A 113,246-nucleotide genomic window follows, 5' to 3' on the forward strand; every position below is an offset into this window, starting at 1 on the left:
CGACCGGCCCCCACGTGCCGTGCCCCCTGCGGCGAGTTGCGCGGACCGGCGGTGACGGCGCCCGGCCGTTCTGCGGCACCGTGGCCGGCCCGGGGGCGCGGGGAACTGCGCGACCGGCCCCCACGTGCCGTGCCCCCTGCGGCGAGTTGCGCGGACCGGCGGTGACGGCGCCCGGCCGTTCTGCGGCACCGTGGCCGGCCCGGGGCGCGGGGAGCTGCGCGACCGGCCCCCACGCGCCCGCGGTTCGCCCACGCACCGTAATTCCCACGACCGATGGGCCCGCGAACTCCCTCAGTTGAGACGGGCCCGTGCCGCGCGGGCCTCCCCCCGTACCTTCTCCGCCGCGCCCTCGTCGACCACGTCGATCAACCCGGCGTACTTCTCCAACTCCTCGGCCCCGTCGACGAAGTCGCCCCGCTCCACCAGCAACCGCGCCCGCTCGTACCGCAGTCGCGCCGGATGCGACGGCAGCAGCAGGGAGAGGTCGACCGACCACAGGCCCACGTCCGACCGCTCGGGCCGGGCCGCCGCCCACGCCCGTACGTTGTTCAGGATCCGCCGCACGACGTCCAGGGGATCGGCCGGCTCCAGCATCGCCGGCTCCAGTGGCACCCCCGCCGCCCCCACCACCAGCAGCTCCGCGTCCGCCCCGGTCAGCACCCGCCCCCCGTCGAACGGATCGGCCAGCACCTGCTCCTCCGCCGCCCCGAACCCGACCACGAAGTGCCCCGGCAGCGCCACCCCGTACACCGGCGCCCCGGCCCGCCGCGTGACCTCCAGCCACACCACGGACAGCAGGATCGGCAGCCCGCGCCGCCGCCGCAGCACCTCGTGCAGCAGCGAGGACTCCAGCCGCTGGTAGTCCCCGGCGGTGCCCCGGAAACCGAACCGTTCGCCCAGCACCCGCCGCGCCGCCGTGGCCCACGCGTGCGGCCCGCCCGGCCGGTACGGCAGTTGCCCGGCCAGCCGGTCCAGCTCCATCTGCGCCGCGTCGATCCCGCCCTCGTCCAGCGCACCGTCGGCCGCCGCGCCCATCAGCAGGCACAGCGCCGCCAGATCGGGCCGTTCGGACCGCGCCTCCTCGGCGAACCGCCGCCGTACCTCGGCGGCCCGCGCCGGCGACGGCGGACGTGGATGCGGCTGACCGGAAGCCATAGCTGTTTCGTGCCCCTTCGGAATGATCGGTACCGCCTCGTCCCCCGGATTCAGGAGCCGTCCGCCTCCGGCGCCCGGTAGTGGTGGTACGCGTGGTGCGCCGCGAAGCCCAGCCGCCCGTACAGCGCCCGCGCCCCCGCGTTGTCCGTCTCCACCTGCAGCCAGGCCGCCGACGCGCCCTCGGCCAGCGCCCGGCGGGCCAGCGCCGCCATGACCTCGGTGGCCAGCCCCTGCCGCCGCAGCCCGGGATCCACCTCGACGGCGGCGAAGCCGGCCCACCGGCCGTCCACCACCAGCCGCCCGATCGCCGCCGGAGCACCTCCCGCGGCCCCCGGCACGGTCGCGAACCACACCGACGGCCCACCCCCCAGCACCTTCAGCGCGACCTCGCTCACGCCCTTGCGCTGGTACCGCGCCAGCCAGTCCTCGCCCGCCGTCCGGGAGAGCAGCACCCCGGTCCCCTCGGCCCGGTCCGCCACCGGCGCCAGCCCCCCGGTCCACAGCTCGGCGCTGACCTCACGCAGCCACCCGCGCCGCTCCAGCTCCGCGCAGAGCGACTCCTGGGTGCCCTCGGCGCCCGTCGCGGTCTGCACGTACGCGGGCAGCCCACGTTCCCCGTACCACCGCCGTACGGCCGCCAGCGCCGCGTCCAGCGGCAGCCCGGGATCACCGAGCGGCAGCACGCTGTTCGCCCGCCGCGTGAATCCCGCGGCCGCCCGCAGCTCCCACTCGCCGAGCCGCTCGCTCTCCACCGGCCGCCACCCGCGCGAGGCGACACGCGCGAGCTCCCCGTAGCTCGCGGCGGGCCCCCGGCGGCGCGCCGGAGCAGTTGTCACGTGGCGCGAAGCGCCTCCTTGAGGGGCGGCGGTCGGGTGGCGGGCGGGAACCACCTTCCCCGCCACCAGGACGGACTCCGGTATCCGGACGATTTCGCCGTCCCGCCGTGTGATCGTCAGCATGCCGTCGTCGTCCCATGATGTGAGAACACCCACCGTGTCAGTGAACTTCTCCCCGGTGACGCCATTTCCGACCAAACGGCGCACTGACACCCGTTTGCCCACGTCAGCAGCTGTGATACGGACCTCGAAGCGTCCTGCGGCAGAGATTTCCACTGGTCAGTTCACCCCTCCTGTTCGGATCATGCCCAGGAACGGAGATACTAGGGGCGGGCATCGACGACGCCGCGCTCCCGCGCGCCAGGCGGCGGAGCCTACGGAGGCCCGCCGGCGCCCAATCGAGGAGGAACGACAGCGTGACCTACGTCATCGCGCAGCCTTGTGTCGACGTGAAGGACAAGGCGTGCATCGAGGAGTGCCCGGTCGACTGCATCTACGAGGGCCAGCGGTCCTTGTACATCCACCCGGACGAATGCGTCGACTGCGGAGCCTGTGAGCCGGTCTGCCCGGTCGAGGCGATCTTCTACGAGGACGACACCCCGGAGGAGTGGAAGGACTACTACAAGGCCAACGTCGAGTTCTTCGACGACCTCGGCTCCCCGGGCGGCGCCAGCAAGCTGGGCCTGATCGAGCGCGATCACCCGTTCATCGCCGCGCTGCCCCCGCAGGCCGAGTAGTCCGCACCGGCGGCCCGCCGCAACACCGTGCCGCCTCGGTCCCGTACGGCCTGATCACGTCCGATCGGCGCCGTACGGGGCCGAGGCGTTTGCCGTACCGAAGAAAGTGAGCCAGTCACCGTGTCCGCAGTCTCCGACCGTCTGCCCACCTTCCCCTGGGACAAGCTGGAACCGTACAAGAAGACGGCAGCGGCGCACCCGGACGGCATCGTCGACCTGTCGGTCGGCACGCCGGTGGACCCGGTCCCCGACCTGATCCAGAAGGCTCTGATCGACGCGGCCGACTCGCCCGGCTACCCCACGGTCTGGGGCACCCCGGCGCTGCGCGACGCGATCACCGGCTGGGTCGAGCGCCGCCTCGGCGCCCGCGACGTCACCCACCGGCACGTCCTGCCGATCGTCGGCTCCAAGGAACTCGTCGCCTGGCTCCCCACCCAGCTGGGCCTCGGCCCCGGTGACAAGGTCGCCCACCCGCGCCTCGCGTACCCCACCTACGAGGTCGGCGCCCGCCTGGCCCGCGCGCAGTACGAGGTCTACGACGACCCGCGCGACCTGGACCCGGCGAACCTGAAGCTCCTCTGGCTGAACTCCCCGTCCAACCCGACCGGCAAGGTCCTCTCCCGGCAGGAACTCACGGAGATCGTCGCCTGGGCCCGCGCCCACGGCGTCCTGCTCTTCTCCGACGAGTGCTACCTCGAACTGGGCTGGGAGGCCGACCCGGTCTCGGTCCTGCACCCGGACGTCAACGGCGGCTCGTACGACGGCATCGTGGCCGTCCACTCCCTCTCCAAGCGCTCCAACCTGGCCGGCTACCGCGCGGCCTTCCTGGCCGGCGACCCGGCGGTCCTCGGCCCGCTCCTGGAGATCCGCAAGCACGGCGGCATGATGACGTCGGCTCCCACGCAGGCGGCGGTGGTGGCGGCCCTGTCCGACGACACCCACGTCCAGGAGCAGCGGGAGCGCTACGCGTCCCGCCGCACGGCCCTCCGCGAGGCCCTCCTGTCCCACGGCTTCCGTATCGAGCACAGCGAGGCCAGCCTCTACCTGTGGGCGACGCGCGACGAGTCCTGCTGGGAGACGGTGTCCCACCTGGCCGCGCGCGGCATCCTGGTGGCACCGGGCGACTTCTACGGCGAGGCCGGCGAGAAGTTCGTACGCGTGGCCCTGACGGCGACCGACGAGCGCGTGCGAGCGGCTGTGGAGCGGCTTTCCTGAGACGCGCGCCGGCTGTGGCGCCCCGTCAGGGGCGCTGGGGGTACCCCCGGCCTTCGGCCTGGGGAGGAACTGCGCGAACAACCCCCACCGGCCCGCACACAACGCACAACGAAAGGGGCCCGGGAAACCCCGGGCCCCTTCTCACATCACCGGCCGGCATTCACCGGCGCAACGGCGTCAGCCCCCGATCGGCAGGCCCTGCACCGGCAGCCCGCCCTTCGTGAGCCCGCTCGTCGGCAGCCCACCCTTCGTCGCGGTGGACGCCGTCTCACCCAGCAGCCCCCCGGCGGAGCCTGCCGCGTCGCCCGCGGTGTGCTGCACCACCGGCGCCGCCTTCTTGACGGCCTTGCCGCCGGTCTGGCCGGCGGCGGGCACCGCCGACTCGATCGCCGCGCCGCCGGTGCGGCCGACGGTCCCGGTGACGGTCTGCGCCGCCGCGTCGGCGGTGTTGCCGACGCTCGCGCCGTCCAGGGCGGTCAGACCGCCGAGGTTCGGGGTGCCGGCCGGCAGGCTCGGGGCCGCGCCGGCGGAGCCGGCCGCACCGACCCCGGCAGCCGCTCCCGCTGCGACGAGCAGCGCGGCACGGGCGATCCGGCGGGTCAGAGGGAGGGACATGATGCTCCATTCGACGGGAGGGAACGCGATCGCCGTGACTACCGCTCGAAGCCCGCGAAGGTTGCGGATGCCCAAGGTAAAGAATTGATAACGCATCGCATTATCGGGTGTGGGGAAAAACGGGCAAACGACACCCTGTCGGTGCTCCGCAGAATCCTTACGGCCCAACGCGCCCAGGGGATTTCACGCATGCGCGAGTGACCGTGCGAAAACGTGAGCACACCACGCGTGCGGCGTGTCCCGGCTGACCCGCGGGAGGGACCCCCCGAACTACTGCCCGGTCACGATCCGCACCGAGCCCGCGGACTTCTCCGCACCGCCCGTGCTCTGCGAACCGGACACCGGCTGCCACCGGCTGTCCGTGCTCCCGGCGGCCCACTCCCGGCCCGCGTACGACACCCGATCGATGTGCAGCGCCGACGCGTTGGCCACCGCCCAGTGCGCCAGCTGCCAGCCCCGCTCGCTCTCGGTGCGCCCCGACTTGTCGGTCTTCGTCCCCTCCGGTACCGGCACGGTCACGGTCCGCCCGTGCGCCGTGGCCGTCACGGTGGGGCTGGGGGTGGGCGTCGCCGCATCGCTCACCTCGGCGCCGGCCTCCTCGACCGCGTCCCGCCCGAAGTCCCGCACGAGCGCGGTGCGCACCGCGTCAGGGCCCGTCGCCGCCGCGGCCGCCGCGGTGCCGGCCGCCGGGCGCCCGTCGCAGGTCAGGGTGGCCGCCGCCTGTCCGGTCAGGGCCGCGGCGAGCAGCGTGGCGTCGGTCTCGTGCTTGGCGTACGCCTCCGGGTAGCCGCTGCGCTGCACGCGCTGCGCGGCCACCGTCAGCGGCAGCGTCTCGTAGTCGCGGACCTTGGCCAGATGGGCGTAGAACATGCCTGCCGCGTAGGCCGGGTCCAGGATCTGCTTCGGGGTGCCCCAGCCCTGCGAGGACCGCTGCTGGAAGAGGCCCAGCGAATCCCGGTCGCCGTGCTCGATGTTGCGCAGCCCCGACTCCTGGATCGCGGTCGCCAGGGCGATGGCCACGGCCCGCTCGGGCATGCCGCGGCCGGTGCCGACGGCGGCGATCGTCGCCGCGTTCACCGCCTGCTCGGGCGTGAACTGGTACGACCGGTCGTCGCTTAGGCCCGAGACGACCTTGCAGCCCTCGGCGCCACCGCCGCCGGTGACGTACTGGACGACCAGATAGGCGCCGACGGCGCACAGGATGAGCAGGCCCGACACGAAACGCAGGACACGGCCGCGACGCTTGGGGCGGATGGGGGACGGCTCTGGCACGCGTACAACATACTGGAGAGTACGAGGTGCCGACCCCCGGGTTCACAAGCCTGTGAACCCGTCCGTGGGATCGCCCGCGCTAGGGTCGGGGCCATGGCCGACACCTCGCTTGACCTCACGCTGGACGCCGCCGCGCTCACCGCGCAGCTCGTCGACCTCCCCTCCGAGAGCGGCACCGAGAAGCCGCTGGCGGACGCGATCGAGAGCGCGCTGCGCGCCCTGCCGCACCTGACGGTCGACCGGTACGGCAACAACGTGATCGCCCGGACGAACCTCGGCCGCCCCGAGCGCGTGATCCTGGCCGGCCACATCGACACCGTCCCGATCGCGGACAACCTGCCGTCCCGGCTGGACGAGGACGGTGTGCTGTGGGGCTGCGGCACCTGCGACATGAAGGCGGGCGTCGCGGTCCAGTTGCGCATCGCGGCCACGGTCCCGGCCCCCAACCGCGACCTGACCTTCGTCTTCTACGACAACGAGGAGGTCGCCGCCGACCTCAACGGGCTCAAGCACGTCGCCGAGGCCCACCCCGAGTGGCTGGCGGGCGACTTCGCGGTTCTCCTGGAGCCCTCGGACGGCGAGGTCGAGGGCGGCTGCCAGGGGACCCTGCGCGTCCTGCTGAAGACCTCGGGTGAGCGGGCCCACTCGGCGCGCTCCTGGATGGGCTCCAACGCGATCCACGCGGCCGCCCCGATCCTGGCCCGCCTGGCCGCCTACGAGCCGCGCCGTCCGGTCATCGACGGCCTGGAGTACCGCGAGGGTCTGAACGCGGTCGGCATCTCGGGCGGGGTCGCGGGCAACGTCATCCCCGACGCGTGCGTGGTCACCGTGAACTTCCGGTACGCCCCGGACCGTTCCGAGGCCGAGGCCGTCGCCCACGTCCGCGAGGTCTTCGAGGGCTGCGGGGTCGAGGAGTTCGTGGTCGACGACCACAGCCCCGGCGCGCTGCCCGGCCTCTCCCACCCGGCCGCGGCCGCCTTCATCGAGGCGGTCGGCGGCACGCCGATGCCCAAGTACGGCTGGACCGACGTCTCCCGCTTCTCGTCCCTCGGCGTCCCGGCCGTCAACTACGGCCCCGGCAATCCGCACTTGGCGCACAAGCGGGACGAAAGGGTGGAAACCGGCAAGATCCTGGCCGGCGAGGAGCGCCTGCGCGCCTGGCTGACCGGCTGAGCCGCACGACGGCGCTGCGCACCGGACATGCCGACGTCCCGCGCCTGTAACCCGCGCGGATCTACGCTGGGGCGGATACACCTGCAAGCGGAGGGAGCGCGCTTATGCCTACCGGGAACCCCGAGGGGAAGAAGGTGCCGCCGGACGAGCAGCGCCTGGGACCGGTCCTCCGACGGCGCGGTCAGGTGACCGCGAGCACGACGGACCAGCGGCTGCTGGACGCGGGCGGCCCCTCCGACTGGGTCCACACGGACCCCTGGCGGGTGCTGCGCATCCAGTCGGAGTTCATCGAGGGCTTCGGCACGCTCGCCGAACTGCCGCCCGCGATCAGCGTGTTCGGATCGGCACGGACCCCGGTCGACTCGGCGGAGTACGACGCGGGCGTGAAGCTCGGCCGTGGCCTGGTCGAGGCGGGCTGGGCGGTCATCACCGGCGGCGGACCCGGCGCCATGGAGGCGGCGAACAAGGGCGCCCTCGAAGCGGGCGGCGTCTCGGTCGGCCTCGGCATCGAGCTCCCCTTCGAGCAGGGCCTCAACGCGTACGTCGACATCGGCCTCAACTTCCGCTACTTCTTCGTGCGGAAGATGATGTTCGTCAAGTACGCGCAGGGCTTCGTGGTCCTGCCCGGCGGCCTCGGCACCCTCGACGAGTTCTTCGAGGCCCTCACCCTCGTCCAGACCCAGAAGGTCACCCGCTTCCCGATCGTGCTGTTCGGCAGCGGCTACTGGGGCGGCCTGGTCGACTGGCTCAAGAACACGCTGGTCGCCCAGGGCAAGGCGGCGGAGAAGGACCTCCTGCTCTTCCACGTCACGGACGACGTGGAGGAGGCGGTCGGGCTGGTCTCGAAGGAAGCGGGCCGCTGAGCCCACCGACCGTCTGTCCACCCACCCATCCGACTCGCTCTGCCGAGAAGCCGAAGTCGAGCGCCCTCGTCACCACGCCGACCGACAGAGCGCTTCCTCCACGTCTCGGACCACCGACTCCGGTCGGTGCCTCTCGGCCCACTGGGCGAGGGGTGGCGCACTCTCGCCCCACCGAGTCGGCTCGTGCGTCTTCCGGCCACCGAGTCGGTTCGTGGGCTTCTCGGCCTACCGAGTCGGTTCGTGTGCGCTGGCCTGCCGAGTCGGTCCGTGCATCTTCCGGCCCACGGGCCGGTTGGCGCGCTTCTCGGCCGACCGGGTCGGTCCGTGGGCTTCTTGGCCTACCGAGTCGGGTGGTGGGTGGGCGAGGTTCTCGGGGGTCTGGGGGCGGAGCCCCCAGGGTGTTACGCCAGCCCCCGCCGGGCCACCGCCGGTGGGCGGTGGCCGGCGATCGACGCCACCATGTCCAGCACCTGGCGCGTCTCGGCCACCTCGTGCACCCGGTACACCTGCGCCCCCAGCCACGCCGACACCGCCGTCGTCGCCAGCGTCCCGATCAGCCGCTCCTTCAGCGGCCGGTCCAGGGTCTCGCCCACGAAGTCCTTGTTCGACAGGGAGACCAGCACCGGCCACCCCGTCTCCACCATCTCGCCCAGCCGCCGCGTCGCCTCCAGGCTGTGCCGGGTGTTCTTGCCGAAGTCGTGCCCGGGATCGATCAGCACCGACTCCCGCGGCACCCCCAGCGCGACGGCCCGCTCGGCCAGCCCGAGGGTCACCCGCAGGATGTCGGCCACGACGTCGTCGTACGTCGCCCGGTGCGGCCGCGTCCGCGGCTCCGCCCCGCCCGCATGCGTGCACACCAGCCCCACCCGGTACCGGGCCGCGACCTCCGCCAGCCCCGGGTCGACCCCGCCCCACGCGTCGTTCAGCAGATCCGCCCCGGCCTCGCAGGCGGCCTCCCCGACCGACGCCCGCCAGGTGTCCACGCTGATCACGACGTCCGGGAAGCGCCTGCGCACCTCGGCGACGAACCCGACGATGCGGCGCGCCTCCTCCTCGGCGGTGACCTCCTCGCCCGGCCCGGCCTTCACCCCGCCGACGTCGATGATCGCGGCCCCCTCGGCCACCGCCCGCTCCACGCGCGCGAGTGCCGGCTCGTCGCGGAAGGTCGCCCCCTGGTCGTAGAAGGAATCCGGCGTCCGGTTCACGATGGCCATGATCACCGGTTCGTTCGGCCCGAATTCCCGCCTGCCCAGCCTGAGCATCGCCTGTGACCTCCCGTAGTAATTCCCTCGGTGCGACCGCCTGCGACCCTAACTGTCAGACTCGCATGGCACGATCGGACACAGGCACATTCGACAACGAGTGCTGCTGCACCGAGCTTCACCGAGCCTGGGGGCCCACCGCGATGGTTATGTTCCTGTTCCTCGTCGTCGCGCTCGCGGTCGTGGTCGCCGCGGTCACCCTCTCCGTGGTGAGCGGCGGCGAGAGCGGACCGCTGCCCGAGGTGGCGCCCGAGCGGTTCGAGGACGCGCTGCCCCCGGACCGCCCGGTGAACCGCGCGGACGTGGAGAGCATCCGCTTCCCGCTCGTCCCGCGCGGCTACCGGATGGCGGACGTCGACGACGCGCTCAGCCGCCTCGGCGCCGAGCTCGCCGAGCGCGACGCACGGATCGCCGACCTGGAGTCCGCGTTGGCCGGCGCCCAGGCCGGCCCGCACGGCCCGCACACGTCGCTGGACAAGCCCGAGCCCGAGGACCGGCCATGAGCGAGACGACCGACATGATCGAAGGCGCGGCGCTGCCCGGGCCGGACGGCAGGCCGCGCTGCCCCTGGGCCCTGTCCACCGCGGACTACGTGTCGTACCACGACGACGAGTGGGGCCGGCCGGTCCACGGAGACGACGCCCTCTACGAACGCCTCAGCCTGGAGGCCTTCCAGTCCGGCCTCTCCTGGATCACGATCCTGCGCCGCCGCCCCGGCTTCCGGGCCGCCTTCGCCGGCTTCCACATCGAGAAGGTGGCCGCGTTCACCGACGAGGACCGCGAACGCCTGCTGGCCGATCCCGGCATCATCCGCAACAGAGCGAAGATCGACGCCACGATGGCCAACGCGAAGGTCCTGGCGGGGTGGCCCCCCGGCGAACTGGACGACCTCATCTGGTCGCACGCCCCGAAGCCGGGCACGTATCCCGCCCCGAAGACCCTCGCCGACGTCCAGGCAGTGACCCCGGAGTCGACGGCCCTGTCCAAGACCCTGAAGAAGCGAGGCCTGCGCTTCATCGGCCCGACGACGGCATACGCCCTGATGCAGGCGTGCGGCCTGGTCGACGACCACCTCGAAACCTGCGTGGCCCGGAAAACCCCGTAAGGGACAGCGCCTCGAAAGGGGCGCGGGGAACTGCGCGACCAGCCCCCACGCACCCGTGGTCCGCGACGCCGCTTCCCGCCGCCTCCCTCACCGCCCCAAATACTTCGGCTTCTCCTTGTTCACGAACGCCGCGACGGCGATCGCGTGGTCCTCGGCGGCACCGGCCCGCGCCTGCAGCTCGTCCTCCTTGTCGAGCGTCTCGTCGAGGGAGTGCGTGAGCCCGTAGGCGACGGCCTCCTTCAGCGCCGCGTACGCCACGGTCGGCCCTTCGGCCAGTTTCCGGGCCACCTTCTCCGCCTCGGCCCGAAGTCCGGCCGAGGGCACCACCTTGTTCGCGATGCCCAGCTCGTACGCGTCCTGCGCGCTGATGCTCCGCGGAAACAGCAGCAGGTCGGCGGCGCGGCCCGGACCCACGACCCGCGGCAGCGTCCACGAGACGCCGGAGTCCGCGGTCAACGCCACCCCCGCGAACGACGTGTTGAACGCGGCCGTGTCGGCGACCACCCGGTAGTCCGCCGCGAGGGCGAACCCGAGACCGGCGCCGGCCGCCACCCCGTTCACGGCGGCGACGACCGGCTTCGGAGCCGACACCAGCGCCCGCACGATCGGGTTGTAGTGCTCCCGTACCGTCGTCATCGTCTGCCCCGCCCCGGTCTCCCGGTCGGACGCGAGCAGCGTGATGTGCTCCTTGAGGTCCTGGCCCACGCAGAACGCCCGGTCCCCGGCGGCGGTCAGCAGGATCGCCCGGACGGCCGTGTCGGCCGCCGCTTCCCGCGCCGCCTCCCGGAGGGCCACCTTGGTCGCGACGTTCAGCGCGTTCATCGCCTCGGGGCGGTTCAGCGTGATCGTCGCGAGCCCGTCGGCCACCTCGTAGAGCACGGTGTCGGTCATGGTGCGTCCCCTCCGTCGTCTTCGTCGGTCTTCATTTCGTCCGCGTCGCCGCGGCTGACGTACCGCTCAGTACGTCCGTGTCCGAAGGACAGCATGGCGGAGTTCGTTGCCGGGGGACCGGAGCGGGCGTGTGACCTGCGTCAAAGAATTCCGGAGCCGACTCGGTCGGCGTAAGGACACGAGGCGGCGAAGTATCGCAGTCACATCGCCGAATTGGGTGGTTTTGCTCGCGTGCGTTGCCCAAGCGATGCCGACTGATGTTGGTCATCGGGTCCTGAGATGCGGGATAATGGCTTGGAAGCAATGTGTTCGATGCCGGAGTCGCGTGTCCCGCCAGAGACCGCGCGTGCCCTCGGGGGCCGTCGGCAGACGATGAGCTGTTTTCAGGAAGGGGAACCAGCATGGCGGCCATGAAGCCGCGGACGGGTGACGGCCCGCTCGAGGTGACCAAGGAGGGGCGGGGCATCGTCATGCGCGTTCCGCTCGAAGGCGGCGGTCGGCTCGTCGTCGAGCTGACCCCTGACGAGGCCGCGGCGCTTGCCGACGCCCTCAAGAACGTCGTCGTCTGAGGCGTCAGCGACCATACCCTTTCGGCAGCGCCCCGGCACCTGAGCGGTGCCGGGGCGCTGCCGTTCATGCGGACCCGGCGCGTCGGCCCGGCCCCGCTCCCGGCCCGCGAGGCCTACCGCTTGACCGCGCACAGCAGCCCGTCGCCGACCGGCAGCAGTGACGGCACCAGTTCCGGGCTCTCCCGGACCGTGCGCAGCAGTTCGCGCAGCCGCAGCACCTCGGTCGGCTGCGGCCCGGAGTCGACGGTGCGGCCGTTGGCGAAGACGCCCTCGAAGACCACCAGGCCACCCGGACGCAGCAGGCGCAACGATTCAGCGAGGTAGTCGGAGTACTCCTGGCGATCCCCGTCGCAGAAGACGAGGTCGTAGCCGGCGTCCGCGAGGCGGGGCAGCACGTCGAGGGCGCGGCCGGGGATGAAGCGGGCCCGGTTGCTGGCGAAACCGCAGGCGCGGAAGGCCTGCCGGGCGAACTGCTGGTGCTCCGGCTCCGGATCCACGGTGGTCAGCACGCCGTCCGGACGCATGCCGTGCAGCAGGTACATCCCGGAGACCCCGCACCCGGTACCGATCTCGGCGACCGCCTTGGCGTCCACGGACGCGGCGAGCATGCGCAGCGCGGCGCCCGTGCCGGGCGACACCGAGCGCAGCCCTGCCTCGCGGGCCCGGTCACGGGCCCACCGCAGCGCTTCGTCCTCGGCGACAAAGGCGTCGGCGAACGCCCAGCTCGTCTGCCGGTTGCCGGTAATGACCCTCTCCTGTCCCCGTGGTTGCCTGGGCGTGACTGTATCCGTTGGCGTCGGGAACCCGCAGATGGGACCGGGCGTTTAGAGGGGTGGAAGAAAAGGCGGGGGGACACGAATGGATCACGGTGACGAGACGGCGGCCGACCACCCGCTGCCGTGGCTGGACGAGCCGTACCAGCACAGATCAAATTCTTGTAAAACCGCTTATCCGGTGCTAACGGGCGAGGTGGCTATGGTAGGGGCTCCACTGGACACCACCAGAGCCGACAGGGGAGGTGCGGCTGCGCCTGGGGATCGGGGAGGAGTGCTGCGGCGCTTTCTCGGATCGGCAGGCAGGCCGAAATCCGTGAACGACACCGCTGCTGACCCCAGCCACGCCGCCGCGCTCGCCATGGGCGAGGACCGGACCGCGACCTTCTCCACCGACGCGGACGGGCAGGCATGGACTCCGCCCACGTGGGAGGAGATCGTCAGCACGCACAGCGGCCGCGTCTACCGCCTGGCCTACCGCCTGACCGGTAACCAGCACGACGCCGAGGACCTCACCCAGGAGGTCTTCGTCCGCGTCTTCCGCTCCCTGTCGACCTACTCCCCGGGCACCTTCGAGGGCTGGCTGCACCGCATCACCACCAACCTGTTCCTCGACATGGTCCGTCGCAAGCAGCGCATCCGCTTCGACGCCCTCGGCGAGGACGCGGCCGAGCGCCTGCCCAGCCGCGAGCCCACCCCCTCCCAGGCCTTCAACGACGCGCACTTCGACGCCGACGTCCAGCAGGCCCTGGACACCCTCGCGCCCGAGTTCCGTGCCGCCGTCGTGCTCTGCGACATCGAGGGCCTGTCGTACGAGGAGATCGCCGCGACCCTCGGCGTCAAGCTCGGCACGGTCCGCTCCCGTATCCACCGCGGCCGCTCCCAGCTGCGCAAGGCCCTCGCGCACCGCTCCCCGGAGGCCCGCAGGGCCGAGCGCCGCTCCTTCGTGCCCCGTGTTCCCGCACTGGGAGGAGGGGGCGCGACCGCGTGAGTGGATCACGACCGAAGCCGGCCGAGCGGCAGCTCGCCGAGCAGCACCTGGGAGACCGACTTTCCGCCCTGGTGGACGGAGAGCTCGGTCACGAGACGCGTGAGCGCGTCCTGGCCCACCTGGCGACCTGTGCCCGGTGCAAGGCCGAGGCGGACGCCCAGCGCGCCCTGAAGAACGTCTTCGCGGCGGCCGCCCCGCCCCCGCCCTCCGAGAGTTTCCTCGCCCGCCTCCAGGGGCTGCCCGCGGGCGGCGACCCGGACGGCGGCGGTTCGCCGTTCGCCGGCGGAGACCCCTCGGGACGCGGATCCGACGGCGGGGTCTTCGGCCTGAGCCGGGACGACCGCTTCGAGTTCGGCTACGTCCCCGCCCGCCCGCACGACCCGGCCGCGGTCGCCGGCCGGGGCTTCCGCATCCATCCCGTCGGCCGCCCGGACGGCGACCGCTCCGCCTCGCGCGGCATGCGGTTCGCGTTCGTCGCCGCCGGCGCGGTCTCGCTCGCGGCGGTCGCCCTCGGCGGCGTCACCGCGGGCCTCCCCGGCACCCCGGCCGCCGACGCCCGCAGCGGCACCGGCGGCGGCAGCGTCGCCCCAGCAGGCACGGCGGGTTCGGGCACGACCGGGGCCGCCGACTCGCAGCGCCGCCGCCTGCTCACCCCGCTGCTGTCGTCCGGCACCCTGCTCGGCTCCACCGCCGCCGTCCCCACCTCGGTGTCCGCGCCGCTGCTGCCCGGAGTGCCCTCCCCGGCCGCCGCGCAGCAGAAGCTGCGGGAACTGACCGCACCGGTGATGGCCGGCGCGGCCGCGGTCTCCCCGCTGATACGACCGCTGAGCACCAACCCGCCGTTCACCCTCACCTCGTGGACCACCGCCCCCGAGGCGGCCGTCACCAGCCTGCTCGCCGCACCCGTCCCCGACACCACCTCCGCACCCGCACCCTCCCCGTCCTCGTCCCGCTCCTCCCGCACCGCCCGCTGACCGGCCGCCGCCCACCTGCTGAACGGCCCCGCGCGGCACCCCGCGAACCTGGTTGAATCCTGTGCACCAGCCGTGCCCGCGGCACCGCCGCGGGCACGGAGCCGACCTTCCGCGAGCCCGCGAGGAGAACATGGACGAGGGGATACCCACGGCACGGCGGCGGTCACGGAGCCGGCGCACGTTCGCCGTGGGGGCACTGGTGCTCTCCGTGCTCTCCGCCGCGGCCGGTGGGCTGACCGGCAGCAGCCTGGCGCGCACCGGCGGCCTGGAGGCCGTACAGCTGTCCCCGCCGGATCCGTTCCGGCCCGGCCCGCCGCCGCCCCGACGGCCGCCGGGCGACGCCGCCGGGATCGCCGCACGGGCCCTGCCCAGCGTCGTCACCCTGCAGGTCACCGGCACGGGCACGGCCACGGGCGAGCAGGCCACCGGTACCGGCTTCGTCCTCGACACCCGCGGCCACATCCTCACCCACGACCACGTGGTCGCCGGTGCGGCCTCGGCGGGCGCGCGGATCACCGTGACGTTCAGCAGCGGGGCCACCGCCCGGGCGACCGTCGTCGGCCGGGACACCGGCTACGACCTCGCCGTCGTCCAGGTGCACGGCGTGCGGGACCTCACGCCGCTGCCGCTCGACGGCCACCACGACCGGCCCGTCCTCTCGGACAGGAACTGACAGAAACGTCACAGGCGGGGCCCCACTCGTGCCCCGACTAGGCAAACAACCCGGAAAACCGGTCGTACACACGCAGTCGGACACCGCTGGCAGTACCGGTCGGACATGTCCGCCGGGTACCGTGGACCCGGCCCGGACCACGGAACAGCCGCAACAGCGACCGGAGGGCCGAGACCGAGGACATCGCAAGGAGCTTCAGGTGTTCAATGACATAGGACCACTAGAGCTGGCGACGATCGTCGTGCTCGCCGTGCTCGTCTTCGGTCCGGACAAGCTCCCGAAGGTCATCCAGGACGTCATGCGGACCATTCGCAAGATCCGGGAGTTCTCGGAGAGCGCCAAGGAAGACATCCGGCAGGAACTCGGCCCGGAGTTCAAGGACTTCGAGCTCGAGGACCTCAACCCCAAGACCTTCATCCGCAAGCACCTGGACAACGACGAGCTGGGGCTGAAGGAGATCCGCAACGGCTTCGACCTGAAGAAGGAGATGGCCGAGGTCACGGACGCGGTGCACGGCCGCGAGACGGACGCCTCGCCGTCGTCCTCCGGGAGCGGCTCCTCGGGGAGCGGCCGGATCGACATGACCAAGAAGCCGGAGGACCCGGGCAAGGACGACCGCCCGCCCTACGACGCGGACGCCACCTGAGTCCGGACCGTCCGACCCGCGCATGAGCGGCGCACGTGACGCGTTTCATACCGCGTGTGCGCCGCTCATACGTCTCTTACAGCCCGAACCAGCCGCCCGCGCGACCCACGCACCGGGCGGTTTCGCGGCTGGTCCCGGCGGTGTCGATATGCTGCCGAGTTGTTGTGCGGACCGGACGAGTGCGCCCGAAGGGGGGCGGGCCGCCCCGGACCGACTAGAACTAGGAGGCGTCCGGGCAGATGGAGACGACAAGTCGGGTGGACGGACAGGCGCCGGTCGCGGAGGGCGCACAGCAGGCCCCCTCCGCCCGCCGCGCGGTCGACGGCTACCTGGAGGCGCCCTTCCCCTGGTACGGCCTCGACGAGGCGTTCACGGGGCCGCGCTGGCTGATGCAGGTGGGTACGGCGGCCGACGGTGCGGTGGAGCACGGGTCGATCGGGCACGGCGACGAGCCCTCGGTGCGCAACGAGCATCTCGCCGCGTCCGTCGGTGAGCCGCGGGAGAAGTTCGCGGTCGTCGTGACCGTCGCGGCGAGCCCCTCCCGGCGCAGCGCCGACGGCACGGGGCTGCTGGAGGCCACGTCGGTGTCGTCCGCCGCGTGGCTGGCCGGGGTCGGGCTGCTCTCCTTCACCTGGCCCGGGCAGATGGACCACAGCCTGCGGGACGACTGGCTGGAGCAGCAGACCGAGACGGCGTGGGAGCTGGCCGACGAGCTGGCCGGGCCGGAGTGGTCGTCGCTGTCGCTGCCGGTGGACGGGGTGGCGACGCCGTTCCACTACCGGGAGTCGGAGTTCGGGTGGGTACTCGCGGGGTCCACGGAGGAGGGGGTCCACCTCGGGGCGTACGGGCGCGGGATGTCGGCGTACGGGCTGGGGTTCGCGGTGGTCAAGGACGTTGCCGCGTACGCATGACGGCAAAAAGGGGCGCCCGTGGTTCTGGCGCCCCTTCGCCGTAGGGGTTGCGGCCGTGGCGCGGCCGCGGGTGCTTCGCGGCCTGTCGCGCAGTTCCTCCCCCAGCCTTCGGCCGGGGCACCCCCAGCGCCCCTGAAGGGGCGCGCTGCGGTGACCCTCTCAGAACTTGTTGCGCGGGGTGATGCCCAGGGACATGCCGGAGAGGCCTCGCTGCCTGCCGCCGAGCTTGCCGGCGATGCCGCGCAGGGCCGCGCCCGCGGGGCTGTCCGGGTCGGTCAGGACGACCGGCTTGCCCTCGTCGCCGCCTTCCCGGAGGCGGACGTCGATGGGGATGGACCCGAGGACCGGCACCGTCGCACCCGTCGTACGGGTCAGGCCGTCGGCGACGGTCTGACCGCCGCCCGTGCCGAAGACGTCGACCATCTCGCCGCAGTGCGGGCACGGCAGGCCGGACATGTTCTCCACGACGCCGACGATCTTCTGGTGGGTCTGGACCGCGATGGAGCCCGCCCGCTCCGCGACCTCCGCGGCGGCCTGCTGCGGCGTCGTCACGACCAGGATCTCGGCGTTCGGGACCAGCTGGGCGACCGAGATGGCGATGTCGCCGGTGCCGGGCGGCAGGTCGAGGAGGAGGACGTCCAGGTCGCCCCAGTAGACGTCCGCGAGGAACTGCTGGAGGGCGCGGTGCAGCATCGGGCCGCGCCAGACGACCGGGGCGTTGCCCGGGGTGAACATGCCGATGGAGATGACCTTCACGCCGTTGGCCGACGGCGGCATGATCATGTTCTCGACCTGGGTCGGGCGGCCGTCCGCGCCGAGCATGCGCGGGACGGAGTGGCCGTAGATGTCCGCGTCGACCACGCCCACCTTGAGGCCGTCGGCGGCCATCGCGGCGGCCAGGTTGACCGTGACCGACGACTTGCCGACGCCGCCCTTGCCGGAGGCGACCGCGTAGACGCGGGTGAGGCTGCCGGGCTTGGCGAAGGGGACCTCGCGCTCGGCCTGGCCGCCGCGCAGGGCGGAGGCCAGCTCCTTGCGCTGCTCGTCGCTCATCACGTCCAGGGTGACGTCGACGCGGGTGACACCCTCGACCCGGGAGACCGCCTCGGTGACGCGCTGGGTGATGGTGTCCCGCATGGGGCAGCCGGAGACGGTCAGGTACACGGTGACCGCGACCGCGCCGTCCTCCCCGATGGCCACCGATTTGACCATCCCCAGTTCGGTGATGGGTCGGTTGATCTCGGGATCGTTCACCGTCGCCAGTGCCTCGCGCACCGCGTCTTCGCTAGCCATACCCCCGATGGTACGGCGCGGCGCAGGGCCCCTATAACGCCCCTCAGCGGTCGTCTACGTCACGCCCGGCAGACCGTTCTGCCGGGAATACGGCGTGTTCGTGATGGCCGTCCCGCCGCTCGTCCATGTCCTTCAGCAGGTCCTGGAGCTCGGAGCGGATCCAGTCCCGGGTCGCCACCTCGCCCAGGCCCATGCGCAGGGCGGCGATCTCCCGGGTGAGGTACTCGGTGTCGGCGATGGACCGCTCGTTCTGCTTGCGGTCCTGTTCGAGGTTGACCCGGTCGCGGTCGTCCTGCCTGTTCTGCGCGAGCAGGATCAGCGGGGCCGCGTAGGAGGCCTGCAGGGACAGGGCCAGGGTCAGGAAGATGAACGGGTACTCGTCGAAGCGGAACTGTCCGGGCGCCGCGACGTTCCACAGCACCCAGAGGATGATCACGAACGTCATCCAGACGATGAACCGCCCGGTGCCCAGGAAGCGGGCGATGCGCTCGGAGAGCCGTCCGAAGGCCTCCGGGTCCCACTCCGGCAGCAGCCTGCGCCGCGGCGCGCGCGGCTGGTCCAGGCGGTGGCCGCGCGACCGGCCGGCCGCGGTGGCGCCGGACGGCGTCCGCTCACGGGTGCTCTCGCGCTCAGGCCCCATGGATCCCCGCCCCCTTCCCCGCCGACTGCTCCGGCTGCTCCTTCCGGTCCCCCGCGTCCCCCGCGTCCAGGTGGAACTCGGTCTCCCGCCAGTCCTCCGGCAGCATGTGGTCGAGGACGTCGTCCACGGTCACCGCGCCGAGGAGCGACCCCGCCTCGTCCACCACCGGCGCCGCGACCATGTCGTAGGTGGCGAAGAACCCGGCGATGACCGGGAGCGTGGCGTCGGGGGCGAGGGGTTGCAGGTCGTCGTCGGAGACCAGCGAACTGACCAGGGTGTACGGCGGGTCCCGCAGCAGCCGCTGGAAGTGCACGGTGCCCAGGTACTTCCCGGTCGGGGTCTCGTCGGGCGGCCGGCAGACGTAGACCTGGGCGGCGAGGGCCGGGGAGAGGTCGGGGTTGCGGACCCGTGCGAGGGCGTCGGCGACGGTCGCGTCGGGCCGCAGGACGATCGGCTCGGTGGTCATCAGACCGCCCGCCGTGTGCTCCTCGTACGACATCAGGCGCCGCATCTCGGCGGCGTCGGCCGGCTCCATCAGGCTGAGCAGACGTTCCTTGTCCTGTTCGGGGAGTTCGGCGAGCAGGTCGGCGGCGTCGTCCGGGTCCATGGCCTCCAGGATGTCCGCGGCCCGCTCCTCCTTCAGCTTGCCGAGGATCTCGATCTGGTCGTCCTCGGGGAGCTCTTCGAGGACGTCGGCCAGCCGGTCGTCGTCGAGGGCCGCGGCCACCTCGGCGCGGCGCTTGGCGGAGAGGTGGTGCAGCACGTTGGCGAGGTCGGCGGGGCGCAGCTGTTCGAAGGTGGCGAGCAGGCTCTCGGCGCCCTGGCCGTGCTCCTCCAGGGAGAACCCGGTGACCTGCGACCACTCGACGGTGAGCGTCTCCCCTCTGGCCCTTCGGAAGGCGCCCTTCTTCCCCTTGCGGACGAAGACCCGGTCGATCTCCCAGTCCCGGCGGGCCGGCAGCTGCTGCACGGCCAGGTCGAGGACGGTGACCTCCTCGCCGGTCTCCACCAGCTGGACGCGCCGGTCGAGGAGTTCGCCGAAGACCAGGCGTTCGGTGGGGCGCTGCTCGAAGCGGCGGACGTTGACCACGCCGGTGGTGATGACCTGGCCGGACTCGACGCCGGTCACCCGGGTCATGGGCAGGAAGATGCGGCGCCGGGTGGACAGTTCGACCACCAGGCCGAGCAGCCGGGGCGGGCGGCGGCGGACGCGCAGCATGACGACGAGGTCCCGGACGCGGCCCACCTGGTCGCCGCTGGGATCGAAGGCGGGGACACCGGCGAGGTGCGAGACGAAGATGCGGGGAGCGCCGGCTGCCATGGGGTTGCTTCCTTTACCTACCGGAGTACTGCTTGCATGGATTTCGGTTCCTTCGGCCCGCTCGGTGGGCTTCAGGCTAGCCCGTACCGATCGGATACGCCCTGGTGGGCGGTCCGGACGGACCGGCTCCGCCGGGCGGGTGGGGCACCGGTACGCTGCGGTACGCCCTGCCGGACCACTCAGAAAGGTGGCCCTGTCTGTGACCGTCATCGCTCCGGGCCGTACCCGCCACGCCGCACTGGTCACCGCGGTGTGCGCACTGGCCGTCCTCACCGGATGCGGCGGGGATCCGGACGCCGGCACGAACGGGGTGGGCAAGCTGGCACCGGACGTCATCCAGTCGAAGACGCGGACGGCGGCGTCGTCGGTGGCGACGGTGCGGATGGCGGGGACGGTGGTCACGAGCGGGCGTACGTACGAGCTGGACATGCGCCTGAACGAGCAGGGCGGGACCGGGTCGGTCACCTCGAAGGGCTCGACGTTCCAGCTCCTCCGGGTGGGCGACACGCTGTATCTGCAGGCCGACGCGGGATTCTGGAACCACGCCGACGGCAGCGACACGACGGCGGCCGGCAAGCTCGACGGCAAGTACGTCAAGGTGCCGCGGACCGATCCCGCGTACAAGAAGTTCAGCGGCTTCACGGACAAGGACGTCCTCCTCTCGGGCCTGCTGACCCTGCACGGCTCGCTCGCGACGGCCGGTCACCACGAGCAGTCGGGTACCCGCACGATCCGCATCACCGGCGACGGCGGCTCCGGCGGCACCCTCGACGTCTCCCTCCAGGGCAAGCCGTACCCGCTCCGCCTGGAACGCGGCGGCGGCGCCGGCACCCTCACCTTCTCCGACTGGGGCAAGGACTTCAGCGTGGTCGCTCCGGAGAAGGGCGAGACGGTCGATTACGGAAAGCAGCTGCCGGCGTCCTAGGGCCACGCGAACGGCGGCACGGCGCCTTGCGGTGTGCTCGGCACCGCCGACCGGTGGTGCCGTAATCGGCTCGGGGCGCGGCTACTTGGACTTGCGGCGTTTCGCCAGCAGCCGGGGCAGGGCTGCCGGGACCGGGCGCCGGGTGGTCGCCGGGGACGGGAGCGGGGGCGCTGCCAGGTTTCCGTCCGGCAGGGGCGAGGTGGTCCCCGCCGGGGTCAGGCGCAGCACCCTGCACTCCCTCGCCCAGCGGTCGGTCATCGCCTCGCCGTCGGGGGCGTTGAGGCGCTTGCCCTTCAGTTCCGCCACCGCCGCGTCCCACCGGGGGGTGCCGGCGGACAGTTCCGTGACCGTCGCCGTCCAGGTGACCAGCCGGCCGCCCTTGTCCTTGCTGCGGACGGTCACCTCGGCCGACCCGCCGTCGGCCAGCTCGCCGAGCGGCTGCTCGGCGCCGCCGCCGACCAGGCACATACCGCCGTCGGCCCACGCGTGCCACACCGCACGCGCCGTCGCCGCCCCGGCGCCCCGCACCCAGACGAGGCCGGACTTCTTCGTGGCCTCCTCGACGAGGGCCTGGTCGAGCAGCTCGGTTGTCATGGCGACCAGCCTAGAGCCAGCCGTTGCGCTTCAGCGTGCGGTGGATGCCGAGGCAGATCACCCCGGTGACGGCCATGATCACCGGGTAGCCGTAGCGCCAGTGCAGCTCCGGCATGTACTTGAAGTTCATGCCGTACACACCGCACACCATCGTCGGCACGGCGATGATCGCGGCCCAGGACGTGATCTTGCGCATGTCCTCGTTCTGCGCGACGGAGGCCTGCGCGAGGTTGGCCTGGAGGATCGAGTTGAGGAGTTCGTCGAAGCCGACGACCTGCTCCTGGACGCGGGCGAGGTGGTCGGCGACGTCCCGGAAGTACTTCTGGATGTCGGGGTCGACGAGCCGCATCGGCCGCTCGCTCAGCAGCTGCATGGGGCGCAGCAGGGGCGAGACGGCACGCTTGAACTCCAGCACCTCGCGCTTGAGTTGGTAGATCCGCGCCGAGTCGACACCGCGGGAGACGCCGCCCTTGCGGCCCGGCGTGAAGACCTCCGTCTCCACCTCGTCGATGTCGTCCTGCACCGCGTCGGCGACCGCGACGTAACCGTCCACGACGTGGTCGGCGATCGCGTGCAGCACGGCCGAGGGGCCCTTGACGAGCAGTTCGGGGTCGTCCTGGAGCCGGTGCCGCAGCGCCCGCAACGAGCCCTGCCCGCCGTGCCGGACGGTGATGAAGAAGTCCCGGCCGGTGAAGCACATGACCTCACCGGTCTCCACGACCTCGCTGTTGGCGGTGAGCTGGTCGTGCTCGACGTAGTGGATGGTCTTGAAGACGGTGAAGAGGGAGTCGTCGTACCGCTCCAGCTTCGGGCGCTGGTGGGCCTGGACGGCGTCCTCCACCGCCAGCGGGTGGAGTCCGAACTCGCCGGCGATACCGGCGAATTCGGCCTCGGTCGGCTCGTGCAGGCCGATCCAGACGAACCCGCCGTCGCGGCGTACCAGCCGCATCGCCTCGTGTGGGGTCAGCGGCTTGCCGGTCTCCACGCGGGCGCCGTCGCGGTAGACGGCGCAGTCGACGACGGCCGAGGGCGTGCCGGGGTCGCGGGTGGTGTCGTACGCGCCGTTGTCCGGCCGCAGACTCTTGCGCAGCGAGGGGCGGGACGGACGGACCACGGCTCGGAGGTCGCGGATCATCGACATGGGCAGGCTCCTTCGCGACAGGCAGCGGAAGACCGCCGAGGAACGGGTGGAGCTACCCGGAATGAGGACGTCCTGGCTTCGGATGTTTGGCACGTCCACAAAGCGGGGAGCACCGCACCGTTGCGGTGGCGACTTCGCTACTGATTCAGATCAGACGAACGGATCCAGACAGATCCGGAACGGACCGGTCAAAGGGATCAGGCAAGCGAAACGAGGTGCTCTTCCGAACGACAACGCGCACGAAAAGGCGGGCAGCCAGCCAGAGAAAGAGATTCAGAGGCCGGAAGAGCGAGTGGTACTGCACGGGTGACTTCGATCCATGACAGCCCCACCTCCTCCAGCCGGTCCCTCGTAAGGGAGTCCTGTCGGCGTCGGGGACTGACCGCGACGCACTGCGTGCTGCCCCGAACCACCGCGGTCAGAGTAGCAGTAGCCCTCAGTGTCAAGGCGCCGCTTTGCCCGGTACTGACGAGTTCTATGCTCGCGACATGGTTGAAGTTCTTCCTCTGGTCGAGGCCCGGTTGACCACCGCACTGGGCGAACCGGACGCGCGCGCGGCGGTCACCTTCCTCGGTACGGACCGCATCGAGGTGCTCCGTTTCCACGAGGACCTCCAGGGCGAGAACGTCGTCCGCTACGCCACGCTCGGCATGTCCGCACACCCCATGACCGACCCCACCGCGGTGGTCGCGGACCCCGTCAAGGGGCCGCGCGCCGAGCTGGTGCTGTCGGTCCGCGCGGGGCTTGCCGAGACCGACAAGGTGCTCCGCGCGCTCGCCGTACTCGCCGCGTCCCCGCAGGTGGAGGGGCTGGTCGTGGCGCCGGGCGCGTCGCTGGACGTCGGCGGCCCGCTGTGGCCGGGCGCGCCCTTCACCTCCGTCCTGGTCGGCGAGCCGGGCGGTCTCGTCGAGGACCTGGAGCTGGACGGGCCCCTCGACCCCGTACGGTTCCTGCCGCTGCTGCCGATGACGCCGAACGAGGCCGCCTGGAAGCGGGTGCACGGCGCCGGCGCCCTCCAGGAGCGCTGGCTCGCGAACGGGGCCGACCTGCGGGACCCGCACCGGAAATCCGTCCCGCTGGACTGACACCGGGTGAGCAAGCTCACCAAGCCGCTTTCGCCGTCGGCCAGTTGACGAAACGGGTGACGCCGTCGTCGGCGGCCCGCCGCACGGTGGGAGCCGTCCGTCCACGCGGCCGCGTGCGCTGGACGGGTGATCGTCCTTGACGTGGGGGGTCCTGGGTAGGACCGTGGGGCTCTATGAGGGGCGAACCCAGTTGCCCGAAGTGTGGTGGCCGGGTCAGGGCTCCCGGACTCTTCGCCGACACCTGGCAGTGCGATGTCCACGGGACCGTGCATCCGGTACAGCCCGTGATCCCGCCCAGCGTCGAGGCCCTCGGCGTGGTGGTGCAGCGCACCCAGGTTCCGGTGTGGATGCCCTGGCCGCTGCCGGTCGGCTGGCTGTTCACGGGCGTGGCCTGCGCCGGTGACGACCGCAGCGGGGGCCGCGCGACCGCCGTCGCCTGCTCCGGACCCGCGCCGCTCGGCGGCATAGGGGAGATGATCCTGGTCGCCGAGGAGCTCGGGGTCGGCCTCGGGGCCCGGTACGCGGGGATCGACGGGCCGGACCCCGGACCGTCCATGAACGTGGAGAAGCCGCCCCAGGCCAAGGTGCTGGCGGCCGGGCGGCCGACACCGCTGTGGCACGTCTCCGGCGCGCCGGACGACCGGGCCGTGTTCGCGGGCGAGGCCCGCGGGCTGTGGCTGTGGGCGGTGGTGTGGCCCGAGCAGACCGGTCTGCTCATGTACGACGAACTCGTGCTGACCGATCTGCGGGACGCGGGGGCCGAGGTGGACCTGGTGCCGTGCGGGGCGTTGTCGCCGCGGTTGCTGGAGCCGTAGCGCGGTAGCGCGGTAGAGCCGTAGGCGCCGTAGCGGGGTAGCCCCGTAGCCCCGTAGCGCCGTGGCGCCGGTGTGATCGGTCGTCCGCGGCCCGGCGGGGCTGGCCGCGCGGTTCCGCGCGGCCCTCGGGCGGGGCAGGTAAAGGGCGCTCACAGGTTGCGGGTGTGACAGGGGCACCCTCCGCCGGCCGCTATCCTTGACGCGTTCCTTCCGTCCCGTCCCGCTGGAGTCTGCGTCGTGCGCATCGATCTGCACTGCCACTCCACCGCCTCCGACGGCACGGACACCCCGGCCGAGCTGGTGCGCAACGCCGCCGCTGCCGGACTCGACGTCGTGGCGCTGACCGACCACGACACCACCCGCGGCCACGCCGAGGCCGTCGCCGCGCTGCCCGCGGGGCTCACCCTGGTCACCGGGGCCGAGCTGTCCTGCCGTCTCGACGGCGTCTCCATGCACATGCTGGCCTACCTCTTCGACCCCGAGGAGCCCGCGCTGCTCGCCGAGCGCGAGCTGGTCCGGGACGACCGGGTGCCGCGCGCCCGGGGCATGGTCGCCAAGCTGAACGCGCTGGGGGTGCCGGTCACCTGGGAGCAGGTGCGGCGGATCGCCGGGGACGGCTCGGTCGGGCGGCCGCACGTCGCCTCCGCGCTCGTCGAGCTCGGTGTCGTACCGACCGTGAGCGACGCCTTCACCGAGGAGTGGCTGGCCGACGGCGGCCGGGCCTACGTGGAGAAGCACGAGACCGACCCCTTCGAGGCGATCCGGCTGGTCAAGGGCGCCGGCGGCGTCTGCGTGTTCGCGCACCCGGCCGCCGCGAAGCGCGGGCGGACGGTCCCCGAGTCGGCGATCGCCGAGATGGCCGCGGCCGGTCTCGACGGCATCGAGGTCGATCACATGGACCACGACGAGGACACCCGCGCCCGGCTGCGTGGGCTCGCAGGGGAGCTGGGGCTGCTGGCCACGGGCTCCTCCGACTACCACGGCAGCCGCAAGACGGTGACGCTGGGCGAGTACACCACCGACCCCGAGGTGTACGGCGAGATCACCCGCCGCGCGACGGGCGCGTTCCCGGTGCCGGGGACCGGCGGAGCCTGAAGCCCGGCCCCGCACGTCCAACTCCCTCACTCCCGCAAGGCCTGTAGCACCACCATGTTCGATCTCGCCGTCTTCGGCTCCCTCTTCCTGACCCTCTTCGTCATCATGGATCCCCCGGGGATCACCCCGATCTTCCTCGCCCTCACCGCCGGCCGGCCCGGCAAGGTGCAGAAGCGGATGGCCTTCCAGGCCGTGTGCGTGGCGGGCGGTGTGATCACGGTCTTCGGGCTGCTGGGGCACCAGATCCTGGACTACCTGCACGTCTCCGTGCCCGCGCTGATGATCGCGGGCGGGCTGCTGCTCCTGCTCATCGCCCTCGACCTGCTCACCGGCAAGACCGACGAGCCGAAGCAGACCAAGGACGTCAACGTGGCGCTGGTGCCGCTGGGCATGCCGCTGCTGGCCGGCCCCGGTGCGATCGTGTCCGTCATCCTCGCCGTGCAGAAGGCGGACAGCGTGGCGACGCAGGTGTCCGTGTGGTGCGCGATCCTCGCGATCCACGTCGTGCTCTGGCTGGTGATGCGCTACTCGCTGCTGATCATCCGGGTCATCAAGGACGGTGGTGTCGTCCTGGTGACACGGCTCGCGGGCATGATGCTCTCCGCGATCGCCGTGCAGCAGATCATCAACGGCGTCACCCAGGTGGTCAGGGGCGCATGACGCGCGGCCAGGAGGCCGGCAGACGCAGAACCCCCGCACGGCACGGTTGCCGTACGGGGGCTCTGAAGACTGTGCGGTGCTCCGCGCTGCGTCGGTCTGACTGCTGTCGTCTTCTGTCGTTGTCGCGTCGTCCTGTTACGAAGCCTGGGTCTCGGCCGGTCGGATCCACAGACGCTGCCCCACGGCGGCGGCCTGCTGAACGATCCCGCTGACGGAGGCGGCGTCCACGACAGTGCTGTCCACGGCGGTGCCGTCGACCTCGTCGAGTCGCATGATTTCGAAGCGCATGGCCTCTCCCTTCGTCGTCCTGTTCCGTATGAGTCAACGGCTTGCGTGTTACAAACATTCCCTACGCTAAAGAAATTTTTCGAACGTCTAATTACCGACCGGTAAGAGTGTGCGGGAGACTGACCGGGACCGGTTGTGTTCGCAGCGTGACCGCCGGGACAATGGAGCTGATGAACGACGACCGCGACACCCTCCAGGCCCGTATCGACCGCACAAACGAGCTGCTCACCCGCATGCTCGCCGAAGTGGCCAAGACGCCCTCGACGCACGCCATCTTCGTGGACGCGGGCTACCTCTACGCGGCCACGGGCCGGCTCGTCGCCGGGACGGAGGACCGCCGCGCCTTCGATCTCGACGCCGAAGGGCTGATCGAGGCGCTCATCGACAAGGCGCGCCAGATCTTCGCCGACAGCCGGCTGCTGCGCGTCTACTGGTACGACGGCGCCCGCCGCCGCATCCACACCGCCGAGCAGCAGGCCATCGCCGAACTCCCCGACGTCAAGGTCCGCCTCGGCAACCTCAACGCCAACAACCAGCAGAAGGGCGTCGACTCCCTGATCCGCACGGACCTGGAGTCACTGGCCCGGCACCGCGCCATCAGCGACGCGGCCCTGCTCGGCGGCGACGAGGACCTGGTCTCGGCGGTCGAGGCCGCCCAGGGCTACGGCGCCCGCGTCCACCTGTGGGGCATCGAGGCTCCCGAGGGCCGCAACCAGGCCGAGCCGCTGCTCTGGGAGGTCGACAGCCAGCGCACCCTCGACCTGGAGTTCTTCAAGCCGTACGTCTCCAGACGCGCCGCCCTCGCCTACGAGGCCGGCGCCACCAGACCCACCCGTGAGGACGTCCGTTTCGTCGGCGCGCAGATCGCGGCGAAGTGGCTCTCCTCGCGTGGCCGCGAGGCGCTGGTCGAACTGCTGCCCGGCCACCCCTACCTGCCGGGCTCCGTCGATCAGGACCTCCTCGTCGAGGCCGAGGGGATGCTCCAGTACTCCCTGCGCGGCCAGGCCGACCTGCGCCGGGCCCTGCGGGACGGCTTCTGGGAGCACCTCCAGACGCAGTACTAGCCCCGGTCCCGGTCCGCGGGGCCGGTGCTGTCCCAGAAGTCCGCGATCGCCTCGGCGGTGGCGGCGGGGCGGTCGGTGTTGGGCGAGTGCTCCGCCCCCGCGATCACCGTGCGGCGGGCCCGCAGCCGCAGCGCCATGTCGTCCAGCAGCGGTACCGGCCAGGTGTCGTCCCGCGCGCCCGACAGGACGTGGAAAGGCAGCGGCAGGGCGGCCAGTTCCGCGACACGGTCCGGCTCGGTGCACAACTGGCGCCCGGTGGCCAGGAGCTGGGCGGGCTTGTTGCCCAGCCAGCGGCGCCGCAGGTCCTCGCCGTCCTCCGGGCACTCCTCCGGCCCGTCCGGTTCCTCCAGCTCCTCCGGTGCCTCCAGGGTCTGCATAGCCTCCCACACCTCGGCCATCGACATCACGGCGAGCGCGTCCCGCAACAGCTTCACGCGCTGCTGCTGGGAGGAGGAGATCTGCGCCGGGCCCGAGGCCATCAGGGTCAGCGAGCGGAATGGTGCGCGGTCGAGGAGCACGGCGGCGCGGGCGATCTGGCCGCCGAGGGAGTGCCCCAGCAGATGCACCGGCAGGCCCGCGCCGACCGCCGCCGCCTGCGCGAGCACGTCCCGCGCCAGCTCCTCCTGGGCGTACGCCGCTTCGTCGTCCGCGGGGCCGTCCGACTCGAACTGCCCACGCCCGTCCACGGCGACCGTCCGGTACCCGCGCCGGCCCAGTGCCTCGTGCAGCCGGTTGAAGTCCTCCTTGCTCCCGGTGAACCCCGGCAGCAACAGGGCCGCCCCCCTGGGCTCGACCCCGGCGGCCACGGGCGCGTCGACGACGGCGAACTCACCCCGGTCGGTGGCGAGCGCGTACGCACGGGCAGCGGCGGGCGGGACGAAGGTGCGAGGCCTGCTCATGGGGGAGAGGGTATCGGGAGCGGGGTGACCGACCGGGGGCCGGTGGGTGAACCCCGGTACCGGGGAGCGCGGGGCACTGCGCAGACGCCGACGGCCCGGACCACACGGGGTGGTCCGGGCCGTCGTCACTGGTGCACTCAGGCCTCCGGGGCCGCGGCGGCCGCCTTCCGGGTCCGGCGGGCCTTCGGCTTCGCCTCCGCGTCGGCCGCCTCGACGGATCCGGCGGACTCGGCCGCCTTGCGGGTGGTGCGTCGCCTCGGCTTCGCCTCCGGCTCCTCGGTGGCCTGCGCCGGGATCTCCGCGGGGGCGGCGGCTGCCGTCTTGCGGGTGCGGCGGGGCTTGGCCTCGGTGGCCTCGGCGGTGTCCACCGCGGCCTCGGCGGCGGCTGCCGTCTTGCGGGTGCGGCGCGGCTTGGGCGCCGCCTCCGCCTCGACGGGCTCCGGAGCGGCTGCCGCCGTCTTACGGGTCCGACGGGGCTTCGTCTCGGCGACCGCCTCGGCCGTCTCCGCGTCGGCGGTGCTCGCCGCCGTCTTGCGGGTCCGGCGGGGCTTGGCTTCCGTGCCCTCGGCGGTGTCCACCGCGGCCTCGGCGGCGGCTGCCGTCTTGCGGGTGCGGCGCGGCTTGGGCGCCGCCTCCGCCTCCTCGGCGGCCTCCGGGGCGGCGGCTGCCGCCTTACGGGTGCGACGGGGCTTGGCCTCGGTGGCCTCGGCGGTGTCGACGGCGGCCTCGGCCGCCTTCCGCGTCCGGCGCGCCTTGGGCGCGGCCTCGGTCTCGGCGGTCTCCGGCTGCGGCTCGGCCGCCACCGGCTCGGCCGGCTCCGCGGTCTTGCGGGTGCGGCGAGGGGCCGGGGCCACCGGGGCCTCGACGGCCTCCGCGGGAGCCTGGGCGACCTCCGCCACGGGCTCGGCGGCCTTGCGGACGCGACGGCGCGGCTTGGCCTCGACGGCCTCGGCGGTGTCCATCGCGGTCTCGGCGGCCTCCGGGGTGGCCGCCGCCGTCTTCCGGGTGCGGCGCGGCTTGGGCTCCGCCACGGCCTCGACCGCCTCGACGACCGCCTCGACGACCGCCGCGACGGCTGCCGCCTCGGGAGCCTCGGCGGCCTTGCGGGTGCGACGGCGCGCGGGGGCGGCCGGTGCCTCTTCGGCCAGGGGCGCCTCGGTCACCGGCGTCTCGGTCACCGCCGGCGTCGTCGCCTCGGCCACCGGAGCGGCCTCGGCGGACCGGCGGGTGCGACGGCGGCGCGGCTTCTCCGCGGCGGCCGGCTCCACGACGGACTCGACCGACTCGACGACGGTCTCCGGCGTCACGGTCACCGGGGCGGCGGCCGCCACCGGCTCCGGGGACGCCCCGTTGCGGGTACGGCGACGGCGGCGCGGGGTCCGGGCGGCAGCCGGCTCCGACGCCGCGAGGGCGTCGCCGGAGGCGGGCGACGCGGCCTCGGCGGCCGGCGCCGTGGGCGTCGTACCGGACGCCTGGTCCAGGGCCGAACCGCCGCGGGTGCGACGGCGGCGCCGCGGGGTGCGGGCCGGGCGCTCGCGCTCCTCGGTACGGGCCTCGACCCGCGCCTCGCCCCGGCCGCCCCGGCCACCGCGACCGCGGCCACCGCGGCCGCCGGTCTCGCCGAGGTCCTCCACCTCCTCCGCGTCGAGCCCGGCGCGGGTGCGCTCCGAGCGCGGCAGGACACCCTTGGTGCCCGCGGGGATCTTCAGTTCCTCGAAGAAGTGCGGGGAGGTGGAGTACGTCTCCACCGGCTCGTGGAAGTTCAGCTCCAGCGCCTTGTTGATGAGCTGCCAGCGCGGGATGTCGTCCCAGTCGACGAACGTGATCGCCGTACCCGACGCGCCGGCGCGGCCGGTACGGCCGACCCGGTGCAGGTAGGTCTTCTCGTCCTCGGGGGACTGGTAGTTGATGACGTGCGTGACGCCCTCGACGTCGATGCCGCGGGCGGCGACGTCGGTGCAGACCAGGACGTCCACCTTGCCGTTGCGGAACGCGCGCAGCGCCTGCTCGCGGGCGCCCTGGCCGAGGTCGCCGTGGACGGCGCCGGAGGCGAAGCCGCGGCGCTGGAGCTGCTCGGCGATGTCGGCGGCGGTGCGCTTGGTACGGCAGAAGATCATCGCGAGCCCGCGGCCGTCGGCCTGCAGTATGCGCGCGATCATCTCCGGCTTGTCCATGGAGTGCGCGCGGTAGACGAACTGCGCGATGTTCGCGACGGTCGCGCCCTCGTCGTCCGGCGCGGTGGCGCGGATGTGGGTGGGCTGGCTCATGTACCGGCGCGCGAGGCCGATGACCGCGCCCGGCATGGTCGCCGAGAACAGCATGGTCTGGCGCTTCGCCGGAAGCATGTCGATGATCTTCTCGACGTCCGGCAGGAAGCCCAGGTCGAGCATCTCGTCGGCCTCGTCGAGGACGAGCGACTTGATGTGCTTGAGGTCGAGCTTCTTCTGGCCGGCGAGGTCGAGCAGGCGGCCCGGGGTGCCGACGACCACGTCGACGCCCTTCTTCAGGGCTTCGACCTGGGGCTCGTAGGCGCGGCCGCCGTAGATGGCGAGCACGCGTACGTTACGGACCTTGCCGGCCGTCAGCAGGTCGTTGGTGACCTGGGTGCAGAGCTCGCGCGTGGGGACGACGACGAGCGCCTGGGGGGCCTCGGTGAGGGCCTCGGGGGCGGCGCGGCCGGCCTCCACGTCGGCGGGGACGGTGACGCGCTCCAGGAGCGGCAGACCGAAGCCGAGGGTCTTGCCGGTGCCGGTCTTGGCCTGGCCGATGACGTCGGTGCCGGAGAGGGCGACCGGGAGCGTCATCTCCTGGATGGGGAAGGGGTTGACGATGCCGACGGCTTCCAGGGCCTCGGCGGTCTCGGGAAGGATTCCGAGTTCACGAAACGTCGTAGTCAGGGTGCTGCCTCTTCTGTGTGTCGCGGCGCGAGGCGAGCGCGGGGGTCTTTGACGGACCGTGCCGGGGACGTCGGCTGCCTTACGGACGGGCCGTGGGGGGCACGCCGTAGTGCACGGGACCTCTGCCGACGCTCTAGCGCTCGTACCGCTGAGGGTGTGTCCCTCCGGTCGTCGTACGCACAGTGCCGTACGAGCCGGGAGGGCTGTCGGGTCGGAGCCGATCGGGCCACCGACCGGGCATCCTCATACGTGCGGCCTGTCGAGGTACGTCCAGAATCTACGGCGTACCAGCAGGCGCATTACCACCATACCCCGGAATCCTGCACATGCGATGGCCGATTCGGTCACGTCGTGGTAGTCACAGTGGTTGACCAGGGGCTTCGGCCTGACTTCTCCGGGTCCCCCTGAGACGCTCCGGGGTCGGCCCGGAGCTTCCCGAGGGCTTCCGCGGGGCCGCGGGCGGGCTATTGTGCGCTTCATGACGAGCTCTGACAAGCCTGAGACCGCCTCCGCCGAACCGACCGGTGTCGCCGCCCAGGACTGGGCGCGGGCCGCCGCCGACCCGCACTACCGGGCCGCGGTCGTGGACCTGCTCGGTGCCCTCGCGTACGGCGAGCTCGCGGCGTTCGAGCGGCTCGCGGAGGACGCCAAGCTGGCGCCCTCGCTCGGGGACAAGGCCGAGCTGGCCAAGATGGCGTCGGCCGAGTTCCACCACTTCGAGCGGCTGCGCAACCGGCTGACGGAGATCGGCGAGGACGCCACGCAGGCGATGGAGCCGTTCGTCGCGGCCCTCGACGGCTTCCACCGGCAGACGGCGCCGTCCGACTGGCTGGAGGGCCTGGTCAAGGCGTACGTCGGCGACTCGATCGCCAGTGACTTCTACCGGGAGGTCGCGGCCCGCCTCGACGCGGACACCCGCGAGCTGGTGCTGGCCGTCCTCGACGACACCGGGCACGCCGGGTTCGCGGTGGAGAAGGTGCGCGCGGCGATCGACGCCGACCCGCGTGTGGGCGGCCGACTGGCCCTGTGGGCACGGCGGTTGATGGGCGAGGCGCTGTCGCAGTCCCAGCGGGTGGTCGCCGACCGGGACGCGCTGTCGACCATGCTGGTCGGGGGAGTGGCCGACGGGTTCGACCTCGCCGAGGTGGGACGGATGTTCTCGCGCATCACCGAGGCGCACACGAAGCGGATGGCTGCGCTGGGGCTGGCGGCGTAGCACTGCCCCCGGGGGCGCTTCGGGGGGAGCCGTGCGACCGCTGGTGCGGTGTCGCTGGTCGCGCCGTTCCTCCCTCAGCCTTCGGCCGGGGGTACCCCCAGCGCCTCCCTCGGGGCGTCGGGGCTAGGCCGTGATCGATCGTCGGCGCAGGTGACGGCCCGCCGGGCGGAGCAGCAGCGACAGGGACGCCGCCGAGACGATCGCCGCGCCGAGGAGAGTGACCAGGACCGCGCCGGGGCCGAGCGCGCTGTGCGTGACGAAGTCGCCGAAGAGGGCTCCCGCGACCCCCGTGGAGAACACCAGGGCACGGGCCGGGAGCCGGTGGGACAGCCGACTGGTCGCGGCCCAAGACAGGGCCAGGCCGAGCAGGGCGGATCCAAGGACTTCCAGGAGCATCACGAGTGGTCCCTCCCACGGCCTGCCGGTCTTCCACGGTCGTAGCCCGTCATACCCGTGACCTGCGGAATGCAATCCTCCTCTGTGGACGACTTGTGCGCCACATGTGGAAGGCGGACACGACGGAGGGGCCGGGCGGACACACGTCCGCCCGGCCCCTCCGCGCTGCTGTGGTCAGACCGCGCTGAAGCCGACCTTGCGCACCGTCGGCTCGCCGAGCTCGATGTACGCCAGGCGGTCCGTCGGGACCAGGACCTTGCGGCCGCGCTCGTCCTCCAGGGACAGCACCTGTGACTTGCCGGCCAGCGCGTCGGCGACGAGGCGCTCGACCTCCTCGGCGTTCAGACCGCTCTCCAGAACGATCTCGCGGGGCGCGTGCTGCACGCCGATCTTGACCTCCACGGCTATGTCCCTCCGACGGTCAGTGAAGTGCGCGACCTTCCGCGCCGTACGCAGCACACATTAGCCCGGTGAGGGGACGTACACGCTGCGCACGAGCACGCCAGGAGCGAACAGCGAACGGGAATTCGCACCGGCACCCCCGTCGGCGGAGGTGCCGGTGGCTGTGTCAGAGGGGTGCCGGTGCGTGCGTCAGGCGGGCGTCGGACGTCCGTCAGGCGTGCGTCAGGCGTGCGTCAGTGGTGCCCGTCGATGCCGTGCAGCGGGAAGCCCGCGATGCCCCGCCAGGCCAGGGAGGTCAGCAGCTGGACCGCCTGGTCGCGCGGGACGGACCGGTCGCTGTGCAGCCAGGAGCGGGCCACCACCTGGGCGAGACCCCCGAGGCCGGAGGCCAGCAGGATGGACTCCGCACGCGGCAGACCGGTGTCCTCCGTGATGACCTCGCAGATCGCCTCGGCGCACTCGTTGGTGACCTTGTCGACGCGCTCGCGCACCGCGGGCTCGTTCGTCAGGTCGGACTCGAAGACCAGGCGGAAGGCGCCGCCGTCGTCCTCGACGTACGCGAAATAGGCGTCCATGGTCGCCCGGACCCGCTGCTTGTTGTCGGTCGTCGACGCGAGCGCGCCGCGCACCGCCTGGATCAGCGCCTCGCAGTGCTGGTCCAGCAGGGCCAGGTAGAGGTCGAGCTTGCCCGGGAAGTGCTGGTAGAGCACCGGCTTGCTGACGCCGGCGCGTTCGGCGATGTCGTCCATCGCGGCCGCGTGGTACCCCTGCGCGACGAACACCTCCTGGGCGGCGCCCAGCAGCTGGTTCCGTCGGGCACGGCGCGGCAGGCGGGTGCCCCGCGGGCGTGCCGCCTCTGTCTGCTCGATGGCTGTCACGCCGCCTCCCAAAGTCGTCCACATGAGTCGTCCACATGCGGATCGCTCCGCGCGGCCATCGTACTTTTCGGTAACCGTGCTGTGCGCGGTGCGAGCGCAGAATTTCACGTACCGGACGACGGCGACAGCCGCACCGGGAAATCCCCGGACGTGAGAACCGGCCGGGCAGGTCCGCCGGAGACCGGCCGGGGTCAGCGGTAGTCGTCCTCGTCGAGGGAGACCACCCGTGCCTGCTCGATGAGATCGGCCTCGTTCCCGCGGTCCGGGTCGACACCGGTGAGGGGGTCGTCCTGGGACGGTGTGACGTCCGTGTGCTGCTCGGCTGTGTCGCCCTCGGGGGCCTCGACATCGATCTCCGGGGCCTCTTCCGCCTCCAGATCGCCGAGCACGTCCGGGTCGGTGGGGTCATGGGCCATGGTGGGGCTCCCTTCCTTCGAAGATCCCTGGCTGCAGCAGGGGGTCACAAACGGGTGCCCTCCTTACGAGCGTAGGAGACACCGGATGCGGACGCTATGCCACCCGCGACCGTTCGCTCCGGCGGCGGCCCGCCCCTCACCCCCGGTGCGTACCCGGGCCCCGCGCGGCCCGGGCGCGGCCCGCCGGGGCGATTCTGTTCTGTGACGGCGAACACATGAACCACGGTGTGATCGTCTCGTAACATTGGCCCATGTCTTCGACCGAGCTGCCCTCCGTGCCGCCCACCAGCGTGCTCCCCGAGGCGGCGGCAGTCAGGGTCGCGGAGGGCGAGCGGCTGCGGTCGGTGGGACTGCCCGGTGTCACCCTCTCGGTCCGCTCGCGGCCGCCCGCGCGCGAGGGCCTGCCGCCCGCGCTCTACATCCACGGGCTCGGCGGCTCCTCGCAGAACTGGTCACTGCTCATGGAGCAGCTCGAGGACGTCGTGGACGGCGAGGCGGTCGACCTGCCGGGCTTCGGCGACTCGCCGCCTCCGGACGACGGCGACTACTCCGTCACCGGGCACGCGCGCGCGGTCATCCGCTACCTCGACGCGTCCGGCCGCGGTCCGGTCCATCTCTTCGGCAACTCCCTCGGCGGCGCCGTCGCCACCCGCGTCGCCGCCGTCCGCCCGGACCTGGTCCGCACTCTCACGCTCGTCTCGCCGGCCCTGCCCGAGCTGCGCGTGCAGCGCACCGCCGTACCGACGGTGATCCTCGGCCTGCCGGGCATCGCCGGGCTGCTCACCCGCACGACCGGCAAGTGGACCGCCGAACAGCGGGTACGGGGCGTGCTCGCCCTCTGCTACGGCGATCCCGGCCGGGTCACGCCCGAGGCGTTCGAGCACGCGGTGGAGGAACTGGAACGGCGGCTGCGGCTGCCGTACTTCTGGGACGCGATGGCGCGCTCCGCGCGCGGGATCGTCAACGCGTACACGCTGGGCGGCCAGCACGGGCTCTGGCGCCAGGCCGAGCGCGTCCTCGCCCCGACCCTGCTGATCTACGGCGGCCGCGACCAGCTCGTCGGCTACCGCATGGCCCGGAAGGCCGCCCGCAGCTTCCGCCACTCCCGGCTGCTGTCCATGCCGGACGCCGGGCACGTGGCGATGATGGAGTACCCGGGCGCGGTGGCCGGCGCGTTCCGTGAACTCCTCGCCTCCGCCGACAGGCCGGCCGCCGGACCGGCTTCCGGGACCGTCGGCGGCGGTCCGGTCGCGCCGGGCGCGGGGAGCTGAGGCGCGAGTGGGACGCCACAGCCGCCGCGGGCCGGCACCCAAGGACGACCCGTCGGACATAGCGAATACGCGCGCGGCCCGGAAGCAGGGCTCGGGGGACGCCGAGCGCGGCCAGGCGGGGCCCACGGTGCCGCGTCCGGCCGGCCGGGTGCCCGGCTCTGCCGACGCGACTCCGGCGCACGGTGTCCCGCGCCATCCCGACGGGACTCCGGCGCACGGTGTCCCGCGGGTCCGTGGCGGTCACCCGGAGCAGCGTGAGTCGGGCGGTGGCTGGGGCCGGCTGGGCGGGTCGGGCGGGTCGGGCGGTGTGCCCGCCGGGCCCGGCGGTGCTGCCTCCGGGCCCGCCGGTGACGGTTCCGGGCCTGCCGGGGCCGCCTTCGGATCGACCGGTGTGTCGATACCGCGGCAGCGGCGGGGCGGGCCCGGCGGGCCGCGGCAGGACTACGTCGATGCCTTCGACGTGGACGTCGACGTCTTCGCGCCCCGCCCCGGCATCGGCGCCCAGCGCGCGGAGCCGTATCCGCCCGGCTCCGGTGCGCACACCTCGCCGTTCCCGTCCGGCATCGACGGCGGTGCGGGCGACGCCGTCGGCGCGCCGCCCGCCGGCGGGGCCGCGCAGCCCAAGGGCGGCAGGAGCCGGGCCTTCGCGGGGGTCGCGGCCGCCGCCGTCACCACCGTGCTCGCGGTGATCGTCGCCGGGCAGGTGATCGACGGCCGCGACGGCGACGGCGCCCGCTCGCAGTCGGCCGCGGACGGTACGCGGGCCACCGACGGCGCCGCCTCGCGCGGGGACAGCCGTACGACGCCGTCCGCCGCCTCGCCGCGCGTGGTGACGCTGTCGTACGAACAGGCGATGGGCGAGAAGTACCCGCTCGGCGCAAAGCTGACCGGATCCGGGAAGTTCAGCACCGTGCCCGGGAGCGCGAAGGCCCCGGGCACGGGGCGGAAGTACACCTACCGCGTCGACGTGGAGCAGGGGCTGGGGCTGGACGGGAAGCTGTTCGCCGAGGCGGTGCAGAAGACACTCAACGACGAGCGCAGCTGGGCCCACGACGGCGCCCGCACCTTCGCGCGCGTGTCCACCGGCAAGCCCGACTTCGTGATCACGCTCGCCAGCCCCGGCACCACCGCCAAGTGGTGCGCCAAGTCCGGCCTCGACACGACCGAGGACAACGTGTCGTGCGACTCGGCGTCCACCGAACGCGTCATGATCAACGCGTACAGATGGGCCCAGGGCAGCAAGACCTACGGCGACGAGATCCACGCCTACCGGCAGATGCTGATCAACCACGAGGTCGGCCACCGGCTCGGCTACGGCCATGTGACCTGCGACAAGGACGGCGAGCTGGCGCCGGTCATGCAGCAGCAGACCAAGTTCCTCGACCACGACGGAATCCACTGTCTGGCCAACCCCTGGCCCTATCCCAAGAGTTGACAGGTGGCTCATACATCACATTGACATGAGCAGAAAGTTCGTACATATTTCTGCGCATGTCGTCCCTCCACGCCTCCGCGCGCGCCGCCATCGAGCTGGCGCTCATCGGCGTGACCGCGCTCTGCGTGGCCGACATCCACTGTCGCTGACGCCCGCCTTCAGGCGTTCGCGTCGCGACTTCTCCTTCCTGCCGTGACCTGGGTCACGGCTCTTTCGACGACCTGACGCCGGGCAGACGTCTGTCCACTTTCGTCTCACTCCTCGTCAATTTGTCTCGCCATTCGAGACTTGCCTTCCGAGAGGTCGTCATTCCGATGCGTCACCCGTCCGTGACCAGCGCCCGCGCGGCGTACGTTTCGCTTGCCCTTGTCGTGGCAGCGGGCGCCGCCGCCTGCGGGCCGAAGGACAACGATGCCAACGGCTCCGGTGGCGACTCCGCGCCGCACCAGGGCGGCACGCTCACCGTCCTGAACTCCGACCCGCAGACGGACTTCGACCCGGCCCGCCTGTACACCTCGGGCGGCGGCAACGTGCCCTCCCTGGTCTTCCGCACGCTCACCACCCGCAACCGCGCGAACGGCGCCGCCGGCACCAAGGTCGTCCCCGACCTGGCCACCGACACCGGGCGTCCCAGCAAGGACGCGACCGTGTGGACGTACACCCTGAAGGCGGGCCTCAAGTACGAGGACGGCACCCCGATCACGTCCGCCGACATCAAGTACGGCATCGAGCGCTCCTTCGCCCCCGAGCTCTCCGGCGGCGCGCCCTACCTGCGGGACTGGCTGGTCGGCGCCGCCGACTACCAGGGGCCGTACAAGGACAAGAAGGGGCTCTCGGCGATCGAGACGCCGGACGACCGCACGATCGTCTTCCACCTGAACAAGCCCGAGGGCGAGTTCCCGTTCCTGGCCACGCAGACGCAGTTCACGCCCGTCCCGAAGGCCAAGGACACCGGTACCAAGTACGAGGAGCACCCGATCTCGTCCGGCCCGTACAAGGTCGTCAAGAACGAGAACGACGGTGAGCACCTGGTCCTGGAGCGCAACAAGTACTGGTCCGCCTCCGCCGACGACCAGCGCAAGGCGTACCCCGACAAGATCGACGTGCAGTCCGGGCTCGACTCCTCCGTGATCAACCAGCGGCTGTCGGCGTCCCAGGGGACGGACGCGGCCGCCGTGACGACGGACACCAACCTCGGTCCGGCCGAACTCGCCAAGGTCACCGGCGACAAGGAGCTCGCCGCGCGCGTCGGCACCGGACACTTCGGCTACACGAACTACATAGCGTTCAACCCGAAGGTCAAGCCGTTCGACAACCCCAAGGTGCGGCAGGCGATCTCGTACGCCGTCGACCGGTCGTCCGTGATCAACGCGGCCGGCGGCAGCGCCCTCGCCGAGCCCGCGACCACCTTCCTGCCCGACCAGAAGTCCTTCGGCTACACGCCGTACGACCTCTTCCCGGCGGGTGACACCGGCAACGCGGCCAAGGCCAAGGAGCTGCTGAAGGAGGCCGGTCACCCGAACGGGCTCACCGTCACGCTGACCCACGACAACGCCGAGAACTTCAAGACGAGCCCCGAGATCGCGACCGCGATCCAGGACGCCCTCAAGAAGGCCGGCATCACGGTCAAGCTCCAGGGCCTGGAGGACAACAACTACTCCGACACGGTCCACAGCGTGAAGACCGAACCGGGCTTCTTCCTCGCCGCATGGGGTGCCGACTGGCCCTCCGGCGGTCCCTTCCTCGCCCCGATCTTCGACGGGCGGCAGATCGTCAAGGACGGCGCGAACTTCAACGCCTCCCAGCTCAACGACGCTTCGGTCAACGCCGAGATTGACTCGATCAACAAGTTGACCGATCTTGACGCGGCCGCCGAGCGGTGGGGTGCACTGGACAAGAAGATCGGCGCGCAGGCGCTGACCGTGCCGCTGTTCCACCCGGTCTACAAGCGACTGGTGGGCAAGGACGTCAAGAACGTCGTCATCAGCGACTGGACCGGTGTCCTGGACATCTCCCAGGTCGCGGTGAAGTAGCACCGTGAGCGAGGTACTTGTCGCCACCCAGGCCCCCGAGGCGTCCGCCTCGGGGGCCTCGGGGGCTCGTCGGTTCTGGCGGCGGCTGCGCGCGCAGCGGGCCGCCACGGTCGCGGCGGGCGTCGTCGCGCTGCTCGTCCTGGTCGCGCTCGCCGCGCCGCTGCTCACCGCGCTGGAGGGCCAGGACCCGTTCACCTACCACCCCGCCCTCATCGACTCCGCGCGCGGCGGTGTACCGGTCGGCTCCCTCGGCGGCCTCTCCGCCGACCACTGGCTGGGCGTGGAGCCGCAGACCGGGCGGGACCTGTTCGCCCGGCTGGTGTACGGGGCGCGGGTGTCCCTGGGCGTCGCGTTCGCGGCGACCGTGATCCAGGTCCTCCTCGGGCTGGTCGTCGGCGTGGCGGCCGCGCTCGGCGGTGGCTGGATCGATCAGGTGTTGAGCCGGATCACGGACATCATCGTCGCGCTGCCCCTGATGATCATGTCGCTGGCACTGCTCGCGATCGTGCCGCAGAGCTTCCCCCGGCCCGTCCTGGTCACCCTCGTCATCGGGTTCATCGCCTGGGGCACCATCGCGAAGATCGTGCGCGCCCAGACACTCACCCTGAAGGGGCTCGACTACGTAGCCGCCGCACGGCTCAGCGGCTGGAGCGCCTGGCGCATCGCCCGCCGCGAGCTGCTGCCCGGCCTGGCCGCGCCGGTCATTACCTACGCCTCGATCCTCATCCCGGTCAACATCAGCACCGAGGCGGCCCTGTCCTTCCTCGGCGTCGGGGTGAAGCCGCCGACGCCCTCCTGGGGCCAGATGCTCACCGCCGCCGACGTCTGGTACCAGGCGGCCCCGCAGTACCTGCTCCTGCCGGCCGGCGCGCTGTTCGTGACCGTGCTGGCGCTGACCGTCCTCGGTGACGGCGTCCGTACCGCCCTGGACCCGCGCGCCGCCTCCCGGCTCGGCGTCGGCACCGGCCGCGGGCGTGAGGCCGCGACGACGGCGACGTCGACGAAGGAGGCATCCGCGTGAACGGCTTCGGCGGCTTCCTGCTGCGCCGCACCGTCGGCACCCTGGCGACCCTGCTCGCCATCTCGGTGATCGTCTACGTCGTCTTCTACGTCACCCCGGGCAACGTCGCCCAGATCACCTGCGGCCCGCGCTGCTCCCCGGAGCAGGTGCACCAGGTCGCCCAGCAACTGCACCTCGACGACCCCCTGTACGTGCGCTACTGGCACTTCCTGGAGGGCCTGGTCGCCGGTCAGGACTACTCCACCGGCACCTCCGTGGCGCACTGCTCGGCACCCTGCCTCGGCCTGTCGTACCAGACCGACCAGCAGGTCCTGAGCATCATCCTGACCAGACTTCCGGTCAGCCTCTCCCTGGTGACCGGGGCGATGGTGCTGTGGCTGGCCCTGGGCGTCGGCACGGGCGTGCTCTCCGTCTGGCGGCGCGGCCGGCTCACCGAGCGGGTGCTCACCGGCCTCACGCTGGCGGGCTGGGCCACACCGGTCTTCGTCATCGGCCTGGTCCTGATGATCGTCGTCTGCGGCGAACTGCAACTGCTGCCCTTCCCGCAGTACGTGAAGTTCACCGACGACCCCGAACAGTGGGCGTGGAACCTCCTGCTGCCGTGGTTCTCCCTCGCCCTCATCGAGTCCGCGTCGTTCGCCCGGATGACCCGGGCGTCGATGCTGGAGACCCTGGCCGAGGACCACATCCGCACCTTCCGCGCGTACGGCGTCGGCGAGCGGTCGATCGTCGGCCGGCACGCCCTGCGCGGGGCGCTCGCGCCGGTCATCGCGCTCAACGCCAACAACTTCGGCTCGGCCGTCGGCGGAGCCGTGCTCACGGAGACGCTGTTCGGCCTGCCCGGCCTCGGCCAGGAACTCGTGCACGCCGTCAGCGTGGTCGACCTGCCCGTCGTCGTCGGCGTGGTCCTCGTCGTCGGCTTCTTCGTGGTGCTCGCCAACGCCGTCGCGGACGTGCTGTACGCGGTGGCCGACCGACGGGTGGTACTGACGTGAGTCTCGTCCAAGTCACCGATCTGACCGTCGACTTCGGCGACCTGCGGGCCGTGGACGGGCTGTCGTTCACCCTGGAGGGCGGCGCCGCCCTCGCCCTGGTCGGCGAGTCCGGTTCCGGCAAGTCCACGGTCGCCGCGGCCCTGCTCGGCCTGCACCACGGCACGGGAGCGCGGCTCGGCGGCTCGATCGAGGTCGCCGGCACGGACGTACAGGCCGCCTCCGACGGCGAACTGCGCGGGCTGCGTGGCGCGAAGGCGGCGATGGTCTTCCAGGACCCGCTGTCCTCCCTCGACCCGTACTACGCGATCGGCGACCAGATCGTCGAGGTGTACCGCGTGCACACACGCGCGTCACGGCGCGCCGCACGCGCGCGTGCCGTGGAGGTGCTCGACCGGGTCGGCATCCCGGACGCCGGGCGCCGGTCCCGGTCCCGCCCGCACGAGTTCAGCGGCGGCATGCGGCAGCGCGCGCTGATCGCCATGGCGCTCGCCTGCGAGCCCGAGCTGCTCATCGCGGACGAGCCCACCACCGCCCTCGACGTGACCGTCCAGGCCCAGATCCTCGACCTGCTGCACACCCTGCGCGAGGAGACCGGCATGGGCCTGCTGCTGGTCACCCACGACGTGGGCGTGGCCGCCGAGAGCGTCGACCGGGTGCTCGTCATGCGGCACGGGCGCATGGTCGAGGAGGGGCCGGTCGCCGCCGTGCTCGGCGCGCCCGCCGAGCCGTACACCCGGGAACTGCTCTCCGCGGTCCCGCGCGTGGACGCGGTGCGCGCGCCCTCCCGGGCGTCCGAGGAGGTCGTCCTGGAGGCGACCGGCCTGCGCCGTGAGTTCGGGCGCGGGAAGCGGGCGTTCGCGGCCGTGGACGACGTGTCGCTGACCGTGCACCGGGGTGAGACCCTCGGCGTCGTCGGCGAGAGCGGCAGCGGCAAGACGACCCTCGGCCGGATGCTGGTCGGGCTGCTGGAGCCGACGGCGGGGGAGGTCCGTGACGGCGGCCACGCGCGCGTGGGCGTGAACCCGGCCGTCCAGATGGTGTTCCAGGACCCGGTGTCCTCCCTCAACCCGCGGCGCAGCGTCGGCGAGTCCATCGCCGACCCGCTGCGGGCACGGGGCATGGGGGTCCCCCCGCTCGAGCGAAGTCGAGAGTGGGGGAAGGACGAGGGGCGCATCCGGGGGCGCGTGATCGAACTGCTGGAGCGCGTGGGGCTCGAAGCGGCGCACTACCAGCGCTATCCGCACGAGTTCAGCGGCGGCCAGCGCCAGCGCGTCGGCATCGCGCGGGCGCTCGCGGCGGACCCGCGGGTCATCGTCTGCGACGAACCGGTCTCCGCGCTGGACGTCACCACCCAGGCCCAGGTCGTCGCCCTGCTCGGCGAACTCCAGCGCGAACTCGGGCTCGCGCTCGTCTTCGTCGCCCACGACCTGGCCGTCGTGCGTCAGGTCAGCGACCGGGTCGCGGTCATGCGGCGCGGCCGGATCGTCGAGACCGGCCCGGCCGACGAGATCTACGAAAACCCCCGGGACCCGTACACCCGGCAGCTGCTGGCCGCCGTGCCCGCCCTCGACCCCGAGGCCGCGGCCCGGCGGCGGGCGGCGCGCCGGGAACTGGCGTCGGCGTGACGTTTCCGCAGATCCGCACGCGGATCCACCGCGAGACCCGCGTGCGGATCCGGGCGTGACGTTCCGCCGTCGCACGGTCGCCTAGCGCGACAGAACGCGACCCGCACGGGAAAGTTACGACCGTTCACCCCTTTTGGTGGCGCGATGGACAACCGTCCGTCGCGCCACCGTCTTGTCCGCATACCTTCGTCCCGCTGCGAGCCACCGGGCCACGGTGGCTCCCCATACGGGAGATCGATCGGGGGTGCACACGTGCGCATCGGACTGCTTACGGAGGGTGGTTATCCGTATGTGAGCGGTGACGCCAGACTCTGGTGCGACCGGCTCGTGCGCGGGCTCGGGCAGCACGAGTTCGACCTCTACGCGCTCAGCCGCACCCGGCGCCAGGAGGACGAGGGCTGGCTGCCCCTGCCGCCGCACGTCAGCAGGGTCCGGACGGCTCCGCTGTGGACCGCCGACGAGGACGGCGTCACGTACGGACGGCGCGCGCGCCGACGCTTCGCCGAGAGCTACGGCGAGTTCGTGGGGGTGCTGTGCGCCGGTCCGGCCGCGGACGGCGCCCACGGCTCCGACGGCACGCCCGGCTCGAACGGGCCGGACGGTACGGGTGGTTCGGGCGGCGCGGACGATACGGGTGCTGCGGGCGGCGCGGACGGTACGGGCGGCTTCGGCGCCGTGCCCGGTCCTCTGGCGGACCGTTTCGGCAACGCGCTCCACGGACTCGCCGAACTCGCCCGTGACGAGGGCGGCCTGGCCGCCGCACTGCGCTCCGACACCGCCCTGGGCACGCTGGAGCGCGCCTGTCGCGCACCCGGCGCGCTCGGTACGGCGCGCGAGGCCCGCGTGCCCGATCTGCTCGCCGTCGCCGCGCACCTCGAACGCGCCCTGCGCCCCCTCTCCCTGGACTGGTACGGCGACGACGGCCTCGGTGCGGCCGACCTCTGCCATGCCACCGCCGGCGGTCCTGCCGCGCTGGCCGGGCTGCTCGCGCAGCACTTCTGCGGTGTGCCACTGCTGGTCACCGAGTACGGTGTCCAGCTGCGCTCGCACTACCTGGCCACCGACCCCGGCACGGCCACCCCCGCCGTACGCACGCTGCTCGCCGCCTTCCACGGCCGGCTCGCCGCCGAGGTCTACCGCCGCGCCGCGATCATCACGCCGGGCAACGCGCACACCCGTCGCTGGCAGGAGCGCTGCGGTGCCGACCGCTCCCGCATCCGCACCGTGCATCCCGGCATGGAGGCCGCCCGCTTCACCGAGGTGGGCGAGGCCCCGGACCGTGCGGAACCCGAGACGCTCGTGTGGGTCGGCCGGATCGAGCCGGCCAAGGACCTGGTGTCGCTGCTGCACGCCTTCGCCGAGATCCGCAAGGAGGAGCCCAAGGCGCGCCTGCGGATCGTGGGCCCCCCGGCGGGGCCGGAGGGCGAGGCCTATCTGGGGCACTGCAGGGCGCTCGCCGCACAGCTCTTCCCCGACGAGGCCGACGGCGTGCACGCCGTCGGCGACAACCCGGTCTCCTTCGACGAGATAGGCGGACCCGAGGCGCCGACCCTCGCCGACGCCTACGCGTCCGGCGCGATCGTCGTCCTGTCCAGCGTCGTCGAGGGCTTCCCGGCGGGACTCGTCGAGGCCATGTTCTGTGGCCGGGCGACCGTCTCCACGGACGTCGGCGCCGTGGTGGAGGTCATCGGCGGCACCGGGCTCGTCGTGCCCCCGCGCAATCCGCGGGCGCTCGCGGAGGCGTGCGTCGCGCTGCTCCGCGACCCCGAGCGCCGCGAGCGTCTCGGAGCCGCCGCGCGCGCCCGGGCGCTCGAACTGTTCACCGTCGAGCAGAACATCGCGGCATTTCACAGCATTTACCTGGAGATCGTCTCGCACTGCCCGGTGCGCCGGGTCGTGCTCGACCGGTCGGGCGAACCCCTGCCGTTCGCCTCCCCCGCCGAGGCCCGCGTACCGGGCCGCTGGACCGGCCCCACGGCCCGCGTCGCGCAGCGCGCCGTACCGGGCTGGGCCCTGGGCACCGCCCTGCGGCCCACCCCCGTACGGGCCACCCCGCGCACGGCCACCGAGGGGGCGCTGTGAACGGCGACGAACGAGTCCCGGTCGACGGCGTCCCGGTCGACGGCGGCCCGGGAGAGCTGGACCGGCCCGGACGGCCCGGCGCGGCCGACGCCTGGGACGCGCGGTCGCAGGGGTGGCTCCTGGGCGCCGAGGAGGCAGGCCCGGGGCACGTCCTCGCCGCGAGCGTGGCACCGGCGTCCGACGGGTTCCCGGCGGGCGGCCCGGCTGCCGCGCGGGGCACCGTCGGCAGCCGCAGACCCACGTCCCGCCGAGGCGCCGCCGCCGATCCGGTGAAGGCGCTGATGCACCGGCACCGCGCCCTCTGCGAGCGGGCCGTGGACCCGCTGGAGATCGCGGCCGGCCTCGAGGCGCACGGCGTCACCGACCGCACCGCCGCCCGCTTCCGGCACCGTGACGTCTTCTCCCTCGCGGAGGAGCTCTACGCGCGCGTGCCCCGCGACGAGACCCCGCGCCCGCACCCCGGCCCGGCGCCCGCGCCCCGCGTGCGCGCCGACCGGGCACTGCTCACCCTCCTCCCGGGCGCGGTGTGCGCGGCGGCCGTCACCGCCGTACGGCTCACCGAGGGCCGCCCCCGCCTCCTGGCGGCCGCCGTCGGCGTGCTCGCCGTCGCCCTGGCCGTGCGCCCGGTCCTGCGCCGCGGCCCCCTGGCCGCGGCGTCCCCGACCCCGGCCTGGCGCACCACCACCGGCACCCGTGCGTGGACCTGCTGGCTCCTCGCCTACGCCCTGCTCGGCGACGGCCTGCTGCGGGCGGTCGTGGCCGGCGGCCCGGCCGGCCTCCCGACCGGCACGGCCGACGGCCCCTGGCCGGTGACCACGGCTCCCGTCCTCGCCCTCACCCTGGCCTGCGCACCGGCTGCCTGGAGCACGCACCTCTTCACGGCGGCCGCCCGCCGCCGACTCGCGGCCAGCCGGGGCCTGGAGGATTTCACCGGGGCCGTACAGCCGCTGCTGCTCGGCACGTTCGCCCTCTTCCTCGGCGCCCTCGCCGCCCTGCTCGCCCTGTGCGGCGCGGCCCTCGGCGAACCCGCGGGCTTCCCGGCGGGCCTCGCGCTCGGCGCCCTCCTGCTGCTCGCCCGCCTGCTCGCCGTCCACAACGTCCCGCAGAGGCCCGCCCTCGCCGCCGCGGCCGCCGCCGAAGCAGCGGCCGTGGCCCTCGTCCTGGCCGGGCGGCTGCCCGGCTGCGCCTTCCTGGCCGCCCCCGTCGAGCACCTGGCCGCCGCCTGGGGCGCGGCCGGCGTCCCGGCCCTGGCCTGCGGCGCAGCCGCCCTCGCGCTGCTGTTCCGGGCGACCGGCACCCTGACCCGGGCCGCGGCCCACGCGCCGACGGGAGACCCGCAGTGAGCAGAGCCGCCGATCAACTCGCACGCCTCGCCGAGCCGTCCCGGCGGCCGGTGCCCGGCACCCCGCCGCAGGCAACCGCACCACCTCTTGAAGGAGACCACCAGATGACCACCTCCCGACCCGGACCCGGAGCGTCCGGAACCACCGGAGTCGCCGGAGCGCACACCCCGGGAGCCGCGCGATGAGGGTTCTGCTGATCGGAGCCAACGGATACCTCGGCCGCTTCGTCGCCGACCGGCTGCTCGCCGACCCGGCCGTCCAGCTCACCGCGCTCGGCCGCGGCGACGACGCCGACGTCCGCTTCGACCTCGCCACCGGCAGCCCCGGCGCGCTCACCCGCTTCCTCGACGCGGTCCACCCGGGCGTCATCGTGAACTGCGCCGGTGCCACCCGCGGGGGCGCCCGGGAACTCACCCGGCACAACACCGTCGCCGTCGCCACCGTCTGTGAGGCCCTGCGCCGCAGCGGCTGCGGCGCCCGCCTGGTGCAGGTCGGCTGCAGCGCCGAGTACGGCCCGAGCCAGCCCGGCTCCTCCACCGCCGAGGACGCCGTGCCCCGCCCCGGCGGGCCGTACGGCGTCAGCAAGCTCGCCGCCACCGAACTCGTCCTCGGCTCCGGCCTCGACGCCGTCGTCCTGCGCGTCTTCTCGCCCGCCGGACCGGGCACCCCGGCCGGCTCGCCGCTCGGCCGCCTGGCGGAGGCGATGCGCCGGGCGATGCAGTCCGGGGACGGCGAGCTCAAACTCGGCGGCCTCGGCGCGCAGCGCGACTTCGTCGACGTGCGCGACGTCGCCCGCGCCGTCCACGCGGCCTCGCTCTCGGCCGCCCAGGGGGTCATCAACATCGGCTCCGGCCGCGCCGTCCGGCTCCGCGACGCCGCCGCTGTCCTCGCCCGGGTCGCCGGATACGGCGGCGCCCTGCACGAACTGGACGGCCCGCCAGGACCGCTGCGCGGCGCCATCGGCCACCCCCGGACGGACGGCGAGCACGCGGGCCCGGTCGCGTACCCGTACCCGGACGGCTGCGGCAGCTGGCAGCAGGCCGATGTGCGCTGCGCCCGCGACCGGCTCGGCTGGCGCCCCCGCATCAACCTCGAGGAGTCCCTGGCGGACATCTGGATGGAGGCGGCGTGCCGCATCTGAGCAGCACCAGGGCGGGCGCCGCGACCACCGGCGTCCGCACCGCCGTCGGCGTCCCCGGCTACGCCCACCCCCTCCTCGCCCCCGCCCAGTGGGCCGAACTCACCCGCCCGGGCACCCCCCTGCACTGGGTCGTCCTCGACGTGGCGAACGGCCCCGGCAGCCTCCCCGACCCGCACTGCCTGGCGGCGGCCGGCCGGCTCCGCAACGCGGGCGTCCGCGTCCTCGGTCACCTGGACACCGCCTACGGCGCCCGCCCGCACGGCGACCTGCTCACCGACGCCCGCCACTTCCACGACTGGTACCGCGTCGACGGCTTCCTGCTCGGCCGCTGCCCCACCGAGCGCTCGGCGCTCCCCGAGATCCGCCGCGCGGTCGCGGCGCTCCGCGCCACCGGTGACGGCACCCACATAGTCCTCGGCCACGGCACCCACCCGCACCCGGGCTACGCCGAGAACGCCGACCAGCTGGTGACCTTCGCCGGACCCTGGAGCGACTACCGCTGGTCCCAGGCCGCCGAGTGGACCGCCGACTACCCGCCCGACCGCTTCTGCCACTTCGTGCACGGCGTGCCCCTCGGACACCTCGACGAGGCGCTGCGCATCGCCCGTTGGCAGGGTGCCGCCACGATCTACTTCACCGACCGGACCGATCGATGGGGCCGGGCCGATCCGTGGGAGGCCATGCCCGGCTACTGGGACGAATTCGTCTCGCGGATCGGAACAGGTGTCTCGGAATGAAGAAGGCCGTGGCAGTGTTACAGGGAGAACAACCGTAGTGATCGACCGACCAACGGAGTCCCCGTGTCGTTGCCACCCCTGGTCGAGCCAGCCTCTGAGCTCACCGTAGACGAGGTCCGCAGGTACTCCCGTCACCTGATCATCCCCGACGTCGGGATGGACGGGCAGAAGCGGCTGAAGAACGCGAAGGTGCTCTGTGTGGGCGCCGGCGGCCTGGGCTCGCCGGCGCTGATGTACCTGGCCGCCGCGGGCGTCGGCACCCTGGGCATCGTGGAGTTCGACGAGGTCGACGAGTCGAACCTGCAGCGCCAGATCATCCACAGCCAGGCCGACATCGGCCGCTCCAAGGCCGAGTCCGCCCGTGACACCGTCAAGGGCATCAACCCGTACGTGGACGTGATCCTTCACGAAGAGCGGCTCGAGGCCGAGAACGTGATGGACATCTTCAGCCAGTACGACCTGATCGTCGACGGCACCGACAACTTCGCCACCCGCTACCTGGTGAACGACGCCTGCGTGCTGCTGAACAAGCCGTACGTGTGGGGCTCCATCTACCGCTTCGACGGCCAGGCCTCGGTGTTCTGGTCCGAGTACGGCCCCTGCTACCGCTGCCTGTACCCGGAGCCCCCGCCGCCGGGCATGGTCCCCTCCTGCGCCGAGGGCGGCGTCCTGGGCGTGCTGTGCGCGTCCATCGGCTCCATCCAGGTCACCGAGGCCATCAAGGTCCTCACCGGCACCGGTGAGCCCCTCGTCGGCCGGCTGATGATCTACGACGCCCTGGAGATGCAGTACCGCCAGGTCAAGGTCCGCAAGGACCCGAACTGCGCGGTCTGCGGCGAGAACCCGACCGTCACCGAGCTCATCGACTACGAGGCCTTCTGCGGCGTCGTCTCCGAGGAGGCCCAGCAGGCGGCCGCCGGCTCGACGATCACTCCCAAGCAGCTCAAGGAGTGGATCGACGACGGCGAGAACATCGAGATCATCGACGTCCGCGAGCCGAACGAGTACGAGATCGTCTCCATCCCGGGCGCCAAGCTGATCCCGAAGAACGAGTTCCTCCTCGGCACCGCCCTGGAGGGCCTGCCCCAGGACAAGAAGATCGTCCTGCACTGCAAGACGGGTGTCCGCAGTGCGGAGGTCCTCGCCGTCCTGAAGTCGGCGGGCTTCGCGGACGCGGTGCACGTCGGCGGCGGCGTGATCGGCTGGGTCAACCAGATCGAGCCGTCGAAGCCGGTCTACTGAGCAAAGGCTCCCCGGCGGGCGGGGGTTCTGGGCACCTGCGGTGCCCAGAACCCCCGCCTTCGTCATGAGCAGACCGTGCCGTCCTTCGGGACCGTGCCGTCGACGAGGTAGGCGTTCACCGTCGAGTCCACGCAGTCGCTGCCGTTGCCGTAGGCCCCGTGGCCCTCGCCCTTCCAGGTCAGTTCGACACCGACCCCCTTGCCCAGTTCGTCGGCCATCCTCCGGGCGCCCTTGTAGGGGGTGGCCGGGTCGCCGGTGTTGCCGACCAGCAGGATCGGTGCCGCACCCGGTGCGCTCACCTCCGGTGTGTCCCACTGCCCGGCCACCGGCCAGTCGTGGCACCAGCCGGCCGAGTCCCAGCCCAGGAAGTCCCCGAAGACGGGCGAGACCTTCTCGAACTCCGCCAGCCGCTTCTTCGTCTCGGCGAGCGTCGGCCGCTCCTTGTCGTCCAGGCACGATATGACCCGTTGGGAGTGCGTGGTCGTGCCATAGTGCCCCGAGGAGTCGCGTTCGTTGTACTGGTCCGCGAGCGACAGCAGCTCCGAGCCGTCGCCCTCCTCGGCCGCCCTGAGCGCGCTGGTCAGCGTCGGCCAGCTGTCCTTGCTGTACAGCGGCAGCACGATGCCGGTGACCGCGAGGCTCTGGGTGAGCTTCCGCCCGGCGGACGCGGGCAGTGGCGTGGCGTCCAGCCGCTTCAGCAGATCGGCGATCTTCCGGGAGCCCTGTTCCGGGTCCTGGCCGGTGGACTTGAGGTAGTCGTCGAGCGCGTGCTGGAAGCCGGCGGCCTGGTTCTTCTCCTGGCCGACCGAGTCGGCGGTCGGGTCCACCACCGCGTCCAGGATCAGCCGGCCCACGTTCTTCGGGAACAGGTGGGCGTACACACCGCCCAGTTCGGTGCCGTAGGAGATGCCGAAGTAGTGCATCTTCGTGTCGCCGAGGACCTGCCGCATGAGGTCCATGTCGCGGGCCGTGTCGGTCGTCGAGACATGCGCGATGAGCTTGCCGGCGGCCTTCTCGCAGCCCTTGCCGAAGTCGGCGGCGTCCTGGAAGTACGCCGTCTCCTCGGCGGGGGTGTCCGGAGTCGAGTCGATCGACTCGGCGCGCTGGATGTCCTTGTCGCTGCGGCACCGGATCCCCTCGCTGGCCCCCACCCCGCGCGGGTCCCAGCTCACCAGGTCGTACCGCTCACGCAGCGCGGAGACGGTGGTGGCGAAGTACGGCATCGTCGAGACGCCGGAGCCGCCCGGGCCGCCGAAGTTGAACAGCAGCGAGCCGATCCGCTTCCCCGAACCCCCGCTCGACTGCTCCCGGATCAACGCCAGGCCGATCGTCTCCCCGTCCGGCTTCGCCCAGTCCAACGGGACCTTGAGCGTCGCACACCGCCATGCGTCGCCTGGCGCGGCGGAGTCCGAAGTGGCCTTGCAGCGGCCCCAGTCGAGCCTTTGGGACGTGAGGGAAGCGGGCAGGGCGGCCGAGCCCGTCGCGGTGGCGGTGGCGGCCGACGGCTGCCCGGAGGAGGCCTTTCCCTCGTCCGCACCTCCGCCCGACGACCCACTGCTGCACCCGGCCACGAGCAGCCCCGCGGCAACAGCGGCCGCCCACCGTACATATCGCAACATGCGCGCACACCCCCCACACAGGCCCTCCGCGCATTCGTTGCGGGAGAGCGGTCAGGCCATGGTATGCGGATCACGCGGAGCCCGTTTCGGCCTGTGGACAACCTTTTGACCTGCGTGTTCGCGACACCCTGTCGGGGTGCGGGGAGCTGCGCGACCACCCCGGCCGGCCTGCTGACGGCTATGCGCAGACCGTCCCCGCCTTCGGCACCGTCCCGTCCAGCAGATAGCCGTTCACGGCCCCCTGCACGCACTGGTCCTTGCTGTCGTACGCCCCGTGCCCCTGCCCCTTGTACGTCAGCTCGACGCCGACGCCCTTGCCGAGCGCGTCCACCATCTTCTTCGCGCCCTCGTACGGCGTGGCCGGGTCACCCGTGTTGCCCACGACCAGGATCGGCGCCGACCCGGGCGCGCTGACGTCGGGGTGGTCGGCGGCCCCCGGCACGGCCCAGTTCGTGCAGCTGACCATCCCCCAGGCGAGGTAGTCGCCGAACAGCGGGGAGGCGGCGCGGAACTCGGGCAGTTTCTGCTGGACGTAGTCGGCGGTGTACCGCGGCTTCTCGTCGGCGCAGTTGATGGCGATGTTCGCCGCCGTGATGTTGCTGTACTCGCCGTTCTCGCTGCGGCCGTTCATCGAGTCGGACAGCAGCATCAGGATCTTCCCGTCGCCGTCGTACGCCTCTTCGAGCCCCTCCGTGAGGTACTCCCAGAAGTCCTTGGAGTACAGCGACTGCGCGATGCCGTTGGTGGCGGCGGACTGGGTGAGCTCGCGGGGCAGGATGCCCGGGATCGGCTTCCTGTCGAGGCCCGCGAGAAGCGTGGCGATACGGTCCTTCACGTCCTGCGGGGTGTCGCCGATCGGGCACTCCGTCGTCTTCGAGGTGCAGTCCTCGGCGAAGTTGTCGAGCGCGAGCTGGAAGCCCTTCGCCTGCCCGAGCGAGCTCTGCTCCGGGTTCTGGGTGGGGTCGACGACGCCGTCGAAGACGGCCCGGCCCACGTTCTTCGGGAACAGGTGGGCATAGACGCCGCCGAGTTCGGTGCCGTAGGAGATGCCGAAGTAGTGCATCTTCGTGTCGCCGAGGACCTGGCGCATCAGGTCCATGTCGCGGGCCGCGTCGGTGGTGCGGACGTGCGGCAGGATCGCCTTGGAGTTCTTCTCGCAGGCGGCGTTGAACTGCTTGGTGCGGTTGATCAGCTGGGTGCGCTCGGCGCTGGTGTCGGGGGTCGCGTCCTGCTGGAAGTAGTTGTCGAGCTGAGCGTCGTTCTCGCACTCGACGGGGTCGCTGCGGCCCACGCCGCGCGGGTCGAAGCTGACGAGGTCGTAGCGGGTGCGCAGGACCGCGTAGTCCGTGCCGAACGCGGGGAGCGTGGTGACGCCGCTGCCGCCGGGCCCGCCGAAGTTGAAGATCAGGGAGCCGATCCGCTTGCTCGGGTCGCCGCTGGCCCTGGCGCGGATCAGGGCGAGGCCGATGGTGGCGCCCTTCGGCTTCGACCAGTCAAGGGGCGCCTTCATGGTGGCGCATTCCCAGGTGCCGCCGCTGGGCAGCGGTGACGGCGCGTCGCCGCCGCCCTCGGCCTCGTCGGGCGCCGGGCAGTTCTTCCAGTCCAGTTTCTGCGCCGCCAGATCCCCGTCCTCGGAGCCGTCGCTGCACCCGGTCAGCGAGGAGGCCAGCACCAGGGCGGCGGTCAGGGCGGCGACACGGATCCGGAAGGGGTTCGGCATGCTCCCATCCTGGGGTCGCGCACGGCCACGCGCGCGGGGCACGAGCCGTCCGAGGTACGCCCCCGGTACGGCCCTAGAGCGCGCCCTTGCGGGAGAGGTGGTTGAAGGCCAGCCAGCCCGGCAGGACCGGCAGCCACAGGGTCAGCAGCCGGTACAGCAGGACGGCGGGCGCGGCGACCTCCTTGGGCAGGCCGACGGCGATCAGGCCGACGGTCAGGGTCGCCTCGACCGCGCCGACACCGCCCGGGGTCGGCGCCGCGGAGCCGAGCGCGTTGCCGGCGAGGAAGACGACCGCGACGCTGGCGATGCTCAGCGAGGTCGACTGGTCGCCGAACGCGCGGATGGAGGCATCCAGGCACATCACGAAGCAGGCGGTCAGCAGCAGCATGCCGCCGATGCCGGTGACGAGCTTCTGCGGGCGCTGCAGCACGTCCAGCATGCGCGGCACGACACCCGCGAAGAGGGACCGCACGCGCGTGCTGACGAACTTCCGCAGGAACGGCACCGAGGTCACCACGAGGACCAGCACCGCGACGGTCAGCAGGCCCGCGATGACCGTGCGGGACGGGGACAGCGAAGGGGTCTTCTCGGTGCCGGTCAGATAGCCGAAGGACAGCAGCATCAGGATGTGACAGCCGAGCCCGAACAGCTGCGAGGCGCCGACGCTCGCCACCGCGCCCCCGGGGCGCACACCCGCGCGCTGCAGGAAGCGCGTGTTGAGGGCGACGCCGCCGACCGCGGCGGGCGCGACGATCTTCACGAACGACCCGGCGACCTGTGCCGCCACGGTCCGCACGAACGGCACCCGCTCCGGCACGAACCCGAGCAGCGACATCGCGGCGGCGACGTAGCTGATCGCCGAGAACAGCACCGCGGCGATCACCCAGCCCCACTGGGCGTTCGCGACCAGGGGGCCGAACTCGATGTGGGTGAGCTGGGTCAGCAGGTAGTACCCGCCGATCGCACCGGCGATGACGCTGATCAGCGTGCGCGGCCGTACCCGCTCCAGGCGGGCCGGCTCCACGGGCGCCTGCGGTCTGATCTTCAGCACCTGGTGCCGGATCTGGGTGAGCAGATCCTCCTCGCGGGCCTCTTCCAGCGCGTCGTCCAGGGCCCGCTTCTCGGCCCGCTGCTCGGCGCGCACCGTCTTCTTGTCGGGCTTCTCGGCCTCTTCCGCGCGGGCCAGCTTGGCCTGCCTCGACGCCTCCAGGACCGCGTCCCGCTCGCGCTGCGCGCGCTCCCTGGCCAGTCTGCGCAGCGTCGCGCGCGTGGAGCGGGTGAGCGCGATCGGCTGGAGCATCGGCAGGCAGTCGGCGACGGCGTCGGGGCCGAGCACGCCGACCGCCGAGGCCACCGCCCGCTCCGCGCCCACCCTGAGGCCGAGCGTGGTGACCAGCTGGGCGACGTCCATGCGCAGCAGCAGCTCGCCGGCCGCGATCTCGCCGCCGCGCAGGTCGGTGAGGATCACGGTGCCGGAACGATCCACCAGGATGGCGTCGCCCGCGAGCCTGCGGTGCGCGATCCGGCGCGACTGCAACGCCTGCACCTGGTGCCAGGTGTGGCGCAGCAGTTCGTCGGTGATCTCCTCGTCGGCCAGCGAGTCGAGGGTGCGGCCGCCGGTGTGCTCGTAGACGAGCATCACGGCGTCGGGGCCCAGCTCGGAGGTGGCGATCAGCTTGGGCGCGTTGGCACCGGCCGCGATCGCCGCGTACGCCAGCAGGGCCTCCTGCTCCAGGGCCTGGCGCAGGGACTGCAGGCTGGAGCGGGTGGCGAAGCCGCGCAGGGTCAGGTTGCGCCACGCTCGGTAGAAGAAGCCCTGGGCCTGCTGTTCCCGGTCGACGACCGTGACGTCCAGCGGCGGGCCGTCCTCCAGGGTGACGAAGTAGCGTCGGCCCCGGTCGCCGTTCTCGGTGTCCAGGGCCTCCTCGCGGGCCGCGCCGACCGGGTGGAAGCCGACGTGCCGGAGGCCCGCCAGCAGGGTCCGTCCGGTGGGGCGGACGTTGGGGGAGCCGACGGCGTACAGCGTGCCGTAGGCGACGGTCCAGCCGATCAGCACCGTGAGGATGATCGAGAACGGTGTGGTGTATCCGGTGACGAGCATCGAGAACGCGTCGAGCAGCAGCACGATCCACAGCACCGCGCGCCATCTCGGCCGCCGGGACATGCCGACCGCCGTCATGTAGGCGATGACGGGCGCGAGGTAGCCGTGCACCGGGTCGGTGAGGGCGTGGATGTCGCCGGGGGAGGGCTGGGTCAGCGCCTCCTGGATCGAGCCCGGGGCGGCTCTGGCCACCCAGAGGTCGGTGGCGAGGGTCACGCCGTGCGCGAGGACGGCCGCGAGCACGCCGTCGGCGATGCGCAGCCCGTCCCGCTTGATCAGCCGCTCGATCGCGAACGCGACCGGCACCAGCAGGATCGCGATGCTGGAGGCCAGCCCGGCGAACCTGATCAGCAGGTCCGGCGCCTGCCCGGTGCCCTTGTTGATGTCCTGTTCGAGTCCGGAGGTGGTGCCGTGCGCGAACGCGGCGATGCCGAGCAGCACGGCGACGGCCAGGACGCCGACCAGGAGCCGCATGAGGTCGGAGGGGCGGTGCACGCGCGCGGGGAGTAGCGGTTCGTCGCCCTCCACCTCGTCGGCGTGCGCCTCGTCGCACCCGTGTTCCGCCTCGGCTTCCGGTGCGGCGGCGTCGGCGTCCACGGCGTCCGGCCGTGCGGTGTCCGGGTGCGCGGTGTCCGGGTGCGCGGTGCCGGATCCGGGCGTGTCCGGGCGCGCGGAAGCCTCAGAGGTGCTCGCCCCGCCCTCGGGGTGCGCGCCCTGCTGCTCGGTCGTCTCTTCTTGATCTCGTATCACCAGTCACCGCCCGCACGATGGTGGCATGCTCCACCGACACCCGGGGGCATCAGGGTGCAGATGCGGGGGCGCACAGTCTGCCCCAAGCGCCGCGAGAGGGCGAGGCGGCGGACCGCCGCGGACCGGGCGGGTTGTCGGTGGGGTGCGGCAGGATGGGGCGAATGAGCGAGCAGAGCCTTCCCGACGACACCCGAGAGGGGTACGCGGACGAGCTGCCCGAGTACGCCGAGCGGGTCCTGGAGGTCGCCGAGCGGATCCCGCCCGGGCACGTGATGACGTACGGCGACGTCGCGGAGTGGCTGGAGGAGGGAGGCCCGCGCCAGGTCGGGCGCGTGATGGCCCTCTACGGCAGTGCCGTCCCCTGGTGGCGCGTGGTGCGCGCCGACGGGGTCCTGCTCCCGGGCCACGAGCTGGGCGCGCTGGACCACTACCGTGCCGAGGGGACCCCGCTCAAGGAGGCCGGCAGGGCGGCGGAGGGCCACCTGCCACGGCTCGACATGAAGCTGGCGCGGTGGGACGGCGGCGCGGACGCGGGGGCTCACACCTGACAGCTTCCGCCATCGGAGGCCCTCGGTGGGAACCGGTGGCCCGTACGAGGGACACCGGGGACGTCCGTGGCATGACGTACGTTCGTGAGATGTGCGGCGCGCGTGCCGCGAGTGGCTGCGGAGGCCGGCGGGAAGAAGCGGAAGCACTGCTTCCGACCGGTTCGGCGGCGTAGCGTCGGCTGCACGTGTCCCGTTCACCCCGCGGCCACCCCCGCGCCCGCGCGACCCCGCACCGACCAGCACACCCACCAGGACCGGCGAACCACGTGAGCTCCTCTTCCTCCACCAGGCATCTGCCGCACCTCCAGGTGCGGCAGGGGAACCGTGGCGCTTACCGACTGGTCCGTACCCCGCCGGCCGACGTGGATCCCCCTCCTCTGGACGCCGCGCAGCGCGCCGTGGTTGACCACGCGTCCGGCCCGCTGCTCGTCCTCGCGGGTCCCGGCACCGGCAAGACCACCACCCTGGTGGAGTCCGTGGCCGCCCGGATCGCCCGGGGCGCGGACCCCGAGCGGATCCTGGTGCTGACCTTCAGCCGCAAGGCCGCCGTCGAGCTGCGCGACCGCATGGCCCTGCGGGTGGGCGCGGCCCGTGCGCCCCGGGCGACCACCTTCCACTCGTACTGCTACGCGCTGGTCCGCGCCCACCAGGCCAGCGGCCTGTTCGTGAACCCGCTGCGGCTGCTGTCGGGTCCCGAGCAGGACGTCGCCGTCCGCGAGCTGCTGGCCGGCCAGCCCGACCTGGAGCGGCTCGGGCTGGCCCACGTGCGCTGGCCCGACGAACTGCGCGCCTGCCTCACCACCCGGGGCTTCGCCGACGAGGTCCGCGCGGTCCTCGCCCGCAGCCGCGAGCTGGGCCTGGACCCGGCCGCCCTGGACGCCTTCGCCCGCCGCATCGGACGCCCCGACTGGGGGGCCGCGGCCGCCTTCCTCGCCGAGTACCTCGACGTCCTCGACCTCCAGGGCGTCCTCGACTACGCGGAACTCGTCCACCGCGCGGTGCTGCTCGCGCACCGCGCCGAGGTAGCCCTGGACCTCGCGGGCCGCTACGACGCCGTGTACGTCGACGAGTACCAGGACACCGACCCCGCCCAGGTACGCCTGCTGCACGCCCTGGCCGGCGGCGGCCGCACCCTGGTCGCGTTCGGCGACCCGGACCAGTCGATCTACACGTTCCGCGGCGCCGACGTGAACGGCATCCTGGACTTCCCGTCCGCCTTCGCGCGCGTGGACGGGCGCCCCGCCCCGGTGCAGGTGCTGCGCACGTCCGGCCGGTCCGGGGCCGGCCTGCTGGCCGCGACCCGGCTGCTGACCCAGCGGATGCCGCTGACCCGGCTCCCCGCCGACAAGGTGCGCGCGCACCGCGAGCTGACCGCCGCGCGGGACGGCGGCCGGGTCGAGGTCTACACGTACCCGACGTCCGGCACCGAGCTGGACAACATCGCCGACATCCTGCGCCGGGCGCACCTGGAGGACGGCGTCCGCTGGAGCGACATGGCCGTCCTGGTGCGCGCCGGGGCCCACACCATCCCCACGGTCCGCCGCGCCCTCACCGCGGCCGGCGTGCCCCTGGACATCGACGGCGACGACGTGGCGCTGCGCCACGAACCGGCGGTGGCGCCCCTGCTGACGGCGCTGCGGGCGGTGGCGGAGGCCGAGGCGGCGCCCGATGCCGCACCCGGTGTCGCACCCGATACGGCACTGAACACCGCACCCGATGCCGTGCCCGATGCGGAAGAGGGCGGCTTCCGACTCGACACCGAGACCGCGCTCACCCTGCTCACCTCACCCCTCGCCGGGATGGACGCGGCCGACCTGCGGCGCCTCGGCCGTGCCCTGCGGGACGAGGAGCGTGCCGCCGGCAACGCCTTTCCGCCCCCCTCGGACGAACTGCTCGCGCGGGCGCTCGCCGAGCCCGAGCGCCTCGCCGTGCACGACCCCGGGTACGCCCGCGGGGCGCAGCGGCTCGGCGCGCTGCTCGGCAAGGCCCGGGAGCGCCTCGCGGGCGGCGGCACCGCCGAGGAGGCGCTGTGGGTCCTGTGGAACGGCACGCCCTGGCCCTCCCGTCTGGAGCGCTCCGCCCGGCGTGGCGGCGCGGCCGGCCGCAACGCCGACCGTGACCTGGACGCCGTGTGCGCCCTGTTCGCCACGGCCGCCCGCGCGGAGGAGCGCAGCGGTGGCCGGGGCGCGCTCAACTTCCTGGCGGAGATCGAGGCCGAGGACATCGCCGCCGACACCTTCGCCGGCCGCGCGGTACGCCCCGACGCCGTACGCCTGATGACCGCGCACCGCGCCAAGGGCCTGGAGTGGCGCCTGGTCGTCGTGGCCGGCGTCCAGGAGGGCCTGTGGCCCGACCTGCGCCGCCGTGGTTCGCTGCTGGAGGCCGACCGCATCGGCCGCGACGGGCTCGCCGAACCGCTCACCCCGGGCGCGCTGCTCGCCGAGGAGCGCCGCCTGTTCTACGTCGCCGCCACGCGCGCGCGTGAGCGGCTCGTCGTCACCGCCGTGAAGGCCCCGGCGGACGACGGCGACCAGCCCTCCCGGTTCCTCACCGAACTGGGCGCCGAACCCCAGGACGTCTCCGGGCGCCCCCGCCGACCGCTCGCCGTGGCCGCCCTGGTCGCCGAGTTGCGCGCGACCACCGTCGACCCGCGCGTCTCCGACGCCCTGCGGGAGGCCGCCGCCCGCCGCCTGGCCCGGCTGGCCGCCCTGGCCGACGAGGACGGGCGTCCCCTGGTGCCGTCCGCCCACCCCTACCGCTGGTGGGGCATGTTCGAGCCGACCGAGAGCAAGGTGCCGCTGCGCGACCGCGACCAGCCCGTGGTGCTCTCCGGCAGCGCCCTGGACCAGCTCGCGAACACCTGCAGCCTGCAGTGGTTCCTGGGTCGCGAGGTGAAGGCCGACGCGCCGGCCACCACCGCGCAGGGCTTCGGGAACGTCGTGCACGTCCTCGCCGACGAGGTCGCCTCCGGACGCACCCCCGCCGATCTCGCCGTCCTCATGGAGCGGCTGGACTCGGTGTGGAACGCGCTCGCCTTCGACGCGCCCTGGAAGTCGGCGCAGGAGAAGGACAACGCGCGCGTGGCTCTCGAACGCTTCCTGAAGTGGCACGTCCTGGACCGCACCGCGCGCACGCCCGTCGTCAGCGAGCAGGACTTCGACGTCACCCTCGAAGCGGGCGACTACGAGGTACGCATCCGCGGCCAGATGGACCGGGTGGAGGCGGACGGCGAGGGACGCGCGTACGTCGTCGACTTCAAGACGGGCAAGCAGGCACCCAGTGCGGCCGAGGTCGCCCGGCACCCCCAGCTCGCCGTCTACCAGCTCGCGGTCCGCGAGGGCGCCGTCGACGAGGCCTTCGACGGGACCCGGCCCGAGCCCGGCGGTGCCGAACTGGTCCACCTCAGGCAGGGCGCCGCCCAGCGCGACGGCGGCGAGACCCTGCCCAGGGTGCAGGCGCAGGAGCCGCTGGAGGGGGAGTGGGTCGGAGAACTGCTGGCCTCCGCCGCCGGCAAGGTCCTCGACGAACGGTTCGCGCCGACCACCGGCCAGCACTGCACCCACTGCGCCTTCCGCGCCTCGTGCAGCGCGCGGCCGGAGGGGCGGCACGTGGTGGAGTGAGCGCGCTGTCGTGGGGTGCGCCGTGTGGTGGGGTGCGCGCCGCGTTGCCGGGTGCGCCGTGTGGTGGGGTGCGCGCCGCGTTGCCGGGTGCGCCGTGTGGTGGGGTGCGCGCTGTGGCGCCGGGTGCGCTGTTTTATCGATTGTCAGCGCTCGCCGTTAGCCTCTTTCCTCATGCCCGCCCGTATCACCGACCCCGAGCAGCTCAAGGAGCTCCTCGGCATCCCGTTCACCCCGGAGCAGACGGCCTGCATCATCGCGCCGCCCGCCCCGCAGGTGATCGTGGCCGGGGCCGGGTCGGGCAAGACGACGGTGATGGCGGCCCGCGTGGTCTGGCTGGTCGGCACCGGGCAGGTGGCCCCGGAACAGGTCCTCGGCCTGACCTTCACCAACAAGGCGGCCGGTGAACTCGCCGAACGCGTCCGCAAGGCGCTCGTCAGGGCCGGCGTCACCGACCCCGACGTCATCGACCCGGACAACCCGCACGGCGAGCCCGTCATCTCCACCTACCACGCCTTCGCGAGCCGGCTGCTGACCGACCACGGCCTGCGCATCGGCCTGGAGCCGACCTCCCGGCTGCTCGCCGACGCCACCCGCTACCAGCTCGCCGCGCGCGTGCTGCGCGAGGCCCCCGGCCCCTATCCGGCGCTCACCCGCTCCTTCGCCGACCTGGTCAGCGACCTGCTCACCCTCGACTCCGAGCTCGCCGAGCACCTGGTGCGCCCCGAGGAGCTGCGGGCCTGGGACGCCGGGCTGCTGAACACCCTGGCGGGGGTGCAACTGCGCAACGCCGACCTGCGCCGGGTCCCCGAGGCGGCCGCCGCGCGCCGGGAACTGGCCGAGCTGGTCGTCCGCTACCGGGCCGCCAAGCGGGAGCGGGACCTGCTCGACTTCGGCGACCAGATCGCCTTGTCCGCGGAACTGGCCGGCGTCGCCGAGGTGGGCAGGCTGCTGCGCGAGGAGTTCCGGGTCGTGCTCCTCGACGAGTACCAGGACACCTCGGTCGCCCAACGGGTGCTCCTGGCGGGCCTGTTCGGTGCCGGCACCGGCCACCCGGTGACCGCGGTCGGCGACCCCTGCCAGGCCATCTACGGCTGGCGCGGCGCCTCCGTCGCCAACCTGGACGACTTCCCCGAGCACTTCGCGCACGCCGACGGCCGCCCCGCCACCCGCCAGGCGCTCAGCGAGAACCGCCGCTCCGGCGGCCGCCTCCTCGACCTTGCCAACGGTCTCGCCGAGCCGTTGCGCGCCCTGCACGCGGGCGTGGAGGCGCTGCGCCCCGCCCCGGGCGCCGAGCGGGCGGGCACGGTCCGCTGCGCCCTGCTGCGCACCCACGCCGAGGAGATGGACTGGATCGCCGACTCGGTCGCCCACCTCGTCCGCACCGGCACGGCACCCGGCGAGATCGCGGTCCTGTGCCGTACGGCGACGGACTTCGCGGAGATCCAGGGCGCCCTGGTCGCCCGTGACGTCCCCGTCGAGGTCGTCGGTCTCTCCGGGCTGCTCCACCTGCCCGAGGTCGCCGACCTCGTCGCCGTCTGCGAGGTGCTCCAGGACCCGGGCGCCAACGCCTCCCTGGTCCGGCTGCTGACCGGCCCGCGCTGGCGCATCGGGCCCCGCGACCTCGCCCTCCTCGGCCGCCGCGCCCGGCTGCTGGTGTCGCACGCGCGCGTGGGCGACGCCGACGACCCGGACCGCAGGCTCGCCGAGGCCGTCGAGGGGGTCGACCCCGCCGAGGTGACATCCCTCGCGGACGCCCTGGACACGTTCCTGGAGCTGCCGTTCGACGGCGACCGGCCGGGGCAGGGGGACGACGGGCTGCCGTTCTCACCGGACGCGCGCGTGCGCTTCGCCCGTCTCGCCACCGAGCTGCGCGACCTGCGCCGCTCCCTGTCCGACCCGTTGATGGACGTCCTGCACCGCGTCCTGGCCGTCACCGGCCTGGAGGTGGAGCTCTCCGCGTCCCCGCACGCGCTGGCCGCCCGCCGCCGCGAGACGCTGTCGAACTTCCTGGACGTCGCCGCCTCCTTCGCGGCCGGCGACCAGGAGGCCACGCTGCTCGCCTTCCTCGGCTTCCTGCGTACCGCCGCCCAGTACGAGAAGGGCCTCGACAACGCCCTGCCCGGCGGTGAGAACACCGTCAAGGTGCTCACCGCGCACAAGTCCAAGGGCCTGGAATGGGACGTCGTCGCCGTTCCCGGACTGGTCAAGGGCACGTTCCCGAGCAGCCAGGGGCGCGAGAAGTGGACCGCCCAGGCCAAGGTGCTCCCGCACGCCCTGCGCGGCGACAGCGCCACCCTGCCCGACGTCGAGGCCTGGGACTCGCGGGGCATGAAGGCCTTCCACGAGGCCATGAAGGAGCACCAGCACACCGAGGAACTCCGCCTCGGCTACGTCACCTTCACCCGCCCCCGCTCCCTGCTCCTCGGCTCCGGCCACTGGTGGGGCCCCAGCCAGAAGAGGCCGCGCGGCCCCTCCGACTTCCTCCAGGCCCTGTACGACCACTGCGCCGCCGGGCACGGCGAGATCGAGGCCTGGGCCGACGAACCGGAGGAGGACGAGGAGAACCCGGCCCTGCACACGGCGGGCGCCGACCAGGTCTGGCCGCTGCCCCTGGACCCGGCCGCCCTGACCCGCCGTCGCGCGGCCGCCGAGACCGTCCTCGCCCACCTGGAGGCCCTCACGGCCGGAACCGGCGCAGACGCTCCCGCCGACCACGCCACGGCCGCCGCCGAGGACCCGGACTGGCCCCCGCCGCCCGAGGACGAGGAACCGGATCCGTACGAGGACGACCTCCCGGCCGCGGACTCCGCCGACTGGGACTCCTGGAGCACCGACCGCCCCGTGGTCCCGCACCAGGCCACACCCGAGGCCGGATCCGCCCGGCGCCCGCCCCCGCGCACACCGGAGCACGCCGGCACCCGGGATCGGGCACCCGAGCGCACCCTCCCCGCCCTCGAAGAAGCCCTCCGCACCCCCGAAGAAGCCCCCCGCGCCTCCGAGGAGGACCCCCTCACCCCCGAGGAGATCCGCACCATCGCCTCCTGGGACCGCGACCTCGACGCGCTCACCGGAGAGCTGCTGCGCGCCCGCCGGACCGTCACCGACGTCCCCCTCCCCGCGACGCTCTCCGCGACCCAGCTGATGCGGCTGGCCGAGGACCCGGACGGGCTCGCGCAGGAACTCGCGCGCCCCATGCCACGCCCCCCGCAGCCGGCCGCACGCCGGGGCACCCGTTTCCACGCCTGGGTCGAGGCGCGCTTCGAGGAGCTCACGCTGCCCATGCTGGAGCCCGACGAGCTGCCCGGCAGCGACGCCGAGATCGCCGACGAACGCGACCTCGAAGCCCTCAAGGAGGCCTTCGAACGCACCGAGTACGCGCACCGCACGCCGTACCGCGTCGAGGCCCCCTTCCAGCTCTCCCTCGCCGGCCGGATCGTGCGAGGCCGCATCGACGCCGTCTACCGGACGGACCACGGCGACGGGGCTGCGCACCGGACGACGTACGAGATCGTCGACTGGAAAACCAGCCGCGTCCGCCCCGCCGACCCGCTCCAGCTGGCGATCTACCGGATCGGCTGGGCCGAGCAGCAGGGCGTGCCACCCGAGTCGGTCACGGCCGCGTTCGTGCACGTACGCACCGGCGAGGTCGAACGACCGGACGGCCTTCCGGACCGGGCGGCCCTGGAAAGACTGATCGTCGGACAAGCCGTCGGACAGGTTGTCGGACAGGCCGAGTGTGACGAACCGCCCGCCGAGGATGTCGGTCCGGGCCGATAGGCTCGTGACCATGAGCCAGACCCCGGACAGCGCCGTCCGTACGTACATCGAGCAGCACCGCGCCGCCTTCCTCGCCGACCTCGCCGAATGGCTGCGCATCCCCTCCGTGTCGGCCCAGCCCGACCACGCCCCCGATGTACGCCGCAGCGCCGACTGGCTCGCCGCCAGACTGACGGAGACCGGCTTCCCGACCGCCGAGGTCTGGGAGACGCCGGGCGCCCCGGCCGTCTTCGCCGAGTGGCCCGCGGGCGACCCGGACGCGCCCACGGTCCTGGTCTACGGCCACCACGACGTCCAGCCCGCCGCCCGCGAGGACGGCTGGGACAGCGACCCCTTCGAGCCGGTCGTCCGGGACGACCGGCTCTACGCGCGCGGTGCGGCCGACGACAAGGGCCAGGTGTTCTTCCACACACTCGGCGTCCGCGCCCACCTGGCCGCCACCGGCCGCACCGCACCCGCCGTCAACCTCAAGCTGTTGATCGAGGGCGAGGAGGAGTCCGGCTCGCCGCACTTCCGGGCCCTGGTCGAGCAGCACGCGGAGCGGCTCGCCGCCGACGCCGTGATCGTCTCCGACACCGGCATGTGGTCCGAGGACACCCCCACCGTGTGCACGGGCATGCGCGGCCTCGCCGAGTGCCAGATCGTCCTGCACGGCCCCGACCAGGACATCCACTCCGGTGCCTTCGGCGGTGCCGTCCCCAACCCCGCCACCGTCGCGGCCCGCCTGGTCGCCGCCCTGCACGACGAGCACGCGCGCGTGGCGGTCCCCGGCTTCTACGACGGCGTCGTCGAGCTCAGCGACCGCGAGCGGCAGCTCTGGGCCGAGCTGCCGTTCGACGAGGAGAGCTGGCTGCGCGAGGCGCATTCGTACGCCACCGAGGGCGAGGCCGGGCACACCACCCTGGAGCGCGTCTGGGCCCGCCCCACCGCCGAGGTCAACGGCATCGGCGGTGGCTACCAGGGCCCCGGCAGCAAGACGATCATCCCGTCCTCGGCCCTGCTGAAGCTGTCGTTCCGGCTGGTCGCCGGACAGGAACCCGAGCACATCGAGAAGATCGTCCGGGCCTGGGCCACCGAGCGGATCCCCGCCGGGATCCGCGCCGAGATCACCTTCCTGCCGGCCACGCGCCCGTGCCTGACCCCGCTCGACCACCCCGGCCTCCAGTCGCTCGCCCGGGCCATGGGCCGCGCCTTCGAGCAGCCGATCCGGTTCACCCGATCGGGTGGCTCGGGACCCGCCGCCGACCTCCAGGACGTCCTTGGCGCACCGGTCCTCTTCCTGGGCATCTCCGTCCCCTCCGACGGCTGGCACGCCCCGAACGAGAAGGTCGAACTGGACCTCCTCCTCAAGGGCGTCGAGACCAGCGCCTACCTGTGGGGCGACCTCGCCGAGAACTGGCGCCATGCCCCCTGAGCCATGCACGCCGTCCCGAGCCGCGCCGCGGGCGGGGCACACTGGAAGGGCCGCCCGCCGGCCCCGCCCCCGACCCACCCGTTCCCCTCCCGCCCTTCGTCCCGCTGAACCGCCCGCTGAAACATCCGTTGCACTGGGGGAGTTGGAAGCACCCGTGACCACCTGGACCGACCACACCGCCGACCGACCCATCTCGCTCACCGCCCCGAGCGGCATCGACCGCGCCGCCCACCACCGGCTCGACGAAGCCTGGCTCGCGGCGGCGTGGAGCCACCCCGACACCCGCTGTTTCGTGGTCTCCGGCGGCCAGGTCCTCATCGACGAGACGCCCGACGGCCGCACCGAGCTCGTCATGACGCCCTCCTTCGAGGCCCCCCTCACCGAGGCGCACCGCTACTTCCTCGGCACCGACGAAGACGGCGTCAGCTACTTCGCCCTCCAGAAGGACGCCCTGCCCGGTCGCATCGACCAGTCCGCGCGCCCGGCCGGCCTGCGCGAGGCCGGACTGCTGCTGTCCCCGCGGGACACCGGTCTGATGGTGCACGCCGTCGGCCTGGAGAACTGGCAGCGCACCCACCGCTTCTGCTCCCGCTGCGGCGAGCGCACGGTCATCGCCGCCGCCGGCCACATCCGCCGCTGCCCCGCCTGCGGCGCCGAGCACTACCCGCGCACCGACCCCGCCGTGATCATGGCCGTCACCGACGAGGACGACCGCATCCTGCTCGGCCGCCAGGTGCACTGGCCCGAGGGCCGCTTCTCCACGCTCGCCGGCTTCGTGGAGCCCGGCGAGTCCATCGAGCAGGCGGTGCGTCGTGAGGTCTTCGAGGAGGCCGGGATCACCGTCGGCCCGGTCGAGTACGTCGCCAGCCAGCCCTGGCCGTTCCCGTCCAGCCTCATGCTCGGCTTCATGGCCCGCGCGACCTCGACCGAGATCGACGTCGACGGCGACGAGATCCACGAGGCCCGCTGGTTCTCCCGTGACGAACTCGGTGCCGCCTTCGACGCCGGCGACGTCCTGCCGCCGTACGGCATCTCGATCGCGGCCCGCCTGATCGAGATGTGGTACGGCAAGCCGCTGCCGACGAGGAGCTTCGTCTGAGACGGCCGTCATGACCGCAGAGGAGTACTGGAACCACAACGTCCACTACCACCCCGTGGTCCTCGACGCGGTGCCGGCCGGCTGCCGCGCCGCCCTGGACGTCGGCTGCGGCGACGGCCTGCTCGCCGCCAGGCTCGCGACCATGGCGGAGTCGGTGACCGGCGTGGACCGGTCGGCGGAGATGATCAGGCTGGCGCAGAAGCGGGACGCCGGGAACGTCACCTTCGTCGAGGGCGACTACCTCGACGGGGCCCTCCTCGACGAGGGGGGCTACGACTTCGTCAGCGCGGTCGCCGTCATCCACCACGCCCCCTTCGACGACGCGATCGACCGGCTGGTGCGGCTGCTCGAGCCCGGCGGCCGGCTGGTCGTCGTCGGGCTGGCCTACGACCGCACCCTGCTGGACCGGGTGGTCAGCGGCTGCGCGGTCCCCGCGAACCTGCTGAACGCGCGCCTGCGCGGCGGCACGCGGGCACCGGACGGGATGCCCGTCGAGGACTCGATCATGAACTGGGGTGAGGTGCGGCAGGCCACCGCGCACCTGCTCCCCGGCCGCCGGTACCGGCGCCGACTGCTGTGGCCGCTACACCGTGGTGTGGGACAAGCCGGGCGGCACGCGCGAGTCCGGTCCCTGAGACAGGATCGGTGCCGGCCCTGCCGCGCTGCCCGGGCAGGCCGGAACGGGTGGCGCGGGAGCGGCCTCAGGCGGAGGCGGCCTCAGGGTTCGATGGTGAGGTGCTCGACGAGGCCGTCGCGCAGCGTGAACCGGTAGTGGAGATCGACGGTGCCGCCGGGGAAGTCGCCCTCGAGGTGATGCGTGGCGACGTAGCGGTCCGGACCGGCTTGCTGTGCGTTCGTCAGGCGCATGGTGTAGGTGAACTCGGTGGCGGACCGGTCCAGCCACCGCTCGATCGCGGCGCGGCCCCGGTAGGTGCTGCCGTCGTCGACCACGATGCCGTCGTCGGTGAACGCGGAGAGTGCGCCGGCGGTGTCGTGGGCGCGGTGCGCGGCGAGGTAGCGGGTGATCACCTCGGGCAGGTCGTCCGGGGCGATGGTGCGGGGCTGGCTGTCGTGCATGACGCTCCTGGTGGCGGTGGCGGTGGCGGTGGCGGTGGCGGTGGCGGTGGCGGTGGCGGGTTCAGACGGTCGGGGTGGTGCCGCCGTCGATGACGTGTTCGGCGCCGACGATGGCCGAGGCGCGGTCGGAGACGAGGAAGGCGACGAGTTCGGCGACCTCCTCGGGCCGGTTGGGACGGCCGAGCGGGATGCCGCCCAGGGAGTCCATGAGCCGGCCCAGCGCAGCGTCCTGGCTGATGCCCGCCTCCTGGGCGATCCGGGTGACGAGGTGGTCGGCGGCCGATGTCTGGACGAAGCCGGGCGAGACGGAGTTGACGCGGACGCCGTGCGGGGCGACCTGGTTGGCCAGGCCCTTGCTGTAGGTGGTGAGGGCCGCCTTGGCGGCGGCATAGGCCAGGGTGCCGTTCCACAGTGGCATGCGGCGCTGGATGGAGGTGACGTGCACGACCGCGCCCCTGCCCGTGGCGATCATGTGTGGGAGGAGCGCCCGGTCCAGGCGGACGGCGGCGAGCAGGTTCGTGTCCAGTTCCCTCGCCCAGTCGTCCTCGCCGAGCGCCGCGAATCCTCCGGCCGGGGCCTCGGAGCCGCCGACGGTGTTGACCAGGATGTCGACTCCTCCCAGGCGGGCCTCCACCTCGTCGGCGACGTGGGCGGCCCCCTGGGCGGTGGACAGGTCGGCGGTGATGAACGTCTTCTCCTCGACGCCGTCGGGTCGGTTGCGGGCGGTGACAAGCACGGTCGCGCCGGCCTCGGCGAGCCGCCGGGCGATCGCCGCCCCGGTGCCCTTCGTACCACCGGTGACCAGCGCGCGCCGGCCTTCGAGGGATTCGCTGATGGACGTGGTCATGGTGTGCTCCGTTCCGGGGCGCGCGCATGCGAACGCCGCCCCCTCCGAAACTGCTAAAATAGAAGTGAGTAACTTCGACTTTAGCAGTAACTGAAGGGGAGGCCGCCATGGCAAGCCGGATCAGGCTGGAGGACCGGGAGTGCCCGCTGTCCACGACGGTCGAGCACGTCGGCGAGTGGTGGACGCTGCTGATCCTCCACGACGCCTTCGACGGCTACACCCGCTTCGACCAGTTCCAGGAGAGTCTCGGCATCTCCTCCAGCATGCTCACCACCCGGCTCAAGGCCCTGGTCGCGGACGGCCTGCTGGAGCGCCGGCCCTACCAGACCGGCCCCGTCCGGCACGAGTACGTACTCACCGAACTCGGGCGCTCCCTGCGCCCGGTGATCGTCGCCCTGGCCGCGTGGGGCAACTCCCGCCTCACACCGGCGGAACGCAGCATGATCCTCGTCGACGCGCACAGCGGCGAGGAGGTCGAGCCCGTCGTCGTCGACGCCGCAACCGGCCGCAGGCTCGACGACAGCACCGACTACGTCTTCACCGCGGGCCCCGCGGCCAGTGACGCGATGCGCAGCCGCTACGCGGACCGGCCGGCCGCTCCGGGCGAAGAGGAGTAGGTCGGCCCGGAGAGGTCCGGCGCGACCCCGGGCCGGAAACACGACGACCCCCGATCAGCCACCGGAGCTGTCGGGGGTCGCACGTCGCGGGGATCAGACGCCGAGGGCCTGCTTCACCTGGGCGAGGCTCGGGTTCGTCATGACGACCTCGGCACCACCGTCGGAGGAAACCACCTGCACGGTCGGGACCGTCTGGTTCCCGCCGTTCGCCTTCTCCACGAACGCGGCCGAGTCCGGGTCCTGCTCGATGTTGATCTCGGTGTACGCGATGCCCTCGCGGTCCAGCTGGCTCTTCAGCCGGCGGCAGTAGCCGCACCACGTGGTGCTGTACATCGTCACAGTGCCCTGCATCTCGCTCGCACTCCTTCGGCAGGTCGGGAAGGTCGTCCAGGGTGGGAACGTACGCGACCCGCCCGCCATTCCCACGGCACGGGCCCGGCCGTCGCACGCATCGGCGGTCGTATCAGGGTCGTATCAGTACGACTGCGCGGGGCCGCCTGTGGACAACCGGCACGGCCGTCTCCGGCGACCTGGCAGCATGGCCATGTGACAGCAGCAACGCACTCCTCCCTCTTCCCGCCGGTACCGGACTCTGCCGACGCGGTGCTCGAAGGGCTCGACCCCGAGCAGCGCGCGGTGGCGACCGCCCTGCACGGTCCGGTGTGCGTGCTGGCCGGGGCCGGTACCGGCAAGACCCGGGCGATCACCCACCGGATCGCCTACGGGGTGCGGGCCGGCATCCTGCAGCCGTCCAGCGTGCTCGCCGTCACCTTCACCAACCGCGCCGCCGGGGAGATGCGCGGCCGGCTGCGCCAGCTCGGTGCCCAGGGGGTGCAGGCCCGCACCTTCCACTCGGCCGCGCTGCGCCAGCTCCAGTTCTTCTGGCCGAAGGCGGTCGGCGGATCCCTGCCCCGGCTCGTCGACCGCAAGATCCAGCTCGTCGCCGACGCGGCCGCCGCCTGCCGTATCCGCCTCGACCGGGGCGAGCTGCGGGACGTCACCGCCGAGATCGAGTGGTCCAAGGTCACCCAGACCGTCCCCGCCGACTACCCCCTTGCAGCTGTGAAGGCCGGCCGGGAGGCCCCCCGCGACCCCGCCGAGATCGCCCAGGTCTACTCGGTCTACGAGGACCTCAAGCGCGACCGCACGGTGATCGACTTCGAGGACGTCCTGCTGCTGACCGTCGGCATCCTGCAGGACCGGCACGACATCGCCGACCAGGTCCGCGCCCAGTACCAGCACTTCGTCGTCGACGAGTACCAGGACGTCAGCCCGCTCCAGCAGCGGCTGCTGGAACTGTGGCTCGGCGACCGTGACAGCCTGTGCGTCGTCGGGGACGCCAGCCAGACCATCTACTCGTTCACGGGAGCAACCCCCGACCACCTGCTCGACTTCCGCACCCGCCACCCCGGGGCGACCGTGGTCAAGCTGGTCCGCGACTACCGCTCCACACCCCAGGTCGTCCACCTCGCCAACGGCCTGCTGGCCCAGGCCCGCGGCCGGGCCGCCGACCACCGGCTGGAGCTGATCTCCCAGCGCCCCGCCGGACCCGAGCCGGTCTACACCGAGTACACCGACGAGCCCGCCGAGGCCGAGGGCGCCGCCCGCCGCATCCGGGAGCTCGTCGACGCCGGGGTCCCGGCCGCCGAGATCGCCATCCTCTTCCGCACCAACTCCCAGTCCGAGACCTACGAGCAGGCCCTCGCCGACGCCGGGGTGCCCTACCAGCTGCGCGGCGCCGAGCGGTTCTTCGACCGGCCCGAGGTGCGCAAGGCGGGCGTGGCCCTGCGCGCCGCGGCCCGCTTCGGCGGCAACGACGCGCTGCTCGACGACACCGTGGACCTGCCCTCCCAGGTGCGCGCCGTCCTCTCCGGCGAGGGCTGGACCACCGAACCCCCGGCCGGCTCCGGCGCGGTCCGGGAGCGCTGGGAGTCGCTTGCCGCCCTGGTCAACCTCGCCCACGACGTCGCCGCCGTCCGGCCCGCGGCCACCCTCGCCGACTTCGTCGCCGAACTCGACGAGCGGGCGAACGCCCAGCACGCCCCGACCGTCCAGGGCGTCACCCTCGCCTCCCTGCACTCGGCGAAGGGTCTGGAGTGGGACGTGGTCTTCCTGGTCGGTGTCGCCGAGGGCATGATGCCGATCACCTACGCGAAGACGGACGAGCAGATCGAGGAGGAACGCCGTCTCCTCTACGTCGGCGTGACCCGCGCCAGGGAACGGCTGCACGTCTCCTGGTCGCTCTCCCGCACCCCCGGCGGCAGACCCGGCCGCAGGCCCAGCCACTTCCTGGACGGCCTGCGCCCCGGCTCCACCGGCACCGTCGGCCGCGGTGGCGGCGCGGGCGGCGGAGGCGTCGAACGCGGCTTCACCGGCGCCCCCGCGGCCGCGCCCCGGCGCGGTCAGCGCAGCCCCGCCCGCTGCCGGGTCTGCGGACGCACGCTGACCGACGCCGGCGAAATGAAGCTGATGCGCTGCGACGGCTGCCCTTCCGACATGGACGAGGGCCTCTACGAGCGGCTGCGCGAATGGCGGGCCGACCAGGCCCGGCTCAGCGGCCAGCCCGCCTTCTGCGTCTTCACCGACAGGACGCTGATGGCCATCGCCGAGAGCGCTCCGGACGACGACCGCGAGCTGGCCCGCATCCCCGGTGTCGGCGTGCGCAAGCTCAACCGTTACGGCGCCGATGTCCTGGCCATCTGCGCAGGCCAGGAGCCCGGGGGAGAGCAAGTGGGGGACTGATGCGAACTCGTCGAAAAAATAGTTTGCGCATGCCCCAGCAATCCCCATAGGTTCTAGGCACGGAAGCGGCGGCCTTCTCCAAGGCCCGGTTCCGTGTTGTACTTGCATATCCGAGCGGATCGGCTCAACACCGGTCCCCTAGACGCCGAGAGGAGGCGAGTCCAGTGATCAGCATCGAGACCAACATCAGCGCGGCCAAAATGACCGATCTCTCGGCCGTCTCCCTGTGCATGCTCGGCGTCTCCAACCTGGGCACCGGTCTGTCCGGCATTCCTGCCGTGCGTCCGGCGTCCTCCGTTTCTCTCGCGGGTCTTCCCGTCCGTGAGCGCAATGAGCGACCGACTAAGGCACTGGAAGCAGTAGCGGCACAGGCGCAGGCCTATGCCTTTACGGCAGCCGGTGCCGGAAGCCGGAAGCAGACGACGCAGCACCACCTGATGTGGGCCTTCCGTGGGCCAGAACCCTGGAGTGATCCAGCCTGATCGATCAGGCCGGCGCCTTCAGGGCCGCGGAACCCCATCCGGGATCCGCGGCCCTTCTGTTTTCCCCGAACGGGGAGAACGGACCGAAGGGGCCTCGGGGCAAGAGCAGAACCCGGTACCAGCCGCCAACCGGTCCAACCCGACCGGAACGACCAGACGAGGAAGAACAGCCGTGCAACTCGAAGCGCACGCCCCGTCCGTACCGCCTTCCGAAACGATCCCCCCGCCCGGCCTCACGGAGGACTCCACCTTGATCCCGCTCACCGCGCTCACCGCGCTCGACGACGCCATCGAGAACCTCGGCGTACCCGTCCCCTGCCGCTCCTACGACCCGGAGGTCTTCTTCGCCGAGTCGCCGGCGGACGTCGAGTACGCCAAGTCCCTCTGCCGCACCTGCCCGCTGATCGAGGCCTGCCTCGCCGGGGCCAAGGAGCGGCGTGAGCCCTGGGGCGTCTGGGGTGGCGAGCTGTTCGTCCAGGGCGTCGTCGTCGCCCGGAAGCGGCCGCGTGGCCGCCCGCGCAAGAACCCGGTCACGGCATGAACATCCTCGGAACGATCGACCGACCCCTCACGCACGATCCCAAGAAGCAGGCCCCGATGAAGCCGTCCACCAGCGAGCCCGCCGGCTCCGCGATCCCAGACTTCACCACTGCCGGTACCGACACCGGCTCGCGTCAGAACAGGACCCGAGAGATGCAACTCATCCCAGAAGCTCTCGCTCGTGCGCATATGCACGAGCGACTGCACGAGGCCGAGCAGGAACGCCGGGCCGTGCGCCTGGCGGCCGCTCGCCGGATGCAGCGCCGGGCCGAGCGCGCCTCGATGCGTGCCCGCCGTGCGCTCGCCATCGCCGTGATGCAGTAACCCAGTACACCTGAAGCGGTGGCCTCCCGATCCCGGGAGGCGAAAGCTCCCCGCGGGGGCCGGTCCGGCCGAACGGACCGGCCCCCGCGGTGCGTTGTGCCCGCTGATCCACCCGCGGCGGAGTTATCGTCACCAGGTGACGAGTCTTCCCGGAGGCAGTGATCACGGCGGCTCCGGCACGGAGCCCCACCCGCTCGTGTGCGCCCGCTGCGGCACCCCGGCCGACGGCCCCCCGCCCGTCACCTGGACCTGCTCCGTGGAGAACGGCGTCCGCCAGTTCTTCTGCGAGGCCTGCGCCAGGGACAACCTCCGGGCGATCGAGGGCCGGCTCGACTCGTCCTGGTGGTGAACACCGCCCCTACTGCGCCTCCACGGCCGTCTCGGCCTCCGCGACTTCCCCCGCCTCTTTGCCTGCCTCGACCGCTGCGGCCCCGTCGACCTGGCCGAGAACTTCGAGCTCTCCCGGTTCTTCGAGCTCTCCCGGTTCTTCGAGTTCTTCGAGCTCCTCGGGCAGGAACCCGGGCAGCCATGCCTCCAGTTCCTCCCGCAGCCGCACCGTCGCGCCCAGCTGGCACAGCACGCCGATGGTGCTCAGGGTCACCCGGTGTATCAGCAGGTAGGCCGGCGGCAGGTTGAGCTGCTTGCCCAGCTGGTGGGCCGGGTTGCGGGGGTCGGCGATGCGGGCCGCCTGGCTGCGCATCCAGTTGCGGGTGAAGGTGAACTCGTCGACCTGGGCCGGTTCGATGATCGGCAGCAGGTAGTCGAGGACGGCGTCGGGGTCCAGCTCTATGGACTCCTTGACGAACCCCTCCGCGCACAGCAGCTCGTAGACCGCCTCGGCGTCACCGTCCAGCGTCATCCGCAGCGAGTCGCCGATCGGGCTGGGCAGGCCGCCGGAGAGACGGTCGACGGTGCCGAAGTCCAGTACGCCGAGACGCCACTCCTCCTCGTCCTCCGGCCCACCGGGCAGCAGACGGAAGTTGCCGGGGTGCGGGTCGGCGTGCAGCAGACCGGTGCGGGCCGGGCCCGAGAACAGGAAGCGGGCGAGGAGCTGACCGGCCCGGTCGCGCTGCTCCTGGGTACCCGCCGAGATGATCTCGGAGAGCGGTATGCCGTCGATCCACTCCGTGACCAGCACCTGGTCGCACTGGTGCACCACCCCGGGCACCACCACGTCGGGGTCACCCTCGAACTCCTCCGCGTGCGCCGCCTGGGCCCGCGCCTCCAGGGAGTAGTCAAGTTCCTCGGAGACCCGGTCACGCAGCTCCGCGATCAGCGGCTTGATGTCCATACCCGGGATCAGCGGACCCAACAGGCGGGCGAAACGGCTGAGTTGGGTGAGGTCGGAGAGGAGCGCCTCGCCGGCACCCGGGTACTGCACCTTGACCGCCACCGCCCGGCCGTCCCGCCACACCGCCCGGTGCACCTGCCCGATCGAGGCCGCCGCCGAGGGCTTGTCCTCGAATTCCAGGAACAGCTCCCGCCAGTCCTCCCCGAGGCGTTCGCTGAGCACCGCGTGCACGGTACGGGTCGGCATAGGCGGGGCGGCGTCCTGGAGTTTGGTGAGGGCCGCCCGGTAGGGGCCGGCGACCTCCTCCGGGAGGGCCGACTCGAAGACGGACAGCGCCTGCCCGAACTTCATCGCCCCTCCCTTCAACTCGCCCAGGACCTTGAAGAGCTGCTCGGCCGTGCGCTGCTGGAGCTCCCGGCCGACGATCTCTGCCGACTCACCCACGATGCGCTTGCCCAGACCCCAGGTCGCCCGGCCGGCGAAGCCGAGCGGGAGCGCGGCGAGTTTGGCGGTCCGGGTGACCGCCTTGCGGGGAAGATCAGACATGCGCCCTCCAAGTCCCAGTCGGCCGCGCCGCGTCCGCGTGCTCTCCTCGCTCCGCCGACGGCCGTTGCTCCACCATTGTCGCGTGTGGATCCCCGTTGGTTGAGGAGTGTTCCCCCTTGGCTTTCTCCGCAGCCCCGCACGGGCATGCGGGGTGGGGCCGGACCGGCCGCGCGTGCCAGTGCAGAACCGGCACCGACGCCTCCCAGCGTGCCCCCTCGGCCGCCGGCGACTCCCCGTCGAGAAAGGCCAGGGCGTGCGCCGCGGCCAGTCCCGCCACGGCCGCCGCCAGCGTCTGATCGCAGGCGCCCACCCGGCGGGCCTGCCCGGACCGCCACTGGGCGACCAGGCGCGGCCAGGCCGGATCCCGGTCCGTGCGGTGCTCGTGCAGACAGCGGGCGCAGGCCGTCCCACCGGGCAGGACGAGGGGGCCGACCACACCAGTGCCCTCCACGACACCCGTGTAGAGGTGCGGGATCCCCGCGGCCATGAGCGGCTCGGCGGCGCGCGCGTCCGGGGCGTGCACCAGGACGTCGTCGCGCGGGGCGACGACCACCAGGGCCAGGCCGGGCTCGGCCACGGCCGGGTGCGGACCGCGAGGCGGGCGGGCCGGGGCCGCCCGCCGGACGACTCCGCGCGCGGCCTCGGTACGGCGCTCGCCGACCGCCTCCGCCGGCAGTCCGCCCGGCGCCACGTCCCACGGCTGGACCCGGCCCACGTCCCGTACGTCGACTCCGCCGACGCCGGCGCCCGAGAGCAGCGCGGCCAGCGTGACACCGACCCGGCCCGCGCCCTGCACCTGCACCCGCAGTGCCCGGCGGGCCGCCAGCCGGCCGATCGCGCCGCCCGGCTCCGGAGTGGTCAGGGAGAGCGAGGCGAGATCGGGACGCAGCCGCTCCAGCACCTCCTTCTGCTCCCGCAAGGCCTGCGCGGCGGGCCCGCCGCCCTGTGCGTCGTCGACGAGCCCGGCCCGGGACAGCCGCTCCACCAGCGCGTCGACATGGCCGTCCGGCAGGTCCATGCGGCGCCCCTCCTCCCGTAGCAGCGCGAGCCCACGGGCGCCGTCGAGCAGGTCCAGGAAACTCCCGGTCGCGGTGTCCATCGGCCCCAGCGTCATCGCGTGCGCGGGAGTCATCCCGAACTGCACGGTGTTCAGGTCGCGCCAGCCGCGCCGCAGCGCGGGCTTCACCAACGGATGCATGACAGGCCCCCGTAGCCGTCGAAAGGTCACAGAACGTCCCCGTGTGCCGGTGGAGCCGGTCCCGCTCCGCCGACCAGTGCCAGCATGCCCGGGCCGCCCGGCCGGCGCCGAAAGTTGTCCACAGGCAGTGGGTATTCGTCGTACAAATCAGACGCATGGTGGGGGATCAGCACCGAACCGTCCCGGACCCGGGACTTCCCCCGTGTGCAGCGGGTAACGTCAGGGCGTGCCCGCCGACCCACTGCACCGCGCCGGAAACCCACAGCGCAGCACGACGAGCCAGCCGCCCAGCGGCTTGGGGGCGAGCGCGATCGAGGTTCGCAGGAGCGCCCGGCGCCGCCGGACCGTTTCGGCGTACCGCGAGGGCGATCGCACCGTCGTGCTGATCCCCGCCCGGATGTCCGAGGCGGAGGAGAAACGCTGGGTGACCGTCATGCTCAACAAACTCGCCGCCCAGGAGAGCAAGCGAGTGCTGGGCGACACCGAGTTGGCCGAGCGCGCCGAGTGGCTGTCGTCCCAGTACTTCGGCGGCCGGGCCCGCCCCGCCTCGGTGCGCTGGGTCACCAACCAGAACACCCGCTGGGGCTCGTGCACCCCCTCCGAGGGCAGTATCCGGCTCTCGCACCGGCTCCAGGGCATGCCCGAGTACGTCGTCGACTACGTGCTCTGCCATGAACTCGCGCATCTGCTGGTGCCGGGGCACGGACCGCGGTTCTGGCGGCTGCTGGAGGCGTACCCGCGGACCGAGCGCGCCCGCGGCTACCTCGAAGGGGTGGCCGCGGCCGGCCGGCTGCCCCACGTGCCCGGCGCGCGCGATGAGTGACACGCCCCGGGAACGCTCGCTTCGGAACCGTTGAGCGCGGTTGTGTACCGGGTCTGTACCGACTTCTTCCGATGTCCGAGTTAGCCGTTAGCCTGGCGCGACGCACTCGCATTCGGGATGGGGGACGGTCGTAACGCATGGCCAGGGAATTCCAACGCGGCCACAAGGCCAGGATCAGTGACCTCACGGCCGGTACCGATCTGTACGTAGGTGTGCAGATCTCCGGTCCCGGGCTGACCTTCGACATCAGCTGCTTCGGCCTCGACGCCGACGAACGGCTGTCGGACGACCGCTACTTCGTCTTCTTCAACCAGCCGAAGTCGCCCGAGGAGTCCATCCAGCTGCTGGGTACGCAGGCGGGCGACACGGAGTCCTTCCGGGTCACGCTGGACCGGATCCCGCCGCAGATCCAGAAGCTGGCGTTCACGGCGACCGTCGACGGCGCCGGGCAGATGTCGCAGGTCGCACCCGGATACATCCGGATCGTCGCGGGCGGCGAGGAGGTGGCCCGGTACTCCTTCGACGGCTCGGAGTTCTCCACCGAGCGCGCCGTCATGCTCGGCGACTTCTACCTGAAGGACGTGTGGCGCTTCGCCGCCGTCGGCCAGGGCTTCGACGGCGGTCTGGAGGCGCTGCTGAAGAACTTCGGCGGCGAGGTGCTGGAGGAGGAGGCGCCCGCCGCGCCGGAACCGCAGCAGCCGCAGACCGGGTCCGCGCCCGGCTTCGCGCCGCCCGCGTTCGGCGTTCCCTCCGCGCCCGCGCCTGGGTCGGCTCCCACGCCCACCCCGCCGCCCGCACCCGCCCCGCAGGGCTTCACCCCGCCGCCGGCGCCCGGTCCGGTGCCGGCTTCGAACGTGCATCATGCGCCCACCGTCATCGCCCCGTTGACCCCGCAGGCGCCCGGCATGGTGCCGCCCCCGTCCCCGGCGCCCGCGCCCTACGGCCAGCCGCCCGCCCCGCCCGGCTACGGCCAGCCCCCGGCGCCCCCGCAGACTCCGGGCCCGCCCCCCGGATACCCGCAGGCCCCGGCCCCGCCCCCGGGCTACGGCCAGCAGCCGCCGTTCGGGCAGGTCCCCGGGCAGCAGAGCTACGCGGTCCCGCAGGGCGCTCCGCAGGGCGGTGCCGGGGTCGGAGCCGCGCTCCAGAAGTTCAAGGAGACGGCCACCGGGCAGCGCTGGACGCCGCAGAACAGCAAGCTCATCCGCGCCGACCTCGGCATCGGCGGCCAGCCGGTGCTGGCCCGGCAGGGCAGCATGGTGCTCTACCAGGGCAAGGTCGACTTCAGCTACAAGGGCGCCGGATTCGCCGGCCGGATCGTCGGCAACGCCACCGGCCAGGAGATGCAGCTGATGCGCTGCACCGGCAACGGCCAGGTGTTCTTCGCCGAGAACTCCGCCCATCTGCACCCCGTCGAGCTCCAGGGCGACGCGATCTGCGTCTCCGCCGAGAGCGTCCTCGCCTTCGACGAGAGCCTCCAGTACGAGGTCCGCCGGATCGAGGGGCACGGCATCCCCGGCGGCGCGCTGTTCACGATGCAGTTCCAGGGCACCGGCACGATCGTGGTCAAGACGCACGGCACCCCCGTCGTGCTGCCCGTGACCCCGACGACGTTCGCCGACTGCAACGCCGTGGTCGCCTGGTCGGCGGCCTCCCAGGTGATCGTCTCCAGCCAGGTGCGGATGCGGCGCAACGCCTACCCGGGCGACACCGGCGAGAGCGTCAACCTGCAGTTCCGGGGTGCCCCCGGCAACTTCATCGTCGTCCAGCCGTACGAGGTCTGAGGGAGCCCGTCATGAACCAGCCGCTCGCGGGCTACGCCCCCGCACCCGTCACCGCCCGCATGGAGAACCACGGCGACCACATGCTCAAGGTCGCCATGCAGACCGGGCACGACCTCCTCGCGCGCGTGGGGTCGATGGTCGCCTACGAGGGCTTCGTGCAGTACGAGCCCAACCCGCCGGCCGTGCGCCAGATCGCCCGGGACTGGATGACCGGCGAGGGCGCGCCCCTGATGAAGTGCTCCGGCGACGGTCTGCTCTACCTCGCCGACTACGGCGCGAACGTCGTCGTCATCAACCTCAACGGCGACGGCATCTCCGTCAACGCCACCAATCTGCTCGCCTTCGACGCCCACCTCACATGGGGTGTGGAACGGGTGAAGGGCCTCGCCAAGTTCGCCGGGCAGGGCCTGTGGAACACCAAGATCTCCGGGCAGGGCTGGGTCGCGCTGACCTCCCGCGGCAAGCCGATCGTCGTCGACTGCGGCGGCGGCGAGGACGAGACGTACGTCGACCCGGACGCGCTGGTCGCCTGGTCCCCGAACCTCAAGGTGAAGGGCAAGCGCAGCTTCAAGGCGCAGTCGCTGATCGGCCGGGGCAGCGGCGAGGCCTTCCAGATGGCCTTCTCCGGTCAGGGCATCGTCGTCGTCCAGCCCAGCGAGGACAGCACCGACCGACTTCGGGTCCGGGGCTGAGGGGGAGTCAGGAAACCATGCAGAGCCCGCTTTTCACCTTCAACGACTCCCAGGTCCGGGACCGCTACAGCCTGCAGAACAAGCAGATGCTGCGGGTGGTCCTGGAGGGCCACGACGACGTCCTCGCCCGCAAGGGCACCATGGTCGCCTACCAGGGGCTCGTCGAGTTCGACGCCGAGTACCAGGGCCACGGTCAGGCACGCGCGCGTGCGTACACCGGCGAGGGCCTGGACCTGATGCGCTGCCACGGGCAGGGCACGGTCTACTTCGCCAACCTCGCCCAGCACATCCACGTCCTGGACGTCGAGCCGGACGGCCTGACCGTGGACAGCAGCTACGTCCTCGCCATGGACTCCTCGCTGCACTACGAGGTCGTCGCCGTCGACAGCCTGTACGGCATCTCCGGGTCCGGGAAGTACCAGCTCAACATCACCGGACGCGGCCAGGTCGCCCTGATGACCTCGGGCGCGCCGCTGCTGATGCAGGTCACGCCCGACAAGTACGTGAACTGCGACGCCGACGCGATCGTCGCCTGGTCCACCGGGCTGCGCGTCCAGATGCAGGCCCAGACGCATTCCTCGGGCGTGTGGCGGCGTCGCGGGAGCACCGGGGAGGGCTGGGAGCTGAGTTTCATGGGAAGTGGCTTCGCGTTGGTCCAGCCGAGTGAACTGCTGCCGCCGCAGCACGCCCAGATCGGTCAGGGCATCGCCGCCCAGTTCGGCATGGGCCAGCAGGGAGCGCGCGGGATGAACCAGGGCAACGTCTGGAGCTGAGAGCCCGTGTGTGAGGGGCGCCCGCCCGTGCGGACGCCCCTCACACACGCGCCGAAACTCCAGAAGCTCCAGGTCAGAGCCGCGCGCGAGTTCCTTCCAGCAGCCGTACGACCGAGTCGTCGGCGACCTCCGGGACCTCGTCGTAGGCGAACCAGCGCAGGTCGAGGGACTCGTCGCTGATCGCGTGGGCGGCGCCGCGCGGGGCGAGGGCCGCGTACTGGACGTCGAAGTGCCGGTGGCAGGGCGCCGGGATCGGATGCCGGTCCAGGCGCACCGGGCCGCCCGGCAGCAGCGTCAGCCCGGGGATCCCGGACTCCTCGGTCGCCTCCCGCAGCGCGGCCGCCGCCAGGGTGGCGTCGCCGGGCTCGCAGTGGCCGCCCATCTGCAGCCACATCCGCAGCTTCCTGTGCAGGGTCAGCAGCACCCGCCCGCGCTCGGGGTCGACCACCAGCGCGCTGGCCGTGACATGGCCGGCGTGACAGGCCTTCCACATGCCGTCCGGGTGTGCCGCGAGGTGGTCGAGGTAGGCCTGACGCAGCTCCTCCTGGCCCTCGTACCCCTTGAGAACGAGGACCGCGTCGTCGTACAGGCTCACTCGGTGTCGTCGCCCTTTTCCTGCTCGCCCTTTTCCTGCTCACCCTGGTCCTGGGCGTCCTTCTTGCGCAGGTCGGGCTTCTGCGCGGCCTCGCCGAGCATCTTGTCCAGCTCGGAGAAGTCCAGCTGCTCGCGGTGCACGAAGCCGTCCGGGTCGTCCAGGTCGGACGCCGTCGGCAGCATGTCCGGGTGCGCCCACAGGGCGTCCCGGCCGTCGACACCGCGCGCGTCGGTGAGCGAGGCCCACAGGCGGGAGGCGTCGCGCAGCCGGCGCGGGCGCAGCTCCAGGCCGATCAGGGTGGCGAAGGTCTGCTCCGCGGGGCCGCCCGTGGCACGGCGGCGGCGCAGCGTCTCGCGCAGCGCGTCGGCGGACGACAGACGCGGCTTCGCGGCCGCGTGGACCACCGCGTCGACCCAGCCCTCGACGAGGGCCAGAGCCGTCTCCAGACGGGCCAGGGCGGTCTTCTGCTCGGGGGTGTCCTCCGGCTGGAACATGCCCTGCTGGAGCGCGTCCTGCAGCTGCTCGGGGTTCTGCGGGTCGAACTGGCCGACCACGTCCTCCAGCTTGGCGGTGTCGACCTTGATGCCGCGGGCGTACCCGTCGACCGCGCCGAACAGGTGCGAGCGCAGCCACGGGACGTGTGCGAACAGGCGCTGGTGGGCCGCCTCGCGCAGCGCGAGGTACAGCCGCACCTCCTCCTTGGGCACGCCGAGGTCCTTGCCGAACGCCTCGATGTTCACCGGGAGCAGCGCGGCCTTGCCCGCCTGGGTCAGCGGCAGCCCGATGTCGGTCGAACCGACGACCTCGCCCGCGAGCACGCCCACGGCCTGCCCGATCTGGGTGCCGAACATCGCGCCGCCCATCGAGCGCATCATCCCGATCAGCGGGCCCGCCATGGCCTGCATCTCCTCCGGCAGGACGTCGCCCATCGCGGCGCCGACCCGCTCCGCGACCGGGTCGACCAGCTCCTGCCAGGCGGGCAGCGTCGCCTCGACCCACTCCGCGCGCGACCACGCCACGGCCGAACCGGAACCCGACGGCAACGACGTCGCGTCGTCCAGCCACAGGTCGGCGAGCCGGACGGCCTCCTGGACCGCGGTGCGCTCGGCGGGGCCCACGCTCGCGTCCTTGACGCCGTCCGAGGTGCCCTGGGAGACCGTCTGGCGGGCGATCTGCTTGGCCATGTCCCAGTTCACCGGGCCGCCCTCGTACGAGAGCATCTGGCCCAGCTGCTGGAAGGCCGCGCCCAGGTCGGTGGGGTTCAGCGAACCGAACATGGCAGCGAACGGATTGTCGGCGCCAGGGCCGCCGAAGCCGCCGGCCCCGGGTGTGCCGAAACCGAACGGGTTGGCCGGTCCCTGCCCACCACCGCTCTGCTGGTCCTTCGTCTTGCCCTCGTCGCCGTCTTCCGGCTCCTCCGGCGGAAGGCCGAAACCGAATGGGGTGTCACTCACGGGAATCCTCGGCTGGTAAGGCCACCGGTTCTCTCCGGCGGCGCGGCTGCCCGACAACACCACCCAGCGTAGACACCCCGACCCGATCGGGCCTCGGTGCTTCGCCGACAGTCGGCCTGCGGCAGGATGGATGCCACCTGGTACGTACGCGTCACTCACGCTCGTACTGAAGACAACCGCTGGAGACGCCCGGTGAGTTCCCCAGATCCGCAGGTTCGCGCAGCGCGAAACCACTCAACCCCTCCCGCCGTGCGCGGGCCCGTCGTCGCCGTCACCGGCGCCGCGACCGGGGTCGGCGCGCTGCTCACCGAGCGGCTGGCCGCGTCCGAGGAGATCAGGCAGGTCATCGCCATCGACGAGCGGCGCGGGGAGTGCGCGGCCGCCCAGTGGCACATCCTCGACGTACGGGATCCGGCCATCGCGGACAAGCTGCGCGGGGCCGACGTGGTGGTGCACCTCGCGCTCGACCTCGACCTGGAGACCGACCCGGCGGCTCGTACGGCCTACAACGTGCGCGGGACGCAGACCGTGCTGACCGCGGCGGCCGCGGCCGGGGTGCACCGGGTGGTGCTGTGCACCTCGGCGATGGTGTACGGCGCGCTGCCGGACAACGAGTTGCCGCTGTCGGAGGACGCGGAGCTGCGTGCCACCGCCGAGGCCACCGGGGTCGGCGACCTGCTGGAGATCGAGCGGCTCGCGCGCCGGGCGCCCCGCGCGCATCCGGGGCTCAACGTCACCGTCGTGCGGCCAGCGGTGCTGGTCGGGGGTACCGACACCGCGCTGACCAGGTATTTCGAGTCTCCTCGGCTGCTCGTCGTCGCCGGGTCGCGGCCCGCCTGGCAGTTCTGCCACGTCGAGGATCTGTGCAGTGCGCTGGAGTACGCCGTCCTGGAGAAGGTCGAGGGGGAACTCGCGGTCGGGTGCGACGGATGGCTGGAGCAGGAGGAGGTCGAGGAGCTCAGCGGGACCCGGCGGATGGAGCTGCCGTCGGCGGTGGCGCTGGGGGCGGCGGCCCGGCTGCACCGGATCGGCCTCACGCCGTCGCCGGCCGGGGACCTCGCGTACACGATGTATCCGTGGGTGGTGAGCGGGAGCCGGCTGCATGACGCCGGGTGGCGGCCGGGGTGGACGAACGAGGAGGTGCTGGCCGAGCTGCTGGCGGAGGTGGCCGGGCGGCACACGGTGGTGGGGCGGCGGCTGGGGCGCAAGGACGCGACGGCCGCGGGGGCCGCGGGGGCGACGGTGGCGTTGCTGGGGGCGGCGGCTGTGGTGCGGCGGGCGCGGAAGGCTCGGCGGCGGATCTGAGGGCGTGGGGTTTCTCGCCCCCGCCGCCCCTGCCCGTCCCGTCCTTCAGGGGGTGGGCCCCCTGCGACCGCCCGTTTCGGGGGCTGCCGCCCCCGGACCCCCGCATCGGCCTCCGGCCTCGTCCTCGAACGCCGGACGGGCTGAAGGGTGGGGGTGCGTGCCGGTGGTCCTCGAACGCTGGGTGGGCTGGACGGTGGGGTGCGGGCGCCCGAGGGGCAGCGGTGCTGTAGGAGTCTCCAAAGCCGTGTGCGGGTGGGACTGGTGTTGGTCGTATTCCGTGTGGTCGTCGGCGTGCGGCACGATGGGGGTATGGCTGCTGTGAGTGATCATCCTGGGGAGCGGGGCGCCGCGGATCCCGTGAAGCTGATCGGGATCAGGGAGAGTGCGCTCTCCGTGGACGAGGTGTTCGCCGCCGTGGGGGACGACGCGGCCGGTGGGATCGCGCTGTTCGTGGGGACGGTGCGGAACCACGACGGGGGCGCCGACGTGGACGCGCTCGGGTATTCGTGCCACCCCAGTGCCGAGGACGAGATGCGGCGGGTCGCCGAGAAGGTCGTCGCCGAGTACCCGGTGCGGGCGCTGGCCGCCGTGCATCGGGTGGGGGACCTGCGGGTGGGTGATCTCGCCGTGGTCGTCGGTGTGTCGTGTCCGCATCGGGGGGACGCCTTCGAAGCTTGTCGAAAGCTGATCGACGACCTCAAGCACGAGGTGCCCATCTGGAAGCACCAGAAGTTCTCGGATGGGACGGAGGAATGGGTGGGGGCCTGCTGACGGGCCCCTGTCCGGCCTCCGCTTGCGTAACCGTACCCCTCGCGTGAGCGTTGTCAGTGCGGGTGATTAATCTGCTGATCAGCCGGTCGCGGACGCTCATGGGGTTGGGAGGTCGGCATGGCGGCGCTCGTCTGGTTGCTGATTCCGCTGGTGGCGGCGGTCGGTGCCGGTGTGTGGGGCAGCTGGGCCAACCGGACCAGGAGGGCGCGCAGCGACGGGCCCGAACTCGACGGGTACGCACGCTTCCGCGAGGCCATGGAGAAGTCCCGCTCCGGCGGCTGAGGGTGGCCGGGACGCGTATGACGGTGGCCCTGACGGTGCGCTGACAGACCCGTCCCGTACTGTCTTCGCATGCCACGCCGCACCGCGACGATGCTCGCCTCCACCCTGATGCTGATCGCACTCCTGTGCGCCGGAGTGCTCATCAACGTGCCGTACTCGGAGATGTCTCCCGGCCCGACCGTGAACACGCTCGGGGACCACGACGGCGAGCCGGTGCTGCAGATCTCCGGTCACAAGACCTACGCGACCTCCGGGCATCTGAACATGACCACGGTGAGGGTCACCAGCGCGGACTACAAGATGAACCTCGTCGAGGCCGTCTACGGGTGGCTCTCGCACGACAACAAGGTCGTGCCGCACGACACGCTCTACCCGGACGGCAAGACGGAGCAGCAGTCCACCCAGGAGAACGCCGAGGAGTTCAGCGAGTCCCAGGAGAGCGCCAAGGTCGCCGCGCTGAAGGAGCTGGGCGTCCCGGTGAAGTCGTGGGTGATCGTCTCCACGGTCCTCAAGGACTCGCCGGCCGAGGGCAGGCTGCACGCCGGTGACGTGATCAAGGCCGTCGACGGTACGGCGGTCAAGCAGCCGGCCGACGTCGCCACGCTGGTGACCAAGCACAAGCCCGGCCAGGACGTGGTCTTCACCGTCGTGCCGGCCAAGGAGCAGGCCGCCGCCGAGAAGGCGAACAAGACGGCCACCAAGACCGAGAACGTCACGGTCACCACGACCACCTCCGACGACAGCGGTACGAAGCGCGCCATCGTCGGGATCTCCGCCGGGACCGACCACACCTTCCCGTTCTCCATCGACATCAAGCTCGCCGACGTCGGCGGACCGAGTGCGGGGCTGATGTTCTCGCTCGGGATCTACGACAAGCTCACCCCGGGCAGCCTCACCGGCGGCAAGTTCGTCGCCGGCACCGGCACGATCGACGACGGCGGCACGGTCGGTCCGATCGGCGGCATCTCGATGAAGACCATCGGCGCACGCAGCAAGGGCGCCCAGTACTTCCTGACCCCGGCCGACAACTGCGCCGAGGCCGCCAAGGACACCCCGAGCGGGCTCACCCTCGTCAAGGTGAAGACCATCGGCGACGCCCTCGGCGCCCTCAAGGACATCCGCAGCGGGGACACCGGTGCCCTGCCGAAGTGCACCGCCAAGGGCTGAGCGGGCAGACAGACAGCCGGACACGCGGCCGGGGGCGCCCTTCCTGACGAGGGGCGCCCCCGGCCGCCGCATGGTGGCGGGCTCAGTCCTCGAAGGTCGCCCTCAGCGCGTCCGCCAGGCCCGGGACCAGGTCGGGACCGGTGAGCACCTCCGTCGGCGAGTCCTTCTCGCGCAGCCGTACCGCCGCGTCGCGGCCGCCGTCGCGCAGCACCGCGACCGTCATCCGGACCTCCTGGCGCTCGGGGTGACCCGCCACCCACTTGGTCAGCTTCGCCTCGCTCAGCCCCTCGGGGACCTGGGACTCGGCGGACGGCGGCAGCATCAGCCGCTCCACCGTGAGCGCGCAGCCGACCACCGCGTCCGGCCAGGCGATGGTGCCGAGGAACTCGTCCAGCGCCTTGTCCGTTGGCACTTCGTCCTGCTCGATCGGGGTGAGACCGGTGGTCGCGGACTCGTCCTCCAGACCGAGCTGGGCGGCGAGGGCCGGTTCCTGGGTGCGCAGTCGCGCGGTGTCGACGAGGGCGAAGAGACGAGCGGGCTGGTCCCAGCCGAGGCCGGAGGCGTACTCGTCGATCTCTAGGACGGCCCGGGTGAGCGGGTTCGCTGCCATGGGAGTGTTGGACATGGTCACAATCCTGCCTCGTTCATGGCCGGAATCGGGAACCGAGTAAGCGGTGAGTAAGTTGCATAGGTGTGGCCCCGCGATCACAGGGGGACACGTCCGGCCCGCGAACAAGTGGGCCTGACGCAACAACAACGGATCAACAGCGAATCAAACAGCGAACTTCGAGGTGCGCACCTTGGCTTTCCAGATGCCGGACCGCGGCGGAGGCCCGACGGGGCCACGGATCAGAGCGACCGGACGTCCGTCACGGCGGGTCAGGACCCTGCTCCTGACACTGGGCGTCCTTGCCGCGCTCGGCATGGCGTTCACCATGTTCGCGGGCTTCTGGACGGACTGGCTCTGGTACCGGTCGGTGCACTACTCCTCGGTGTTCACCACCACCCTGTGGACCAAGATCGGGCTGTTCTCCGTCTTCGGTCTGCTGATGGCGGCCGCGGTGGGCTTCAACATCTGGCTGGCGCACCGGCTGCGTCCCCCGCTGAGCGCCATGTCCATGGAGCAGCAGAGCCTCGACCGTTACCGGATGGGCATCGCGCCGTACAAGAAGTGGCTGCTGCTCGCCGTCACCGCGCTGGTCGGGCTGATCGCCGGCGCCTCCGCGGCCGGGCAGTGGCGCACGTGGCTGATGTGGGTCAACGGCGTGCCCTTCCACCAGAAGGACCCGCAGTTCCACCTCGACGTGTCCTTCTACGCCTTCGACCTGCCCTGGTACCGCTTCCTGCTGGGCTTCGGCTTCGCCACCGCGATCCTCTCCCTGATCGCCGCCGCGCTCACCCACTACCTGTACGGCGGGCTGCGCGTCACCAGCCCGGGCGCGCGCGCCACGGGTGCCGCGACCGGCCACCTCTCCGTGCTGCTCGGCCTCTTCGTCGCCCTCAAGGCGGTCGCCTACTGGCTCGACCGCTACGGACTGGCTGTGAAGTCCAGCGACTTCAAGGCCACCGGCAACTGGACGGGCCTGAGATACGTCGACGCGAACGCCTATCTGCCCGCCAAGACGATCCTGTTCTGCATCGCCGTCATCTGCGCTCTGCTGTTCTTCGCCACCCTGTGGCGGCGCACCTGGCAGCTGCCCGTCATCGGCTTCGGCCTGATGGTCCTCTCGGCGATCCTCATCGGCGGCCTCTACCCGGCGATCGTCCAGAAGTTCCAGGTCCAGCCCAACGAGCAGGCCAAGGAAGCCCCGTACGTCCAGAAGAACCTCAAGGCGACCCGCGAGGCGTACGGCATCGACGACACCAAGGTCACCGAGTACAAGGGCACGAGCACGACCACGGACAAGACCAAGCTCCGGGACGACGTCGACGCCACGGCGAGCATCCGGATCATGGACCCGAACATCGTGTCGCCCACGTTCCAGCAGCTCCAGCAGATGCGGAACTACTACGCGTTCCCGACCAACCTGGACGTGGACCGCTACACCAAGGACGGCAAGGTCCAGGACACCGTCATCGGCCTGCGCGAGCTGAACCTCGCCGGCATCCCGAAGAACAACTGGATCAACGACCACTTCCGCTACACCCACGGCTACGGCGTGGTCGCCGCCAAGGGCACCGAGGCCGACGACCAGGGCCAGCCCGTCTTCACCGAGTCCGACCTGCCGTCCACCGGCGACCTGGGCACGTACCAGCAGCGCGTCTACTACGGCGAGAAGACCAACACGTACTCGATCGTCGGCGGTCCCCAGAAGGAGATCGACTACTCCGACGACAACGGTGAGAAGCTCACCAGCTACGCGGGCAAGAGCGGGGTCAGCCTCTCCAGCCCGATCAACCGAGCCGCGTACGCGGTGGCGTTCAACGAACCGCAGATCCTGTACTCGGGCGCGATCGGCGAGGGCTCGCGGATCCTGTACAACCGCACGCCCAAGGAGCGGGTCGAGGCGGTCGCCCCCTGGCTGACCATCGACGGCGACGCCTATCCGGCGGTGGTGGACCACCGTATCCAGTGGGTCGTCGACGCCTACACGACGACCAACGGCTATCCGTACGCCTCCCGTACGACCCTCGGCGACACGACCGCCGACTCGCTGACCGCGACCAACAACTCCCGTGCGGTGGTCGCCCAGCAGAACCAGGTCAACTACATCCGCAACTCGGTGAAGGCGACCGTCGACGCGTACTCCGGCGAGGTCAAGCTCTACCAGTGGGACACCGAGGACCCGGTGCTGAAGACCTGGATGAAGGCCTTCCCCGGCACGGTGCAGCCCAAGAGCGCCATCTCGCAGGACCTGATGGACCATCTCCGGTACCCGCAGGACCTGTTCAAGGTGCAGCGCGAACTGCTCACCCGCTACCACGTGACGGACGCCCAGACCTTCCTGACCGGCAGCGAGGTGTGGCAGGTGCCCGACGACCCGACCAACAAGTCGGGTGACGCGGTGCCGCCGTACTACCTGAGCATGAAGATGCCGGACCAGAGCGCGCAGACGTTCTCGCTGTCGACGACGTTCACACCGAACGGCCGGGACAACCTCAGCGCGTTCATGTCGGTCGACTCCGAGGCCGGTTCCAAGGACTACGGCAAGATCAGAATCCTGAAACTGCCGACCAGCACCACCGTCGACGGACCCAAACAGGTCCAGAGCAAGTTCAACTCCGAACAGGAGATCGCGGCCGCGATCAAACTGCTCAAGGGCGGCGACTCCGAGGTCGAGTACGGCAATCTGCTGACCGTGCCACTGGACGGCGGCCTGCTGTACGCGGAGCCGGTCTACGTCCGCGGTGCCGGGGTCAAGTACCCCCTGCTGCGCAAGGTGTTGGTCACCTACGAGGGCAGGACCGTCTTCGAGAACACCCTCGACGAAGCGCTCGACAAGGTCTTCGGCACCGACGGTTCCGATACGGGCTCCTCGGACACCGGGACGACCTCGCCACCGACGTCGTCCGGCAACCCCACCGTCCAAGCCGCGCTGGACGACGCCCAGAAGGCCTTCACGGCCGGCCAGGAGGCCCTGAAGAAGGGCGACTGGACGGCGTACGGCAAGGCGCAGGAAGAGCTGCAGGACGCGCTGAAGCGCGCCGAGGAGGCGCAGTCGAAGGCCGGCAGCAGCAGCGGCGCGACGCCGAGCGGCAGCCCGAGCCCGAACGCGACAGCGAGCCCGGGCTCCGGCAGCAGTCCGAGTCCCAGCGGGAGTGCCGGCCCGAGCGGATGATCCCGGGCGCGTGACCGGGTGACCGGGAGCTGGTGATCAAGCCCCCCCGCGCCGTGATACGGTTTCACCACAACGGCGCGGGGTGGAGCAGCTCGGTAGCTCGCTGGGCTCATAACCCAGAGGTCGCAGGTTCAAATCCTGTCCCCGCTACTGAAGTCGAAGGCCCGGATCCTCTTGGGATCCGGGCCTTCGCGCGTGCGCGTGGCCGACCGGCGGACCGCCCGCGGTGTCCGGACGACCGGCGCCCGGTGTCCGGACGACCGGCGCCCGGTGTCCGGACGGGCGGCGAACGCATGTACCGGTGGACCGGGTCGCCGTGCCGCTGTGGGGAGTTGGGGGAGATGTGTTTGACTTGTCGTTCTGTGGGCATGTCGACAAAACGCTGAAGTGACCTCACGGTCTGCGGTATACGTGGTGTACCCAGGTTGCAGGTGGTGCGACGATGGACGTTATGGGGGACAAGGCAACTCTGTTCGGGACAGGGCGTTTTGTGCAGCCTTCGGGCGAGGAGCCGACCCGCGACGAGGCCGCCGAGGCCGCCGAGGAGGCACGTCACCGGCTCCAGGCCGAGACCGGTGACGTCGAGTCGATGAGTGTGCTCGGCGCCATGCTGCTGCGCCGTGGCGACCTCGACGGGGCCGAGTCGCTGCTGCGCGCGGCCACCGGCGCCGGTGACCGGGCCGCCGCCAACAACCTCGGTGTCCTGCTCCATCAGCGCGGCTACCCCGAGGAGGCCGCCGGCTGGTGGCGGATCGCCGCCGTCGCGGGATCCGCGGCCGCCGCCCACGCGCTCGGCCGCCACCACCGTGAACGCGGCGACGAACCCGCCGCCGAGTACTGGCTGCGCCAGTCCGCCGAGCAGGGGCACGCGCTCGGCGCCTACGCGCTGGCCGACCTGCTGGAGCACCGGGGGGACACCGCCGCCGGACCGTGGATGCGGGCCGCCGCCGAGCGGGGGCACCGGGAGGCGGCCTACCGGCTGGCGCGCGCGCTCGACCGCAGGGCGGCCGCAGGCGAGGACGGGACCGGGGCGGACAGCGGGGCCGGCGCGGAGGACGCGGCCGAGACCGCGGAGACCGCCGAGGCCGAGCAGTGGTACCGGCAGGCCGCCGCCCGCGGCCACCGGCGGGCCGCGCTGCACCTCGGTGCGATCCTGGAGCGGCGCGGCGAGCTCAAGGAGGCCGGGCGCTGGTACCTGACCTCCGCCAAGGACGGCGAGGCCCGGGCCGCCTGCGCGCTCGGCTTCCTGCTGCGCGACGCCGGGGACACCGAGTCCGCCGCCGTGTGGTGGCTGCGGGCCGCCCAGGACGGCGACGGCAACGCGGCGAACGCGCTCGGCGCACTGCACGCCGAGCGCGGCGAGACGCAGACCGCCGAGCGCTGGTACCGGGCGGCGATGGACGCCGGCGACGACAACGGGGCCTACAACCTCGCGCTGCTCTGCGCCGAGCAGGGCCGAACCGCGCAGGCCGAGCAGTGGTACCGGCGGGCCGCGTACGCCGGGCACCGAGAGGCCGCGAACGCGCTCGCCGTCCTGCTGCTCCAGGTCGGCGACACGAGCGGCGCCGAGCCGTGGTTCTCCAAGGCCGCGGAGGCGGGGAGCGTGGACGCCGCGTTCAATCTCGGGATCCTCTACGCCGGGCGCGGCGAGGACCGGGTCGCGCTGCACTGCTACGAGCGGGCGGCCGCCGCGGGGCACACGGAGGCCGCCCTCCAGGTCGGCATCGCCCGGCTCCGGGAGGGCGACGAGGCCGCGGCGGAGCGCCATCTGCGGTGCGCGGCGGGTGGCGGCAGCGCCGAGGCCGCCTACCGGCTCGCCGCGGTCCTCGACGCACGCCGGCCGGCGGTGTCCGAGCACGAGCTCGGGGAGTCGTCCCTGAACGTGAAGACCGAGTGCGAGGAGTGGTACGAGCGGGCCGCCACGCAGGGGCACCGGCGGGCCCAGGTGCGGGTCGGGATGCTGGCCGCCGCGCGCGGGGACGTGGTGGAGGCGGCGCGCTGGTACCGGACGGCGGCCGAGGCGGGCTCGCGCAACGGCGCGTTCAACCTCGGGCTGCTGCTGGCCCGGGAGGGCAGCGAGCCGGAGGCGGCCGTGTGGTGGGAGCGGGCCGCCGACGCCGGGCACGGGCGGGCGGCGTTGCGGCTCGCCCTGGTCTACGCGCGTCGTGGCGAGCTCGCGGTGGGACAGCAGTGGGCCGACCGGGCGGTGGCGCTGGGGCCGGCCGAGGTGACCGAGCGGGCCGGGCGGCTCCGCGACGCCCTGCGGGAGGAACTGTCGGCCTAGGCCGGGATTCCCGCAGGTCAGGTGGGGTCACCGAGATGGATTTGCTTCTGTCCGTGTCCCTCACGTAGTGTTCTGTTCATCGACGCGGGGTGGAGCAGCTCGGTAGCTCGCTGGGCTCATAACCCAGAGGTCGCAGGTTCAAATCCTGTCCCCGCTACTGAAGGCCGAGGGCCGGAATCCGGAAACGGGTTCCGGCCCTCGGTGTTTGCCGGGCCGACGCCTGCCAGGCCGATGCCTGCCGGGCCGAAGGACGACGAAGGCCCCGGCGCTCCTCATGGGAGCCGGGGCCTTCGGGGACGTTCCTGGGTCAGGCGGCCGCCGCGCACTCCGGGCACAGGCCGCGGTACGTCACCTCGACGTCGGAGACCGTGAAGCCGAACCGCTCCGAGGCGGGGAGGTCGGCCATCGGGTCGCCGGTCGGGTGGACGTCGCGGATCGAGCCGCAGCGGGCGCAGACCAGGTGGTGGTGCGGCCGGTGCGCGTTCGGGTCGTACCGCTTGGCGCGCTTGTCCGTCGAGACCTCGACGACCTCGCCGAGCGAGACCAGCTCACCCAGCGTGTTGTAGACGGTCGCCCGGGAGATCTCGGGGAGTTTGACCACGGCCCTGGCGTGGACCTCGTCGGCCGTCAGATGGACGTGCTCGCCGTCGAGTACCTCGGCCACGACGCGACGCTGCGCGGTCATCCGCCATCCGCGTCCACGCAGCCGTTCCAGAAGGTCACTCATGGCATTCAGCCTAACAGCCGGGCCTTCCTTTTCCGAACAGGTGTGACTTTGGAACCTTACTCGACTTGGACCTAGTCCAATGCGGGATCAAGTTCAGGTCCGGCGGGGCGGCAGGGGGGGCGGCACCCGTGCGGGCGTCGCCCGTGGGGTGCCGCCCTGGTCATGCGGAGACGGGGTGCCGGGCCGGTGCCCAGCAGCGGATGATGTCGCGAACCGAGACGATGCCGGCCGGTTCGCCGCCGTCCAGGACGATCAGGTGGCGGAAGCCGCCGTGGGCCATCGCCCGGGCCGCCTCCTCCAGCGTCCAGGTCGGGGTGGCGAACACGACGTCGTTGGTGGTGTGGTCGTGGATGGGCTCCGTGTCCGGGTTCTGGCCGAGGCCCACGGAGTTGAGGATGTCGCGTTCGGTGAGGATCCCGATACCGCCGGCGTCCGGGTCGTGGACGATCGCCGCGCCCACGCGGCGCGCGGACATCAGGGCGGCTGCCTGGCGGAGGGTGTGGGCGGGGCCGACGGTGAGAACCACGGTGCTCATGGCGTCACGGACGAGCATGGAAGGTGCCACCTCCTGGGGGAAATCGCGTGATAGTTCAGCGATTCACAAATGCACAAGTGAGGGTTCTCTCAGGGTGGCAGGTAAAGCACGGGTCAACAAGGGGGTGCGTGCAGCCAATTGAGGGCGCACGCGCTCATATGTGATGTGAGCAGTGAGCCCGATCGGGCCTGTTGTGCCTCAGAAGGCCGTTTCAGTAACGCTGGGTGAGGTACGACAGCAGCTCGTCGTGGAGCAGGCCGTTGGACGCGGCCGCGTTGCCGCTGTGCGGACCGGGCCGGCCGTCGAGGCCGGTGAAGGCGCCGCCGGCCTCCATCACCACGATCGCGTTGGCCGCCATGTCCCACAGGGACAGCTCCGGTTCGGCGCAGATGTCCAAGGACCCCTCGGCGACCATCATGTACGGCCAGAAGTCGCCGTACGCGCGCGTGCGCCACACCTCGCGGGTGAGGTCCAGGAAGCCGTTCAGCTGCCCGCGCTCCTCCCAGCCGCCGAGCGAGGAGTACGCGAAGGAGGCGTCGGCCAGCTTCGAGACCTTGGAGACGTGCAGGCGGGTCGCCTTGGACAGGCTGCGGCCGGTGAAGGCGCCGTGGCCCTTCGCGGCCCACCAGCGGCGGCCGAGCGCGGGGGCGGAGACCAGGCCGACGACGGGCTGGTAGCCGCCCTCGGCCGCCTCCGTCAGGGAGATCAGGGTCGCCCATACCGGGACGCCCCGCACGTAGTTCTTCGTGCCGTCGATCGGGTCGATCACCCAGCGGCGCGGGCCGGTGCCCTCGATGCCGTACTCCTCGCCGAGGATCGCGTCCCGCGGGCGGGCGCGCTGCAACTGGCTGCGGATCAGTTCCTCGGCGGCCTTGTCCGCCTCGCTCACCGGGGTCATGTCCGGCTTGGTCTCGACCTTGAGGTCGAGCGCCTTGAAGCGTTCCATGGTCACGGCGTCGGCCGCGTCCGCGAGTACGTGGGCCAGGCGCAGGTCATCGAGGTAGTCCGGCATGTGACGAACGGTATCTGCCGGGGTGGGCGCGGGGCTACCAGGGGAGGCCCGGTGATGCCGGCAAGTGATCGGGTGGTGACCTCCGTTGGGCTCCGGTACGCGTGCGGCGCGCCCGCGCGTGTTGGCCGAAGGGCGCCCCTCGATGCCTTCGCGAACCCTTGACAGTCGATTCGTGCGCGTCAAATCTGGGCGCAGAGTCGCTCGCCCCAGGGAGGCGATGATGCCTGCAGCCCGGGAATCCCTTCTGGACGCCGCGTACGCGGCGCTCGCGCGCCGGCCGTGGGCTGCCGTGCGGATGGTCGACGTGGCGGCGGCGGCCGGGGTCTCCCGACAGACGCTGTACAACGAGTTCGGCAGCAAGGAAGGTCTGGCGCGGGCGCTGGTGCGCAGGGAGGCCGACGGGTATCTCGCCGGGGTGGAGCGGGCGTTGGTGAGCCATGCCGAGGCGCGCGAGCGCCTGACGGCGACGGCCGAGTGGATGGCGGTGGCGGCTCGGGAGAACGTGCTGGTGCGGGCGATGCTCACGGGGTGCTGGAGCGAGCGGTTGCCGTCACCGACGCTGTCCGCGGTGCCGTCGTCGTCGGCGGTGCCGGCGCAGCGGAGGGCGGACGGGCCGCTGCCCTCTCCCGGGGACTTCGTGCAGATCGTGCGCGACCGGGCGGTGGCGGTGCTCTCCGGTGCGGGGGCCGGGAAGGGGAACGGCGAGCTGTCCCGGTCGTGCGAGCTGGTGGTGCGGCTGGCGCTGTCGTGTGTCGCGGCGCCGCCGGGGGAGGGCGGGGTGGCGGAGCTGGTGCGCGGGGCGCTTCACCGGCAGCCGGTGTGATCGAGGGGTGGTTGCGGGTCGGCTGCGGGTGCGTGGGGGCTGCTCGCGCGGCGGAGCCGCATATTGGATGCAGCCCCGCGCCCCTTCAGGGTGGCCGTTCCGCCTTCGGCTGTGATCAGGCCCCCTGCTCGACGCCTCTCAGTGAGCCGAGCCCGAGAGCTGGAGGCCGATCACGCCCGCGATCACCAGGCTGATGGAGACGATCTTCAGGGTGGAGACGAGGTCGCCGAGGAAGACCATGCCGTAGATGGCGGTGCCCGCGGCGCCGATGCCGGTCCAGACCGCGTAGGCCGGGCCCACGTCCAGCTTCCTCAGGGACAGGGTCAGGAGGCCGAAGCTGCCCAGGGCGAAGGAGGCGAAGGCTATCGTCGGCCATAGTCGGGTGAAGCCGTGGGAGAGCTTGAGGCACACGGCGAAGCCGGTCTCCAGGATCCCGGCCACGATCACCAGCAGCCACGCCATGTGCTGTCCTCCCGTATGTCCAGCTCGGTGCGATTATGCACTTACCGAACTCCGGCCCTGACAAACACCCCGGTGGTCAGTCGCCTTCCGTGCGGTCCCGGGCCGCCAGCAGCCGCCGCAGCGAGTAGAGGCGGGCCGGGTCCGCGTGGCCCTCGGCGACCCACTCGTCCAGCGCGCACTCCGGCTCGTCGTGGCTGCACGCGCGCGGGCAGTTCACGGTCCCGGGCTCCAGGTCGGGGAAGGCCTGGATCACCCGGGAGGGGTCGACGTGGGCCAGGCCGAAGGAGCGGACGCCCGGGGTGTCGATGACCCAGCCCTCGTCGCCGGAGAGCGGGAGGGCCAGGGCCGAGGTCGTGGTGTGGCGGCCGCGGCCGGTCACCGCGTTGACGTGACCGGTCGTGCGACGGCGGTCCTCCGGGACCAGCGCGTTCACCAGCGTGGTCTTGCCGACGCCCGAGTGGCCGACGAACGCCGTGATCTTGCCGTCGAGAAGGTCCTGGACCCGGCGGGCGGCTTCCCCCGCCGCCAGCTCCTCGCGGCTCGTGACCACGTAGGGGATCTCCAGGTCGCCGTACAGCTCCAGGAGCTTGTCCGGCGGGGCCAGGTCCGACTTGGTCATGACCAGCAGGGGGGTGAGACCGCCGTCGAAGGCCGCCACCAGACAGCGGTCGATCAGGCGCGGGCGGGGCTCGGGGTCGGCCAGGGCGGTGACGATCGCCAGCTGGTCGGCGTTGGCGACGACCACCCGCTCGAACGGGTCGTCGTCGTCGGCGGTGCGCCGCAGCACGGACGAGCGGTCCTCGATGCGCACGATCCGGGCGAGGGTGTCCTTCTTTCCGGACAGGTCGCCGACCAGGGCCACCCGGTCCCCGACCACCGCGGCCTTGCGGCCCAGCTCACGGGCCTTCATCGCGAGGACCGTGCGGTCCTCGACCAGACAGGTCAGCCGGCCCCGGTCGACGGTGAGGACCATCCCCTCGGCCGCGTCCTCGTGCTTGGGCCGGATGTTGGTCCGCGGCCGGTTGCCCTTGCGGTTGGGGCGGGCACGGATGTCGTCCTCGTCGGTGTGCTTGCCGTAGCGGCGCATGTCGTACGCCCCTAGGCCCCGTCGCTCCCGAGCATCCCGGTCCACAGGTCGGGGAAGTCCGGCAGGGTCTTCGCCGTCGTCGCCACGTTCTCGATCTGTACGTCGGCCACGGCCAGGCCGATGATCGCACCGGCCGTCGCCATGCGGTGGTCGTCGTACGTGTGGAAGACGCCGCCGTGCAGCCGGCGCGGGCGGATGCGCAGGCCGTCGGCGGTCTCGGTGACGTCGCCGCCGAGCTCGTTGATCTCCTTGGTGAGCGCGGCCAGCCGGTCCGTCTCGTGCAGCCGCAGATGGGCGACCCCGCGCAGGGTGGAGGGGGTGTCCGCGAGGGCGGCGACCGCCGCGATGCCGGGGGTCAGCTCACCGACGTCACCCAGGTCGACGTCGATGCCGTGGATCCGGCCCGAACCGGTGAACTCCAGGCCGTACTCGGTCAGTTCGCAGGAACCGCCCATCTCGGTGAAGATCTCGCGCAGCCGGTCGCCCGGCTGGGTGGTCCGGGACGGCCAGTCCGGGACCAGGACCCGGCCGCCCGTCACCAGGGCCGCGGCGAGGAAGGGCTGGGCGTTCGACAGGTCCGGCTCGACGGTCAGGTCGCGGCCCAGCAGGGCGCCTGGCGTGACCCGCCAGACGTTCGGCTCGCCGCCCGACTCGGGGGTGTCCACCTGGGCGCCGACCGCGCGCAGCATGTCGACGGTCATCCGGATGTGCGGGAGGGAGGGGAGGCTCCGGCCGGTGTGGCGGACCTCCACGCCCTGGTTGAAGCGCGGGCCGGAGAGCAGCAGGGCCGACACGAACTGGGAGGAGGCCGAGGCGTCGATGGAGACCGCGCCGCCGTCCAGGGCGCCGCTGCCGTGGACGGTGAGCGGGAGCGCGCCGCGGCCGCCGTCATCGATCCGGGCGCCGAGGACGCGCAGGGCGTCGATCACGCCGTGCAGGGGGCGCTCGTACGAACGGGGGTCGCCGTCGAAGCGGATGTCGCCCGCGGCGAGGGTGGCGACGGGGGGCAGGAAGCGCATCACCGTGCCGGCGTTGCCGACGTCGACGGTGGCGGGGCCGCGGAGCCCCGCGGGGAGCACCCGCCAGGCCTCGCCCGAGCCGTCGGGACCGACGCCCTCGTCGATGCCGACGCCCATCGCGCGCAGGGCGTCGGCCATCAGCAGGGTGTCGCGGGAGCGGAGGGGGCGGCGCAGCCAGCCGGGTTCGGAGGCGAGGGCGGCGAGCACGAGGGCGCGGTTGGTGACCGACTTGGACCCGGGCACGTGAACCGTCGCGTCGACGGCCCCCCGCGCGTGGGGGGCGGGCCAGAGGGCGGTTGGTGCGGTGGGGTTTGCGGCCATGGGGTCACTTTAGTGGCAGGGGGAGATATGAGCCGGTGGGCGGGCGGCGCCGCTCCGCGGGGAGACCGGTGGCCGGCGGCGCTGCTGGGGAGGGGCCGGTGGTCGGGTGCGGCGCTGCTGGGGAGGGGCCGGTGGTCGGGTGCGGCGCCGAGGGCGCTGGTCGCGCAGTTCCTCCCCGGCCCTCGGCTGGGGTCCCCGGCGCACCTCTGGGGCGCTCGTGCCGGTGTCGCTCGTGATGTGCGGGTCACATGCCGAGCAGCCAGCGGCCGCCGCCGATCAGCGAGCACAGTGACACCGTGTGGAACAGGAACAGCCATACCGCCGCCGGGAGATGGGTCAGCCTCGACAGCTGGTCCGCGTCCGAGTCGCCCGCGCCGCCGCGGGAGCGCTTCGCCTGCAGTTCGAAGGCCGGACGCACGCCGCCCAGCAGCAGGAACCAGACCACCGCGTACGCGAACGCCGCCTGCACCTGCGGTCCGGCCAGCCAGGACACCAGCAGGAAGGTGCCGCCGGTCAGGAAGACCGTCAGGACGCCGTACGCGTTGCGGATCATCACCAGCATCACGATCAGCAGGGCCGTGGCGAGCCAGAGCAGCAGGGTGATGCGGCCGGCGCCGAGGAGGGCCGCGCCGCCGAGGCCGAGCAGCGGGGGAGCGGTGTAGCCGGCCGCGGCCGTGAGGATCATGCCGATGCCGTGCGGCTTGCCCCGGCTGAGGGTGAGGCCGCTGGTGTCGGAGTGCAGCCGGATGCCGGTCAGCCGGCGGCCGGTGAGCAGGGCGGTCAGGCCGTGGCCGCCCTCGTGGGCGATCGTGATGGCGTTGCGGGATATCCGCCACAGGTTGTGCGGGACGACCACGGCGACCGCGGCGGCCAGGGTCGCGAGCACCACCCACAGATCGGGATCGGACTGGGTACCCGTCAGACGGTCCCAGAGGTCGGGCAGCGCGAGGGCGGCGGTGCTCTCCATGGTCTGGTGGTTACTCCCTACGGGCATGTGGAGTCTGGCAGTGTTGCACGTATGTGCGGACGGTATGCATCCAGTCGTGGGCCCGAGGATCTCGCAGGAATCTTTGAAGTCGAGAAGTGGGAGCCCGAGGAGACCCTGGAGCCCGACTACAACGTGGCTCCGACCAAGGAGGTCTACGCCGTCCTCGACCGTCCGGTGAAAGACGCCGACGACACCCGTCCGGTTCGCCAGCTGCGCAAGCTCAAGTGGGGGCTCGTGCCGTCCTGGGCCAAGACGCCCGAGGGCGGTGCCCGGATGATCAACGCGCGGGCCGAGACCGTGCACGAGAAGCCGTCGTACCGCCGTGCCTTCGCCACCCGCCGGTGCATCCTGCCCGCCGACGGCTACTACGAGTGGGTCACCGCCCCGCAGGAGCGGGAGCTGGAGGTCGAGGGGAGGAAGAAGCGGCCGCGCAAGCAGCCGTACTTCGTGCTCCCCGCCGACGGCTCGGTGTTCGCGATGGCCGGGCTGTACGAGTTCTGGCGGGACCGGACGCTGCCCGACGAGCACCCGCTGGCCTGGTGGGTGACGTGTTCGGTGATCACCACGGAGGCGGAGACCTCGCCGCTGGCCGTGGCGCCCGCCGAGGGACCGCGGTCGCTGCACGACATCCACCCCCGGATGCCGCTGATGCTGACCCCGGACCGCTGGGACGCCTGGCTCGACCCGGCCCGCACGGACGTCGAGGACCTGCGCTCGCTGCTCGCCCCGCCGCCGGCGGGCCTGATGCGGGCCTACCCGGTCTCCACGGCGGTCAGCAACGTCCGCAACAACAGCCCGGAGCTGCTGAAGGAGCTGGAGGGGCCCGAGGAGGGCACACTCTTCTAGCCTTCTCGTGTGACCACAGTGAAGATCGTCGGTACCGAGGCGGGGGACGCCCGCATCACCTGGCACGAGGCGGAGCGGGCGCGGCTGGTGCTCGCCGTGGGCCACGGGGCGGGCGGGGGCATCGAGGCGCGGGACCTCCAGGCGATCGCCGCGGTCCTGCCCGGGCACGGCGTGACCGTGGCGCTCGTCGAGCAGCCCTGGCGGGTCGCCGGGAAGAAGCTCGCGCCCGCGCCGAGGACGCTCGACGCCGGCTGGCGGGGGCTGTGGCCCGCGCTCGCCGCGCCGGGCCTGCCGGTGGTGTCGGGCGGGCGCAGCGCCGGGGCCCGGGTCGCCTGCCGTACGGCGACCGGCCTGGGGGCGGTCGCCGTCCTGGCGCTGAGCTTTCCGCTGCACCCGCCGGGCAAGCCGGAGAAGTCCCGGGCCGCGGAACTGCTCGGGGCCGGGGTGCCCACCCTCGTCGTGCAGGGCGGGAACGACCCGTTCGGGAAGCCGGCCGAGTTCCCGGAGGGGGCGTACCGACTCGTCGAGGTGCCGTACGGGGACCATGGGTTCGCGGTGCCCAAAAGAGCGGAGACCGGGCCGGAACAGGCAGTGACCATCATCACGGACGCGGTCGTCGCATGGACCGCGTCGCTCGGGTGACGCCCGGGAATGTTGCGCGGCGGACCACTGTTGAGGCGAACAGAAGTGCTGGGGCACCAGCGCCGAGGCCGAACGAGAGGAAGTCCGCCGCATGGGTTCGACCATCTGCCCGAGCCGTAGCAGCAGCGCTGACCTGGACTGGACGGTGCTGCACGCGGCCAAGACCGCTCCTATTCGAGCGGCGGCAGGCACGGGTCGTGTTCTATCCTCCGAGACGAGTGGGATCGGTTTTGGTCCTGCCCGGGATCTTGAGGAGGTGGGTCCGGTCACCGGTACCGACGCAGGGACCGACAACGGCCAGGCGGAGCTGCCCGAGGGCCAGGGCGTCAGCGCGGAGTCGACCTCGGAGCGCACCGCGCGCTTCGAGCGGGACGCGCTCGAATTCCTCGACCAGATGTACTCGGCGGCGCTGCGCATGACCCGCAACCCGGCGGACGCCGAGGACCTGGTGCAGGAGACCTACGCCAAGGCGTATGCGTCCTTCCACCAGTTCCGTGAGGGCACCAACCTCAAGGCCTGGCTGTACCGCATTCTCACCAACACCTTCATCAACTCGTACCGCAAGAAGCAGCGCGAACCCCAGCGCTCCGCGGCCGAGGAGATCGAGGACTGGCAGCTCGCCCGTGCCGAGTCGCACATGTCGACGGGTCTGCGCTCCGCCGAGTCGCAGGCGCTCGACCACCTGCCGGACTCGGACGTGAAGGAAGCGCTGCAGGCGATCCCCGAGGAATTCCGCATCGCCGTCTACCTCGCCGACGTAGAGGGCTTTGCGTACAAGGAGATCGCGGACATCATGGGGACACCCATCGGTACGGTGATGTCCCGGCTGCACCGGGGCCGCCGCCAGCTGCGCGGCATGCTGGAGGACTACGCGCGTGAGCGCGGGCTCGTCCCGGCCGGCGCCGGAGAGTCGGACGAAGCGAAAGGCTCGGGCTCATGAGCTGCGGAGAGCCGCACGAGACGGACTGCAGTGAGGTACTCGATCATCTCTACGAGTTCCTCGACAGTGAGGTGCCGGACGTCGATCGCGTCAAGTTCAAGCAGCACTTCGACGAGTGCTCCCCCTGCCTGGAGAAGTACGGGCTGGAGGAGGCCGTGAAGAAGCTGGTCAAGCGGTGCTGCGGGCATGACGACGTGCCCACCGACCTGCGGGCCAAGGTGCTCGGGCGGCTGGACCTGATCCGCTCGGGACAGGCCGTCCCGGAACACGACGTCACGGCCGTCCGGACCGCCGAGCCCGCACCGGTCACGCCGGAGAGCTGACCGCCGCCGACGGCGCAGCGTCGCCCGCAGGCGGCGCGGAGCGGTTCCCGCCCCGGTGTCCCATCACCCGAACGTGCTAATCCTCCGGTCATAAGCCCCCGGACCCGCCGGCTCCCGCCCTAGGCTCCGGAGCCTGGACGGGCATGGTCGGGGGAGGGGCGAGATGGAGGCGGTCCCGGTACGGGTGCGCGCGTACATGACCTGCGTCACCCTCGCCGCGCTGCTCTGTCTGCTGCCACTGCCCGATCTGCGTACGCCCTGGTGGGCCGTCGCCCTCCTCGCCGCGCTCTACGCGGCCTGCGAGCACACCGTGCGGCGCCGCCTCGGCGGCACCTTCTACCCGGTCCTGCTCGCCGGTGCCTTCCTGCTGCCACCGTCGGCCGCCGCGCTCGTACCGCTGCCGGGTGCGCTGCTCTCCCGTGCCGACCAACGGCCGCAGGCGCTGCGCCGGACCTGGCGGGCCGCCGAGGCGGCGCTCGCCGTGTGGAGCGCCGGGCGCGTGCACTGGGCGCTGGGCGGCCGGGACTCGGTGGTGGGCTGCGACTTCCCGTACGCCCTGCTGCCCTGCGCCGCGGCCGTGCTGGTCTTCTGCGCCGTTCTCGCGTTGCTGGACGGCGGGATCCTCGCGGTCGCCGAGCGCGTCCCGGTCCGCCGGGCCTGGCGCGGTCTGTTCTCCCGCTCGCTGGCCCCGGTCGGGGTGCACGGACTGGCCGGGCTGATGATGGCCGTGCTCTGGCGCAGTCCCTACGGTCCCGTCGCCGCGCTGCTCGTCCTGCTGCCGATGTGCGTCTCCTGGTGGGTGTTCGCCCAGTACCACCGGGAGCGCGCCGCCCACCAGGCCACCATCCGCGCACTGGTCCAGGCCGTCGACATCAAGGACGGGTACACCCGCGGGCACAGCGAGCGGGTCGGGCAGGCCTCCGTGATGATCGCGCGCGAACTGGGCATGGCCGACGACCGGGTGGAGGTGCTCCGCTTCGCCGGCATCCTCCACGACGTGGGGAAGCTGGGCGTCCCCACCCGGCTGCTCCGCAAGAACGGGCCGCTCACCCCGGAGGAACGGCGCATCATCGAACTGCATCCCGAGTACGGCCACGAGATGGTGCGCGGGATCTCCTTCCTCGGCGAGGCCCGCGCGGCGATCCTCCACCACCACGAGCGCATCGACGGCAGCGGCTACCCCTACGGACTCGCGGGCGGCCAGATCCCGGAGTCCGCCCGCGTGGTGGCCGTCGCCGACGCCTTCGACGCGATGACGTCCACGCGCACCTACAGCAGGGCCCGGCCGGTGGCGGCCGCCGTGGCGGAGTTACGCCGGTGCGCGGGACGACACTTCGACGCGGGGATCGTCGACGCCCTGGCGCGAGCGCTGGCCAGAAACGGCTGGCACCCGGCGGTCACCGCCGACGCACCGCCACCGGACCCGGCGGACCCGTCCGGCCCGGCCCGCTCCGGTCCGCCGAGCGGTGACCGTGCGGGCGCCGGGCGAGGTGCCCCGTGACGTCCGGGGCCCCGGCGTTCGCCCCGGGACCGGCGGCCGGCGGCGCCGTCCCTGGCCGCGGTCCCGCCGGGCCGGCCGCGGCCCTGCGCGCAAGCCGCCCCGCCGCGCTCGGGGGCATCCGGCTCGCCGCCCTGCTCCTCGCCCTCGGCTGTCTCGCCGGCACCCTCTGGGAAGGGCTCGACGACCGTGGCATCGCCCTCGCCTTCGGCCTTCTCGTCGGCATCGGCGAGTGGGCCCGCTGGACCGGCGCCGAGGTACGGGAGGCCGCCCCGCTCGGCGCCGCCGGCGGGCTCGCCTACGCTCTGCTCGGCGGCGATGCCGGGGCCGCCACGCACGACGGCGCCTGCCAGGTCGTCACCGTCGTCTGCGTGGCCTCGCTGCTCGGCAACGTCCCGCACATAGCCGACGGGCGACGCCCCACCCTCGACCACCTCACGCGCCGCGTCCTCACCGTCGGCTTCACCGCCGTCTGCTTCCAACCCCTCTACAGCAGGGGCGCGTTGGAGCACCTGGCCGGACCGGCGTACGCCCTGCTGCTCGTCGCGCTCCTCGTGCTCACCGCGCTGTGCGACACCGTGCTCGCCGCCGCGCAGGCCCACGCACGCACGGGATGGCCGTTCGGGCCGCTGCTGCGCGACGAGCTGCGAGGGCTGCTCGGCATCGGGTCCGCCGTCTGCGCGACCGGGGCGGTGATGGCGCTGGCCGTCGCCGTCGTCGGACTGTGGGCGCTGCCCGTGTTCTGCCTGCCCCTCCTCCTCACCCAGCTCTCGCTGCGCCGGTACGCGGCGGTCCGGGCCACCTACCGGCAGACCATCGCCTCCCTTGCCCGCGCCACCGAGATTGCCGGGTACACCCCGGCCGGGCACGCCCGCCGGGTCGCCACGCTGAGCCAGGCCGTCGGGCGGGACCTCGGGCTGTCCGGAGCGGAGCTCACCGTCCTCGAGTACGCGGCGCTCATGCACGACATCGGCCAGCTCAGCCTCGTCGACCCGGTGCCCGCCGGGGCCACCGCGGGGCTGCCGGCGGCCGAGCAGCGGCGGATAGCCCTGCTCGGCGGGGCCGTCGTACGGCAGACCGGGGTGGCCGCGGCGGTCGCGGTGGTCGTCGAGCGGCAGGCCGACCCGTACCGGGAGCAGCCGGTCGCCGCGCGGATCGTGCGGGCCGTCAACGCGTACGAGGAGAAGGCCCGGGACTCCGGGCCCGGTGGCCCGCTGACGGCACTGGAGGAGTTACGGCTGGCGACCGCCGGGGACTACGCTCCGGAGGTTGTGGAGTCCCTGGCCCGCGTGCTCTCCAGAGACTGTCTGACCTTGCGCGCGGCTGGGTAACCCATGGGTAATGAGCGGCCCTCCCGTCGTACGTGGTTGGATGCGAGGGAGAGGGTGATGTCCGGGGGCACAAGCCAGCCCACTGTGCGGAACTGGAACTGGCAGGCGGGAATCGTGAGGATCTTCGGCAAGGGACGGCACCGGCCCTCCGCCTCCTGGCGGCAGGCCACCGACCGCGCGTTCACGCTGATCGGCGACGGCCGGTACGAGGACGCGGGCGAGCTGCTGACACGCGCCGCCGACCTGGAACCCTGGCTGTCGGAGTCCTGGTTCAACCTCGCCCTGCTGCACAAGTTCCGGCACGACTGGGAGCAGGCGCGGGCGGCCGGACTGCGGGCGGTGGCCCTCCTGGACCGCGAGACCGGGGCGCCCGACTGGTGGAACGTGGGCATCGCCGCGACCGCGCTGCAGGACTGGCCGCTGGCGCGGCGGGCCTGGCAGGCGTACGGGCTGCGGGTGCCCGGGGGCAGCTCCCGGCCGAAGGGCGGGGGAGGCGCCGGGGCCTCCGGTGAGCCGGACGGCATGGACCTGGGCAGTGCCGCCGTGCGGCTGTCCCCGGAGGGGGAGGCCGAGGTGGTGTGGGGGCGGCGGCTGGACCCCGCGCGTATCGAGGTGCAGTCCATTCCGCTGCCCTCGTCCGGGCGGCGCTGGGGCGAGGTGGTCCTGCACGACGGGGTGCCGCACGGCGAGCGGACCACGGCGACCGGGCACGCGTACCCCGTCTTCGACGAGATCGAGCTGTGGGCGCCGTCGCCGGTGCCGACGTGGGTGGTGCTGCTGGAGGCGGCCACCGAGGCGGACCGGGACGCGCTGGAGCAGCTGGCGGGGGACGCCGGGTTCGCGGCGGAGGACTGGTCCTCCTCGGTGCGGCTGCTGTGCCGGATGTGCTCGGAGTCGCGGATGCCGTCGGACGAGGGGGACGGGGTGCACCTCGATCCCCACGACCACAGTGAGCCGGGGCATCCGGGGCCGCTGGGGCATCGCACGGACGGGCAGCTGTGGGTGCCGGAGCGGGAGTGCGGGGTGGCTGCGCCGGCTTCGCTGGTGAGGGGGTTGCTGGACGGGTGGGTCGCGGACAGCCCCGATTCCCGGGACTGGCGGGATCTGGAAGAGGTCTGCTGAGGCCGTGTTCCTGATGCGGCCGGGGGGCTGATCGCGGAGTTCCCCGCGCCCCCAAAAGCATCCACGTACCCTGTACCTGCAACATCTCCCCCCTGTTTTACCTAGGAAGGCTTACGTCGGTCATGGCGCAGCAGGACACCGATCAGCAGCACGTGGGCGTGCTCCCCGTGGACGACGAGGGGTTCGTCGTCGACACCGAGGGGACCGAGGAGCGCGAGAACGCCTGGCGTGAGCGGGGGACGTCGCGGCCCATCACCGTCGTCGGGAACCCGGTGCTGCACAAGGAGTGCAAGGACGTGACCGAGTTCGGGGCGGAGCTGGACCAGCTCGTCGCCGACATGTTCGCCAGCCAGCGGACCGCCGAGGGCGTCGGCCTCGCCGCCAACCAGATCGGTGTCGACCTGAAGGTCTTCGTCTACGACTGCCAGGACGACGAGGGCGCCCGGCACGTCGGTGTGGTGTGCAACCCGAAACTGGTCGACCTGCCCGCCGACAAGCGGCGGCTGGACGACAGCAACGAGGGGTGCCTGTCCGTGCCCAGCGCCTACGCCCCGCTCGCCCGGCCCGACTACGCCGAGGTCACCGGGCAGGACGAGAAGGGCAACCCGATCAAGGTGCGCGGCACCGGCTACTTCGCCCGGTGTTTGCAGCACGAGACCGACCACCTGTACGGCTACCTGTACATCGACCGGCTCTCCAAGCGCGAGCGCAAGGACGCGCTGCGGCAGATGGCCGAGAACGAGCCTCGCTACCCCGTGGTCGCCAACGACTGAGACCCAGGGAACGCTGAAGGACAGTTGTGACGCCTGGTCGGACCTGCTCCGACCAGGCGTTCGTCATGTGCGGGCGGACTCGCTCGCCTGTGCGTCGTACATTCGATCCTTTGTGCACCCCTAGCGATCCTTAATCAGTCACACAAGGGGAGATTCTCGGCACTGGGGGGTAGTGAGTGAAGCAAATCCGTTCCCAGAGCGGTCAGTTGTGGTGCTGAATAGTAACTGCGGGGATACGCAACGGCGCACGCCCGGCACAGCGGGAGGGGCGTGCGCACCTGGCTCGGCTGAGAGGGGTTTGTTCGTGCATGCTTTCTCACACAGCACCACATCGACGCCGACGGCGGTCGCGGTTCCACCGCAACTCGCCCTCCCGGTGATCGAGGCCGAGTTTCCCCGGCAACTGCATCCGTATTGGCCACAGCTACAGGAGAAGACCCGCCTCTGGCTGCTGGAAAAACGGCTGATGCCGGCGGACAAGGTACGGGAATATGCCGACGGTCTTTGCTACACCGACCTCATGGCGGGGTACTACCTGGGCGCGTCCGACGAGGTCGTCCAGGCGATATGCGACTACAGCGCCTGGTTCTTCGTCTGGGACGACCGGCACGACCGTGACGTCGTGCACGGCAGGTCCGCCGACTGGCGGCGGTTGCGGTTCCGGCTGCACGCGGCACTCGACGCACCCCTGCACCATCTGCATCACCCGGACACCCTGGTCGCCGGGTTCGCCGACAGCATCGCGCGGTTGTACACGTTCCTGCCCGGGACCTGGAACCAGCGGTTCGCCCGGCACTTCCACGCGGTGATCGAGGCCTACGACCGGGAGTTCCGCAACCGCACCTCGGGATACGTTCCCGGGGTCGAGGAATACCTGGCCCTGCGGCGCCTCACCTTCGCCCACTGGATATGGACGGACCTGCTGGAGCCGAGCGCCGGCACCGAACTCCCGGACGCCGTACGGAAAAACCCCGTGTACCGCCGGCCGGCGCTGCTCAGCCAGGAATTCGCCGCCTGGTACAACGACCTCTGCTCGCTGCCGAAGGAAATAGCGGGCGCCGAGGTGCACAATCTCGGAATCAGTCTCGTCACCCATGAGGGAATGAGCCTGGAACAGGCGGTGGAGGACGTCAGGCGACGCGTCGAGGAATGCATCAGCGAATTCCAGGTGGCCGAGCGGGCAGCACTGCGGTTCGCCGCGGAACTCGACGACGGCACCGTGCACGGAAAGGAAATCGGCGCCGCCGTCACGGCCTGCGTCGGCAACATGCGGAACTGGTTCAGTTCCGTCTACTGGTTCCACCACGAGTCCGGCCGTTACATGGTCGACAGCTGGGACGACCGGTCCACGCCCCCGTACGTCAACAACGAAGCGGCAGGTGAGAAATGACCGTCGAGTCCGTGAAGCCCGCGACCGCCGAGGCTTCCGCACACGGTGAACTGCGCGAACCGCCCCTGGCCGGCGGCGGGGTGCCGATACTCGGGCACGGCTGGCCGCTGGTCCGCGACCCGCTGGCCTTCATGGCCCGGCTGCGCTCCCACGGCGACATGGTGCGCCTCAGGCTCGGCCCCAAGGAGGTCTACGCCGTCACCACCCCCGAACTCACCGGCGCCCTCGCCCTGAACCCCGACTTCGTCATCGCGGGCCCGCTCTGGGAGTCCCTGGAGGGGCTGCTCGGCAAGGAGGGCGTCGCCACCGCCAACGGCCCCCGTCACCGGCGGCAGCGCCGTACCATCCAGCCCGCGTTCAACCTCTCCGCGATCCCCGCGTACGGGCCGGTCATGGAGGAGGAGGCGCACGCGCTGACCGAACGCTGGCAGCCCGGCGCCACCGTCGACTGCACCTCGGAGTCCTTCCGGGTCGCCGTCCGGATCGCCGCCCGCTGCCTGCTGCGCGGCGAGTACATGGACGAGCGCGCCGAGCGGCTCAGCGTCGACCTCGCGAGCGTCTTCCGCGGTATGTACCGGCGGATGGTCGTACCGCTCGGCCCGCTGTACAAGCTGCCGTTGCCGGCCAACCGCGAATTCAACCGGGCACTGGCCGATTTGCATCTCCTCGTCGACGAGATCGTCGCCGAGCGCCGGGCATCTGGTCAAAAGCCGGACGATTTGCTGACGGCATTGCTCGCGGCGAAGGACGAGAATGGCGACCCCATCGGGGAACAGGAGATCCACGACCAGGTGGTCGCGATACTCACCCCGGGCAGTGAAACGGTCGCCTCCACGATCATGTGGCTGCTCCAGGTCCTCGCGGAACACCCGGAACACGCCGAGAAGGTGCGGACCGAGGTCGAATCCGTGACGGGCGGTCAGCCGGTCGGTTTTGAGCACGTGCGCCGGCTCACGTACACCAACAATGTCGTCGTCGAGGCGATGCGTTTGCGGCCGGCCGTATGGATATTGACGCGGCGGGCCAAGGCCGACACCGAGCTGGGCGGCTATCGCATTCCGGCCGGGGCCGACATCGTCTACAGCCCGTACGCCATCCAGCGCGACCCGCACTCGTACCCCGGGCACCTCGACTTCGACCCGGACCGCTGGCTGCCGGAGCGGGCGGGGGACGTGCCCAAGTACGCCATGAGCCCCTTCAGTGTCGGCAACCGCAAGTGCCCCAGCGACCACTTCTCCATGACCCAGCTCAGCCTGATCACGGCGGCCCTGTGCGCCAGGTACCGCTTCGAACAGGTCGCCGGGTCGAACGACACCACCCGGGTGGGCATCACCCTGCGCCCGCACCGGCTGCTGCTCGCACCCGTGCCCTGGTGATCCGCCGACCGACGGATCACGTCTGATACCGGCGCGCGCTCAGGCGGCCTCAGGGCCCCGGAACGCGCGCCGGTAGGCGTTCGGCGTGGTGCCCAGCGACTTGACGAACTGGTGCCGCAGCGCGGCCGCGGTACCGAAGCCGGTCCGGCCCGCGATGGCGTCCATCGTCTCGTCCGTCCCCTCCAGCAACTCCTGTGCCAGCAACACCCGTTGCCGCAGGATCCAGCGGTACGGCGTGGTGCCGGTCTCCTGCTGGAAGCGGCGGGCGAAGGTGCGCGGGGCCATCAGGGCGCGGGCCGCCAGCTGCTCGACGGTGACCTCCTCGTCGAGGTGCTCCGTCATCCAGGCCAGTACCCCGCCCACCGTGTCGCAGGGGCCCTCGGGCAGCGGGCGCTCGATGTACTGGGCCTGTCCGCCGTCCCGGTGCGGGGGCACCACCATCCGCCGGGCGATCTTCCTGGCGACCTCGGGTCCCTGCTCCTTGCGCACGATGTGCAGGCAGGCGTCGATGCCGGCCGAGGTGCCCGCCGAGGTGATCACCGGGTCCTCGTCGACGTACAGGACGTCCGGCTCGACCCGGGTGCGCGGATACCGGCGGGCCAGCAGCTCCGCGTGCCGCCAGTGCACGGCACACCGGCGCCCGTCCAGCAGCCCGGCCGCACCGAGCACGAAGACGCCGGAGCAGACGCTGAGCACCCTGGCCCCCCGGTCCACCGCCCGGCGCAGCGCGTCCAGCAGCTCGGGCGGGTGCTCCCTGGTGACGTTGGCGTCCGAGGCGGGCACCGCGATCAGATCGGCCTCTTCGAGACGGTCCAGGCCGTACGGCGTCGAGACGGTGAGGCCGGGGACGTGGGTGCCGAGCGCGGGACCCTCGGCCGAGACCACCGCGAAGTCGTACACCGGCAGCCCCTCGTCGGAGCGGTCGAGGCCGAAGACCTCGCAGACCACCCCGAGCTCGAAGGGGTGCACACCGTCGACGAGCACCGTCGCCACGTTCTTCAGCATGCTGCCAGTGTGCCTCGCCGCTGGCAGCAATTCGAGGGTGTGTGGCAGTGCTGCCACTCACGGTAAGGAGCATTCGGCGCGAGAGTGGTGTCCATGAACGGAAACCAGATCGAAGGTCTCGTCGGAATGGTCCTGGTCCTCGGCATCCTGGTCCTCATGGCCCTCCCGTCCGTGCTCGGTGTCCTGCGCGACAGGCGCATCGACCGGCAGATCAGGGAGGCCCACGAGGACCGCGGGGAGCGGCGGACTCAGAAGTCCTCGTCCAGGTCGACGGTGCCCTCCACCGCCACCTGGTACGCGGACGGGCGCCGCTCGAAGAAGTTCGTCAGCTCCTGAACGCCCTGCAGCTCCATGAAGGAGAACGGGTTCTCCGAGCCGTACACCGGGGCGAAGCCCAGCCGGCCGAGCCGCTGGTCGGCGACGCACTCCAGGTACTGGCGCATGGAGTCGGTGTTCATGCCGGGCAGGCCGTCACCGCACAGGTCACGGGCGAACTGCAGCTCGGCCTCGACGGCCTCCCGCAGCATGTCGGTGACCTGCTGCCGCAGTTCGTCGTCGAAGAGCTCCGGCTCCTCCTTGCGGACGGTGTCGACCACGTCGAACGCGAAGCTCATGTGCATCGTCTCGTCACGGAACACCCAGTTGGTGCCGGTGGCGAGACCGTGCAGCAGACCCCGGCTGCGGAACCAGTAGACGTACGCGAAGGCGCCGTAGAAGAACAGGCCCTCGATGCACGCGGCGAAGCAGATGAGGTTGAGCAGGAAGCGGCGGCGGTCGGCCCGGGACTCCAGCCGGTCCAGGTTCTCCACCGAGTCCATCCACTTGAAGCAGAACTCGGCCTTCTCGCGGATGGAGGGGATGTTCTCGACCGCCGCGAAGGCGGCCGCGCGGTCCTCCGGGTCGGGCAGGTAGGTGTCCAGGAGCGTCAGGTAGAACTGGACGTGCACGGCCTCCTCGAACAGCTGCCGGCTCAGGTAGAGCCGCGCCTCGGGCGAGTTGACGTGCTTGTACAGCGTCAGCACCAGGTTGTTCGCCACGATCGAGTCGCCGGTGGCGAAGAACGCGACCAGCCGGCCGATCAGGTGCTGCTCCATCGGGGACAGCTTCGCGAGGTCGGCGACGTCGGAGTGGAGGTCGACCTCCTCCACGGTCCAGGTGTTCTTGATGGCGTCCCGGTAGCGCTCGTAGAAGTCCGGGTAGCGCATCGGGCGGAGCGTGAGCTCGAAGCCGGGGTCGAGAAGGTTCTTGCTGGACATCACTGGCAGGCCTCGCAGGACTCGGGGTTTTCCAGGGAGCAGGCGACGGCGTCTTCGGGGGCCGCCTGCTGGACGGGGATGGTGGCCTGGGCCTGGGCGGCGCGGGCGATCCGGGTCGCCGGGCGCGAGCGCAGGTAGTACGTCGTCTTCAGGCCCGACTTCCAGGCGTACGCGTACATCGAGGAGAGCTTGCCGATGGTCGGCGTCTCCAGGAACAGGTTCAGCGACTGGGCCTGGTCCAGGTACGGGGTGCGGGCGGCGGCCATGTCGATCAGGCCGCGCTGCGGGATCTCCCAGGCGGTGCGGTAGAGGTCGCGCACCTCCTCGGGGATCCAGACGAAGTCCTGCACCGAGCCGTTGGCCTCGCGCAGCGCCTCGCGGGTGCGGGCGTCCCAGACGCCGAGGTCCTTGAGGTCCTGCACCAGGTAGGAGTTGACCTGGAGGAACTCACCGGACAGCGTCTCGCGCTTGAAGAGGTTCGAGACCTGCGGCTCGATGCATTCGTAGACGCCCGCGATCGAGGCGATGGTGGCGGTGGGGGCGATGGCGAGCAGCAGGCTGTTGCGCAGGCCGGTCGTCGCGATCCGTGCGCGCAGCGCCGCCCAGCGCTCCGGCCAGGTGAACTCGACGCCGTAGTGGTCGGGGTGCAGCACGCCCTGCGCGGTGCGGGTCTTCTCCCAGGCCGGCAGCGGGCCACCGCGCTCGGCGAGGTCGGCGGAGGCCTCGTACGCGGCGAGCATGATCCGCTCGGCGATGCGGGTGGACAGCGCCTTCGCCTCGGCGGAGTCGAAGGGCAGGCGCAGCTTGAAGAAGACGTCCTGGAGACCCATCGCGCCCAGTCCGACCGGCCGCCAGCGGGCGTTGGACCGTCCGGCCTGCTCGGTCGGGTAGAAGTTGATGTCGACGACCCGGTCGAGGAAGGTGACGGCGGTGCGGACGGTCTCGTCGAGCCGCTCCCAGTCGATGTCACCGGTCGTCGTGTCGACGAACGCACCGAGGTTCACGGACCCCAGGTTGCAGACGGCCGTCTCGCCGTCGTCCGTGACCTCCAGGATCTCCGTGCAGAGGTTGGAGGAGTGGATGACATGGCCGGGGGTGGCCGTCTGGTTGGCGGTGCGGTTGGCCGCGTCCTTGAAGGTCATCCAGCCGTTGCCGGTCTGCGCCAGAGTCCGCATCATCCGGCCGTACAGGTCACGGGCCGCAACGGTCTTGCGGGCCAGTCCCGCGGCCTCGGCCCTGCGGTAGGCCGCGTCGAACTCCGCGCCCCACAGGTCCACGAGTTCCGGCACGTCGGCGGGGGAGAACAGCGACCACGGCTCGTCCGCGTTCACCCGGCGCATGAACTCGTCGGGGACCCAGTGCGCGAGGTTGAGGTTGTGGGTACGGCGGGCGTCCTCACCGGTGTTGTCCCGCAGCTCCAGGAACTCCTCGATGTCGGAGTGCCAGGTCTCCAGGTAGACCGCGGCCGCGCCCTTGCGCCGGCCGCCCTGGTTCACGGCCGCGACCGAGGCGTCCAGCGTCTTCAGGAACGGCACGATGCCGTTGGAGTGCCCGTTGGTGCCGCGGATGAGCGACCCGCGCGAGCGGATGCGGCTGTACGACAGACCGATGCCGCCGGCGTGCTTGGAGAGCCGCGCGACCTGGTGGTAGCGGTCGTAGATCGAGTCCAGCTCGTCCTTCGGGGAGTCGAGGAGGTAGCAGGACGACATCTGGGGGTGCCGGGTGCCGGAGTTGAAGAGGGTGGGGGAGGACGGGAGGTAGTCGAGGCGGCTCATGAGCCCGTAGAGCGCGGCGACTTCGTCGACCGACCGTGCGGTGTCGTCCTCGGCGAGACCGGCGGCGACCCGGAGCATGAAGTGCTGGGGCGTCTCGATGACCTTGCGGGTGATCGGGTGCCGGAGCAGGTAGCGGCTGTGCAGCGTGCGCAGGCCGAAGTAGCCGAAGCGGTCGTCGGCGGCCGGGTCGACGAGCGCGTCGAGGCGGGCCGCGTGCAGCCGGGCGAACTCGGCGGTGCGGTCGGCGATGAGGCCCTCGCGGTGCCCCACCGCGACGGACTCGGTGAACGAGGTCACGCCCTGCGAGGCGGCCTCGGCGCGGACGGAGACGGTGAGCAGACGTGCCGCCAGCCGCGAGTAGGCGGG

At 72.2% G+C, this 113,246-nt stretch carries 105 protein-coding genes and 2 tRNA genes (1 of these 107 running past the window's edge); 67 read left to right on the plus strand and 40 right to left on the minus strand.

Annotated features, from left to right (window positions below; translation table 11 throughout):
- Window positions 1-291: 291 nt before the first annotated feature.
- Together AB0472_RS11485 and AB0472_RS11490 are read right to left on the minus strand one after the other, a co-directional pair.
- Entirely contained in the window at window positions 292-1,155 is an 864-nt protein-coding gene (locus tag AB0472_RS11485) for a transglutaminase-like domain-containing protein (RefSeq protein ID WP_366355505.1), read from the minus strand.
- A gap of 50 nt (window positions 1,156-1,205) precedes the next feature.
- On the minus strand, window positions 1,206-2,267 hold the full coding sequence (locus tag AB0472_RS11490) for a GNAT family N-acetyltransferase (RefSeq protein ID WP_366355507.1): 1,062 nt from the start codon (window positions 2,265-2,267) through the stop codon (window positions 1,206-1,208).
- 140 nt (window positions 2,268-2,407) lie between these two features.
- On the opposite strand from AB0472_RS11490, the gene fdxA reads away from it, so the two are divergent.
- Entirely contained in the window at window positions 2,408-2,728 is a 321-nt protein-coding gene (fdxA, locus tag AB0472_RS11495) for a ferredoxin (protein ID WP_089098949.1), read from the plus strand.
- Between the two features lie 120 nt (window positions 2,729-2,848).
- Window positions 2,849-3,943, plus strand: a complete 1,095-nt coding sequence (locus AB0472_RS11500; RefSeq protein WP_366355509.1) for a bifunctional succinyldiaminopimelate transaminase/glutamate-prephenate aminotransferase — start codon at window positions 2,849-2,851, stop codon at window positions 3,941-3,943.
- A gap of 177 nt (window positions 3,944-4,120) precedes the next feature.
- On the opposite strand, the gene AB0472_RS11505 is transcribed toward AB0472_RS11500, so the two are convergent.
- Both AB0472_RS11505 and AB0472_RS11510 read right to left on the minus strand, forming a co-directional pair.
- The gene (locus AB0472_RS11505) at window positions 4,121-4,558 is read right to left on the minus strand and encodes an ATP-binding protein (protein WP_366355511.1); all 438 of its coding nucleotides are present in this window, start codon (window positions 4,556-4,558) and stop codon (window positions 4,121-4,123) included.
- 270 nt (window positions 4,559-4,828) lie between these two features.
- On the minus strand, window positions 4,829-5,830 hold the full coding sequence (locus AB0472_RS11510) for a heavy metal transporter (protein WP_366355513.1): 1,002 nt from the start codon (window positions 5,828-5,830) through the stop codon (window positions 4,829-4,831).
- Between the two features lie 93 nt (window positions 5,831-5,923).
- On the opposite strand from AB0472_RS11510, the gene dapE reads away from it, so the two are divergent.
- Complete coding sequence (dapE, locus tag AB0472_RS11515) at window positions 5,924-7,003, plus strand: succinyl-diaminopimelate desuccinylase (protein WP_366355515.1); 1,080 nt, start codon at window positions 5,924-5,926, stop codon at window positions 7,001-7,003.
- Window positions 7,004-7,107: 104 nt separating this feature from the next.
- The gene (locus AB0472_RS11520; RefSeq protein WP_366355517.1) at window positions 7,108-7,866 is read left to right on the plus strand and encodes a TIGR00730 family Rossman fold protein; all 759 of its coding nucleotides are present in this window, start codon (window positions 7,108-7,110) and stop codon (window positions 7,864-7,866) included.
- A 401-nt stretch (window positions 7,867-8,267) separates the two neighbouring features.
- Here the strand turns inward: AB0472_RS11520 and folP are convergent, their stop codons facing one another.
- Window positions 8,268-9,128 (minus strand): dihydropteroate synthase, encoded by an 861-nt coding sequence (folP, locus tag AB0472_RS11525; protein WP_366355519.1) that lies wholly within the window; start codon window positions 9,126-9,128, stop codon window positions 8,268-8,270.
- 143 nt (window positions 9,129-9,271) lie between these two features.
- On the opposite strand from folP, the gene AB0472_RS11530 reads away from it, so the two are divergent.
- Window positions 9,272-9,631, plus strand: coding sequence for a DivIVA domain-containing protein (locus AB0472_RS11530; RefSeq protein ID WP_366355521.1), 360 nt, complete (start codon window positions 9,272-9,274; stop codon window positions 9,629-9,631).
- Between the two features lie 14 nt (window positions 9,632-9,645).
- Complete coding sequence (locus AB0472_RS11535) at window positions 9,646-10,233, plus strand: DNA-3-methyladenine glycosylase I (protein WP_366355712.1); 588 nt, start codon at window positions 9,646-9,648, stop codon at window positions 10,231-10,233.
- Window positions 10,234-10,320: 87 nt separating this feature from the next.
- On the opposite strand, the gene AB0472_RS11540 is transcribed toward AB0472_RS11535, so the two are convergent.
- Window positions 10,321-11,124 carry an enoyl-CoA hydratase-related protein gene (locus AB0472_RS11540; protein ID WP_366355523.1) on the minus strand — a complete coding sequence of 268 codons (804 nt, stop codon included), beginning with the start codon at window positions 11,122-11,124 and terminating at the stop codon, window positions 10,321-10,323.
- A 401-nt stretch (window positions 11,125-11,525) separates the two neighbouring features.
- Here AB0472_RS11540 and AB0472_RS11545 point away from each other — a divergent pair, with 401 nt between their 5' ends.
- Complete coding sequence (locus tag AB0472_RS11545; protein ID WP_004950282.1) at window positions 11,526-11,693, plus strand: DUF3117 domain-containing protein; 168 nt, start codon at window positions 11,526-11,528, stop codon at window positions 11,691-11,693.
- A 113-nt stretch (window positions 11,694-11,806) separates the two neighbouring features.
- Here AB0472_RS11545 and AB0472_RS11550 read toward each other — a convergent pair whose 3' ends face one another.
- Window positions 11,807-12,505 carry an O-methyltransferase gene (locus AB0472_RS11550; RefSeq protein WP_093499247.1) on the minus strand — a complete coding sequence of 233 codons (699 nt, stop codon included), beginning with the start codon at window positions 12,503-12,505 and terminating at the stop codon, window positions 11,807-11,809.
- A 235-nt stretch (window positions 12,506-12,740) separates the two neighbouring features.
- Between AB0472_RS11550 and sigE the strand changes: the two genes are divergently transcribed.
- From sigE to AB0472_RS11575, 5 genes are all read left to right on the plus strand, one after another.
- Window positions 12,741-13,457, plus strand: coding sequence for an RNA polymerase sigma factor SigE (sigE, locus tag AB0472_RS11555; protein ID WP_366355525.1), 717 nt, complete (start codon window positions 12,741-12,743; stop codon window positions 13,455-13,457).
- On the plus strand, window positions 13,454-14,431 hold the full coding sequence (locus AB0472_RS11560) for a zf-HC2 domain-containing protein (RefSeq protein WP_366355527.1): 978 nt from the start codon (window positions 13,454-13,456) through the stop codon (window positions 14,429-14,431). Before sigE ends, AB0472_RS11560 begins: the two co-directional genes overlap by 4 nt.
- A 130-nt stretch (window positions 14,432-14,561) precedes the next feature.
- Window positions 14,562-15,104 carry a trypsin-like peptidase domain-containing protein gene (locus AB0472_RS11565; RefSeq protein WP_366355529.1) on the plus strand — a complete coding sequence of 181 codons (543 nt, stop codon included), beginning with the start codon at window positions 14,562-14,564 and terminating at the stop codon, window positions 15,102-15,104.
- Window positions 15,105-15,303: 199 nt separating this feature from the next.
- Entirely contained in the window at window positions 15,304-15,750 is a 447-nt protein-coding gene (locus tag AB0472_RS11570) for a sec-independent translocase (RefSeq protein ID WP_366355531.1), read from the plus strand.
- A gap of 239 nt (window positions 15,751-15,989) precedes the next feature.
- On the plus strand, window positions 15,990-16,661 hold the full coding sequence (locus AB0472_RS11575) for a hypothetical protein (protein WP_366355533.1): 672 nt from the start codon (window positions 15,990-15,992) through the stop codon (window positions 16,659-16,661).
- 159 nt (window positions 16,662-16,820) lie between these two features.
- On the opposite strand, the gene AB0472_RS11580 is transcribed toward AB0472_RS11575, so the two are convergent.
- From AB0472_RS11580 to AB0472_RS11590, 3 genes are read right to left on the minus strand one after another with little or no spacing between them, the layout of a single operon-like run.
- On the minus strand, window positions 16,821-17,954 hold the full coding sequence (locus AB0472_RS11580; protein WP_093499242.1) for an Mrp/NBP35 family ATP-binding protein: 1,134 nt from the start codon (window positions 17,952-17,954) through the stop codon (window positions 16,821-16,823).
- Between the two features lie 43 nt (window positions 17,955-17,997).
- Window positions 17,998-18,594: a DUF1003 domain-containing protein gene (locus AB0472_RS11585; protein ID WP_366355535.1), complete on the minus strand. Its 597-nt coding sequence runs from the start codon at window positions 18,592-18,594 to the stop codon at window positions 17,998-18,000.
- Window positions 18,584-19,915 carry a CBS domain-containing protein gene (locus tag AB0472_RS11590; protein ID WP_366355537.1) on the minus strand — a complete coding sequence of 444 codons (1,332 nt, stop codon included), beginning with the start codon at window positions 19,913-19,915 and terminating at the stop codon, window positions 18,584-18,586. Before AB0472_RS11590 ends, AB0472_RS11585 begins: the two co-directional genes overlap by 11 nt.
- A gap of 199 nt (window positions 19,916-20,114) precedes the next feature.
- Here AB0472_RS11590 and AB0472_RS11595 point away from each other — a divergent pair, with 199 nt between their 5' ends.
- Complete coding sequence (locus AB0472_RS11595; RefSeq protein ID WP_366355539.1) at window positions 20,115-20,840, plus strand: hypothetical protein; 726 nt, start codon at window positions 20,115-20,117, stop codon at window positions 20,838-20,840.
- Window positions 20,841-20,921: 81 nt separating this feature from the next.
- Here AB0472_RS11595 and AB0472_RS11600 read toward each other — a convergent pair whose 3' ends face one another.
- Both AB0472_RS11600 and AB0472_RS11605 read right to left on the minus strand, forming a co-directional pair.
- The gene (locus AB0472_RS11600) at window positions 20,922-21,434 is read right to left on the minus strand and encodes a hypothetical protein (RefSeq protein WP_366355540.1); all 513 of its coding nucleotides are present in this window, start codon (window positions 21,432-21,434) and stop codon (window positions 20,922-20,924) included.
- 10 nt (window positions 21,435-21,444) lie between these two features.
- Window positions 21,445-22,575 carry a magnesium and cobalt transport protein CorA gene (locus AB0472_RS11605; protein WP_366355542.1) on the minus strand — a complete coding sequence of 377 codons (1,131 nt, stop codon included), beginning with the start codon at window positions 22,573-22,575 and terminating at the stop codon, window positions 21,445-21,447.
- A gap of 488 nt (window positions 22,576-23,063) precedes the next feature.
- Between AB0472_RS11605 and AB0472_RS11610 the strand changes: the two genes are divergently transcribed.
- From AB0472_RS11610 to AB0472_RS11625, 4 genes are all read left to right on the plus strand, one after another.
- Window positions 23,064-23,660, plus strand: a complete 597-nt coding sequence (locus AB0472_RS11610; protein ID WP_366355543.1) for a suppressor of fused domain protein — start codon at window positions 23,064-23,066, stop codon at window positions 23,658-23,660.
- A gap of 173 nt (window positions 23,661-23,833) precedes the next feature.
- Entirely contained in the window at window positions 23,834-24,475 is a 642-nt protein-coding gene (locus AB0472_RS11615) for a DUF6758 family protein (protein WP_366355545.1), read from the plus strand.
- A gap of 237 nt (window positions 24,476-24,712) precedes the next feature.
- Window positions 24,713-25,570 (plus strand): PHP domain-containing protein, encoded by an 858-nt coding sequence (locus AB0472_RS11620; protein ID WP_366355547.1) that lies wholly within the window; start codon window positions 24,713-24,715, stop codon window positions 25,568-25,570.
- Window positions 25,571-25,624: 54 nt separating this feature from the next.
- Window positions 25,625-26,230, plus strand: coding sequence for a MarC family protein (locus AB0472_RS11625; protein ID WP_366355548.1), 606 nt, complete (start codon window positions 25,625-25,627; stop codon window positions 26,228-26,230).
- Between the two features lie 135 nt (window positions 26,231-26,365).
- Here the strand turns inward: AB0472_RS11625 and AB0472_RS11630 are convergent, their stop codons facing one another.
- Window positions 26,366-26,518, minus strand: a complete 153-nt coding sequence (locus AB0472_RS11630; protein WP_366355549.1) for a hypothetical protein — start codon at window positions 26,516-26,518, stop codon at window positions 26,366-26,368.
- Window positions 26,519-26,688: 170 nt separating this feature from the next.
- Here AB0472_RS11630 and AB0472_RS11635 point away from each other — a divergent pair, with 170 nt between their 5' ends.
- Window positions 26,689-27,582, plus strand: coding sequence for an NYN domain-containing protein (locus tag AB0472_RS11635; protein WP_366355551.1), 894 nt, complete (start codon window positions 26,689-26,691; stop codon window positions 27,580-27,582).
- Here the strand turns inward: AB0472_RS11635 and AB0472_RS11640 are convergent.
- Window positions 27,579-28,481: an alpha/beta hydrolase gene (locus tag AB0472_RS11640; protein WP_366355553.1), complete on the minus strand. Its 903-nt coding sequence runs from the start codon at window positions 28,479-28,481 to the stop codon at window positions 27,579-27,581. The two genes, AB0472_RS11635 and AB0472_RS11640, sit on opposite strands and share 4 nt — an antisense overlap.
- Window positions 28,482-28,618: 137 nt before the next feature.
- A complete protein-coding gene (locus tag AB0472_RS11645) occupies window positions 28,619-31,285 on the minus strand; it encodes a DEAD/DEAH box helicase (protein WP_366355555.1) in 2,667 nt (888 codons plus the stop codon).
- A gap of 562 nt (window positions 31,286-31,847) precedes the next feature.
- Here AB0472_RS11645 and AB0472_RS11650 point away from each other — a divergent pair.
- Window positions 31,848-32,594: a ferritin-like fold-containing protein gene (locus tag AB0472_RS11650; protein WP_366355557.1), complete on the plus strand. Its 747-nt coding sequence runs from the start codon at window positions 31,848-31,850 to the stop codon at window positions 32,592-32,594.
- A gap of 123 nt (window positions 32,595-32,717) precedes the next feature.
- Here AB0472_RS11650 and AB0472_RS11655 read toward each other — a convergent pair whose 3' ends face one another.
- From AB0472_RS11655 to AB0472_RS11670, 4 genes are all read right to left on the minus strand, one after another.
- The gene (locus AB0472_RS11655) at window positions 32,718-32,990 is read right to left on the minus strand and encodes a hypothetical protein (protein ID WP_366355714.1); all 273 of its coding nucleotides are present in this window, start codon (window positions 32,988-32,990) and stop codon (window positions 32,718-32,720) included.
- Between the two features lie 174 nt (window positions 32,991-33,164).
- Window positions 33,165-33,392, minus strand: a complete 228-nt coding sequence (locus tag AB0472_RS11660; protein WP_046730492.1) for a DUF3107 domain-containing protein — start codon at window positions 33,390-33,392, stop codon at window positions 33,165-33,167.
- Window positions 33,393-33,625: 233 nt separating this feature from the next.
- Complete coding sequence (locus AB0472_RS11665; protein ID WP_366355559.1) at window positions 33,626-34,270, minus strand: TetR/AcrR family transcriptional regulator; 645 nt, start codon at window positions 34,268-34,270, stop codon at window positions 33,626-33,628.
- A gap of 191 nt (window positions 34,271-34,461) precedes the next feature.
- Window positions 34,462-34,686: a hypothetical protein gene (locus AB0472_RS11670; RefSeq protein ID WP_366355561.1), complete on the minus strand. Its 225-nt coding sequence runs from the start codon at window positions 34,684-34,686 to the stop codon at window positions 34,462-34,464.
- A gap of 251 nt (window positions 34,687-34,937) precedes the next feature.
- On the opposite strand from AB0472_RS11670, the gene AB0472_RS11675 reads away from it, so the two are divergent.
- The 12 genes from AB0472_RS11675 to moeZ all read left to right on the plus strand — a co-directional run bounded on the left by AB0472_RS11675 (window position 34,938) and on the right by moeZ (window position 49,611).
- Entirely contained in the window at window positions 34,938-35,957 is a 1,020-nt protein-coding gene (locus AB0472_RS11675) for an alpha/beta hydrolase (protein WP_366355562.1), read from the plus strand.
- 7 nt (window positions 35,958-35,964) lie between these two features.
- Window positions 35,965-37,392, plus strand: a complete 1,428-nt coding sequence (locus AB0472_RS11680) for a DUF3152 domain-containing protein (RefSeq protein ID WP_366355564.1) — start codon at window positions 35,965-35,967, stop codon at window positions 37,390-37,392.
- A 56-nt stretch (window positions 37,393-37,448) separates the two neighbouring features.
- A complete protein-coding gene (locus AB0472_RS11685) occupies window positions 37,449-37,541 on the plus strand; it encodes an Ms4533A family Cys-rich leader peptide (protein ID WP_351321593.1) in 93 nt (30 codons plus the stop codon).
- A gap of 165 nt (window positions 37,542-37,706) precedes the next feature.
- Window positions 37,707-39,425, plus strand: a complete 1,719-nt coding sequence (locus AB0472_RS11690) for an ABC transporter substrate-binding protein (RefSeq protein ID WP_366355566.1) — start codon at window positions 37,707-37,709, stop codon at window positions 39,423-39,425.
- A 4-nt stretch (window positions 39,426-39,429) separates the two neighbouring features.
- Window positions 39,430-40,446: an ABC transporter permease gene (locus tag AB0472_RS11695; protein ID WP_366355568.1), complete on the plus strand. Its 1,017-nt coding sequence runs from the start codon at window positions 39,430-39,432 to the stop codon at window positions 40,444-40,446.
- The gene (locus AB0472_RS11700) at window positions 40,443-41,441 is read left to right on the plus strand and encodes an ABC transporter permease (protein ID WP_366355570.1); all 999 of its coding nucleotides are present in this window, start codon (window positions 40,443-40,445) and stop codon (window positions 41,439-41,441) included. The genes AB0472_RS11695 and AB0472_RS11700 overlap by 4 nt, the downstream gene beginning before the upstream one ends.
- A complete protein-coding gene (locus AB0472_RS11705; RefSeq protein ID WP_366355572.1) occupies window positions 41,438-43,066 on the plus strand; it encodes an ABC transporter ATP-binding protein in 1,629 nt (542 codons plus the stop codon). The genes AB0472_RS11700 and AB0472_RS11705 overlap by 4 nt, the downstream gene beginning before the upstream one ends.
- 144 nt (window positions 43,067-43,210) lie before the next feature.
- Complete coding sequence (locus AB0472_RS11710; RefSeq protein WP_366355574.1) at window positions 43,211-45,148, plus strand: DUF3492 domain-containing protein; 1,938 nt, start codon at window positions 43,211-43,213, stop codon at window positions 45,146-45,148.
- Window positions 45,145-46,491, plus strand: a complete 1,347-nt coding sequence (locus tag AB0472_RS11715) for a hypothetical protein (protein WP_366355576.1) — start codon at window positions 45,145-45,147, stop codon at window positions 46,489-46,491. Before AB0472_RS11710 ends, AB0472_RS11715 begins: the two co-directional genes overlap by 4 nt.
- A gap of 181 nt (window positions 46,492-46,672) precedes the next feature.
- Complete coding sequence (locus AB0472_RS11720) at window positions 46,673-47,632, plus strand: NAD-dependent epimerase/dehydratase family protein (RefSeq protein ID WP_366355578.1); 960 nt, start codon at window positions 46,673-46,675, stop codon at window positions 47,630-47,632.
- Complete coding sequence (locus AB0472_RS11725) at window positions 47,620-48,369, plus strand: spherulation-specific family 4 protein (protein WP_366355580.1); 750 nt, start codon at window positions 47,620-47,622, stop codon at window positions 48,367-48,369. The genes AB0472_RS11720 and AB0472_RS11725 overlap by 13 nt, the downstream gene beginning before the upstream one ends.
- Before the next feature lie 63 nt (window positions 48,370-48,432).
- A complete protein-coding gene (moeZ, locus tag AB0472_RS11730; protein WP_351489685.1) occupies window positions 48,433-49,611 on the plus strand; it encodes an adenylyltransferase/sulfurtransferase MoeZ in 1,179 nt (392 codons plus the stop codon).
- A 62-nt stretch (window positions 49,612-49,673) separates the two neighbouring features.
- Here the strand turns inward: moeZ and AB0472_RS11735 are convergent, their stop codons facing one another.
- From AB0472_RS11735 to AB0472_RS11745, 3 genes are all read right to left on the minus strand, one after another.
- Entirely contained in the window at window positions 49,674-51,230 is a 1,557-nt protein-coding gene (locus AB0472_RS11735) for an alpha/beta hydrolase (protein WP_366355582.1), read from the minus strand.
- 178 nt (window positions 51,231-51,408) lie between these two features.
- The gene (locus AB0472_RS11740) at window positions 51,409-52,950 is read right to left on the minus strand and encodes an alpha/beta hydrolase (protein ID WP_366355584.1); all 1,542 of its coding nucleotides are present in this window, start codon (window positions 52,948-52,950) and stop codon (window positions 51,409-51,411) included.
- A gap of 73 nt (window positions 52,951-53,023) precedes the next feature.
- Window positions 53,024-55,801 (minus strand): lysylphosphatidylglycerol synthase domain-containing protein, encoded by a 2,778-nt coding sequence (locus AB0472_RS11745; RefSeq protein WP_366355585.1) that lies wholly within the window; start codon window positions 55,799-55,801, stop codon window positions 53,024-53,026.
- Between the two features lie 161 nt (window positions 55,802-55,962).
- Here AB0472_RS11745 and AB0472_RS11750 point away from each other — a divergent pair, with 161 nt between their 5' ends.
- From AB0472_RS11750 to AB0472_RS11775, 6 genes are all read left to right on the plus strand, one after another.
- Window positions 55,963-56,349 (plus strand): MGMT family protein, encoded by a 387-nt coding sequence (locus AB0472_RS11750; RefSeq protein ID WP_366355587.1) that lies wholly within the window; start codon window positions 55,963-55,965, stop codon window positions 56,347-56,349.
- A 266-nt stretch (window positions 56,350-56,615) separates the two neighbouring features.
- Complete coding sequence (locus AB0472_RS11755; protein WP_366355589.1) at window positions 56,616-59,969, plus strand: ATP-dependent DNA helicase; 3,354 nt, start codon at window positions 56,616-56,618, stop codon at window positions 59,967-59,969.
- A gap of 171 nt (window positions 59,970-60,140) precedes the next feature.
- The gene (locus AB0472_RS11760; RefSeq protein ID WP_366355591.1) at window positions 60,141-63,746 is read left to right on the plus strand and encodes an ATP-dependent DNA helicase; all 3,606 of its coding nucleotides are present in this window, start codon (window positions 60,141-60,143) and stop codon (window positions 63,744-63,746) included.
- Window positions 63,747-63,756: 10 nt separating this feature from the next.
- Entirely contained in the window at window positions 63,757-65,160 is a 1,404-nt protein-coding gene (locus tag AB0472_RS11765) for a dipeptidase (RefSeq protein ID WP_366355593.1), read from the plus strand.
- Between the two features lie 154 nt (window positions 65,161-65,314).
- Window positions 65,315-66,259 carry an NAD(+) diphosphatase gene (gene nudC / locus AB0472_RS11770; RefSeq protein WP_366355594.1) on the plus strand — a complete coding sequence of 315 codons (945 nt, stop codon included), beginning with the start codon at window positions 65,315-65,317 and terminating at the stop codon, window positions 66,257-66,259.
- Window positions 66,260-66,269: 10 nt separating this feature from the next.
- Window positions 66,270-67,031: a class I SAM-dependent methyltransferase gene (locus AB0472_RS11775; RefSeq protein WP_366355596.1), complete on the plus strand. Its 762-nt coding sequence runs from the start codon at window positions 66,270-66,272 to the stop codon at window positions 67,029-67,031.
- Here the strand turns inward: AB0472_RS11775 and AB0472_RS11780 are convergent.
- Entirely contained in the window at window positions 66,977-67,336 is a 360-nt protein-coding gene (locus AB0472_RS11780) for a nuclear transport factor 2 family protein (protein ID WP_366355598.1), read from the minus strand. The genes AB0472_RS11775 and AB0472_RS11780 overlap by 55 nt on opposite strands.
- Before the next feature lie 61 nt (window positions 67,337-67,397).
- Entirely contained in the window at window positions 67,398-68,183 is a 786-nt protein-coding gene (locus AB0472_RS11785; RefSeq protein WP_366355600.1) for an SDR family oxidoreductase, read from the minus strand.
- A gap of 107 nt (window positions 68,184-68,290) precedes the next feature.
- On the opposite strand from AB0472_RS11785, the gene AB0472_RS11790 reads away from it, so the two are divergent.
- Window positions 68,291-68,800 carry a helix-turn-helix domain-containing protein gene (locus AB0472_RS11790; protein WP_366355602.1) on the plus strand — a complete coding sequence of 170 codons (510 nt, stop codon included), beginning with the start codon at window positions 68,291-68,293 and terminating at the stop codon, window positions 68,798-68,800.
- 93 nt (window positions 68,801-68,893) lie between these two features.
- On the opposite strand, the gene AB0472_RS11795 is transcribed toward AB0472_RS11790, so the two are convergent.
- Window positions 68,894-69,151: a mycoredoxin gene (locus AB0472_RS11795; protein WP_366355603.1), complete on the minus strand. Its 258-nt coding sequence runs from the start codon at window positions 69,149-69,151 to the stop codon at window positions 68,894-68,896.
- 195 nt (window positions 69,152-69,346) lie between these two features.
- Between AB0472_RS11795 and AB0472_RS11800 the strand changes: the two genes are divergently transcribed.
- From AB0472_RS11800 to AB0472_RS11820, 5 genes are all read left to right on the plus strand, one after another.
- Window positions 69,347-71,542, plus strand: coding sequence for an ATP-dependent DNA helicase UvrD2 (locus AB0472_RS11800; RefSeq protein ID WP_366355605.1), 2,196 nt, complete (start codon window positions 69,347-69,349; stop codon window positions 71,540-71,542).
- Between the two features lie 164 nt (window positions 71,543-71,706).
- Entirely contained in the window at window positions 71,707-72,024 is a 318-nt protein-coding gene (locus AB0472_RS11805; RefSeq protein ID WP_366355607.1) for a hypothetical protein, read from the plus strand.
- Window positions 72,025-72,196: 172 nt separating this feature from the next.
- Complete coding sequence (locus AB0472_RS11810) at window positions 72,197-72,565, plus strand: WhiB family transcriptional regulator (RefSeq protein ID WP_010984500.1); 369 nt, start codon at window positions 72,197-72,199, stop codon at window positions 72,563-72,565.
- Window positions 72,562-72,888, plus strand: a complete 327-nt coding sequence (locus AB0472_RS11815) for a hypothetical protein (protein ID WP_366355609.1) — start codon at window positions 72,562-72,564, stop codon at window positions 72,886-72,888. Before AB0472_RS11810 ends, AB0472_RS11815 begins: the two co-directional genes overlap by 4 nt.
- Window positions 72,889-73,024: 136 nt before the next feature.
- Entirely contained in the window at window positions 73,025-73,237 is a 213-nt protein-coding gene (locus AB0472_RS11820; protein ID WP_366355611.1) for a hypothetical protein, read from the plus strand.
- 9 nt (window positions 73,238-73,246) lie between these two features.
- On the opposite strand, the gene AB0472_RS11825 is transcribed toward AB0472_RS11820, so the two are convergent.
- Window positions 73,247-74,725: an AarF/ABC1/UbiB kinase family protein gene (locus AB0472_RS11825; protein ID WP_366355613.1), complete on the minus strand. Its 1,479-nt coding sequence runs from the start codon at window positions 74,723-74,725 to the stop codon at window positions 73,247-73,249.
- Window positions 74,718-75,923 carry a TOMM precursor leader peptide-binding protein gene (locus AB0472_RS11830; protein WP_366355615.1) on the minus strand — a complete coding sequence of 402 codons (1,206 nt, stop codon included), beginning with the start codon at window positions 75,921-75,923 and terminating at the stop codon, window positions 74,718-74,720. Before AB0472_RS11830 ends, AB0472_RS11825 begins: the two co-directional genes overlap by 8 nt.
- Window positions 75,924-76,149: 226 nt before the next feature.
- On the opposite strand from AB0472_RS11830, the gene AB0472_RS11835 reads away from it, so the two are divergent.
- From AB0472_RS11835 to AB0472_RS11850, 4 genes are all read left to right on the plus strand, one after another.
- Window positions 76,150-76,746, plus strand: coding sequence for a M48 family metallopeptidase (locus AB0472_RS11835; RefSeq protein ID WP_366355617.1), 597 nt, complete (start codon window positions 76,150-76,152; stop codon window positions 76,744-76,746).
- 137 nt (window positions 76,747-76,883) lie between these two features.
- Window positions 76,884-78,527, plus strand: a complete 1,644-nt coding sequence (locus tag AB0472_RS11840) for a TerD family protein (protein ID WP_366355619.1) — start codon at window positions 76,884-76,886, stop codon at window positions 78,525-78,527.
- Window positions 78,528-78,538: 11 nt separating this feature from the next.
- A complete protein-coding gene (locus AB0472_RS11845; RefSeq protein WP_366355621.1) occupies window positions 78,539-79,219 on the plus strand; it encodes an AIM24 family protein in 681 nt (226 codons plus the stop codon).
- A 17-nt stretch (window positions 79,220-79,236) separates the two neighbouring features.
- Window positions 79,237-79,992 carry an AIM24 family protein gene (locus AB0472_RS11850; protein WP_366355623.1) on the plus strand — a complete coding sequence of 252 codons (756 nt, stop codon included), beginning with the start codon at window positions 79,237-79,239 and terminating at the stop codon, window positions 79,990-79,992.
- Window positions 79,993-80,065: 73 nt separating this feature from the next.
- On the opposite strand, the gene AB0472_RS11855 is transcribed toward AB0472_RS11850, so the two are convergent.
- Together AB0472_RS11855 and AB0472_RS11860 are read right to left on the minus strand one after the other, a co-directional pair.
- Window positions 80,066-80,587, minus strand: coding sequence for an NUDIX hydrolase (locus AB0472_RS11855; RefSeq protein WP_366355625.1), 522 nt, complete (start codon window positions 80,585-80,587; stop codon window positions 80,066-80,068).
- Window positions 80,584-82,041 (minus strand): zinc-dependent metalloprotease, encoded by a 1,458-nt coding sequence (locus AB0472_RS11860; protein ID WP_366355627.1) that lies wholly within the window; start codon window positions 82,039-82,041, stop codon window positions 80,584-80,586. The genes AB0472_RS11855 and AB0472_RS11860 overlap by 4 nt, the downstream gene beginning before the upstream one ends.
- A gap of 192 nt (window positions 82,042-82,233) precedes the next feature.
- Here AB0472_RS11860 and AB0472_RS11865 point away from each other — a divergent pair, with 192 nt between their 5' ends.
- The 4 genes from AB0472_RS11865 to AB0472_RS11880 all read left to right on the plus strand — a co-directional run bounded on the left by AB0472_RS11865 (window position 82,234) and on the right by AB0472_RS11880 (window position 85,566).
- On the plus strand, window positions 82,234-83,346 hold the full coding sequence (locus tag AB0472_RS11865) for an SDR family oxidoreductase (protein ID WP_366355629.1): 1,113 nt from the start codon (window positions 82,234-82,236) through the stop codon (window positions 83,344-83,346).
- 309 nt (window positions 83,347-83,655) lie between these two features.
- Window positions 83,656-84,117 carry a molybdenum cofactor biosynthesis protein MoaE gene (locus AB0472_RS11870; protein ID WP_366355631.1) on the plus strand — a complete coding sequence of 154 codons (462 nt, stop codon included), beginning with the start codon at window positions 83,656-83,658 and terminating at the stop codon, window positions 84,115-84,117.
- Window positions 84,118-84,234: 117 nt separating this feature from the next.
- Complete coding sequence (locus AB0472_RS11875; RefSeq protein WP_177232951.1) at window positions 84,235-84,399, plus strand: hypothetical protein; 165 nt, start codon at window positions 84,235-84,237, stop codon at window positions 84,397-84,399.
- Between the two features lie 69 nt (window positions 84,400-84,468).
- The gene (locus tag AB0472_RS11880) at window positions 84,469-85,566 is read left to right on the plus strand and encodes a PDZ domain-containing protein (protein ID WP_366355633.1); all 1,098 of its coding nucleotides are present in this window, start codon (window positions 84,469-84,471) and stop codon (window positions 85,564-85,566) included.
- An 82-nt stretch (window positions 85,567-85,648) separates the two neighbouring features.
- Here the strand turns inward: AB0472_RS11880 and AB0472_RS11885 are convergent, their stop codons facing one another.
- Window positions 85,649-86,191 (minus strand): PPA1309 family protein, encoded by a 543-nt coding sequence (locus AB0472_RS11885; protein WP_366355635.1) that lies wholly within the window; start codon window positions 86,189-86,191, stop codon window positions 85,649-85,651.
- A 166-nt stretch (window positions 86,192-86,357) separates the two neighbouring features.
- On the opposite strand from AB0472_RS11885, the gene AB0472_RS11890 reads away from it, so the two are divergent.
- The 4 genes from AB0472_RS11890 (at window position 86,358) to AB0472_RS11905 (ending at window position 91,786) form a co-directional block, all read left to right on the plus strand.
- Entirely contained in the window at window positions 86,358-89,345 is a 2,988-nt protein-coding gene (locus AB0472_RS11890) for a UPF0182 family protein (RefSeq protein WP_366355637.1), read from the plus strand.
- A 76-nt stretch (window positions 89,346-89,421) separates the two neighbouring features.
- Window positions 89,422-89,495: transfer RNA gene (locus AB0472_RS11895), tRNA-Met, on the plus strand.
- A gap of 292 nt (window positions 89,496-89,787) precedes the next feature.
- The gene (locus AB0472_RS11900; RefSeq protein ID WP_366355639.1) at window positions 89,788-91,629 is read left to right on the plus strand and encodes a tetratricopeptide repeat protein; all 1,842 of its coding nucleotides are present in this window, start codon (window positions 89,788-89,790) and stop codon (window positions 91,627-91,629) included.
- Window positions 91,630-91,712: 83 nt separating this feature from the next.
- Window positions 91,713-91,786 (plus strand) — tRNA-Met (locus AB0472_RS11905).
- A 150-nt stretch (window positions 91,787-91,936) separates the two neighbouring features.
- Here the strand turns inward: AB0472_RS11905 and AB0472_RS11910 are convergent.
- The 3 genes from AB0472_RS11910 to hisN form a co-directional block, all read right to left on the minus strand.
- On the minus strand, window positions 91,937-92,356 hold the full coding sequence (locus AB0472_RS11910; RefSeq protein WP_366355641.1) for a Fur family transcriptional regulator: 420 nt from the start codon (window positions 92,354-92,356) through the stop codon (window positions 91,937-91,939).
- A gap of 160 nt (window positions 92,357-92,516) precedes the next feature.
- The gene (locus AB0472_RS11915) at window positions 92,517-92,909 is read right to left on the minus strand and encodes a CBS domain-containing protein (RefSeq protein ID WP_366355643.1); all 393 of its coding nucleotides are present in this window, start codon (window positions 92,907-92,909) and stop codon (window positions 92,517-92,519) included.
- Between the two features lie 193 nt (window positions 92,910-93,102).
- A complete protein-coding gene (gene hisN / locus AB0472_RS11920) occupies window positions 93,103-93,903 on the minus strand; it encodes a histidinol-phosphatase (protein ID WP_366355645.1) in 801 nt (266 codons plus the stop codon).
- A 217-nt stretch (window positions 93,904-94,120) separates the two neighbouring features.
- Here hisN and AB0472_RS11925 point away from each other — a divergent pair, with 217 nt between their 5' ends.
- On the plus strand, window positions 94,121-94,726 hold the full coding sequence (locus tag AB0472_RS11925) for a TetR/AcrR family transcriptional regulator (RefSeq protein ID WP_366355646.1): 606 nt from the start codon (window positions 94,121-94,123) through the stop codon (window positions 94,724-94,726).
- Window positions 94,727-94,864: 138 nt separating this feature from the next.
- On the opposite strand, the gene AB0472_RS11930 is transcribed toward AB0472_RS11925, so the two are convergent.
- The 4 genes from AB0472_RS11930 to AB0472_RS11945 all read right to left on the minus strand — a co-directional run bounded on the left by AB0472_RS11930 (window position 94,865) and on the right by AB0472_RS11945 (window position 98,582).
- Window positions 94,865-95,188 carry a multidrug efflux SMR transporter gene (locus AB0472_RS11930; protein ID WP_234542963.1) on the minus strand — a complete coding sequence of 108 codons (324 nt, stop codon included), beginning with the start codon at window positions 95,186-95,188 and terminating at the stop codon, window positions 94,865-94,867.
- Window positions 95,189-95,264: 76 nt separating this feature from the next.
- Complete coding sequence (rsgA, locus tag AB0472_RS11935) at window positions 95,265-96,275, minus strand: ribosome small subunit-dependent GTPase A (RefSeq protein ID WP_366355647.1); 1,011 nt, start codon at window positions 96,273-96,275, stop codon at window positions 95,265-95,267.
- Between the two features lie 11 nt (window positions 96,276-96,286).
- Complete coding sequence (gene aroA / locus AB0472_RS11940) at window positions 96,287-97,615, minus strand: 3-phosphoshikimate 1-carboxyvinyltransferase (RefSeq protein WP_366355649.1); 1,329 nt, start codon at window positions 97,613-97,615, stop codon at window positions 96,287-96,289.
- Window positions 97,616-97,859: 244 nt separating this feature from the next.
- On the minus strand, window positions 97,860-98,582 hold the full coding sequence (locus AB0472_RS11945) for a M50 family metallopeptidase (protein ID WP_366355651.1): 723 nt from the start codon (window positions 98,580-98,582) through the stop codon (window positions 97,860-97,862).
- Window positions 98,583-98,633: 51 nt separating this feature from the next.
- On the opposite strand from AB0472_RS11945, the gene AB0472_RS11950 reads away from it, so the two are divergent.
- The 10 genes from AB0472_RS11950 to AB0472_RS11995 all read left to right on the plus strand — a co-directional run bounded on the left by AB0472_RS11950 (window position 98,634) and on the right by AB0472_RS11995 (window position 108,844).
- Window positions 98,634-99,449, plus strand: a complete 816-nt coding sequence (locus AB0472_RS11950; RefSeq protein ID WP_366355653.1) for an SOS response-associated peptidase — start codon at window positions 98,634-98,636, stop codon at window positions 99,447-99,449.
- A gap of 9 nt (window positions 99,450-99,458) precedes the next feature.
- Window positions 99,459-100,091, plus strand: a complete 633-nt coding sequence (locus tag AB0472_RS11955) for an alpha/beta family hydrolase (protein WP_366355655.1) — start codon at window positions 99,459-99,461, stop codon at window positions 100,089-100,091.
- Between the two features lie 256 nt (window positions 100,092-100,347).
- Window positions 100,348-101,031 (plus strand): RNA polymerase sigma factor SigR, encoded by a 684-nt coding sequence (gene sigR, locus AB0472_RS11960; protein WP_351957911.1) that lies wholly within the window; start codon window positions 100,348-100,350, stop codon window positions 101,029-101,031.
- The gene (gene rsrA / locus AB0472_RS11965) at window positions 101,028-101,354 is read left to right on the plus strand and encodes a mycothiol system anti-sigma-R factor (RefSeq protein ID WP_366355657.1); all 327 of its coding nucleotides are present in this window, start codon (window positions 101,028-101,030) and stop codon (window positions 101,352-101,354) included. The genes sigR and rsrA overlap by 4 nt, the downstream gene beginning before the upstream one ends.
- A 163-nt stretch (window positions 101,355-101,517) precedes the next feature.
- Window positions 101,518-102,855, plus strand: coding sequence for an HD-GYP domain-containing protein (locus AB0472_RS11970; RefSeq protein WP_366355659.1), 1,338 nt, complete (start codon window positions 101,518-101,520; stop codon window positions 102,853-102,855).
- A gap of 83 nt (window positions 102,856-102,938) precedes the next feature.
- On the plus strand, window positions 102,939-104,183 hold the full coding sequence (locus AB0472_RS11975; protein ID WP_366355716.1) for an HD domain-containing protein: 1,245 nt from the start codon (window positions 102,939-102,941) through the stop codon (window positions 104,181-104,183).
- A gap of 114 nt (window positions 104,184-104,297) precedes the next feature.
- Window positions 104,298-105,305 (plus strand): hypothetical protein, encoded by a 1,008-nt coding sequence (locus AB0472_RS11980; RefSeq protein WP_366355718.1) that lies wholly within the window; start codon window positions 104,298-104,300, stop codon window positions 105,303-105,305.
- 122 nt (window positions 105,306-105,427) lie between these two features.
- A complete protein-coding gene (def, locus tag AB0472_RS11985; protein WP_366355661.1) occupies window positions 105,428-106,078 on the plus strand; it encodes a peptide deformylase in 651 nt (216 codons plus the stop codon).
- A 304-nt stretch (window positions 106,079-106,382) separates the two neighbouring features.
- A complete protein-coding gene (gene cyc1, locus AB0472_RS11990) occupies window positions 106,383-107,468 on the plus strand; it encodes an epi-isozizaene synthase (protein ID WP_366355662.1) in 1,086 nt (361 codons plus the stop codon).
- Window positions 107,465-108,844 carry a cytochrome P450 gene (locus AB0472_RS11995; protein WP_366355664.1) on the plus strand — a complete coding sequence of 460 codons (1,380 nt, stop codon included), beginning with the start codon at window positions 107,465-107,467 and terminating at the stop codon, window positions 108,842-108,844. Before cyc1 ends, AB0472_RS11995 begins: the two co-directional genes overlap by 4 nt.
- Window positions 108,845-108,883: 39 nt before the next feature.
- Here AB0472_RS11995 and AB0472_RS12000 read toward each other — a convergent pair whose 3' ends face one another.
- A complete protein-coding gene (locus AB0472_RS12000) occupies window positions 108,884-109,849 on the minus strand; it encodes a helix-turn-helix domain-containing protein (RefSeq protein ID WP_366355666.1) in 966 nt (321 codons plus the stop codon).
- A gap of 93 nt (window positions 109,850-109,942) precedes the next feature.
- On the opposite strand from AB0472_RS12000, the gene AB0472_RS12005 reads away from it, so the two are divergent.
- Entirely contained in the window at window positions 109,943-110,185 is a 243-nt protein-coding gene (locus tag AB0472_RS12005) for a hypothetical protein (RefSeq protein ID WP_366355668.1), read from the plus strand.
- Here AB0472_RS12005 and AB0472_RS12010 read toward each other — a convergent pair.
- Together AB0472_RS12010 and AB0472_RS12015 are read right to left on the minus strand one after the other, a co-directional pair.
- Window positions 110,098-111,105, minus strand: coding sequence for a ribonucleotide-diphosphate reductase subunit beta (locus AB0472_RS12010; RefSeq protein WP_366355670.1), 1,008 nt, complete (start codon window positions 111,103-111,105; stop codon window positions 110,098-110,100). The two genes, AB0472_RS12005 and AB0472_RS12010, sit on opposite strands and share 88 nt — an antisense overlap.
- Window positions 111,105-113,246, minus strand: the 3' portion of a protein-coding gene (locus AB0472_RS12015) for a ribonucleoside-diphosphate reductase subunit alpha (RefSeq protein ID WP_366355672.1). Its footprint extends 243 nt past the window's final position; only the last 2,142 of its 2,385 coding nucleotides appear in the window; its start codon lies off the right edge, out of view — the gene reads right to left on this strand; the stop codon is at window positions 111,105-111,107. The genes AB0472_RS12010 and AB0472_RS12015 overlap by 1 nt, the downstream gene beginning before the upstream one ends.

Origin of the sequence: Streptomyces sp. NPDC086777, assembly GCF_040702065.1 — a bacterium.
Taxonomy (GTDB): domain Bacteria; phylum Actinomycetota; class Actinomycetes; order Streptomycetales; family Streptomycetaceae; genus Streptomyces.

What these genes read in the sequence shown, in the direction of transcription:
- AB0472_RS11675 (WP_366355562.1), top strand. Translation starts at nt 34,938, where the DNA reads ATGTCTTCGACCGAGCTGCCCTCCGTGCCGCCCACCAGCGTGCTCCCC.
- AB0472_RS11710 (WP_366355574.1), top strand. Translation starts at nt 43,211, where the DNA reads ATGGACAACCGTCCGTCGCGCCACCGTCTTGTCCGCATACCTTCGTCC.
- rsrA (WP_366355657.1), top strand. Translation starts at nt 101,028, where the DNA reads ATGAGCTGCGGAGAGCCGCACGAGACGGACTGCAGTGAGGTACTCGAT.
- AB0472_RS11685 (WP_351321593.1), top strand. Translation starts at nt 37,449, where the DNA reads ATGTCGTCCCTCCACGCCTCCGCGCGCGCCGCCATCGAGCTGGCGCTC.
- hisN (WP_366355645.1), bottom strand. Translation starts at nt 93,903, where the DNA reads ATGCCGGACTACCTCGATGACCTGCGCCTGGCCCACGTACTCGCGGAC.
- AB0472_RS11655 (WP_366355714.1), bottom strand. Translation starts at nt 32,990, where the DNA reads ATGCTCCTGGAAGTCCTTGGATCCGCCCTGCTCGGCCTGGCCCTGTCT.
- AB0472_RS11880 (WP_366355633.1), top strand. Translation starts at nt 84,469, where the DNA reads ATGCCACGCCGCACCGCGACGATGCTCGCCTCCACCCTGATGCTGATC.
- AB0472_RS11765 (WP_366355593.1), top strand. Translation starts at nt 63,757, where the DNA reads ATGAGCCAGACCCCGGACAGCGCCGTCCGTACGTACATCGAGCAGCAC.
- AB0472_RS11780 (WP_366355598.1), bottom strand. Translation starts at nt 67,336, where the DNA reads ATGCACGACAGCCAGCCCCGCACCATCGCCCCGGACGACCTGCCCGAG.
- AB0472_RS11645 (WP_366355555.1), bottom strand. Translation starts at nt 31,285, where the DNA reads ATGACGCTCCCGGTCGCCCTCTCCGGCACCGACGTCATCGGCCAGGCC.
- AB0472_RS11825 (WP_366355613.1), bottom strand. Translation starts at nt 74,725, where the DNA reads ATGTCTGATCTTCCCCGCAAGGCGGTCACCCGGACCGCCAAACTCGCC.
- AB0472_RS11640 (WP_366355553.1), bottom strand. Translation starts at nt 28,481, where the DNA reads ATGAGCAGGCCTCGCACCTTCGTCCCGCCCGCCGCTGCCCGTGCGTAC.
- AB0472_RS11850 (WP_366355623.1), top strand. Translation starts at nt 79,237, where the DNA reads ATGCAGAGCCCGCTTTTCACCTTCAACGACTCCCAGGTCCGGGACCGC.
- AB0472_RS11830 (WP_366355615.1), bottom strand. Translation starts at nt 75,923, where the DNA reads ATGCATCCGTTGGTGAAGCCCGCGCTGCGGCGCGGCTGGCGCGACCTG.
- AB0472_RS11735 (WP_366355582.1), bottom strand. Translation starts at nt 51,230, where the DNA reads ATGTTGCGATATGTACGGTGGGCGGCCGCTGTTGCCGCGGGGCTGCTC.
- AB0472_RS11815 (WP_366355609.1), top strand. Translation starts at nt 72,562, where the DNA reads ATGAACATCCTCGGAACGATCGACCGACCCCTCACGCACGATCCCAAG.
- AB0472_RS11870 (WP_366355631.1), top strand. Translation starts at nt 83,656, where the DNA reads ATGGCTGCTGTGAGTGATCATCCTGGGGAGCGGGGCGCCGCGGATCCC.
- AB0472_RS11945 (WP_366355651.1), bottom strand. Translation starts at nt 98,582, where the DNA reads ATGGAGAGCACCGCCGCCCTCGCGCTGCCCGACCTCTGGGACCGTCTG.
- AB0472_RS11565 (WP_366355529.1), top strand. Translation starts at nt 14,562, where the DNA reads ATGGACGAGGGGATACCCACGGCACGGCGGCGGTCACGGAGCCGGCGC.
- AB0472_RS11630 (WP_366355549.1), bottom strand. Translation starts at nt 26,518, where the DNA reads ATGCGCTTCGAAATCATGCGACTCGACGAGGTCGACGGCACCGCCGTG.
- AB0472_RS11615 (WP_366355545.1), top strand. Translation starts at nt 23,834, where the DNA reads ATGAGGGGCGAACCCAGTTGCCCGAAGTGTGGTGGCCGGGTCAGGGCT.
- AB0472_RS11950 (WP_366355653.1), top strand. Translation starts at nt 98,634, where the DNA reads ATGTGCGGACGGTATGCATCCAGTCGTGGGCCCGAGGATCTCGCAGGA.
- AB0472_RS11885 (WP_366355635.1), bottom strand. Translation starts at nt 86,191, where the DNA reads ATGTCCAACACTCCCATGGCAGCGAACCCGCTCACCCGGGCCGTCCTA.
- AB0472_RS11610 (WP_366355543.1), top strand. Translation starts at nt 23,064, where the DNA reads ATGGTTGAAGTTCTTCCTCTGGTCGAGGCCCGGTTGACCACCGCACTG.
- AB0472_RS11670 (WP_366355561.1), bottom strand. Translation starts at nt 34,686, where the DNA reads ATGGCCCATGACCCCACCGACCCGGACGTGCTCGGCGATCTGGAGGCG.
- AB0472_RS11720 (WP_366355578.1), top strand. Translation starts at nt 46,673, where the DNA reads ATGAGGGTTCTGCTGATCGGAGCCAACGGATACCTCGGCCGCTTCGTC.
- AB0472_RS11930 (WP_234542963.1), bottom strand. Translation starts at nt 95,188, where the DNA reads ATGGCGTGGCTGCTGGTGATCGTGGCCGGGATCCTGGAGACCGGCTTC.
- AB0472_RS11875 (WP_177232951.1), top strand. Translation starts at nt 84,235, where the DNA reads ATGGCGGCGCTCGTCTGGTTGCTGATTCCGCTGGTGGCGGCGGTCGGT.
- AB0472_RS11995 (WP_366355664.1), top strand. Translation starts at nt 107,465, where the DNA reads ATGACCGTCGAGTCCGTGAAGCCCGCGACCGCCGAGGCTTCCGCACAC.
- folP (WP_366355519.1), bottom strand. Translation starts at nt 9,128, where the DNA reads ATGCTCAGGCTGGGCAGGCGGGAATTCGGGCCGAACGAACCGGTGATC.
- AB0472_RS11925 (WP_366355646.1), top strand. Translation starts at nt 94,121, where the DNA reads ATGATGCCTGCAGCCCGGGAATCCCTTCTGGACGCCGCGTACGCGGCG.
- AB0472_RS12010 (WP_366355670.1), bottom strand. Translation starts at nt 111,105, where the DNA reads ATGTCCAGCAAGAACCTTCTCGACCCCGGCTTCGAGCTCACGCTCCGC.
- AB0472_RS11635 (WP_366355551.1), top strand. Translation starts at nt 26,689, where the DNA reads ATGAACGACGACCGCGACACCCTCCAGGCCCGTATCGACCGCACAAAC.
- AB0472_RS11520 (WP_366355517.1), top strand. Translation starts at nt 7,108, where the DNA reads ATGCCTACCGGGAACCCCGAGGGGAAGAAGGTGCCGCCGGACGAGCAG.
- AB0472_RS11740 (WP_366355584.1), bottom strand. Translation starts at nt 52,950, where the DNA reads ATGCCGAACCCCTTCCGGATCCGTGTCGCCGCCCTGACCGCCGCCCTG.
- AB0472_RS11505 (WP_366355511.1), bottom strand. Translation starts at nt 4,558, where the DNA reads ATGTCCCTCCCTCTGACCCGCCGGATCGCCCGTGCCGCGCTGCTCGTC.
- rsgA (WP_366355647.1), bottom strand. Translation starts at nt 96,275, where the DNA reads ATGCGCCGCTACGGCAAGCACACCGACGAGGACGACATCCGTGCCCGC.
- AB0472_RS11545 (WP_004950282.1), top strand. Translation starts at nt 11,526, where the DNA reads ATGGCGGCCATGAAGCCGCGGACGGGTGACGGCCCGCTCGAGGTGACC.
- AB0472_RS11970 (WP_366355659.1), top strand. Translation starts at nt 101,518, where the DNA reads ATGGAGGCGGTCCCGGTACGGGTGCGCGCGTACATGACCTGCGTCACC.
- AB0472_RS11530 (WP_366355521.1), top strand. Translation starts at nt 9,272, where the DNA reads ATGGTTATGTTCCTGTTCCTCGTCGTCGCGCTCGCGGTCGTGGTCGCC.
- AB0472_RS11840 (WP_366355619.1), top strand. Translation starts at nt 76,884, where the DNA reads ATGGCCAGGGAATTCCAACGCGGCCACAAGGCCAGGATCAGTGACCTC.
- AB0472_RS11580 (WP_093499242.1), bottom strand. Translation starts at nt 17,954, where the DNA reads ATGGCTAGCGAAGACGCGGTGCGCGAGGCACTGGCGACGGTGAACGAT.
- AB0472_RS11900 (WP_366355639.1), top strand. Translation starts at nt 89,788, where the DNA reads ATGGACGTTATGGGGGACAAGGCAACTCTGTTCGGGACAGGGCGTTTT.
- AB0472_RS12000 (WP_366355666.1), bottom strand. Translation starts at nt 109,849, where the DNA reads ATGCTGAAGAACGTGGCGACGGTGCTCGTCGACGGTGTGCACCCCTTC.
- AB0472_RS11485 (WP_366355505.1), bottom strand. Translation starts at nt 1,155, where the DNA reads ATGGCTTCCGGTCAGCCGCATCCACGTCCGCCGTCGCCGGCGCGGGCC.
- AB0472_RS11590 (WP_366355537.1), bottom strand. Translation starts at nt 19,915, where the DNA reads ATGGCAGCCGGCGCTCCCCGCATCTTCGTCTCGCACCTCGCCGGTGTC.
- AB0472_RS11785 (WP_366355600.1), bottom strand. Translation starts at nt 68,183, where the DNA reads ATGACCACGTCCATCAGCGAATCCCTCGAAGGCCGGCGCGCGCTGGTC.
- AB0472_RS11845 (WP_366355621.1), top strand. Translation starts at nt 78,539, where the DNA reads ATGAACCAGCCGCTCGCGGGCTACGCCCCCGCACCCGTCACCGCCCGC.
- AB0472_RS11910 (WP_366355641.1), bottom strand. Translation starts at nt 92,356, where the DNA reads ATGAGTGACCTTCTGGAACGGCTGCGTGGACGCGGATGGCGGATGACC.
- AB0472_RS11790 (WP_366355602.1), top strand. Translation starts at nt 68,291, where the DNA reads ATGGCAAGCCGGATCAGGCTGGAGGACCGGGAGTGCCCGCTGTCCACG.
- aroA (WP_366355649.1), bottom strand. Translation starts at nt 97,615, where the DNA reads ATGGCCGCAAACCCCACCGCACCAACCGCCCTCTGGCCCGCCCCCCAC.
- def (WP_366355661.1), top strand. Translation starts at nt 105,428, where the DNA reads ATGGCGCAGCAGGACACCGATCAGCAGCACGTGGGCGTGCTCCCCGTG.
- AB0472_RS11915 (WP_366355643.1), bottom strand. Translation starts at nt 92,909, where the DNA reads ATGCTCGTCCGTGACGCCATGAGCACCGTGGTTCTCACCGTCGGCCCC.
- AB0472_RS11760 (WP_366355591.1), top strand. Translation starts at nt 60,141, where the DNA reads ATGCCCGCCCGTATCACCGACCCCGAGCAGCTCAAGGAGCTCCTCGGC.
- AB0472_RS11585 (WP_366355535.1), bottom strand. Translation starts at nt 18,594, where the DNA reads ATGGGGCCTGAGCGCGAGAGCACCCGTGAGCGGACGCCGTCCGGCGCC.
- dapE (WP_366355515.1), top strand. Translation starts at nt 5,924, where the DNA reads ATGGCCGACACCTCGCTTGACCTCACGCTGGACGCCGCCGCGCTCACC.
- AB0472_RS11540 (WP_366355523.1), bottom strand. Translation starts at nt 11,124, where the DNA reads ATGACCGACACCGTGCTCTACGAGGTGGCCGACGGGCTCGCGACGATC.
- AB0472_RS12005 (WP_366355668.1), top strand. Translation starts at nt 109,943, where the DNA reads ATGAACGGAAACCAGATCGAAGGTCTCGTCGGAATGGTCCTGGTCCTC.
- AB0472_RS11775 (WP_366355596.1), top strand. Translation starts at nt 66,270, where the DNA reads ATGACCGCAGAGGAGTACTGGAACCACAACGTCCACTACCACCCCGTG.
- AB0472_RS11575 (WP_366355533.1), top strand. Translation starts at nt 15,990, where the DNA reads ATGGAGACGACAAGTCGGGTGGACGGACAGGCGCCGGTCGCGGAGGGC.
- AB0472_RS11625 (WP_366355548.1), top strand. Translation starts at nt 25,625, where the DNA reads ATGTTCGATCTCGCCGTCTTCGGCTCCCTCTTCCTGACCCTCTTCGTC.
- AB0472_RS11750 (WP_366355587.1), top strand. Translation starts at nt 55,963, where the DNA reads ATGAGCGAGCAGAGCCTTCCCGACGACACCCGAGAGGGGTACGCGGAC.
- AB0472_RS11690 (WP_366355566.1), top strand. Translation starts at nt 37,707, where the DNA reads ATGCGTCACCCGTCCGTGACCAGCGCCCGCGCGGCGTACGTTTCGCTT.
- AB0472_RS11535 (WP_366355712.1), top strand. Translation starts at nt 9,646, where the DNA reads ATGATCGAAGGCGCGGCGCTGCCCGGGCCGGACGGCAGGCCGCGCTGC.
- AB0472_RS11605 (WP_366355542.1), bottom strand. Translation starts at nt 22,575, where the DNA reads ATGTCGATGATCCGCGACCTCCGAGCCGTGGTCCGTCCGTCCCGCCCC.
- AB0472_RS11600 (WP_366355540.1), bottom strand. Translation starts at nt 21,434, where the DNA reads ATGACAACCGAGCTGCTCGACCAGGCCCTCGTCGAGGAGGCCACGAAG.
- AB0472_RS11795 (WP_366355603.1), bottom strand. Translation starts at nt 69,151, where the DNA reads ATGCAGGGCACTGTGACGATGTACAGCACCACGTGGTGCGGCTACTGC.